At 70.4% G+C, this 111,125-nt stretch carries 111 protein-coding genes and 3 tRNA genes (2 of these 114 cut by a window edge); 74 read left to right on the forward strand and 40 right to left on the reverse strand.

Annotated elements, in window-relative coordinates:
• Nucleotides 1-346, forward strand: partial view of an MFS transporter gene (locus AB6V29_RS04550; RefSeq protein WP_369357285.1) — the 3' end only. It extends 1,157 nt beyond the left edge of the window; 346 of the gene's 1,503 nt are visible here — the last part of the coding sequence; its start codon lies off the left edge, out of view; the stop codon is at nt 344-346.
• Nucleotides 347-370: 24 nt separating this feature from the next.
• Here AB6V29_RS04550 and AB6V29_RS04555 read toward each other — a convergent pair whose 3' ends face one another.
• The 4 genes from AB6V29_RS04555 to AB6V29_RS04570 all read right to left on the reverse strand — a co-directional run bounded on the left by AB6V29_RS04555 (nt 371) and on the right by AB6V29_RS04570 (nt 2,451).
• Nucleotides 371-928 carry a nucleosidase gene (locus tag AB6V29_RS04555; protein WP_210073069.1) on the reverse strand — a complete coding sequence of 186 codons (558 nt, stop codon included), beginning with the start codon at nt 926-928 and terminating at the stop codon, nt 371-373.
• 165 nt (nt 929-1,093) lie between these two features.
• The gene (locus AB6V29_RS04560) at nt 1,094-2,038 is read right to left on the reverse strand and encodes an aldo/keto reductase (protein WP_369357287.1); all 945 of its coding nucleotides are present in this window, start codon (nt 2,036-2,038) and stop codon (nt 1,094-1,096) included.
• 75 nt (nt 2,039-2,113) lie between these two features.
• Entirely contained in the window at nt 2,114-2,257 is a 144-nt protein-coding gene (locus AB6V29_RS04565; RefSeq protein WP_210073073.1) for a hypothetical protein, read from the reverse strand.
• Nucleotides 2,254-2,451, reverse strand: coding sequence for a hypothetical protein (locus tag AB6V29_RS04570; RefSeq protein WP_210073075.1), 198 nt, complete (start codon nt 2,449-2,451; stop codon nt 2,254-2,256). Before AB6V29_RS04570 ends, AB6V29_RS04565 begins: the two co-directional genes overlap by 4 nt.
• A 100-nt stretch (nt 2,452-2,551) precedes the next feature.
• Here AB6V29_RS04570 and AB6V29_RS04575 point away from each other — a divergent pair, with 100 nt between their 5' ends.
• On the forward strand, nt 2,552-3,049 hold the full coding sequence (locus tag AB6V29_RS04575; protein WP_369357289.1) for a DUF427 domain-containing protein: 498 nt from the start codon (nt 2,552-2,554) through the stop codon (nt 3,047-3,049).
• Nucleotides 3,050-3,094: 45 nt separating this feature from the next.
• Here AB6V29_RS04575 and AB6V29_RS04580 read toward each other — a convergent pair whose 3' ends face one another.
• On the reverse strand, nt 3,095-5,155 hold the full coding sequence (locus AB6V29_RS04580) for an NAD(+) synthase (protein WP_369357290.1): 2,061 nt from the start codon (nt 5,153-5,155) through the stop codon (nt 3,095-3,097).
• A gap of 108 nt (nt 5,156-5,263) precedes the next feature.
• On the opposite strand from AB6V29_RS04580, the gene AB6V29_RS04585 reads away from it, so the two are divergent.
• Nucleotides 5,264-8,812 carry a TM0106 family RecB-like putative nuclease gene (locus tag AB6V29_RS04585; protein ID WP_369357291.1) on the forward strand — a complete coding sequence of 1,183 codons (3,549 nt, stop codon included), beginning with the start codon at nt 5,264-5,266 and terminating at the stop codon, nt 8,810-8,812.
• On the opposite strand, the gene upp is transcribed toward AB6V29_RS04585, so the two are convergent.
• Entirely contained in the window at nt 8,797-9,429 is a 633-nt protein-coding gene (gene upp / locus AB6V29_RS04590) for a uracil phosphoribosyltransferase (protein WP_210073086.1), read from the reverse strand. The two genes, AB6V29_RS04585 and upp, sit on opposite strands and share 16 nt — an antisense overlap.
• An 87-nt stretch (nt 9,430-9,516) precedes the next feature.
• Between upp and tadA the strand changes: the two genes are divergently transcribed.
• A complete protein-coding gene (gene tadA, locus AB6V29_RS04595) occupies nt 9,517-9,948 on the forward strand; it encodes a tRNA adenosine(34) deaminase TadA (protein ID WP_267789348.1) in 432 nt (143 codons plus the stop codon).
• Between the two features lie 4 nt (nt 9,949-9,952).
• On the opposite strand, the gene AB6V29_RS04600 is transcribed toward tadA, so the two are convergent.
• Nucleotides 9,953-10,882: an LLM class F420-dependent oxidoreductase gene (locus AB6V29_RS04600; RefSeq protein ID WP_369357293.1), complete on the reverse strand. Its 930-nt coding sequence runs from the start codon at nt 10,880-10,882 to the stop codon at nt 9,953-9,955.
• Between the two features lie 35 nt (nt 10,883-10,917).
• On the reverse strand, nt 10,918-12,030 hold the full coding sequence (locus tag AB6V29_RS04605) for an alpha/beta fold hydrolase (RefSeq protein WP_369357294.1): 1,113 nt from the start codon (nt 12,028-12,030) through the stop codon (nt 10,918-10,920).
• A gap of 122 nt (nt 12,031-12,152) precedes the next feature.
• On the opposite strand from AB6V29_RS04605, the gene proC reads away from it, so the two are divergent.
• Both proC and AB6V29_RS04615 read left to right on the forward strand, forming a co-directional pair.
• Nucleotides 12,153-12,998 carry a pyrroline-5-carboxylate reductase gene (gene proC, locus AB6V29_RS04610; protein WP_267788061.1) on the forward strand — a complete coding sequence of 282 codons (846 nt, stop codon included), beginning with the start codon at nt 12,153-12,155 and terminating at the stop codon, nt 12,996-12,998.
• A gap of 2 nt (nt 12,999-13,000) precedes the next feature.
• On the forward strand, nt 13,001-13,288 hold the full coding sequence (locus AB6V29_RS04615; protein WP_369357295.1) for a DUF1905 domain-containing protein: 288 nt from the start codon (nt 13,001-13,003) through the stop codon (nt 13,286-13,288).
• A gap of 15 nt (nt 13,289-13,303) precedes the next feature.
• Here the strand turns inward: AB6V29_RS04615 and AB6V29_RS04620 are convergent, their stop codons facing one another.
• Both AB6V29_RS04620 and AB6V29_RS04625 read right to left on the reverse strand, forming a co-directional pair.
• A complete protein-coding gene (locus AB6V29_RS04620) occupies nt 13,304-13,975 on the reverse strand; it encodes a TrkA family potassium uptake protein (RefSeq protein ID WP_056224009.1) in 672 nt (223 codons plus the stop codon).
• Nucleotides 13,968-15,410, reverse strand: a complete 1,443-nt coding sequence (locus AB6V29_RS04625) for a TrkH family potassium uptake protein (protein WP_210073097.1) — start codon at nt 15,408-15,410, stop codon at nt 13,968-13,970. The genes AB6V29_RS04620 and AB6V29_RS04625 overlap by 8 nt, the downstream gene beginning before the upstream one ends.
• A 68-nt stretch (nt 15,411-15,478) precedes the next feature.
• Between AB6V29_RS04625 and AB6V29_RS04630 the strand changes: the two genes are divergently transcribed.
• The 8 genes from AB6V29_RS04630 (at nt 15,479) to AB6V29_RS04665 (ending at nt 21,279) form a co-directional block, all read left to right on the forward strand.
• Complete coding sequence (locus tag AB6V29_RS04630) at nt 15,479-15,874, forward strand: helix-turn-helix transcriptional regulator (protein WP_267788057.1); 396 nt, start codon at nt 15,479-15,481, stop codon at nt 15,872-15,874.
• A 139-nt stretch (nt 15,875-16,013) separates the two neighbouring features.
• The gene (locus tag AB6V29_RS04635) at nt 16,014-16,205 is read left to right on the forward strand and encodes a helix-turn-helix domain-containing protein (RefSeq protein WP_103205849.1); all 192 of its coding nucleotides are present in this window, start codon (nt 16,014-16,016) and stop codon (nt 16,203-16,205) included.
• A gap of 82 nt (nt 16,206-16,287) precedes the next feature.
• Nucleotides 16,288-16,386 carry an AURKAIP1/COX24 domain-containing protein gene (locus AB6V29_RS04640; RefSeq protein WP_003792170.1) on the forward strand — a complete coding sequence of 33 codons (99 nt, stop codon included), beginning with the start codon at nt 16,288-16,290 and terminating at the stop codon, nt 16,384-16,386.
• Between the two features lie 82 nt (nt 16,387-16,468).
• Nucleotides 16,469-16,762 carry a rhodanese-like domain-containing protein gene (locus tag AB6V29_RS04645; protein WP_210073101.1) on the forward strand — a complete coding sequence of 98 codons (294 nt, stop codon included), beginning with the start codon at nt 16,469-16,471 and terminating at the stop codon, nt 16,760-16,762.
• 66 nt (nt 16,763-16,828) lie between these two features.
• On the forward strand, nt 16,829-17,107 hold the full coding sequence (locus AB6V29_RS04650) for a glutaredoxin family protein (RefSeq protein ID WP_210073103.1): 279 nt from the start codon (nt 16,829-16,831) through the stop codon (nt 17,105-17,107).
• Nucleotides 17,104-17,406 carry a Dabb family protein gene (locus tag AB6V29_RS04655; protein WP_210073105.1) on the forward strand — a complete coding sequence of 101 codons (303 nt, stop codon included), beginning with the start codon at nt 17,104-17,106 and terminating at the stop codon, nt 17,404-17,406. Before AB6V29_RS04650 ends, AB6V29_RS04655 begins: the two co-directional genes overlap by 4 nt.
• A gap of 109 nt (nt 17,407-17,515) precedes the next feature.
• Nucleotides 17,516-19,288 (forward strand): S8 family serine peptidase, encoded by a 1,773-nt coding sequence (locus tag AB6V29_RS04660; RefSeq protein ID WP_267788050.1) that lies wholly within the window; start codon nt 17,516-17,518, stop codon nt 19,286-19,288.
• On the forward strand, nt 19,285-21,279 hold the full coding sequence (locus AB6V29_RS04665; protein ID WP_369357296.1) for a hypothetical protein: 1,995 nt from the start codon (nt 19,285-19,287) through the stop codon (nt 21,277-21,279). Before AB6V29_RS04660 ends, AB6V29_RS04665 begins: the two co-directional genes overlap by 4 nt.
• 41 nt (nt 21,280-21,320) lie before the next feature.
• On the opposite strand, the gene AB6V29_RS04670 is transcribed toward AB6V29_RS04665, so the two are convergent.
• Both AB6V29_RS04670 and aspS read right to left on the reverse strand, forming a co-directional pair.
• Nucleotides 21,321-22,385, reverse strand: a complete 1,065-nt coding sequence (locus AB6V29_RS04670; RefSeq protein WP_369357297.1) for an ATP-binding cassette domain-containing protein — start codon at nt 22,383-22,385, stop codon at nt 21,321-21,323.
• Nucleotides 22,386-22,459: 74 nt separating this feature from the next.
• Nucleotides 22,460-23,797, reverse strand: a complete 1,338-nt coding sequence (aspS, locus tag AB6V29_RS04675) for an aspartate--tRNA(Asn) ligase (protein WP_210073114.1) — start codon at nt 23,795-23,797, stop codon at nt 22,460-22,462.
• A gap of 59 nt (nt 23,798-23,856) precedes the next feature.
• Between aspS and AB6V29_RS04680 the strand changes: the two genes are divergently transcribed.
• The 7 genes from AB6V29_RS04680 (at nt 23,857) to ccsB (ending at nt 29,864) form a co-directional block, all read left to right on the forward strand.
• Complete coding sequence (locus tag AB6V29_RS04680; protein WP_369357298.1) at nt 23,857-24,246, forward strand: hypothetical protein; 390 nt, start codon at nt 23,857-23,859, stop codon at nt 24,244-24,246.
• Between the two features lie 100 nt (nt 24,247-24,346).
• Nucleotides 24,347-25,072 (forward strand): DedA family protein, encoded by a 726-nt coding sequence (locus tag AB6V29_RS04685; RefSeq protein WP_369357299.1) that lies wholly within the window; start codon nt 24,347-24,349, stop codon nt 25,070-25,072.
• Between the two features lie 85 nt (nt 25,073-25,157).
• On the forward strand, nt 25,158-25,802 hold the full coding sequence (locus AB6V29_RS04690) for a histidine phosphatase family protein (protein ID WP_369357300.1): 645 nt from the start codon (nt 25,158-25,160) through the stop codon (nt 25,800-25,802).
• A complete protein-coding gene (locus AB6V29_RS04695; RefSeq protein WP_369357301.1) occupies nt 25,802-26,407 on the forward strand; it encodes a TlpA family protein disulfide reductase in 606 nt (201 codons plus the stop codon). Before AB6V29_RS04690 ends, AB6V29_RS04695 begins: the two co-directional genes overlap by 1 nt.
• Nucleotides 26,404-27,153, forward strand: coding sequence for a cytochrome c biogenesis CcdA family protein (locus tag AB6V29_RS04700; RefSeq protein ID WP_267788042.1), 750 nt, complete (start codon nt 26,404-26,406; stop codon nt 27,151-27,153). Before AB6V29_RS04695 ends, AB6V29_RS04700 begins: the two co-directional genes overlap by 4 nt.
• On the forward strand, nt 27,134-28,849 hold the full coding sequence (locus AB6V29_RS04705) for a cytochrome c biogenesis protein ResB (RefSeq protein ID WP_369357302.1): 1,716 nt from the start codon (nt 27,134-27,136) through the stop codon (nt 28,847-28,849). Before AB6V29_RS04700 ends, AB6V29_RS04705 begins: the two co-directional genes overlap by 20 nt.
• Nucleotides 28,850-28,853: 4 nt before the next feature.
• Entirely contained in the window at nt 28,854-29,864 is a 1,011-nt protein-coding gene (gene ccsB / locus AB6V29_RS04710; protein ID WP_267788039.1) for a c-type cytochrome biogenesis protein CcsB, read from the forward strand.
• 177 nt (nt 29,865-30,041) lie between these two features.
• On the opposite strand, the gene AB6V29_RS04715 is transcribed toward ccsB, so the two are convergent.
• From AB6V29_RS04715 to AB6V29_RS04725, 3 genes are all read right to left on the reverse strand, one after another.
• Entirely contained in the window at nt 30,042-30,851 is an 810-nt protein-coding gene (locus tag AB6V29_RS04715) for a hypothetical protein (protein ID WP_369357303.1), read from the reverse strand.
• Between the two features lie 375 nt (nt 30,852-31,226).
• Nucleotides 31,227-33,272: a YhgE/Pip domain-containing protein gene (locus tag AB6V29_RS04720; protein ID WP_369357304.1), complete on the reverse strand. Its 2,046-nt coding sequence runs from the start codon at nt 33,270-33,272 to the stop codon at nt 31,227-31,229.
• Entirely contained in the window at nt 33,269-36,151 is a 2,883-nt protein-coding gene (locus tag AB6V29_RS04725) for an MMPL family transporter (protein WP_369357305.1), read from the reverse strand. Before AB6V29_RS04725 ends, AB6V29_RS04720 begins: the two co-directional genes overlap by 4 nt.
• A 116-nt stretch (nt 36,152-36,267) precedes the next feature.
• Between AB6V29_RS04725 and AB6V29_RS04730 the strand changes: the two genes are divergently transcribed.
• Nucleotides 36,268-36,894 (forward strand): TetR/AcrR family transcriptional regulator, encoded by a 627-nt coding sequence (locus AB6V29_RS04730; protein ID WP_210073135.1) that lies wholly within the window; start codon nt 36,268-36,270, stop codon nt 36,892-36,894.
• On the opposite strand, the gene AB6V29_RS04735 is transcribed toward AB6V29_RS04730, so the two are convergent.
• Both AB6V29_RS04735 and AB6V29_RS04740 read right to left on the reverse strand, forming a co-directional pair.
• Nucleotides 36,881-37,882 carry an o-succinylbenzoate synthase gene (locus tag AB6V29_RS04735; RefSeq protein WP_369357306.1) on the reverse strand — a complete coding sequence of 334 codons (1,002 nt, stop codon included), beginning with the start codon at nt 37,880-37,882 and terminating at the stop codon, nt 36,881-36,883. The two genes, AB6V29_RS04730 and AB6V29_RS04735, sit on opposite strands and share 14 nt — an antisense overlap.
• Before the next feature lie 16 nt (nt 37,883-37,898).
• On the reverse strand, nt 37,899-38,078 hold the full coding sequence (locus AB6V29_RS04740) for a hypothetical protein (RefSeq protein WP_267788030.1): 180 nt from the start codon (nt 38,076-38,078) through the stop codon (nt 37,899-37,901).
• 94 nt (nt 38,079-38,172) lie between these two features.
• Here AB6V29_RS04740 and AB6V29_RS04745 point away from each other — a divergent pair, with 94 nt between their 5' ends.
• Nucleotides 38,173-38,970 carry an LLM class F420-dependent oxidoreductase gene (locus tag AB6V29_RS04745; protein ID WP_369357307.1) on the forward strand — a complete coding sequence of 266 codons (798 nt, stop codon included), beginning with the start codon at nt 38,173-38,175 and terminating at the stop codon, nt 38,968-38,970.
• 39 nt (nt 38,971-39,009) lie between these two features.
• Here AB6V29_RS04745 and AB6V29_RS04750 read toward each other — a convergent pair whose 3' ends face one another.
• Nucleotides 39,010-39,189, reverse strand: a complete 180-nt coding sequence (locus AB6V29_RS04750) for a hypothetical protein (protein WP_210073143.1) — start codon at nt 39,187-39,189, stop codon at nt 39,010-39,012.
• A 103-nt stretch (nt 39,190-39,292) separates the two neighbouring features.
• On the opposite strand from AB6V29_RS04750, the gene AB6V29_RS04755 reads away from it, so the two are divergent.
• From AB6V29_RS04755 to AB6V29_RS04765, 3 genes are read left to right on the forward strand one after another with little or no spacing between them, the layout of a single operon-like run.
• Complete coding sequence (locus tag AB6V29_RS04755; protein ID WP_267788027.1) at nt 39,293-40,195, forward strand: 1,4-dihydroxy-2-naphthoyl-CoA synthase; 903 nt, start codon at nt 39,293-39,295, stop codon at nt 40,193-40,195.
• A 16-nt stretch (nt 40,196-40,211) separates the two neighbouring features.
• Nucleotides 40,212-41,369: an AMP-binding protein gene (locus AB6V29_RS04760; protein ID WP_369357309.1), complete on the forward strand. Its 1,158-nt coding sequence runs from the start codon at nt 40,212-40,214 to the stop codon at nt 41,367-41,369.
• An 11-nt stretch (nt 41,370-41,380) separates the two neighbouring features.
• Nucleotides 41,381-42,352, forward strand: a complete 972-nt coding sequence (locus AB6V29_RS04765; protein ID WP_210073148.1) for a 1,4-dihydroxy-2-naphthoate polyprenyltransferase — start codon at nt 41,381-41,383, stop codon at nt 42,350-42,352.
• A 70-nt stretch (nt 42,353-42,422) separates the two neighbouring features.
• Here the strand turns inward: AB6V29_RS04765 and AB6V29_RS04770 are convergent, their stop codons facing one another.
• Nucleotides 42,423-42,758 (reverse strand): DUF4229 domain-containing protein, encoded by a 336-nt coding sequence (locus tag AB6V29_RS04770; protein ID WP_210073150.1) that lies wholly within the window; start codon nt 42,756-42,758, stop codon nt 42,423-42,425.
• A 109-nt stretch (nt 42,759-42,867) separates the two neighbouring features.
• On the opposite strand from AB6V29_RS04770, the gene AB6V29_RS04775 reads away from it, so the two are divergent.
• The 3 genes from AB6V29_RS04775 (at nt 42,868) to AB6V29_RS04785 (ending at nt 45,975) form a co-directional block, all read left to right on the forward strand.
• Nucleotides 42,868-43,284 (forward strand): PLD nuclease N-terminal domain-containing protein, encoded by a 417-nt coding sequence (locus AB6V29_RS04775; protein ID WP_267788024.1) that lies wholly within the window; start codon nt 42,868-42,870, stop codon nt 43,282-43,284.
• Between the two features lie 3 nt (nt 43,285-43,287).
• Nucleotides 43,288-45,063: a 2-succinyl-5-enolpyruvyl-6-hydroxy-3-cyclohexene-1-carboxylic-acid synthase gene (menD, locus tag AB6V29_RS04780; RefSeq protein WP_369357310.1), complete on the forward strand. Its 1,776-nt coding sequence runs from the start codon at nt 43,288-43,290 to the stop codon at nt 45,061-45,063.
• Between the two features lie 78 nt (nt 45,064-45,141).
• A complete protein-coding gene (locus AB6V29_RS04785) occupies nt 45,142-45,975 on the forward strand; it encodes a polyphosphate kinase 2 family protein (protein ID WP_369357311.1) in 834 nt (277 codons plus the stop codon).
• Between the two features lies 1 nt (nt 45,976).
• Here the strand turns inward: AB6V29_RS04785 and AB6V29_RS04790 are convergent, their stop codons facing one another.
• Nucleotides 45,977-47,191 carry an isochorismate synthase MenF gene (locus tag AB6V29_RS04790; protein ID WP_210074136.1) on the reverse strand — a complete coding sequence of 405 codons (1,215 nt, stop codon included), beginning with the start codon at nt 47,189-47,191 and terminating at the stop codon, nt 45,977-45,979.
• 164 nt (nt 47,192-47,355) lie between these two features.
• On the opposite strand from AB6V29_RS04790, the gene AB6V29_RS04795 reads away from it, so the two are divergent.
• From AB6V29_RS04795 to AB6V29_RS04810, 4 genes are all read left to right on the forward strand, one after another.
• Entirely contained in the window at nt 47,356-47,919 is a 564-nt protein-coding gene (locus AB6V29_RS04795) for a DUF402 domain-containing protein (RefSeq protein ID WP_267788018.1), read from the forward strand.
• A 9-nt stretch (nt 47,920-47,928) separates the two neighbouring features.
• Entirely contained in the window at nt 47,929-48,648 is a 720-nt protein-coding gene (locus AB6V29_RS04800; RefSeq protein WP_267788016.1) for a demethylmenaquinone methyltransferase, read from the forward strand.
• Between the two features lie 61 nt (nt 48,649-48,709).
• Nucleotides 48,710-49,771 carry a polyprenyl synthetase family protein gene (locus AB6V29_RS04805; protein ID WP_210073162.1) on the forward strand — a complete coding sequence of 354 codons (1,062 nt, stop codon included), beginning with the start codon at nt 48,710-48,712 and terminating at the stop codon, nt 49,769-49,771.
• A 42-nt stretch (nt 49,772-49,813) separates the two neighbouring features.
• Nucleotides 49,814-51,187, forward strand: a complete 1,374-nt coding sequence (locus AB6V29_RS04810; protein ID WP_210073164.1) for an FAD-dependent oxidoreductase — start codon at nt 49,814-49,816, stop codon at nt 51,185-51,187.
• Between the two features lie 98 nt (nt 51,188-51,285).
• Here AB6V29_RS04810 and AB6V29_RS04815 read toward each other — a convergent pair whose 3' ends face one another.
• Nucleotides 51,286-51,909 carry a DUF6518 family protein gene (locus tag AB6V29_RS04815; RefSeq protein WP_267788013.1) on the reverse strand — a complete coding sequence of 208 codons (624 nt, stop codon included), beginning with the start codon at nt 51,907-51,909 and terminating at the stop codon, nt 51,286-51,288.
• 261 nt (nt 51,910-52,170) lie between these two features.
• Between AB6V29_RS04815 and AB6V29_RS04820 the strand changes: the two genes are divergently transcribed.
• From AB6V29_RS04820 to AB6V29_RS04835, 4 genes are all read left to right on the forward strand, one after another.
• Nucleotides 52,171-53,559, forward strand: coding sequence for a GTP pyrophosphokinase family protein (locus tag AB6V29_RS04820; protein WP_369357314.1), 1,389 nt, complete (start codon nt 52,171-52,173; stop codon nt 53,557-53,559).
• Between the two features lie 118 nt (nt 53,560-53,677).
• A complete protein-coding gene (locus AB6V29_RS04825; protein ID WP_369357316.1) occupies nt 53,678-54,640 on the forward strand; it encodes an alpha/beta hydrolase in 963 nt (320 codons plus the stop codon).
• 20 nt (nt 54,641-54,660) lie between these two features.
• Nucleotides 54,661-56,364 carry an AMP-binding protein gene (locus tag AB6V29_RS04830; protein WP_267788008.1) on the forward strand — a complete coding sequence of 568 codons (1,704 nt, stop codon included), beginning with the start codon at nt 54,661-54,663 and terminating at the stop codon, nt 56,362-56,364.
• 47 nt (nt 56,365-56,411) lie between these two features.
• Nucleotides 56,412-56,552 carry a hypothetical protein gene (locus tag AB6V29_RS04835; RefSeq protein ID WP_210073172.1) on the forward strand — a complete coding sequence of 47 codons (141 nt, stop codon included), beginning with the start codon at nt 56,412-56,414 and terminating at the stop codon, nt 56,550-56,552.
• Between the two features lie 221 nt (nt 56,553-56,773).
• On the opposite strand, the gene AB6V29_RS04840 is transcribed toward AB6V29_RS04835, so the two are convergent.
• The gene (locus AB6V29_RS04840) at nt 56,774-57,262 is read right to left on the reverse strand and encodes a YajQ family cyclic di-GMP-binding protein (protein ID WP_210073176.1); all 489 of its coding nucleotides are present in this window, start codon (nt 57,260-57,262) and stop codon (nt 56,774-56,776) included.
• Nucleotides 57,263-57,350: 88 nt separating this feature from the next.
• Between AB6V29_RS04840 and AB6V29_RS04845 the strand changes: the two genes are divergently transcribed.
• From AB6V29_RS04845 to AB6V29_RS04855, 3 genes are all read left to right on the forward strand, one after another.
• Nucleotides 57,351-57,851 (forward strand): FBP domain-containing protein, encoded by a 501-nt coding sequence (locus tag AB6V29_RS04845; protein ID WP_267788005.1) that lies wholly within the window; start codon nt 57,351-57,353, stop codon nt 57,849-57,851.
• The gene (locus tag AB6V29_RS04850; RefSeq protein WP_369357319.1) at nt 57,848-58,729 is read left to right on the forward strand and encodes a PfkB family carbohydrate kinase; all 882 of its coding nucleotides are present in this window, start codon (nt 57,848-57,850) and stop codon (nt 58,727-58,729) included. Before AB6V29_RS04845 ends, AB6V29_RS04850 begins: the two co-directional genes overlap by 4 nt.
• Before the next feature lie 88 nt (nt 58,730-58,817).
• Nucleotides 58,818-58,902: transfer RNA gene (locus tag AB6V29_RS04855), tRNA-Tyr, on the forward strand.
• Nucleotides 58,903-58,960: 58 nt separating this feature from the next.
• On the opposite strand, the gene AB6V29_RS04860 is transcribed toward AB6V29_RS04855, so the two are convergent.
• Nucleotides 58,961-59,308 (reverse strand): hypothetical protein, encoded by a 348-nt coding sequence (locus AB6V29_RS04860; RefSeq protein ID WP_210073182.1) that lies wholly within the window; start codon nt 59,306-59,308, stop codon nt 58,961-58,963.
• Between the two features lie 90 nt (nt 59,309-59,398).
• Nucleotides 59,399-59,767, reverse strand: coding sequence for a hypothetical protein (locus AB6V29_RS04865; RefSeq protein WP_210073184.1), 369 nt, complete (start codon nt 59,765-59,767; stop codon nt 59,399-59,401).
• Between the two features lie 142 nt (nt 59,768-59,909).
• Between AB6V29_RS04865 and AB6V29_RS04870 the strand changes: the two genes are divergently transcribed.
• Nucleotides 59,910-60,338, forward strand: a complete 429-nt coding sequence (locus tag AB6V29_RS04870; RefSeq protein WP_267788001.1) for a MarR family winged helix-turn-helix transcriptional regulator — start codon at nt 59,910-59,912, stop codon at nt 60,336-60,338.
• Here AB6V29_RS04870 and aztA read toward each other — a convergent pair.
• Nucleotides 60,310-60,960 carry a zinc ABC transporter ATP-binding protein AztA gene (gene aztA / locus AB6V29_RS04875; protein ID WP_369357320.1) on the reverse strand — a complete coding sequence of 217 codons (651 nt, stop codon included), beginning with the start codon at nt 60,958-60,960 and terminating at the stop codon, nt 60,310-60,312. The two genes, AB6V29_RS04870 and aztA, sit on opposite strands and share 29 nt — an antisense overlap.
• Before the next feature lie 55 nt (nt 60,961-61,015).
• Between aztA and aztB the strand changes: the two genes are divergently transcribed.
• The 4 genes from aztB to aztD are packed head-to-tail and all read left to right on the forward strand — an operon-like array spanning nt 61,016 to nt 65,252.
• The gene (aztB, locus tag AB6V29_RS04880; protein ID WP_267787998.1) at nt 61,016-61,870 is read left to right on the forward strand and encodes a zinc ABC transporter permease AztB; all 855 of its coding nucleotides are present in this window, start codon (nt 61,016-61,018) and stop codon (nt 61,868-61,870) included.
• Between the two features lie 31 nt (nt 61,871-61,901).
• Nucleotides 61,902-63,116, forward strand: coding sequence for an ABC transporter (locus AB6V29_RS04885; RefSeq protein ID WP_369357323.1), 1,215 nt, complete (start codon nt 61,902-61,904; stop codon nt 63,114-63,116).
• Between the two features lies 1 nt (nt 63,117).
• Complete coding sequence (gene aztC / locus AB6V29_RS04890) at nt 63,118-64,017, forward strand: zinc ABC transporter substrate-binding protein AztC (protein WP_267787996.1); 900 nt, start codon at nt 63,118-63,120, stop codon at nt 64,015-64,017.
• 32 nt (nt 64,018-64,049) lie between these two features.
• A complete protein-coding gene (gene aztD / locus AB6V29_RS04895; RefSeq protein ID WP_369357325.1) occupies nt 64,050-65,252 on the forward strand; it encodes a zinc metallochaperone AztD in 1,203 nt (400 codons plus the stop codon).
• Nucleotides 65,253-65,294: 42 nt separating this feature from the next.
• On the opposite strand, the gene AB6V29_RS04900 is transcribed toward aztD, so the two are convergent.
• A complete protein-coding gene (locus AB6V29_RS04900) occupies nt 65,295-66,182 on the reverse strand; it encodes a LysR family transcriptional regulator (RefSeq protein WP_369357327.1) in 888 nt (295 codons plus the stop codon).
• 99 nt (nt 66,183-66,281) lie between these two features.
• On the opposite strand from AB6V29_RS04900, the gene AB6V29_RS04905 reads away from it, so the two are divergent.
• Nucleotides 66,282-69,737: a bifunctional proline dehydrogenase/L-glutamate gamma-semialdehyde dehydrogenase gene (locus tag AB6V29_RS04905; protein WP_369357329.1), complete on the forward strand. Its 3,456-nt coding sequence runs from the start codon at nt 66,282-66,284 to the stop codon at nt 69,735-69,737.
• 470 nt (nt 69,738-70,207) lie between these two features.
• Here the strand turns inward: AB6V29_RS04905 and AB6V29_RS04910 are convergent, their stop codons facing one another.
• Nucleotides 70,208-71,791, reverse strand: coding sequence for a phytoene desaturase family protein (locus tag AB6V29_RS04910; RefSeq protein ID WP_369357330.1), 1,584 nt, complete (start codon nt 71,789-71,791; stop codon nt 70,208-70,210).
• 62 nt (nt 71,792-71,853) lie between these two features.
• Here AB6V29_RS04910 and AB6V29_RS04915 point away from each other — a divergent pair, with 62 nt between their 5' ends.
• The 8 genes from AB6V29_RS04915 (at nt 71,854) to AB6V29_RS04950 (ending at nt 78,101) form a co-directional block, all read left to right on the forward strand.
• Entirely contained in the window at nt 71,854-72,651 is a 798-nt protein-coding gene (locus tag AB6V29_RS04915; protein ID WP_369357332.1) for an inositol monophosphatase family protein, read from the forward strand.
• 253 nt (nt 72,652-72,904) lie between these two features.
• A complete protein-coding gene (locus AB6V29_RS04920; protein WP_369357334.1) occupies nt 72,905-74,335 on the forward strand; it encodes a peptidoglycan DD-metalloendopeptidase family protein in 1,431 nt (476 codons plus the stop codon).
• A 67-nt stretch (nt 74,336-74,402) separates the two neighbouring features.
• Nucleotides 74,403-74,474, forward strand: a tRNA-Thr gene (locus tag AB6V29_RS04925).
• Between the two features lie 34 nt (nt 74,475-74,508).
• Nucleotides 74,509-74,582, forward strand: a tRNA-Met gene (locus AB6V29_RS04930).
• 96 nt (nt 74,583-74,678) lie between these two features.
• Nucleotides 74,679-75,440, forward strand: a complete 762-nt coding sequence (locus tag AB6V29_RS04935; RefSeq protein ID WP_369357336.1) for an IclR family transcriptional regulator C-terminal domain-containing protein — start codon at nt 74,679-74,681, stop codon at nt 75,438-75,440.
• Nucleotides 75,441-75,552: 112 nt separating this feature from the next.
• Nucleotides 75,553-76,296, forward strand: a complete 744-nt coding sequence (locus AB6V29_RS04940) for a 3-oxoacid CoA-transferase subunit A (protein WP_307313043.1) — start codon at nt 75,553-75,555, stop codon at nt 76,294-76,296.
• Nucleotides 76,293-76,931, forward strand: a complete 639-nt coding sequence (locus AB6V29_RS04945; protein WP_210073215.1) for a 3-oxoacid CoA-transferase subunit B — start codon at nt 76,293-76,295, stop codon at nt 76,929-76,931. Before AB6V29_RS04940 ends, AB6V29_RS04945 begins: the two co-directional genes overlap by 4 nt.
• Nucleotides 76,932-76,934: 3 nt before the next feature.
• A complete protein-coding gene (locus tag AB6V29_RS04950; protein ID WP_307313042.1) occupies nt 76,935-78,101 on the forward strand; it encodes a thiolase family protein in 1,167 nt (388 codons plus the stop codon).
• A gap of 121 nt (nt 78,102-78,222) precedes the next feature.
• Here AB6V29_RS04950 and AB6V29_RS04955 read toward each other — a convergent pair whose 3' ends face one another.
• Nucleotides 78,223-78,426 (reverse strand): zf-TFIIB domain-containing protein, encoded by a 204-nt coding sequence (locus tag AB6V29_RS04955; RefSeq protein ID WP_267787978.1) that lies wholly within the window; start codon nt 78,424-78,426, stop codon nt 78,223-78,225.
• A gap of 158 nt (nt 78,427-78,584) precedes the next feature.
• On the opposite strand from AB6V29_RS04955, the gene AB6V29_RS04960 reads away from it, so the two are divergent.
• Together AB6V29_RS04960 and AB6V29_RS04965 are read left to right on the forward strand one after the other, a co-directional pair.
• Complete coding sequence (locus AB6V29_RS04960; protein WP_369357341.1) at nt 78,585-80,054, forward strand: MFS transporter; 1,470 nt, start codon at nt 78,585-78,587, stop codon at nt 80,052-80,054.
• Between the two features lie 34 nt (nt 80,055-80,088).
• Entirely contained in the window at nt 80,089-81,009 is a 921-nt protein-coding gene (locus AB6V29_RS04965; protein WP_267787974.1) for an aldo/keto reductase, read from the forward strand.
• Nucleotides 81,010-81,016: 7 nt separating this feature from the next.
• On the opposite strand, the gene AB6V29_RS04970 is transcribed toward AB6V29_RS04965, so the two are convergent.
• The 4 genes from AB6V29_RS04970 to AB6V29_RS04985 form a co-directional block, all read right to left on the reverse strand.
• The gene (locus AB6V29_RS04970) at nt 81,017-81,400 is read right to left on the reverse strand and encodes a hypothetical protein (RefSeq protein ID WP_267787973.1); all 384 of its coding nucleotides are present in this window, start codon (nt 81,398-81,400) and stop codon (nt 81,017-81,019) included.
• Nucleotides 81,397-82,392, reverse strand: a complete 996-nt coding sequence (locus tag AB6V29_RS04975; RefSeq protein ID WP_267787971.1) for a hypothetical protein — start codon at nt 82,390-82,392, stop codon at nt 81,397-81,399. Before AB6V29_RS04975 ends, AB6V29_RS04970 begins: the two co-directional genes overlap by 4 nt.
• Nucleotides 82,379-82,894: an RNA polymerase sigma factor gene (locus tag AB6V29_RS04980; protein ID WP_210073230.1), complete on the reverse strand. Its 516-nt coding sequence runs from the start codon at nt 82,892-82,894 to the stop codon at nt 82,379-82,381. The genes AB6V29_RS04975 and AB6V29_RS04980 overlap by 14 nt, the downstream gene beginning before the upstream one ends.
• A 301-nt stretch (nt 82,895-83,195) precedes the next feature.
• Nucleotides 83,196-83,588, reverse strand: coding sequence for a PaaI family thioesterase (locus tag AB6V29_RS04985; RefSeq protein WP_267787970.1), 393 nt, complete (start codon nt 83,586-83,588; stop codon nt 83,196-83,198).
• A gap of 120 nt (nt 83,589-83,708) precedes the next feature.
• Between AB6V29_RS04985 and AB6V29_RS04990 the strand changes: the two genes are divergently transcribed.
• The gene (locus tag AB6V29_RS04990; RefSeq protein ID WP_267787969.1) at nt 83,709-85,028 is read left to right on the forward strand and encodes an MFS transporter; all 1,320 of its coding nucleotides are present in this window, start codon (nt 83,709-83,711) and stop codon (nt 85,026-85,028) included.
• Between the two features lie 226 nt (nt 85,029-85,254).
• Here AB6V29_RS04990 and AB6V29_RS04995 read toward each other — a convergent pair whose 3' ends face one another.
• From AB6V29_RS04995 to AB6V29_RS05010, 4 genes are all read right to left on the reverse strand, one after another.
• Nucleotides 85,255-85,902: a TetR/AcrR family transcriptional regulator gene (locus tag AB6V29_RS04995; RefSeq protein WP_267787968.1), complete on the reverse strand. Its 648-nt coding sequence runs from the start codon at nt 85,900-85,902 to the stop codon at nt 85,255-85,257.
• Between the two features lie 12 nt (nt 85,903-85,914).
• Nucleotides 85,915-87,324, reverse strand: a complete 1,410-nt coding sequence (locus AB6V29_RS05000; RefSeq protein WP_369357344.1) for an NAD(P)/FAD-dependent oxidoreductase — start codon at nt 87,322-87,324, stop codon at nt 85,915-85,917.
• A 72-nt stretch (nt 87,325-87,396) separates the two neighbouring features.
• Nucleotides 87,397-87,690: a hypothetical protein gene (locus AB6V29_RS05005; RefSeq protein ID WP_267787965.1), complete on the reverse strand. Its 294-nt coding sequence runs from the start codon at nt 87,688-87,690 to the stop codon at nt 87,397-87,399.
• Nucleotides 87,691-87,749: 59 nt separating this feature from the next.
• Nucleotides 87,750-88,592 (reverse strand): NAD(P)-dependent oxidoreductase, encoded by an 843-nt coding sequence (locus tag AB6V29_RS05010; protein WP_267787963.1) that lies wholly within the window; start codon nt 88,590-88,592, stop codon nt 87,750-87,752.
• Between the two features lie 253 nt (nt 88,593-88,845).
• Here AB6V29_RS05010 and AB6V29_RS05015 point away from each other — a divergent pair, with 253 nt between their 5' ends.
• The 6 genes from AB6V29_RS05015 to AB6V29_RS05040 all read left to right on the forward strand — a co-directional run bounded on the left by AB6V29_RS05015 (nt 88,846) and on the right by AB6V29_RS05040 (nt 93,491).
• Nucleotides 88,846-89,388, forward strand: coding sequence for an RNA polymerase sigma factor (locus AB6V29_RS05015; RefSeq protein ID WP_267787961.1), 543 nt, complete (start codon nt 88,846-88,848; stop codon nt 89,386-89,388).
• Nucleotides 89,389-89,393: 5 nt separating this feature from the next.
• Entirely contained in the window at nt 89,394-89,966 is a 573-nt protein-coding gene (locus tag AB6V29_RS05020; RefSeq protein ID WP_267787959.1) for a hypothetical protein, read from the forward strand.
• Complete coding sequence (locus AB6V29_RS05025) at nt 89,963-90,283, forward strand: hypothetical protein (protein WP_267787957.1); 321 nt, start codon at nt 89,963-89,965, stop codon at nt 90,281-90,283. Before AB6V29_RS05020 ends, AB6V29_RS05025 begins: the two co-directional genes overlap by 4 nt.
• 70 nt (nt 90,284-90,353) lie before the next feature.
• Nucleotides 90,354-91,202, forward strand: coding sequence for an SDR family oxidoreductase (locus AB6V29_RS05030; RefSeq protein ID WP_210073247.1), 849 nt, complete (start codon nt 90,354-90,356; stop codon nt 91,200-91,202).
• A gap of 127 nt (nt 91,203-91,329) precedes the next feature.
• On the forward strand, nt 91,330-92,334 hold the full coding sequence (locus AB6V29_RS05035) for a pyridoxal-phosphate dependent enzyme (RefSeq protein WP_369357348.1): 1,005 nt from the start codon (nt 91,330-91,332) through the stop codon (nt 92,332-92,334).
• A complete protein-coding gene (locus AB6V29_RS05040; RefSeq protein ID WP_307313025.1) occupies nt 92,331-93,491 on the forward strand; it encodes a cystathionine gamma-synthase in 1,161 nt (386 codons plus the stop codon). The genes AB6V29_RS05035 and AB6V29_RS05040 overlap by 4 nt, the downstream gene beginning before the upstream one ends.
• A 278-nt stretch (nt 93,492-93,769) precedes the next feature.
• Here AB6V29_RS05040 and AB6V29_RS05045 read toward each other — a convergent pair whose 3' ends face one another.
• The gene (locus AB6V29_RS05045; RefSeq protein ID WP_369357349.1) at nt 93,770-94,405 is read right to left on the reverse strand and encodes an NADPH-dependent F420 reductase; all 636 of its coding nucleotides are present in this window, start codon (nt 94,403-94,405) and stop codon (nt 93,770-93,772) included.
• Between the two features lie 338 nt (nt 94,406-94,743).
• Here AB6V29_RS05045 and AB6V29_RS05050 point away from each other — a divergent pair, with 338 nt between their 5' ends.
• Genes AB6V29_RS05050 through AB6V29_RS05065 form a run of 4 tightly spaced genes read left to right on the forward strand, consistent with a single transcriptional unit; the run spans nt 94,744 to nt 97,568 of the window.
• Nucleotides 94,744-95,541: a sulfite exporter TauE/SafE family protein gene (locus AB6V29_RS05050; RefSeq protein WP_369357350.1), complete on the forward strand. Its 798-nt coding sequence runs from the start codon at nt 94,744-94,746 to the stop codon at nt 95,539-95,541.
• Nucleotides 95,542-95,581: 40 nt separating this feature from the next.
• The gene (locus AB6V29_RS05055; protein WP_307313021.1) at nt 95,582-96,031 is read left to right on the forward strand and encodes a MaoC family dehydratase N-terminal domain-containing protein; all 450 of its coding nucleotides are present in this window, start codon (nt 95,582-95,584) and stop codon (nt 96,029-96,031) included.
• A complete protein-coding gene (locus AB6V29_RS05060) occupies nt 96,028-96,432 on the forward strand; it encodes a MaoC/PaaZ C-terminal domain-containing protein (RefSeq protein WP_210073257.1) in 405 nt (134 codons plus the stop codon). Before AB6V29_RS05055 ends, AB6V29_RS05060 begins: the two co-directional genes overlap by 4 nt.
• Nucleotides 96,432-97,568, forward strand: coding sequence for a UDP-N-acetylmuramate dehydrogenase (locus AB6V29_RS05065; RefSeq protein ID WP_210073259.1), 1,137 nt, complete (start codon nt 96,432-96,434; stop codon nt 97,566-97,568). Before AB6V29_RS05060 ends, AB6V29_RS05065 begins: the two co-directional genes overlap by 1 nt.
• Nucleotides 97,569-97,907: 339 nt before the next feature.
• Here the strand turns inward: AB6V29_RS05065 and AB6V29_RS05070 are convergent, their stop codons facing one another.
• Nucleotides 97,908-99,107, reverse strand: a complete 1,200-nt coding sequence (locus tag AB6V29_RS05070; protein WP_267787948.1) for a pyridoxal phosphate-dependent aminotransferase — start codon at nt 99,105-99,107, stop codon at nt 97,908-97,910.
• A 96-nt stretch (nt 99,108-99,203) separates the two neighbouring features.
• Between AB6V29_RS05070 and AB6V29_RS05075 the strand changes: the two genes are divergently transcribed.
• Nucleotides 99,204-100,499, forward strand: a complete 1,296-nt coding sequence (locus tag AB6V29_RS05075) for a chloride channel protein (RefSeq protein ID WP_369357353.1) — start codon at nt 99,204-99,206, stop codon at nt 100,497-100,499.
• Between the two features lie 127 nt (nt 100,500-100,626).
• On the opposite strand, the gene aceB is transcribed toward AB6V29_RS05075, so the two are convergent.
• Both aceB and aceA read right to left on the reverse strand, forming a co-directional pair.
• On the reverse strand, nt 100,627-102,288 hold the full coding sequence (gene aceB / locus AB6V29_RS05080) for a malate synthase A (RefSeq protein ID WP_369357355.1): 1,662 nt from the start codon (nt 102,286-102,288) through the stop codon (nt 100,627-100,629).
• A 173-nt stretch (nt 102,289-102,461) separates the two neighbouring features.
• Complete coding sequence (aceA, locus tag AB6V29_RS05085; protein ID WP_369357356.1) at nt 102,462-103,778, reverse strand: isocitrate lyase; 1,317 nt, start codon at nt 103,776-103,778, stop codon at nt 102,462-102,464.
• A 184-nt stretch (nt 103,779-103,962) separates the two neighbouring features.
• Between aceA and AB6V29_RS05090 the strand changes: the two genes are divergently transcribed.
• From AB6V29_RS05090 to AB6V29_RS05115, 6 genes are all read left to right on the forward strand, one after another.
• On the forward strand, nt 103,963-105,384 hold the full coding sequence (locus AB6V29_RS05090; protein ID WP_369357358.1) for a helix-turn-helix domain-containing protein: 1,422 nt from the start codon (nt 103,963-103,965) through the stop codon (nt 105,382-105,384).
• A 252-nt stretch (nt 105,385-105,636) separates the two neighbouring features.
• The gene (locus tag AB6V29_RS05095) at nt 105,637-106,977 is read left to right on the forward strand and encodes a cytosine permease (protein ID WP_210073267.1); all 1,341 of its coding nucleotides are present in this window, start codon (nt 105,637-105,639) and stop codon (nt 106,975-106,977) included.
• Between the two features lie 32 nt (nt 106,978-107,009).
• A complete protein-coding gene (locus AB6V29_RS05100) occupies nt 107,010-108,563 on the forward strand; it encodes a hydantoinase/oxoprolinase family protein (RefSeq protein WP_307313011.1) in 1,554 nt (517 codons plus the stop codon).
• On the forward strand, nt 108,560-109,648 hold the full coding sequence (locus tag AB6V29_RS05105) for a DUF917 domain-containing protein (protein ID WP_369357359.1): 1,089 nt from the start codon (nt 108,560-108,562) through the stop codon (nt 109,646-109,648). Before AB6V29_RS05100 ends, AB6V29_RS05105 begins: the two co-directional genes overlap by 4 nt.
• The gene (locus tag AB6V29_RS05110) at nt 109,645-110,772 is read left to right on the forward strand and encodes a DUF917 domain-containing protein (RefSeq protein WP_369357361.1); all 1,128 of its coding nucleotides are present in this window, start codon (nt 109,645-109,647) and stop codon (nt 110,770-110,772) included. The genes AB6V29_RS05105 and AB6V29_RS05110 overlap by 4 nt, the downstream gene beginning before the upstream one ends.
• Before the next feature lie 2 nt (nt 110,773-110,774).
• Nucleotides 110,775-111,125, forward strand: partial view of a DUF917 family protein gene (locus tag AB6V29_RS05115; protein WP_369357362.1) — the 5' portion only. Its footprint extends 657 nt past the window's final position; the window shows 351 of its 1,008 coding nt (coding positions 1-351); it begins with the start codon at nt 110,775-110,777; the stop codon falls past the right edge of the window.

The raw sequence follows: 111,125 nt of genomic DNA on the forward strand, positions 1-111,125 counted from the left end.
GGCGATGGCGGCGGTGATGACCTTCGGTGGCTTCGCCGGCGGTCTCGTCATCTCGCCCAACCAGACGCTCACCCTCGCCGACATCCCGGTCAAGAGCGGCGGCGTCGCGGGATCCGTGGGTCAACTGGGCCAGCGCATCGGCACGGCCGTCGGCACGGCGATCGCCCTCGCCCTGTTCTACGCGACGGTCTACCGCGAGCAGGGGAGCGTCGATGACGCGGCGGTGCTGTACCACGACGCCTACGCGTCGGGGATGATCACGGTGGGCATCTTCCTCGCGCTCGCGCTCGTCGTCGGCGTCACCGATCTCGCGGGGCGGGCGCGGTCGGGGTCGCAGACGCCCTAGGCGCGTGCGATCCCCGGGGCGGAATCAGACGCCGTAGCGGGCGCGGATCTCCGCGCGCAGCTCGTGGCTGCACCGCTCCACGACGTCGTCCCACAGCTCGGTGGCGCCGTCCTGCGCGCGGTCCGACACGGCGCGCAGGATGCGGATGGGCACGCCGAACTGGCGGGCGACCCAGATGAGCGCGTACGACTCCATGTCGACCAGGCGGGCACCGAGACCGCGAATGAGGCGCACGGCCTCCGCATCGTCGACGAAGTGGTCGCCGGTCGCGATGACGACGCCCTCGGACCCGGTCTCGACACGGGAGGGCAGCGACACATGCTCTCCGAAGGTGCCGTCCAGGCCCTTCACGTCGTGCTGGATTGCAGCCGCGATGTCGTAGATGCCGCCCTCGACGTCGTCATCGATCGCTCCCGCCGTGCCGACGACGACGATCTCGTCGTAGTCGCCCTCGCAGAGCGCACGCGTCAGCGCGTAGGCCGCGGGGATCTTGCCCACCCCGGTGAGCAGACGATCGAAACCGGGGATCTCCGCCTCGAAGGCGGTGAGTTCGGACGCATGGGCGGCGACGAGGAGCTTCACGTCCTCATTCTCGCCCACGGCGGGTGTCGGCGTAGCGAGTCCCACCGCGAGGAACGCCCGCCGTAGGGGGGAACACGCTGCGCGCGGATCCCGGTACGGCGGGCGTTCCTCGGCCGAGGGGGCGAAGGCGCGGGCTGTGCCCGCGCATCCCGCCCCGCGCCCTGCTCAGCCCTGGGCGGGCTCGGACACGGCCGAGAGGTGCGCGATCTCGTCGGCCGTCAGCTCGAGAGAGGCGCTGGCGAGGAGATCGGCGACCTGCTCCACCTTCGAGGCGCTCGCGATGGGAGCGGCAACGCTCGGCTGGGCCCGCAGCCAGGCCAGGGCGGTGGTGGCGATGGAGGCGCCGTGCGCATCGCCGACCTCTTCGAGCGCGTCGATCAGCGCCAGTCCGGCCGGAGTGGCCAGCTTCGCGGCGCCTTCCGCCCGGGGCGAGGTGCCGGTGGCATCCGACGAACGGTACTTGCCGGTGAGGAATCCGCTCGCGAGCGCGTAGTACGGAACGAGCGACATGCCGTACCGCTCGGCCACAGGCACGATCTCGCTCTCGACATCGGTGCGGTGCACGAGGTTGTAGTGCGGCTGGACGGCGACCGGGAGATCTGCTCCGGAGGCCTCGGCGAGCGAGATCCATTCGCCGATGCGCGCCGCGGTGTAGTTCGACACCGCCACGTAGCGCACGAGCCCGTCGCTGACGAGGTCGGCGAAGCCGGCGACGGTCTCTTCGAGGGGCGTCTCGGCGTCATCGAAGTGGGCGTAGTAGAGGTCGATGGTGTCGATTCCGAGGCGCTTCAGCGAGGCTTCCGCCGCGGCGCGGATGTTCTTCGCGCCCAGTCCGCGGAACTCGGGGTGCTGGCTGACCTTGGTGGCCACCACGACGTTCTCGGGCTTGCGGGAGGCGAGCCACTCGCCGATGAGGGTCTCACTCTCGCCGCCCGAGTTGCCGGGCACCCAGGCGCTGTAGGCATCGGCGGTGTCGATGAAATTGCCACCCCCGGCATGGAAGGAGTCGAGCACCGCGAACGAGGTGTCTCGGTCGGCGGTCCAGCCGAAGACGTTGCCGCCCAGTGAGAGGGGGAGGATGTCGAGGTCGCTGCGTCCGATACGCGTCATGATGCCCTTCCTGTCGAAATCGGTGACAGGGAGGTCAACGATCGTCGTCGGAGGGCATTCCCACGACGCGCGGGTTCAGCTGCCTCCGGAGAGGATGCCGATCAGCCCGCTGACGAGGAGCCACAGGCCGATGCCGGCGCCGGCGATCCAGATGACGACGGTGCCCGCGGGGTACTTCTTCTTCCCGTCGGGGCCGCCCGGGGTCTCGGGAGCGCTCACGAGCGCACCATCGTGATGATCGAGACGATGAGCACGGCGAGACCTCCGATGACGGCGATGGCGGCGATGACGGGCCCTCCGCCGGCGAGGTAGGCGGCGACGCCCAGGGCGAGGAAGAGCACGGCCAGCACGATGCCGACGATCTGGTAGACGCGATAGCGCCGCCCGACCGGCGTCGTCCTGTGTTCGCTCACTGTTCCCCCTCGACTTCCAGGCTACCGAAAACCTGTGCGCTTCCTGAGCCGGTATCCGGGGAATCGCCCGAGTGTCCAGATCGCGGCGTAGCGTGGGCGCATGCCGCGCCCCGTACCCGACCCCGTCCGCCCCGGTCAGGAATCCGTGTGGGACTACCCTCGGCCCCCGCGGCTGGAGCGCGTCCGCAAGCGCGTGCAGATCGACTTCGGCGGCGTGCGCATCGCCGACACCGACGACGTCGTCCGGGTGCTCGAGACCAGTCATCCGCCCGTGTACTACGTGCCGATCGCCGCGTTCGGCGATGTCCTCACCCTCGGAGAAGGCGCCTCGTTCTGCGAGTTCAAAGGCGGCGCCCGGTACTTCGACGTGCACGGGGGAGGGGGAGCGGTTGCGCCGCGCGCCGCCTGGAACTACCCGCACCCCATGCCGGGGTACGAGCTGCTCGAGGACCGCGTGGCCGTCTACGCGGGCCCCATGGACCGCGTCGTTCTCGGCGGCGAGACGGTGAAACCGCAGCCCGGCGGGTTCTACGGCGGCTGGGTCACGAGCGACCTCGCGGGGCCGTTCAAGGGCGTCCCCGGTTCGATGGGCTGGTAGTCCGCGTCGCCAGGGCCGGGGCGTGCCCCGAGCGGATGCCGTGGCTCAGTCGCCGCGGAAGGCCTGCGGCACCGCCGCGTGCAGGTCGGCGAGCCACGCGCGAGCGTTGCCGTCGGAGGGGGCGCGCCAGTCTCCGCGCGGAGAGAGCGAACCGGCGGGCGACACCTTCGGCCCGTTCGGGATCGCGGTGCGCTTGAACTGCGCGAACCCGAAGAAGCGCTTCAGGAACACCTCGAGCCATCTCGCCACGGTGACGAGGTCGTACGCCGGGCGCTCTTCTTCGGGGTAGCCGGGCGGCCAGGCGCCGGCATCCGGATCATTCCAGGCGTGCGCCGCGAGGAAGGCGATCTTCGACGGCCGGAACCCGAAGCGCAGGACGTGGTACAGCGTGAAATCGTGCAGGTTGTAGGGGCCGATGCGGTCCTCGGTGGACTGCATGCGGCCGTCCTGCCCCGCGGGCACCAGCTCGGGGCTGATCTCGGTGTCGAGCACGGCCTGCAGCACCTGGACCGTGTCGTCGCTGAGCTCTCCCGAGGAGATCACCCAGCGGATGAGGTGCTGGATGAGGGTCTTCGGCACCCCGGGGTTCACCGAGTAGTGGCTCATCTGATCGCCCACGCCGTAGGTGGACCACCCGAGCGCGATCTCGGACAGGTCGCCGGTGCCGACGACGATCCCGTCGTTCTGGTTCGCGAGACGGAAGAGGTAGTCGGTGCGCAGCCCCGCCTGCACGTTCTCGAAGGTGACGTCGTGCACGGGTCGTCCCGCGGCGAAGGGGTGCCCCATGCGCGAGAGCATCTCGGTCGCCGCGGGGCGGATGTCGATCTCTTCGATCGAGGCGCCGACGGCCTCCGCCAGGGCGATCGCGTTGCGCTTGGTCTTCTCGCTCGTCGCGAAGCCGGGGAGCGTGTAGGTGAGGATGTCGCTACGCGGACGCCCCATTCGGTCCATGGCGCGCGCGATGACGAGAAGAGCGTGCGTGGAGTCGAGTCCGCCGCTCACCCCGAGCACCGGCCGCGGGTTGCCGATGGCCTGCAGGCGCTGGACGAGCCCCGACACCTGGATGTTGAAGGCCTCGTAGCAGTCCTGCGCGAGGCGAGCGGGGTCGTCGGGGACGAACGGGAAGCGGTCGACGGCACGGCGCAGACCGAGATCGGTCGCCGGTGGTGCGAGCTCGAACGGCACCGTGCGGAATGCGGGGGCCGTGGTGCGGCGGTTGTCGTCGAACGTGCCCTGGCGCAGGCGATCCTGACGGAGCCGGTCGAGATCGACGTCGGCGACGCTGCGCCGCGGCCCGTCGGGGAAGCGCTCGGTCGTGTCGAGCAGCTGGCCGCTCTCGTAGATCATGGTCTGGCCGTCCCAAGAGACGTCGTTGGTCGACTCGCCCTGGCCCGCGGCCGCGTAGGCGTAGACGGCGAGGCACCGCATCGACTGCGATTGCGAGAGCAGGTTGCGGTCGTCGGCGCGCCCGATCGTGATGGGGCTGCCCGAGAGGTTCGCGAGCACCGTGGCCCCGGCCAGTGCCGCCCCCGATGACGGCGGGATCGGAACCCAGACGTCTTCGCACACCTCGGCGTGCAGGGTCAGACCGGGCACGTCGACCGCATCGAACAGAAGGTCGGGCCCGAACGGCACCGTCTGGCCCGCGACGCGGATGTGCTGCCCGGCCTGGTCGTCGCCGCGGGCGTACCAGCGGTGCTCGTAGAACTCGCGGTACGTGGGCAGGTACGCCTTCGGGGCGACGCCGAGCACCCGGCCCCGGTGGATCACGACCGCGCAATTGAACAGGCGGTTGCCCTGGCGCAGCGGCGCGCCCACCAGCAGCACCGGAAGGAGGTCTGCGGATGCCAGGACCAGGCGCTCGAGGGCGGTCTCGACGGCGTCGAGCAGGGGATCCTGCATGACGAGGTCGTCGATCGCATAGCCGGTCAGGCACAGCTCGGGGAAGACCGCGACGGCGACCCCCTCGGCGTCGCAGGCGCGCGCCGATTGGAGCACGGCGTCGGCGTTCGTGGCGGGGTCGGCGACCGCGACGGGGATCGTGCACGCGGCGACGCGCGCGAACCCGTGCCGGTACACGTTCTCGAACGGCAGATCGGTGATCACCCCCTCAGTCTGTCAGCACCCTCCGACGGTGGGCAGTCCGGTTGCGAGAGCGACCTCCCCGTGGACGGTCGGCGGCCGATGTCGGCGGCCCCGGTTAGCGTGAATACCATGCGGTACATCGAGCAAGACGGGCGGATCGTCTGGAGCGCCAGCGACCTCAAGGCGGCGGCCGAGTGCGAATTCGCGTGGCTGCGCGCGATCGACGCCAAGATCGGACGCACCGCCCCCGTCGACGACCCCGAAGACGCCACCCTCGAGCGCGCGGCGCGGCTGGGTACGGCACACGAGCTGCGCGTGCTCGACGACGACCGCGCCCGCTTCGGCTCGGCGGTGCGCGAGATCCCCGCGGCGCGATCATCCGACGCCGAGGCGCTCGCCGAAGCCGTGCGCCTGACCGACGAGGCCCTCGCCGACCCGTCCATCGAGGTGGTCTATCAGGCCGCGTTCGCCACCGAGGAATTCGTCGGGTTCGCCGACTTCCTCGTGCGCGAGCCCGAGGCGTCGTCCGATGGAACACGCCGATGGATCGTGCAAGACACCAAGCTGGCGCGCCGCGCGCGCGTGACGGCGCTCATGCAGCTCGCCGCCTATGTCGATCAGCTCGATCGTCTCGGCGTGCCGCGCTCCGACGAGGTGCAGCTGCTGCTCGGCGACGGGTCGACGAGCACGCATCGCGTCGACGATCTGCTCCCGGTCTTCGGCCTCCGCCGCGAGCGCCTGCGCGCCCTGATCGCCGACCGCCGTGTCGACCTCGGTACCGCCGGACCCGTGATCGCCTGGGGCGACCCGCGCGGCGATCTCGGGGTCATCGCGTGCGGCCGATGCGCCACTTGTGAGCTCGAGGTCGTCGCCCACCGCGACCTTCTGCTCGTCGCGGGCATGCGGCCCGTCCAGCGCGACCGGTTGCGGGCGGGCGGCATCGAGACGATCGATCAGTTGGCGGTCGCGCCCGCGCCGCCCGCGGCCATGAGCGTCGACACCTTCGTCTCGTTGCGCACGCAGGCGCGCCTGCAGCTCGAGAGCCCGGCCGGCATCCCGGGCGCCGACCAGCCCGCCCACGCGGTGCCCACGTTCGAGATCGTCGCGCCCAAGTCGCTGGGCGTGCTCCCGCGGCCCGACCACGGCGACCTCTTCTTCGATTTCGAGGGCGACCCGCTGTACACCGAGGGCGTCGGCGAGCACTGGGGCATCGACTACCTCTTCGGGTGGGTCGACACCCGCGAGGTCTACGGAGCGCTCTGGGCGCACACCTTCGACGAAGAGCGAGCCGCCCTCGAGCGTTTCCTCGACATGGTCGCGCTGCGACGCCAGCGGCACCCGGGCATGCACATCTACCACTACGCCCCCTACGAGCCGACACACCTGCTCACGATGGCCGCCCGCTACGGCGTCCGCGAGGCCGACGTGGATCGGCTCCTGCGCGACGGCGTCTTCGTCGACCTCTACCCGGTCGTGCGTCGAGCGCTGCGGGTGGGGTCGCGCTCGTACTCGATCAAGAAGCTCGAGCCCCTGTACATGGGCGACGACGTGCGTACGAGCGACGTGCAGCGCGGCGACGACTCGATCGTGAAGTACGTCGAGGCCCGCGCGCTCGCTGCCGACGGCGATGCGGTCGCGGCGCAGCGCGTGCTCGACGACCTGGCCGACTACAACCGCTACGACTGCGTCTCGACCCGGCGCCTGCGCGACTGGCTCGTCGATCGCGCGCGCGAGTCGGGGGCTGTCCCCGCGCGCGGAGCCGAGCCCGACGAGCAGGCCTACGAGCCGTCGCCCCGCGCGACGGCCCTGCAGCGCTGGGCGGGCGATGCGGCAGAACCCGACGCGACCGCACTCCGTCTCGCCGCGGCCGCGATCGACTACTACCCGCGCGAAGAGAAGACCTACTGGGCCACGCACTTCCTGCGTCTGCGCGAGCCGCTCTCGGTTTGGGAAGAGACCCGTGACGTCGTCGTGGTCGACGCGGCACGCTCGCGCGTCGTCGCCGATTGGCACTTCCCCGAGTCGGGCCGCGGATCGGAGCGCCGTCTCGTCGAGCTCCGCGGCGAGGTCGCACCCGGCACGCGCGTGAGCGTGGACGGCGAGCCCTTCGCGGTCTACGACCTTCCCGCGCCCTTCCCGCTCGAGACGCGCCCCCGATGGATCCACGGTGCGCGCCGAGTGACGGTGCGCGAAGTGCTCGACGACGGAGCGATCGTCGAAGAGACCGCCGTCGACGGCGCGACCTGGCGCGACCTGCCGCTCGCCCTCACCCCGCCCGCACCCCCGCGCGCCGGGAATCAGCAGAAAGCGATCGACGCATGGGCCGACGGAGTCCTCGCCGCCGCCCCCGGGATCCCCGACGGCGCGGCCGCCGACATCCTGCGTCGCGTCCCGCCGCGCACGCTGTCGGGGGCACTCTCCCCGGTCACGAGCGTCGACGGCGCGACCGGCGACGACGAGGTCACCGCCATCGCGCGTAGCGTCGCCGACCTCGACCACAGCTATCTCGCCGTCCAAGGCCCTCCCGGCACGGGCAAGACCTACGTGGGCTCGCACGTCATCGCGCGCCTCGTCGCCGAGCGCGGCTACCGCATCGGGGTCGTGGCGCAATCCCACGCGACCATCGAGCACATGCTCGATCAGGTCATCGCGGCCGGGGTGCCGGCATCCCGGGTCGGGAAGGCGCCGAAAGATCCGAGTGCCCCGCACGCTTTCACGGTGCTGCCCAAGAACGGCGTGGCGTCGTTCACCGCCGAGAACGCCTCCACCGGCTTCGTCGTCGGGGGGACCGCCTGGGATTTCAGCCACGAGGCTCGTATCCCGCGCGGGAGCCTCGATCTGCTCGTGATCGACGAGGCGGGGCAGTTCTCGCTCGCCTCCACCATCGCGGTGTCGCTCGCGGCGCAGCGTCTCCTGCTGCTGGGCGACCCGCAGCAGCTGCCGCAGGTCAGTCAGGGTACGCACCCCGAACCCGTCGACACCTCGGCCCTGGGGTGGATCATCGACGGTGCCGAGGTGGTGCCGGACGAGTTCGGCTACTTCCTCGCGCGCACGCGCCGTATGCACCCCGCCGTCGCCGAGCCGGTCTCACGGCTGTCGTACGAGGGGCGTCTCGCCTCGCACCCCTCCACCGCTCTGCGCCGTCTCGACGGCGTCGACCCCGGCGTCCACCCTCGTCCCGTGCGGCACCGCGGCAACTCGACGTTCTCGAACGAAGAGGCCGCTGAGGTCGCGCGCCTGGTGTCCGAACTCGTGGGGCGCGAGTGGACGGGCGCCGAGGGGGGAGCGGGGGACTCCGCCATCGTGCATGCTCCCCGGTCGCTGCGGGCCGACGACATCATCGTCATCACCCCCTACAACGCACAACAGGTCGCCGTCGAAGAGGCCCTGGCCGCCGCGGGCTTCGCCGATGTCCCGGTCGGGACGGTCGACCGTTTCCAGGGCAAAGAAGCGGTCGTCGCGATCCTGACCCTCGCCGCGTCGTCGGGCCGGGAGGCTCCGCGCGGCCTGGAGTTCCTGCTGCTGCGCAATCGCATCAACGTCGCGATCTCACGCGCGATGCAGGCCGCCTACGTGGTGTACTCGCCCGCTCTGCTCGACGATCTCCCGCGGACCCCCGAAGGGGTCGCGCGGCTCAGCGGGTTCGCTCGATTGGTGGGCGCTCAGGCCGTGCCGTAGAGACGGTCGCCGGCGTCACCGAGACCGGGCACGATGTAGCCCTTCTCGTTGAGGCGCTCGTCGACGGCGCCGAGCACGAGAGTGACGTCGTGGCCCTCGACCTGCTTCTCGATCGCCGCAACGCCCTCGGGCGCGCCCAGCAGGCAGATCGCGGTGACGTCCTGCGCGCCACGCGCGAACAGGAACTTGATGGCCGCGCCGAGCGAGCCGCCGGTGGCGAGCATCGGGTCGAGCACGAAGCACTGGCGGTCGCTGAGGTCGTCGGGCAGGCGCTCGGCGTAGGTCGTCGGCTCGAAGGTCTCTTCGTCGCGGACCATGCCGAGGAATCCGACCTCGGCGGTGGGCAGGAGCTTCACCATGCCCTCGAGCATGCCGAGGCCGGCGCGCAGGATGGGCACCACGATCGGCCGGGGCTCACTGATTCTCACACCCATCGTCGTGGTGACCGGGGTCTGGATCTCGATCGGGTCGACGCGCACGTTGCGGGTCGCCTCATACGCGAGGAGCGTCACGAGCTCCTCGGTGAGCTGGCGGAACACCGGCGACGACGTCTGCACGTCACGCAGCACCGTGAGCTTGTGGGTGATGAGCGGGTGGTCGGCGACGTGGACACGCATAGGCTCAAGGCTAACCGTTTCCCCCGCACCCCACCGCCGTCGATTCTCGGAGCTCCCGTGACGCCCACCGCCGCAGACCTCGCCGCGATGCGGCGGGCCTTCGAGCTCGCCGACGCCGCCGAAGTCGACGGCGACGTCCCGGTGGGAGCCGTCGTCGTCGACTCCACCGGCCGGATCATCGGCGAGGGTCGCAACCTCCGCGAGGCCACGGGCGACCCCACCGCGCACGCCGAGGTCGTGGCGCTGCGCGAGGCCGCCCGTAACCGAAGTTCGTGGCACCTGGCGGAGTGCACGCTCGTGGTCACCCTCGAGCCGTGCGTGATGTGCGCGGGGGCGATCCTGCAGGCGCGCGTCGAGCGCGTCGTCTTCGGGTCGTGGGATGCCAAGGCGGGAGCCGCGGGATCCATGTACGACGTCCTGCGCGATCGGCGTCTTCCCCACCGCGTCGAGGTGGTCGGCGGGGTCGACGAGGAGCGGGCCGCCGCACAGCTCCGGGCGTTCTTCGAGAACCGCCGCTGAGCGCTCAGCGCGGGAGGAGCGGCAGGACCTCGGCGCCGATCTGACCGGCGTGATCGACGTCGCGCAAGTCCATGAGCTGGAAGTAGACCCGCTCCGCGCCGAGGGCCCGCAGCCTTTCCACCTTCTCGGCGACCTGCTCGGGTGTGCCGACGATGTTCGTACCGTCGTCGAACTCCGCGCGCGTGCGGCCGATCGCCTGAGCGCGCCGCTCGATCGCGGCCTCGTCCGAGCCGACGATGGTCGGCAGCGCGACCGAGAGCTTCAGCGTCTGCGGGTCGCGGCCGATCGTCTCGCACGCGGCGCGGACGACGGCGAACTTCTCGGCCACGACGTCTTCCGCGACGAAGCCGATGTTGAACTCCGTGGCGTACTTCGCGGCGAGAGCGGGGGTGCGCTTCGGGCCGCCGCCGCCCACGATCACCGGCACCGGCGACTGCACCGGCTTCGGCAGCGCGGGCGCTTCGTCGAGCGCGTAGTGCTCTCCGCGGAACGAGAAGGTGTCGGCATCCGGAGTCGACCACAGACCCGTGACGACCTGGAGCTGCTCTTCGAGCAGGTCGAAGCGCTTCGCCGGGAAGGGGATGCCGTAGGCCGCGTGCTCGCGCTCGAACCAGCCCGTGCCGAGGCCCAGCTCGACGCGTCCGCCCGACATGGCGTCGACCTGTGCGACCTGGATCGCGAGGATCGCGGGGACGCGGTACGTCACCGACGACACGAGCGTGCCCAGGCGGATGCGAGAGGTCTCGCGCGCGAGGCCGGCGAGGGTCGTCCACGCGTCGGTGGGGCCCGGTCGGGGATCGCCCGGGCCCATGCGCAGGTAGTGGTCCGAGCGGAAGAAGCCGTCGAGGCCGTGCTGTTCCGCCGAGCGCGCGAAAGCGAGTTGATCGTCGTAGGAGAAGCCCTGCTGGGGCTCGGTGAACAGGCAGTACTCCACGGGGACCTCCGGGGGACGGGCGAGTCGGGGACGGGTCAGTCGGCCGAGCGCAGGATGATCGCCTCGGTCGGCGGCGCCGGATCGGCGGGCCGACCGACGTAGCCGATGTGCGTCAGCAGCGCTCGGCGGAACTGCGCCGGGCGCTCGAGGTGGACGGAGTGTCCGGCCCCCTCGACGGGGACCTCGGTGACCTCGCCGCCCTTGTCCGCGTAGGCGGAGAGCACGTCGCGCGTCTGGGAGACCATCGGCTGTGCGGGGGCGACATCGGCGCCGGGCCAGTCGGGAACCACTCCGAGCGCGCCCAGGTGATTGACGTCGGAGAACGAGGCGTCCGAGACGATCGCGTCGGCGGTGCCGTAGATCCACAGGATCGCGGGTTTGTCTTCGAGGTCGACGATGCCCGAGACATCGAGGTACTTCGGCGCCAGCGCGTTGAGCACACCGGTCGTGCCGGGGGCGAAGCCCGGCCAGGTCGAGGTGACGACCGAGTCGCCCGGGTAGTTGCCGGTGGCCGTGGAGGTCGACAGCATCGCCTCGACCCATACGTCCTCGTGCTCGCTCCGGTAACCCGCGGCGACGTAGCCGGAGCGGAACACCGCGCGCGGCGAGGTCGGGGCCTCGTCGGTGGTGTCGTGGTCGATGAGTCGCTGGACGAAGTCGGGGTTCGCCGCCCCCGCACCGGCGCCGGCGTCTTCGTCGTTCAGCCGAGATCCGTCACGCCGCGTGCCGCCGAAGCCGTAGGGGGAGATGGGCGACTGCAGCGTGAGAGAGAGAACGGGGTGATCGAGCGCGTACTGCAGCACGACGGCCCCGCCCATCGACCAGCCGACGAGATGAGCGGAAGCGATGCCGAGGGCATCGAGCGTCGCGTGGAGATCGTCGCTGAAGTCGCGGACGCCGCGGGTGGCGTCGATGGGGCTGTGCTCGGTGCGACCGAAGCCGCGCAGGTCGACGGCGACGACGCGCAGCTCGCTCGGCAGGTCTTGCATGATCTCCTGCCAGAGCAGTGAGGAGGCGACGTTGCCGTGCACGAAGACGACCGTGTGCTCGGGGGCGGTGGCGGGGTCGTCGCCGACGCGCTCGAGCACGTTCACCCCCAGCCGGTCGGTCTCGACCAGGCGCGCGGTGATGCCGTCGAAGAGAGTCATCGCTAGTCCTCCGTATCGCTCGCCGGTGCTCCGGCACACCGTTTCCCGACTCTAACGCGCGCCCCTCTCGGTCGCACTCAGACTTGCCCCGCCGCGAGAGTCCGGTTCGTAGACTGGCTCGCATGACGGATGCCACGACCTCGCTGCCCCCGATCGCGATCCTCGGAGCCGGTTCCATGGGAGGCGCGATCCTCCGCGGCCTCGTCGCGGCCGGACTCACCGGGGGAGGGGTGACGGCGACCAACCGTTCGATCGCGAAGGCCGCCGAACTCGTCGACCTCGACGGGGTGACCAGCGTCGCTCTCGAGGCGAATCCGGCGGGAAACACCGACGCCGTCGCCGCCGCCGACATCGTGCTGGTGGGAGTCAAGCCCGCGATGGTGCCCGACCTGCTCGACGAGATCGCCCCGCATCTGCGCCCCGGCGCGATCGTGGTGAGCCTCGCCGCGGGCGTCACGCTCGACACGTTCGCCGCTCGTCTCGGCGAGGGCGTCGCCACCCTGCGCTCGATGCCGAACACCCCCTCGCTGGTCGGAAAGGGAGTCACCGGACTCGCCGCCGGACCCGCGGCCTCCGCCGCCGACATCGCCGTCGTCCGGGCGCTCTTCGAGACCGTGGGCTCGGTCCTGGAGGTCCCCGAGTCGCAGATCGATGCCCTCTCGACCATCTCGGGCTCCGGTCCCGCCTACGTCTTCCTCCTCGTCGAGGACTTCACCCGGGCCGCCGTGCGGATGGGCTTCGACGACGACCAGGCGCGCCTGCTCGCGGAGCAGACCTTCATCGGGGCCGCAGCTCTCATGGCATCCGCCGATGTCGATCCCGCCGAGCTGCGTCGCCGCGTCACCAGCCCGAAGGGCACCACCGAGCGCGCCGTGGCCGTCCTGCAGGACGCCCGACTCGACGACGCCTTCACCACCGCCGCCGAAGCCGCCCTCGCCCGCGCGAAAGAACTGGCCGCCGGGAGCTGACCGTGCACCTGCGGTTCACCGGGACGATCTGGTACTGGCGCGGCCCCGCGCCGTTCCACTTCGTCTCGGTGCCCGCAGCCGAGGCCGCGATGATCGCCGAGATCGCCCCCCTCGTGACCTACGGGTGGGGGATGATCCCGGCATCCGTGACGATCGGCCGCACGACCGCGACCACCGCGCTCTGGCCGAAGGACGGCGGTTACGTCGTGCCGGTCAAGAAAGCACTTCAGGATGCCGAGGGGCTCGCCGTCGACGACGAGGTCGAGGTCGCTCTCGACATCGACGCCTGAGGCGGGCGCCGCGGCTCAGCGATCGAGCGAGGCGAACCGCTCGATGTCGGAGTTGGTCCCCGACACGATGATGAGGTCGTGGTTGGTGACGACCGTGTTGGCCTCGGCGTAGCGGAACGGCCGGCCGGGGCTCTTCACGCCCACGACGGTCACGTTGTACTTCGACCGCACGCCGGATTCGTTCAGGCCCACACCGCGCACGAGCTTTGGCGGATACATCTTGGCGAGGACGAAGTCGTCGTCGAAACGGATGAAGTCGAGCATCCGTCCACTGACCAGGTGGGCCACGCGCTCGCCGGCCTCGGCCTCGGGGTAGATGACGTGGTTGGCACCGACGCGGGCGAGGATCTTGCCGTGCGACTGCGAGACGGCCTTCGCCCAGATCTGCGGCACCTTGAGGTCGACGAGGTTGGCGGTGATGAGCACCGATGCCTCGATGAGCGAGCCCACGGCGACCACGGCGACCTGGAAGTCCTGGGCGCCGATCTGCCGCAGGGCGTCGATATTGCGCGCGTCGGCCTGGACGGCGTGCGTGACGCGCTCCGACCACTTCTGCACGAGCTCGAGGTTGCCGTCGACGGCCAGGACCTCGCGGTCGAGTCGGTCGAGCTCGCCGGCGCAGGCGGCGCCGAAGCGGCCGAGTCCGATCACCAGGACGGGCGCGTCACTGCGGATGCGTTCAACCAACGATGGGCCTTTCCACGGGGAGCGCGTACAGCTGCGACCGGGACGACGCAGCCACTGCCGCAGCGAGTGTCACTGTACCAATGCGCCCCATGAACATCGTGGCCGCCATCACGTACTTCGCGGCTTCGGGGAGCTCGGCGGTGAGGCCCGTCGACAGGCCGACGGTGGCGAAAGCCGAGACGACGTCGAACAGCACGTGCTCGATGGGGGCGTCGGTGATGCGGCTGATGGTGACCGTCGAGATCGCGACGATGGTCGCGCCCCACGCGACGACCGAGAGGGCGACCCGCTGCACGTCGCTCGGGATGCGGCGACCGAAGGCCTGCACCGAGGGGCGGCCCTTGGCCTCGGAGAACACCGCCAGAGCCAGCACGGCCAGGGTCGTGACCTTGATGCCGCCCGCGGTGGAAGCGGATCCGCCGCCGACGAACATGAGCATCGATCCCACGATCAGGGTGGCCCCGTTGAGGTCGCCGATGTTGATGACGCTGAACCCGCCGGAGCGTGTCATGGCCGAGAGGAAGAACGCCTGGAACGTGGTGTCCCACGCATCCATGCTTCCGAATGTGAGGGGGTTGTCGTATTCCAGCAGCAGAATGACCCCGGCTCCGGCGAAGAACAACACGACGGTGGTGATGATGGTGAGCTTCGCGTGCAGGGACCACAGGCGGAAGCGCCAGTAGTGCCGCCACAGCGTGAAGATCACCGGGAAGCCGATCGAGCCGAGGAAGACCCCGGCCATGAGCACCGTGAGCAGGAAGTAGTCCTGAGCGAAGGGTGTGAGGCCGTCGGCGTTGGGCACGAAGCCCGTGTTCGTGAACGCCATCGCCGCGTAGTACGGCGCCTCCCAGAGCGCCACGAGCGGGCTGATCCCGCCGACGACGAGCGAGGGGTAGATGAGGACGGTGAGTCCCGCCTCGATCACGAGCGTGGACAGCGCCACGGTGCGCAGCAGCTGGCCGACCTCGCCGAGACGCACGGTCTGCCCCTCGTTCACCGGACCGCCGTGCACACGCAGGGGGTTGCTGTCGCCGGCGGCGATCAGCTTCGCGCGAAGACCCAGGCGCTTGGAGATCACCAGCCCGAGGATCGAGGCGAGGGTCAGCACACCGAGGGCGCCGACGTTGACGCCGATGTAGGTGATGACGCGTCCGAGGGGGGAGAAGTCGGAGTACATGTTCAGCGTCGACAATCCGGTGACGCAGATCGTCGAGACGGCGGTGAAGAGCGCGTCGGCGAAGGGGAGGCGCACACCGGTCGCCGAGGCGGCGGGCAGAGAGAAGAGCGCCGTGAACAGGGCGATGAGCGTCACGAACACCAGCACCGCGAAACGCGCGGGGGACGCGGTCGTGAGATTGCGTAATCGGTCCCATGCCTCGAAGGCGATGCGACGCAGTCGCACGGCCAGTCGAGCCTCGTTCGGCGTCGCCGCCATGCGCCGCTCCCTTCGGTGCCCGAACCCGAATCATGGTACTCGGGCCGGGGCGCCGCTAATCTGATGCCATGGCGGACATCTTCGACGTGATCGCTGACGGAACGCGTCGCGACATCCTTCAGCTGCTCCTCGACCGGGTAACCGGTGGTGAACGGGGGACGAGCGTCTCGCAGATCGTCGCCGCTCTCGGTGTGAGCCAGCCGACCGTCTCCAAGCACCTGAAGGTGCTGCGCGAGGCGGAGCTCGTCTCCGTGCGCGAAGAGGGACAACACCGCTACTACAGCCTCGCGGTCGCCCCTCTCGACGAGGTCGACGACTGGCTCGTCCCGTTCTTCTCCATCGATGACGACCACGAACCGGCCCTTCCCGATTCGGCGATGCACGCCGCCGAGGTCGTGGGCCGCGCCGCCGCGTCGGTGAAGCACTCCTTCTCGACCGCGTTCCGCAAGCTGCCGGGGCGATGAGCCCGCGGATGCCGCGGAATCCCGGCATCCGCTCATCACATTCGTCACAGTGGGCCCATAGGTTTACAGCCGTCCCAGCCAGACCCTAGAGTGTGCTCAGCATCAGGAGGGTGAGTTCACCCGGAACGAGGGGTGAACGATGGCCGAGTTGCCGGACGTGCGGTTCTTGACGGTCGCCGAGGTCGCGGAACTCATGCGCGTCTCGAAGATGACGGTCTACCGTCTCGTCCACGCGGGCGAGCTTCCGGCGGTGCGGTTCGGACGCAGCTACCGGGTGCCCGAATCGGCCGTCGCCGATGCCGTGCAACGACCGGTGTCCGACGTCGGCTAGACTGATCCGAGGCTTTTTTTCAACGCCTGCTGTTCCCGGGGGCCGAAATCGGCACCCAGACCCCGACTTAGTGAGGTTTTCCGTGGGTTCTGTCATCAAGAAGCGCCGTAAGCGCATGGCGAAGAAGAAGCACCGCAAGCTGCTTCGCAAGACTCGTCACCAGCGCCGCAACAAGAAGTAAAGCGGCCACCACACCGAGCGCCTGTCCGATTCGCGACGGGCGCTTCGTGTATCCGGTGCCGTTCGTCTCTCCGGAGGTAAGCATGCAGTCCATCTCGGTCCACGACCTGCACGCGGGGCGTGAACGCCCCCTGATCGACGTGCGCGAGGAGCACGAGTTCGCCGCGGGTCACGTTCCCGGCGCCGTGAATCTTCCGATGTCGACCATCGGCGAGCACCTCGAGGAACTCCCCGGAGAGCCGTTCGACGTGATCTGCCAGGCCGGCGGTCGCTCGGCGCGGGTCGTCGAAGCCCTCACGGCGCGCGGACACGATGCGACCAACGTCGAGGGTGGCACGGGCGAGTGGATCGCCTCGGGCTACGACGTCGAGTCCTGACCAGCGAGCGGACACGCGCGTCGCGCACCGGCTCTCGCCCTTCCCCCGCCTTCTAGGATGGTCAGGGTGACGACTCTCACGCTGATCGGAAAGCCCGACTGCCACCTCTGCGATGTGGCGGAGCAGATCGTCGAGACGGTCGTGGGTGAGCTCCCCGAGCGAGCCGCCGACCGCGTCACGATCGAGCAGGCCTCGATCGCCGACGATGCCGCCCTCTACGACAAGTGGTGGGAGAAAATCCCCGTCGTCCTCATCGACGGGGAGCTTCACGCGCACTGGCGCGTCTCGGCCGACCGTCTCCGCGCCGCCCTCCTCGCGGCAGACACCCAAGGAGCCTCCGCGTGAGCATCCGTCACATCGTCCTCTGGAAGCTCTCGGCGGACGACGCCGACACGCGTGCGCTGCACGCGGAGCAGATCGCTGAGCGCTTGTCGGCCCTCGACGGGGTCATCGACGAGATCCAGCACATCGAGGTGGGGCGCAACGTCGTCAACCCGCAGTCGAACTGGGACGTCGCTCTGGTCAGCGAGTTCGCCGACGTCGACGCGCTCGAGCGCTACCAGGTGCATCCCGCCCACCAGGAGGTCGCGGCCTTCGTGCGCTCCGTCGTGGCGGAGCGGTCTTCGGTCGACTACCCGTTCTGAGCGGGCTCGGCCCCGACGGGGGCTTTCTTTTGCCCGTTTGTGATAACGGTTCTCAATATCGATAAGCTCTCGATCGGTTCACCCGAGCCACTGATCGAGAAAGCTGTCCATGCCCCCACGCCTCCGTCGTCGACCGACGACTTCCCTGGCCGTTCTGCTGCTCTCAGCAGCGGTCGCATCCACCGCCTGCAGCGCCCCGCCGGCGGCATCCACCGATTCCCCCGACGGTCGACGAATCCTCGTGTCGACCGCTCCGGGATGGGCCTCCGCCGCCCCCGAGGCGTCGCTCGACGCGCGCCTGACGGCCACCGTGCTGCTCACCGACTCGGCGACGGCCGCGGAGGCGAGTGCGGCGCGCTCGTGGCTCGAAACGGCCGGAATCGAGATCGTCCGAGACCGTGAGAGCATCCGCGCGCTCTCGGTGACCGGGCCGGCGTCGGCGTTCGCCTCGGCCTTCGACACCTCCTTCGGTGAGACGACCGTGGACGGTCGCGCGGCGTTCGCTCCCACCCGCGATCTGTCCGTTCCTCGCGAGGCCGGTGCCATCGAGTCCGTCGCCGGTCTCGTCGATACCGACGCGATGAGCCCCAGCACCGACGCCGCGCCCGTGCGCAGCGACGATTGCGCCGCGTACTGGGGGCAGACGCTCTCGTCGTCGTGGCCGTCGTCGGTCCAGGTCGAGCATCGCTCGAACGCGCTGTGCGGGTACGGGCCCACGCAACTGCGCGCGATCCACCAGCTCCCGGCGGATGCGCGCGGCGCGGGAGCGACCGTGGCGATCGTCGGAGTCTTCGACGATGACACGGTCGCCGCGAACACGGACGCGTACTTCGCGCGGGAGGGTCTGCCCGCTCTCCGGGAGGGGCAGTACACCCACCACGCTTCCGCGAACCCGGACGTCACCCGCTGCGGAGGTCCCTCGGCGTGGACCGTCGAGCAGCATCTTGACGTGCAGGCGGTGCGCGCGATGGCCCCTGACGCCGACATCGTCTACTGGGGGGCCGACGACTGCCTCGCCGCGACGCTCTATCTGCGCGTCCTCGACGCCGTCGAAGCCCCCGTCACCCCGAGTGTGATCTCGCTCTCGTTCGGCGGGCCCGAAGAGCTCGACACCGATGCCGACCGCACCCTGCTGAACCGCGTGCTGGTCGAAGCCGCGTCCCGCGGTGTGTCGGTCTTCGCCTCGAGCGGCAACGACGGCGACTACTCCCTCGCCGGCGACCACCACGACGAGACCGACGTGGCGACGCCGGCCTCCAGTCCGTACGTCACCGCGGTGGGCGGGGCCAGCATCGGCCTCGACGCCGACAATCGCATCGCCGTCGAATCCGGGTGGGAGGTGCAGACCCGCTTCGCCCAGAACGGTGGCATCATCCCGCCGGGCTTCCTCTACGGCGCCGGAGGCGGGGAGTCGGCCTTCTACCCGCGCCCCAGTTGGCAGAGCGAGCGCATCGCGCACGCGGGATCGGGGCGACTCGTCCCCGACGTCGCCTCGCTCGCCGATCCCAACACGGGCTTCACCGTCGCGGTGCCGCGTGACGGGGCACTGTCGTACGAGGCCCACGGCGGCACGAGCCTGGCAACGCCGATGGTCGCGAGCATGGTCGCGATCGCCAAGGCGCGCACCGGGGTGGAGGTCGGTCTCGCCGCGCCCTTCCTGTACGCCCTGGCCGGGTCGAGCGCGATTCGCGACGTCGTTCCCGCGTCAGCCGGCACGTGGTACCGCCGCGACGAGAGCACCGGTCAGCTGTGGCTCGAGACCCTCTACCTGTGGGACACCCGGCCCCAGTCCCTGCAGACCGCGGCCGGGTGGGACCCGGTCACCGGTGTCGGCATTCCGAACGGCGCCGACTTCCTCGATCGATTCGGAGCAGACCAGTGACCCCGCGACCCCGTACCCGATTTCTCGCCGCCATCGTCGGTGCGCTCATCACGGCAGCCGCCGTCGCGGGCGCCGTCCCCGCGAACGGAGCGGTGTCGATCCCCTCGACCTCGGCCTCCGGCATCCAGATCCTCGATGCCGACGGCGGTGCGCTCCAGCAGCCCGCGCCCCTCAGCGAATGGACCAGCGGGGCGACCGTCGACAACTCCCTCTCGGAGACCGGCGACGCGCTGAAGCTCAACACCACCCGCGCGACGGGGTTGACCGCCCGAGCGGCCTCCGACGGAGCGCAGACGAGAATCGACAGCGGCCTGTTCCAGCTGCGCGACCGCGTCCCTGTCGCCTTCACCGGCCTGCGTGCCAGCTGCGGGACCGACGGGAGCACGTCGGTGACCTTCGACACGCTGACGGTCGACGGCAAGGACGTCTTGAATCCGTCCAAGCTGTCGGCGGGATACACGGTCGCGTTGCCGACGTCCGCCACGTGGGGGTCGACGCGGCTGGTCGTCGCCGAACGCACCATCGACCGCGGTCGAGCCCAGGTGACGGCCCTGCGGATCGAGGCCGAAGCGGGGTGGTCGGAGATCTGGCGCGTGCGTCTCGGCGTGGTGGCGTGTGCTCCCGCGGCGTCTGCGTCACCCGCCCTCGTCTCGGGTGTCACCGTCACAGCACCGAACGGGGCCGCGCTGATCCCGGGCGCTCCCCGCCTGGAGGCCGAAGGCTCGGTCGCCGCGCAGGCGGTGAGCGGGACGGCCCCGGCATCGTCCGCAGCAGACGTCTCCGTCGCTCACGCGGCCGACGGGTCGAGCGCGGTGTCGGTGGGATCGTTCCGCCAGGTGCCGGACACATCTTCCGTCGGCGAGTACATGTGGTCGGCCCTACGCGTCTACGGCCTGCGTCTTTCGGTGGACGGCGACGGCTCGTCGCGCGTGAGCTTCGCCGACACCGGATCCGCCGTCTTCGTCAACGGGATCTGGATCAACACGGGAACCGACCTCTACACGGGCCTGGATGCCACGGGCTCGCCGCGCGTGCGCGTGCACCTGAACGAGCGCGTCACGCAGAGCGACGGCAGCGTTCTGATCACCGCGCTGCGCTACGAGGACCTCACGGGCGCCTACCCCGCGGTCAGCCTCGGCGTCGTGCGGTGGTCTCCCGCGGCGGCCGCGCCGACGCCCACTCCCGAGCCGTCGACGACCAGCGCGCCACCGCTCCCTCCGCGTTACGCCTTCGCCGTCGACGCCGTGGGCCCCTCGGCCATCGCACCTGCTTTCGTGTCCGCACCCGGGGAGACGAAGGCCGCGCACGCCGCATCGGCCGACGCCGATGCGCAGACGGTCACCGACGGTTTCGCCGGCCAGATCAGCGTGCGGGGGATCGAGACAGCCAGCTCCGCCGGGGCGGCTTCGGTGGGGGTGGACGACCTCGTCCTGTACCCCGGGACGGCGATGGAGGTGTCGCTGCGGGACGTGCGCCTGCAGGTCACGTCGACCGGTACGACGCTGACCACCGGTGGCGGTACGGTCGCCGGGCAGACGATTCCTGCGGGGGCGGTGCCGGCGGGGACCCGCTTCGCCGTGGCGGGGCGGACGGCGGTCGTCACGCTGAACGCGCAGGCGGTCGACGGGCAGGCGCAGACCGCTGTGGCGCTCCAAGTGGATGACCGTCGCGGCCTCGGCGCGCTCGTGCGCGTCGGCGTCGTCGCGGCCGACGCTCCGCAGAACTCGTCGGATCCGGGATCCGGGAGCCAGCCGGCACCGCAGCCTCGGCCCTCGGACGGCTCGTCCCCCGAGCAATTGACGCCCGGCCCGATCGGTAAGGACGACGTGCGCGTCCCCGGCGGTGTCGCGGCATCGACGTCGGGAGCGTTGGCGAAGACCGGTGCGGATGTCTCTGCCGTTCCCGGGCTGATCGTCGCGGGGGCGTTCGCGGCCGTCGGTGGCGCGGTCCTGATCGTCTTCACCCGACGCCGTCGCCAGGGACGCCGCTGAGGGGAGGGGGCTCCGGCAGTGCACCGGAGCCCCCTTCTCGGTCAGCCGATCGGGCGAACGGTCGCCGGCACGATCGCGAGCGCGAGGCGTACCGCGTCCCGGTCCTCGAGTCGTCGTCCCGGAGCGTGCTCGACGACGACGCGGCTTCCATCGCTGGTGAGAATCGTCGAACGGCGGACGCTGCCGAGGAAGGTCGAGTCCTCGACCACTCCATCTACCCCGGGCGAATCCGCTCCGACCAGCAGGACGTTCTCGGGGCGCACGACGACCTCGCAGTGACCGTCGTGCGCGGACTCCGCGAGCGGGAGCTCCTGGCCCCACACCTCGACGGTCAGACCTTCGACGATCCCCGGGACCGCGCTCACCGGTCCGAGGACCTCGGCTACCGCGGCATCCGCGATGCGCGCATAGACCTCGTCGGGACCGCCCGCGGCCGCGATGCGGCCTCGGTCCATGACGACGAGATGGTCGGCGACGGCCGCGGCCTCGGCGGTGTCTCGCGTCGCCCAGAGGGTCGTGACACCTCGGTCGCGGAGTTCGCGGAGCAGCCGGTCCCGCATCTCGGCGCGCGCGGTCGTGTGCAGCGCCGCGAGCGCGTCGTCGAGGAGGAGGGCCCGGGGTCGCCCGGCCAGCGTGCGCGCCAGCGCCCAGCGTTGCCGATCACCGAGCGAGAGGCGGTGCACGCTCTTGTCGGCGGAGCCGAGGCCCAGGAGGTCGAGGAGTCGATCGGTCTCCTTCTCGGGGTCGTCATCGCCGGCGTGCCGAGCCGCTGCGACGATCGCCGCACGGACGCGTCCGAACCGCGCGACGGGCGTGCGGTCGCGAACCTCCGGGATGCGCGGCGCTGCAGCCCCCGAGCGTCCCTCGACCGTCACCGTGCCGGCATCCGGTCGTTGCGTGCCGCTCACGACGCGCAGCAGGGTCGAGGCGCCGCAGCCCGACGGCCCGACGACGGCGACGATCGTGCCGGGGGCGACATCGAGATCGATGCCGCGGAGGACCGGCACTCCGGCGCGTTCGCGGTGCACGCCCCGGAGCGAGATGGACCACCCCGAGCCCGGCGACTCCCCGACGGGTGTCGGATCCACGGGGGTGACGGCGACCATTTGCTCACGCTAAAGAGAGCGCGTGACGCACGAACGCCCGGGGGGTGAACCCCGGGCGTCGTCCACTCGAACCTTTACGGAGCGAGGCGGGTGGGTCCGCGGAAGAGGAAGGTGACCTCGCGGATCGACGACTCGCCGAGCATCAGCATCAGGATGCGCGCGAGGCCCATGCCGAAGCCACCGTGCGGCGGGGCGCCGAAGCGGAAGAAGTCGAGGTAGAAGTCGAGGTGCTCGGGGTCGAGACCCTTCTCTTTCGCCTGCTCGATCAGCACGTCGACGCGGTGCTCGCGCTGCGCGCCGGTCGTGATCTCGACGCCGTTGAACAGCAGGTCGTACGACTTGGTGAGACCGGTCTCTTCGTCGCGCATGTGGTAGAAGGCGCGGATCTCGGGGTGGTAGTCGGTGATGAACACGAACGGGTGGCCGAAGGTCTCGCGCACGTGCGCGGCGATCTGCCGCTCGCCCTCGGGGTCGAGGTCGCCGTCGGTGCGGGGGATGTCGTAGCCGCGGGCGGCGACGATCTCGCGGGCCTCTGCCAGCGGGATGCGCGGGAACGGCACGGCGGGCACCTCGACCTCGACGCCGAACAGCTCGCGGATCTCGTCGCCGTGCTTGTCGGCCACGGCCTGGAACGCCGTGTGCAGGAGCTCCTCCTGCATCCGGGCGACGTCCTCGTGGGAGTCGATCCAGCTGATCTCGGCGTCGATGGAGGTGAACTCGGTCGCGTGACGGCTGGTGAACGAGGGGTCGGCGCGGAAGGCGGGCGCGATCTCGAAGATCTTGCCGAAGCCGGCGACCTGGGCCATCTGCTTGAAGAACTGCGGGCTCTGCGCGAGGTAGGCCGTCTTGTCCTCGAAGTAGGGCACCTCGAACAGCTCGGCGTTGGACTCCGAGGGGGATGCCATGAGCTTGGGGGAGTGCACCTCGATGTAGTCGCGCTCCACCCAGTACGTGCGCATGGCGTGCTCGAGGGTCGTCTGCACGCGGAAGATGAGGTTGTTGCGGCGCTGACGCAGGTCGATGAAGCGCCAGTCCATCCGCTTGTCGGGGCTGCTGTCGGCGGCGATCGGGGTCTCGGGGTTTGCGGCGGCCGCGATCTCGAGCTCGCCGACCTTGATCTCGACGCCGCCGAGCTTGACGCGCTCGTCGTGCTTGAGCTCGCCACGCACGGTCAGGAACGTGCCGGTCGCGAGGGCCCCGATCGTCTCGGTCAAGGCGAGGGCGGCGGCATCCTGCTCCGTCTCTTCGGAGGGACGCGTCGCCGGGTTGACCAACTGCACGGCGCCGGTCTCGTCGCGCAGGACGACGAACTGCACCTTCTTCTGGTCGCGCACGGTTTCGACCCATCCCGACACCTCGACGGGGCCGGCGGGGAGGGATTTCAGCTGGTTGACCAGGACGCGTTCGCTCACGATCGACCAGTCTACGTGCGTGGTCCTCACCCGACCCGGCGCAAACCTACGATGGGGGCGTGACCTTCTCGATGCCGCCCGAGTCGTTCCGTACGCTTCGGCCGGAACCGGCGGCGCGCACCTCACGGGGGTGGGACGTCGCCCTCACGATCGTGCCGCTCGTGCTGCTGCCGCTTCTGGCGCTCGCCGCCTCGTACGCCGGGGTGCTCCTGGCGTTCGCGTCCGACGCCTGCGGCTCGACGACCTGCAACACCGGGCTGATGAACATCGGCTTCTGGACGGCGGTCATCTCGCCCTGGGTCGTCCTCGTGATCGGGGTGATCGTCGCGATCGTGCGACTCGTTCGTCGTCGCCTCGCGTTCTGGGTGCCGCTGGTCACCGTCGTCGCCGTCGTCGCGGTCTGGTTCGTCGCCGCAGCCCTCGTGGGCGCCGGGGTCTCGGCATCCTGATCCGCTCGGGGGCAACCCCCAGGTAGCGCGGGCACACGCGACCTACCCTGGGAGCGGGCGTCCGCACCGGGCGGCCGATCACCGAGCGCGAAGGCACCCGATGACCGACACCACCCTCTCTCTCGCCCCGATGCGGTCGACTTCCGGCTCCGGGGGCGAACAGTCCTGGCTGACGTCGCTCGCGGACTGGACCGTCTCGCTCATGGAGATCATCGGCCCCGTCGGCGCCGGTGTCGCCATCGCCCTCGAGAACCTCTTCCCCCCGCTGCCCAGCGAGGTCGTGCTGCCGATGGCGGGGCTCACCGCCAGCCGCGGCTCCTTCACGCTGTTCGAGGCGCTGCTGTGGACGACGGTCGGCTCGGTCGTCGGTGCGTTCATGCTCTACGGCCTGGGTCGCTGGCTCGGCGCGGCACGACTGCGCGCGTTCGCCGCGAAGATGCCGCTCCTGCACCCCGAAGACGTCGACCGCACGATCGCGTGGTTCGAGCGGCACGGGGGCAAGGCGGTGTTCTTCGGGCGGATGATTCCGATCTTCCGGAGCCTCATCTCGATCCCCGCCGGGGTGGCGAAGATGCCGCTGTGGCGCTTCGGCCTGCTCACCGGTGCGGGCAGCCTCATCTGGAACACGATCTTCGTGCTCTCGGGTTTCCTGCTGGGCGAGAACTGGCACATCGTCGAGGAGTACGCCTCGATCCTTCAGTACGTGGTCATCGCCGCCGTCGCGATCGGCGTCGCGTGGTTCGTCTTCTCGCGCGTGCGCTCACTGCTCGCCTCGCAGCGCGCGGGCGGCCGAGACGAGGCCGCATCCGCGCGACGCGACGCCTGAGGGGCTGACCACGGGGTATCTCCACGTCGAAGCAACCGGCATCCGGACTCAGTCAGACCACAGAACCCGCCCGTAGACTGGCGATGTGCCCGCCGACCGCCTTCATCTCGTGCGCCACGGAGAGGTCCACAACCCCCGTCGCGTGCTCTACGGTCGGCTTCCCGGATTCGGCCTGAGCGTCGACGGGCGCCGGATGGCGCGCCAGGCGGCCGAGTACGTGAAGGGCCTCGAACGCCCGGTCGACGCCCTCGTGGTCTCGCCGCTCCAGCGCACGCGGGAGTCGGCCGAGCCCTTCGAAGAGCTGTTCGGCATCGAGCCCTACATCGACGACCGGGTCATCGAGCCGACCAATGTCTTCGAGGGTCGGCGCATGAAACAGGCCTTGGCGAATCCGCTCAACTGGCGGCACCTGAGCCGCCCCGCCGTTCCCAGCTGGGGCGAGCCGTACGAGCGCATCGTGGCTCGCATGACCGCCGCGATGACGGACGCCTGGAATCGCGTTCCCTCGGGCGACGTCGTCGTCGTGTCGCACCAACTCCCCATCTGGGTGACGCACCTCGCCCTGTCCCACCAACCCACCCGCCACGACCCCCGCAAGCGCCGCTGCGCGCTGTCGAGCGTGACGAGCTTCGAGCGGCGAGACGGCGCTGACGGCTCGCCGCGCTGGGTCGAGGTGGCGTACGCCGAGCCGGCGAGCACCGCCGGAGCCGTCGATGTAGGAGCCGTCTGATGCGCAGAATCCTCACCGCCGCGGCGTCGATCGCCGCTGCGGCCGCCCTCGTCGTGGGTCTGTCCGCGTGCTCGGAAGACCCGCTCGCCGCGCAGTACCGCGCGGGCGACAACAAGGGCTACATCGCGGCCAACGGCTTCCAGACCGATGAGATCGCTCCGGAGAACCGCACGGAGCCCGTGGAGTTCGCCGGCACCCTCGACAACGGCTCCGCCGTCTCGAGCGCCGACTTCGCCGGCAAGGTGCTCGTCGTCAACTTCTGGTACGCCACGTGCGGTCCGTGCATCATCGAGGCCCCGCGCCTTGAGCAGGCCTACCAGAGCTTCCAGGGGCAGGACGTGGCCTTCCTCGGCATCAACACCTACGACCAGCCGGCCACCGCCCTGTCGTTCGCGCGCGACCACGGGGTGTCGTACTCCAGCGCCATGGCCGTCGGCGACGCCCAGCTCAAGCTCGCGTTCACCGGTGCGACGCCGCTGAACGCCACCCCCACGACCCTCGTGCTCGACAAGCAGGGTCGTGTCGCCGCCCGCATCGTCGGCGAGCTGCCCGAGGCCTCGATCCTCGAGTCGATCGTGCGCACGCTGGTCGCGGAGAACGCGTGAACCCGGGCGCCCTCGTCTTCGACGGGGCGCTGTGGATCGCCGTTCCCATCGCTCTCGCCGCCGGCCTCATCTCGTTCCTCTCGCCCTGCGTCCTGCCGCTCGTGCCGGGATACCTCGGCTATATCGGCGGTGCCGTCGCACCGCGCGGGGGTTCGGCATCCGCCTCCGGCAAAGGCCGCCTGCTCGGCGGGACCCTCCTGTTCATCGCCGGGTTCACCCTGGTGTTCATGGCGATCAACGTCCTCGGCGGAGCGCTCGGCCGCTTCTTCATCGAGTACGCCGACCTCATCACCCGCGTCATGGGTGTCGTCATCATCATCATGGGACTGGTCTTCATCGGTCTCTTCGGCCTCGCGCAGCGCTCGGTGCGGATGCAGTCCCGTGGCAACCTCGGCCTCATCGGTGCCCCGCTGCTGGGCATCGCCCTCGGCATCGGCTGGACGCCCTGCATCGGCCCGACGCTCACGGCGATCCTGTCGGTGTCGTACAACCTGGGAGACCCCGGCCGCGCCGCGCTCCTGGGGCTGGCGTACTCGCTGGGTCTCGGCATCCCTTTCGTGCTCCTCGCCCTCGGATTCGGGTGGGCGACGAAGTCGGTGGCGTTCGTTCGCACGCACATCCGTGTCGTGAACCTCATCGGCGGAGCGCTTCTGATCGTGCTCGGACTGCTCATGGTGACCGGGTTCTGGGGCCAGTGGATGTCGACCCTGCAGGGGGTGATCGGCAATGTCCAGCTCCCGCTCTGATCGTTCCGACCGAGGTGACACCGTGACCGACCCGCTGCGCCCCTCCGACTACGCCGACTCGACGGCCGACGAGGTCACCCAGCCGCGCCTCGGGGTCGTCGGGTGGCTGCGCTGGGGGTGGCGCCAGCTGACGTCGATGCGCACCGCCCTCGTGCTGCTGCTGCTGCTCGCGATCGCGGCCGTTCCGGGCTCTCTCGTGCCGCAGCGCACCGCCGACCCGAACGGCGTCACGCAGTACTTCACCGACAATCCCGACCTCGCACCGGTGCTCGACAAGCTCAGCCTGTTCGACGTCTACAGCTCGCCGTGGTTCTCGGCCATCTACCTGCTGCTGTTCATCTCGCTCATCGGGTGCGTGCTGCCGCGGACGAAGCATCACTGGAAGGCCCTGCGCTCACAGCCTCCCCGCACCCCCGCGCGACTGTCGCGGCTGGACGACCACCGCACTCGCACGATCGAGGTGGAGGGCGACGCGGATGCCGCGGCCGCGGCCGCCGTGGACAGTGCGGCCGCACAGCTGCGCAAGAGCGGCTATCGCGTGGCCCGCTACGACTCGCGGGGCAGTTTCTCGGTGTCGGCGGAGCGCGGCTACCTGCGCGAGACCGGAAATCTGCTGTTCCACGGCGCGCTCGTGGGCGTCCTCATCGCCGTGGGGGTCGGCGGCGGCTTCACCTACACCGGTCAGCGCGTGCTCGTGGAAGGACAGGCGTTCAGCAACAGCCTGCTCGACTACTCCTCCTTCAATCCCGGTCGCTTCGTCGGCGGCGACACCCTCACGCCGTACTCGATGACCCTCGACAAGTTCGACGTCACCTACGTCCCGCCCGGGCAGCCCGGTTCGGGGCAGGCCGGCAACTTCGTCGCGCACGTGACGACCCAGGCTCCCGGCGGCGACGCACAAGACGGCGAAGTGCGGGTCAACCACCCCCTCGACGTGCAGGGCGATCGCGTGTACCTCCTCGGCAACGGCTATGCCCCGACCGTCACCATCCGCAACGCCCAGGGCGAAGAGGTGTTCCACGACTCGGTCGCCTTCCTGCCTCAGGATGCCAACATGACCTCGCTCGGCGTGATCAAAGTGGCCGATGGGCTTCCGCAGCAGCTCGGTCTGCTCGGCTTCTTCTACCCGACGATGGACGTGCTGGATTCGGGGGCCCTGACCTCGACATACGGTGCGCTCGAGTACCCGACGCTCACATTGCGCGTGTACGAGGGTGACCTCGGCATCGACGACGGCACGCCCCGGTCGGTGTACACGCTCGACCCCTCCGGCATGACCCAGATCGCCGGCGGCGACAGCGGTAACCCGGCGATCCAGCTCATGCCGGGCCAGACCGAGGACCTTCCCAACGGCCTCGGCACGATCACCTTCGAGAACGAGGCTCCGGCGGGAGCCGTGGGCTACGAGCAGTCGGTGAAACGCTTCGCCTCGCTGTCGATCCACCGCGATCTCGCCGGCCCCTGGGTGCTGGGCTTCGCGCTGCTGGCCCTGTTCGGTCTGCTCGCCGCACTCTTCGTGCCGCGCCGACGCATGTGGGTCAAGGCGACCCCGCGCGATGGCGTCGTCGAGATTGAGTACGCCGGCCTCGCCCGCGGTGAAGACCCGACCCTCGCGGCCGCCGTCGACCAGCTCGCCGACAAGCACGGCGCGACCCTTCCCACCCAGAGCCACCCCGACACCGGAAAAGTAGACTGACACCATGCCCGGAACCGACCCGCTTCTCCTCGACGAGATCTCCCTCCTCCTGGTGTGGACGGCGGTCGCCATCTACGTGCTGGCGTTCTTCGCCTACGCCATCGACCTCGCGCGTCGCTCCGACCTCGCGCTGAAGGCGAAAGACGAGGTCGTCGCGCGCGAGCTCGTCACCGCGGGCGGCGGGGGAGTGATCGGCGGATCCGCCGGTTCAACGGCATCCGGGACCTCCTCCGGCCAGCCCCGGTACCTCTGGGCTCGCCTCGGAACCGTGCTCACGGCGCTCGGCTTCGTCTTCCACCTCGTCGCGACGGTGTTGCGCGGTGTCGCCGCCGGACGCGTGCCGTGGTCAAACATGTACGAGTTCGCCCTGACCGGTCTGCTGCTGATCATCGCGGTGTACCTGGCTGTGCTGACCCGGTACGACCTGCGCTTCCTGGGCTCGCTCATGACCGGCCTCGCGGTGCTGCTGCTGGGCGGGGCGACCCTCGCCTTCCACGTCGAGGTCGTGCCCCTGGCCGACCCGCTCAAGTCGGTCTGGCTCGTCGTGCACGTGTTCGTCGCGAGCTTGGCGACGGCGTTGTTCGCTCTGGCGTTCGGCTTGTCGGTCGTCCAGCTCATCCAGACGCGGCGTGAGCGCAAGCTCGCCGAAGCCCCCGCGGATGCCGAGACGAAGCGCAGCTTCCTGCGCACGGTTCCGAACGCCGATGCGCTCGAGTCGCTGGCCTACCGTTTCGCGATCGTCGGGTTCATCTTCTGGACCTTCACCCTGATCGCCGGCTCCATTTGGGCCAATGACGCGTGGGGCCGGTTCTGGGGCTTCGACACGAAGGAAGTCTGGACCTTCGTCATCTGGGTGCTGTACGCCGGATACATCCACGCCCGCGCCACCCGCGGGTGGCGCGGCACCCGCTCGGCCTGGCTGTCGATCATCGGTTTCACCGCGGTGCTGTTCAACTTCACGATCGTCAACGTCTTCTTCAAGGGTCTGCACGCCTACAGCGGCCTGACGACCTGACGCGGGCGCGCGCGCCGCGCGGGCGCCCGCTGGGCACCGCGCAGCGCTCGGGCGCGCGCCGTGCCCGTCCCCCTGTTGAGTGTCCAAAACACCCGGACGATTTTCGAATCCGTCCGCGTGTTTTGGACACTCAACGTGCGTTTGCGCGGCTGCACGCACCATGTGGGCGGCGGGTGGTCATGAGGGCGCGACGGAGCCCGGCCAGCCTCGCGATATCAGAGCTCGTCGCGTCGGGTCGACGACACGGGCGTAGGGTTCGCGAAGGTGGTGGTCGAGCACGCGGATGAGGATCCAGCCCTGTCCGGCGATGGCCGGCCACCGGTCGGCATCCCGTCGGAACTGCGTCAGGTCGGCATGCTGGCGCCCGTCATACTCCACCGCGACACGGTAGGCGGGGTAGGCCATGTCGAGGCGGGCGACGAAGCGCCCCGCTGCGTCGCGGAGCACCCAGTTCAGCTCGGGCTCCGGCAGGCCCGCGCGCACGATCACAAGACGGACGGCTGATTCGCGAGGTGACTCGGCTCCCGCACGAAGGAACGGTACTGCCGCTGCCAGCGCCTTCACACCCCGGCGGCGCGGGCGCTCGGCGGCCTCGACCAGGTCTGCGTGATCAGCGAGACCGGCCGTCAGGAGCGCATCGCCCGCGGCGACGAGGTGGTCCTCCCCGAGGGAAGGGGCGAGTTGCGCCCACGTTTCGGCGGGATTCCCGACGGGAAGGCCGTGGCGCAGCGTCAGGAGGTCGGGCGACATCTCGAGTCGGTGCCCGATGATGCCTCGCGTGCGGGGCTCCCGCCCGGGCGCGATCGCCGATACGTGCAGGTGTTCCGGCGCGGGGCCGGGCAGCGGCACGCCCCACAGCAGCGCCGCGGTTTGATGGCTGAAGAACTGCGCCCCGGTGAGCCTGGGCTCGTAAGCGCGGCATCGGTCGACGGTGGTGGCGAGATCCATCGAGGTGCGCGTCCCATGGAACGGTGCGCTGAGGTCCATCGCTGTCAGACGATCGCGCGGAACCCCGAGCCGTTTAGCCTCGCGCACGGTGAAGGACGTCCCGAGTTCTACGGGGAGTGGTCGGCGTCGCATGCACCCACTTCAGCGCGTGGCGGCGTGGGCCCGCGTGCCTCACCGGCCCGATTGTGGACGGTTCCAAGAACGCGGGTGCCGGGGAGGAGTCGCCACGCGCGGCCGTCGACGCTCATGCCCGCCTGTTGAGTGTCCAAAACACCCGGACGGTTTTGAGATTCGTCCGGGTGTTTTGGACACTCAACACTCAACAGGCGGGAGCGGGAGCGGGAGCGGGAGCGGGAGCGGGAGCGGGAGCGGGAGCGGGAGCGGGAGCGGGAGCGGGAGCGGGACCCGGGCCGGTCAGCCCGCGGTCGCGACCGCGGCTCGCGCCGACACCGTGCGGCGACGCACCACCACCAGCGTCGTCACCACCAGCGCCAGCACCGCCCAGACCACCAGACCCGCGGCCCCCGCTCCCACGCCACCGACGGCCGAGAGGGCGCCGAGCATCGCGTTGTAGGCGGGGGAGGTCGGCAACAGCGTGGCGAAGGCCGCGAGCACCGGCGGCACCGTCGAGACGATGCTGGTCGCCAGAGCCAGCGCTCCGACGATCGCCGCGACCCAGCGCCCCGCGCCACCGAACAGCGCGACCAGCGCCTGGTTGACGGCCGCGAAGGCCACGCCGGCGACGATGCAGATCACCGCGAACCGGGCCCAGTCGCCCCAGTCGTAGTCCGAGGCGACCTGCACCACGCCCGCGACCAGCAGTCCCTGCACGGCTCCGACGATCGCGGCGGGGGTGAACCCGCGCAGCGCGACGAGCGCCGAGGGGCGACGGCTGGTGAGGGCGCGGGCCGAGACCGCCTGGAACACCACGAACGAAGCGAGAGCGCCGAACCACAGCACGGCCATCGCCAGCAGCGGCACCGCCGCGACACCGAACAGCGAGTTGCTGCTTCCCGTTGCCGAGACGGGGTCGGCGACGACGTCGGCGAGGTTCGTGGCCTGCGCGTCGGTGTAGGTGGGCAGCTTCGACACCGCGGCGTCCAGACCGTCAGCGAGCGACGTCGTGCCCGTCGCGACCTGGTTGACGCCGTCCGCGAGCTGGGCGGCTCCGGTCTGTGCGTCGGAGGCTCCGGATGCCACCTGCCCGGCGCCCGAGGCCAGGGCCGAGGCTCCCGTGCCGAACTGGCGGGCGCCGTCGGCGAGCTTCGTGGCTCCGCCGGCGATGCCGTCCATGCCGCCGGCGATGGTGGTGATGCCCTTCGCGGCGTCGTAGCCGCCATCGGCGAGCTTCTGGTTCGCCTCGGCGAGGGCGCTGAAACCGGCGGGGAGTTTGGAGGCCCCCGCCGAGAGGTCGCCGATCTGCGTCACCGCCTGTTTCGCCTTCGGCAGGGCCGCGTTGGCGTTGTCGGATGCCGTGCGCAGAGCCGCGCACTGCTCGGGGGTGCCGGTGCAGTCGTCGGCCGCTTTCTGGAGGGCGGCCGCGGCGTCGGTGAGAGCGGAGCTGATCTGCGGCGCCGCGTTCGCCAGCTGTTGCGCGTTCTGGGCGAAGCTCGGCGGGATCTGCGCGGCGAGGGCGCCGATCTGCTTCGCCAGTTCGGCGTTGCCGTCGGCGAGCTTCGTGACCCCTGCCGCCGCCGAGCGCGTTCCCCCGGCCAGTGCTTCCGCGCCGCTCGAGAGCTGGTCTGCGCCGCTGGCGAGAGGACCGGCTCCCGCGGCGAGCTTCGCGGCGCCGTCGGACAGACCGGTTGCGCCGGTGGAGAGCTGCCCCAGCCCGTCGCGGAGGCTCCCGGCGCCGTCGGCCGCTCGAGAGGCCCCGTCGGCGAGCTGGTGGGCGCCGCTCGCGGCCGTGCCGAGCTGGTCGCTCAGGGTGGTGAACCCGAGGAAGACGTTCTTCAGGTACTGCGACGACAGCGTGCTGCCGTAGACGTCGGAGGCGGTGGATGCCAGCGCTCCGGTGATCGCGCCGTCGACGACGCGCGCGTTGGGTGCCGTCTGCACACCGATCGTGGCCTTCTCGGGCGTCTCGCCCGGTCGGGTGGAGAGCGAGGCGGCCGTGAAGTTCTCGGGGATCGTGACGACGGCGGTGTACGTGCCGTCCTTGAGGCCGGCCGCGGCGTCTTCGTCGTTCGAGATGACCCAGTCGATGTTGCTCGGCTGGTCATCGGCTCCCTTGACGAGGCCACCGGTCAGCTGTCGCCCGAGAGGGACGAGCTGACCGTTGAGTTCCACGGCCTTGTCGTCGTTGACGATCGCGGCCGTGATGTTCTCGAGGCGGTCGGTGGGCTTGTACAGCGCGCCGACGAGGATGCCGCCGATGACGGCGGGCAGCAGCAGCACACCGATGAGCGTGAGCCAGGTGACGGGGCGGCGCGAACGGGAGCGCTCGACGGGGAGAGTCATGCGAACACCTCGGAGAGATCGGCGAAGGTTTCGGGTTCGGGGCGGTGGCGACGCGGGGTCGGCAGGGCGAGGGTCGTGACGTCGGGGCGCTGCGCTTGGGCGAGCAGGGCGAGAGCCAGGCGTTCGTCGCGGGCCGACACGATGAGCGTGAAGGGCGACGAGGCGTCGTCGCTGCGCTCGCGCGCATCGGTTGCGGCTCGGCGAAGCACCTGGGCCACGTCTTCCCGGGCATCGTCGTCGAGGCGGTCGATGTCCGACACCAGCACGACCCGCGTGCCGCGCGAGGCGGCTCGGGCGATGTCGGCCGCGGCTTCGGTGGGGTCGTCCAGCAGGGCGACGCCGACGCGCGAGCGCACGGCCCCGGCGCGCTCGGGTACGAGGAGTCCGTCGACGCGCAGGCGTCCATCGATCTGCGACATCCGTCCCGACAGGGCGAGCAGCAGGGCTCGCGTCGTGCGGGTCTCACCGGTCACGAGCAGGGTTTCGCCGTAGGGCAGTCGCAGCGACAGGTCCGAGAAGACCGGCTCCTCGGCATCCGTGGATCCGACCGTGCGCAGGTCGTCGGCGGCGATCGCGATCGAGGGCTCGCTCGGCCAGTCGGCCAGGCGCACCTCGCGTTCGACCGCTTCGCCTTCGACGTCGAGCTTCGGCAGCAACCGGTCGAGCCAACGGGGCATCCACCACGCTTTCGCGCCCAGCAGCGCGAGGATCGCCGGCACCAGTGTCATGCGCACCAGGAATGCGTCCACCGCGACGCCCACGGCCAGGCCCAGGGCGATCGGCTTGAGGCTCGAGTCCCCCTCGGGTACGAAGGCGACGAAGACGGCGAACATGATGACGGCGGCGGCGACGACCACGCGGGCGGATGCCGAGAACCCGCTGCGGACGGCTCCGAGGGCGATCTCGCGCGGCGTGCGGCCTTCGCGGTCGGCGTGCACGTAGTCCTCGCGCATGCGCGAGACGAGGAACACCTGGTAGTCCATCGCGAGCCCGAACAGCACGCCCATGACGACGATGGGCATGAAGCTGATGATCGGTCCGACCTTGGCCACGTGCAGAGCGTCGGCGAACCAGCCCCACTCGAACACCGCGGCCACGACGCCGAACGACGCGGCGACGGACAGCAGATAGCCGCCGGCGGCCGTGAGCGGCACCCAGACCGAGCGGAACACGATCATCAGCAGCACGAGCGACAGCCCCACCACGAACAGACCGAAAGGCAGCAGGGCGGCGCCCAGCTGGTCGGAGATGTCGATCGTGACGGCGGTGTAGCCGGTGACGAGCAGGTGCACGCCGAACTGGTCGTACAGGCGCGGTTCGGCGGCGCGGAGCTCGCGCACGAGGTCGGCGGTGCGCGGGTCGTCGGGGGCCGTCTCGGGCACGATCTGCACGATGCCGGTGTCGGCCGTCGCGTTGGGGGTGGCCAGGGCCACCTTGGCGACCCCCGGGATCTTCGCGATCTCCTCACCGATGCTCGTCATGAGATTCAGCGGGTCGTTCGAGGTGACGATCGTGCCGGTCATGATGAGCGGGCCGTTGGCGCCGGGGCCGAAGTACTCGTCGGTCAGCTCGTACGCCACGCGCGCCTCGTCGCCCTGGGGTAGTTGACCGGCGTTGGGCAGGGTGAGGGCGAGCGAGGCCGCGGGGATCGCGGTCACACCGAGCAGGCCGATCACCGCGACGGTGGTGACGACCGGATGCCGCGTCACCAGCCCCACCCAGCGCTGGGCGGGGCCTGTCCGTCCGGCGCGCGAAGCTGCCGCGGTGGTCTCCCTCTCGCGCTCCGCGTCGGCGTCGGCTTCCTGCGGGGGCGACATGCCGCGTCGGAGGCGCGCGGCCTTCGACCGGCTGTACCCCCAACCCACGACGCGGTGTCCGGCGAACCCGAGGAACGCGGGGGTGAGCGTCAGGCCCACGCACACCGCGATCGCCACGGCGACGGAGGCCGCGATGCCCATGGTCGTCAGGAACGGGATGCCGGCGAAGCTCAGCCCGATGAGCGCGATGAGCACCGTGATGCCGGCGAACACGACGGCCGACCCCGCGGTGCCGACGGCGCGGGCGGTCGACTCCTCGGGGTCCATCCCCGCGCGGGTCTGGTCCTGATGTCGCGACACGATGAACAGGGCGTAGTCGATGCCGACCGCCAGGCCCAGCATGACCGCCAGCAGCGGGGTGGTCGACGACACGGTCGCGAACCCGGTCGCGATGAAGATGAGGCCGATCGACAGCGCGACGCCGAGGATCGCGGTGGCCAACGGCATCCCGGCCACCAGGAACGAGCGGAACGTCACCATGAGCACGAGCGCGGCGATCAGTACGCCGAGTGCCTCGGTCAGCGAGGCGCCGGGGATCTCGGTGGCGAAGAGCTGGCCACCCAGGATCGCCTGCGACCCCGAGGGGAGCTCCTGCCCCAGGGCGGTGGTCGCGTCCCGCAGGGCGTCCTTGGTGGCGGCGGGCACCTCGGTCGATTCGCCGGCGAACTGGATTCGGACGATCGCGGCTCGGCCGTCGTCGGAGATCCCGCCCGAGATGCGTGCGTCGTAGGGGTCGGTGACGGCTTCGACGAAGTCGAGTCGACCGATATCGGTCGACGCCTTCTGAACGGCATCCTGATAGTTCTTATCGCGCACGCTCGTGCCGTCGGCCGAGACGACGATGATCTGGGCGCTCGCCCCGCTGACCTGGGGGAAGGTGCGCCCGAGCATCTCGAGACCGGCCTGCGACTCGGTTCCCGGGATCGAGAAGGTGTTGTCGGTGCCCTTGGCGAACACGGCGACGCCGCCGCCCGCGATCACGAGGATCAGCAACCAGCCCGTCAGCACGCGCCAGGGGTGGCGGAACGACCAGCGGCCCAGGGTGTACAGGAATGTCGACACGGCGGCTCCCACGATCGGTGAACGAGTCGATACATCACCGTATCGGATACATCAATGTATCGTAGACCTCGTGGGTGGGACCCCGGCTGGACGTCCACCTAGAACAGGAGACGCGGATGACCGACACCGCCCCCGCCCCCTCGCGACGACGCGAGAACACCCGCACGCGTCTCATGGACGCCGCCGCCGAGATGTTCGCCGAGGTCGGCATCGACGCAGCCTCGGTGGAGGCGATCTGCGACCGGGCCGGCTTCACGCGCGGCGCCTTCTACTCGAACTTCGCCTCGAAAGAAGAGCTCTTCCTCGCCCTGTGCGCGCGCTCCGCCGAGACGACGATCGCCGCCGTGCGCGAGCGCGTCACCTCGATCGAGGACCGGGGCCTGGATGCCGCGGGCGAGGTCCTGCATCTCGTGCAGGAGGTGCTCGAGGTCGCGGGAGAAGACCGGCTCGACGTTCTGCTGGGCGCCGAGACGCGCGTGCAGGCGCTGCGCAACCCGGAGTTCGCCGCGGCCTATCTCTCGTCGAACGGCGCGCTGTGCGAGAGCGTCACGCAACTCGTCCGCGACATCGCCGAGGCGCGAGGACTGACCCTTCGGCTGCCGGCCGACGCCGCGACCGAGCTTCTGCTGTCGGCATGGATCTCGACGGCCGAGACCGCCGTCATGACGGGGACGTCTCCCTCCGCCTCGCGCGCTCAGCTCGGGGAGAGGCTCGCGCAGATCGTGCGACTCATCCTCGAGTGACCTCGACGAGCGCGTAGCAGCGCCGCAGGCGATCCATCCACCAGTCGCGACGTTCCTCGCTCGCCTCCACCCGGTCGAGATCGGCGCTTCGCGGGCGGGGACGCTCGAGCGACAGCACCCCGTCGCGCGCAACAAGAGGGGATGCCACGACGTCGGCCGTGAACAGCGCGGCGGTGCCGAGGCCGCAGTCGTAGTCGAGGTCGGGCAACGAGGCCGCAAGAGCCACGCCCATCGACAGACCGATCGACGTGTCGAGCGCGCTGGAGACGACGGCCGGGAGCCCCGCGTGCGCGACGATTTCTCTAGCTGCGTGCACGCCGCCGAGAGGCTGGGCCTTGATGACGAGCAGATCGGCGGCGCCCGCGCGGGCCACCCGAAGAGGATCGGCGGCCTTGCGCACGCTCTCGTCGGCGGCGATCGGGATGTCGAGGTAGCCGACCCGCTCGCGAAGCGCGGCCAGCTCGTCGACCTCGGCGCACGGCTGCTCGACGTACTCGAGATCGAATTCCGCCAGTGCGTGGATGGCGCGCTCGGCCTCGTCGACGTTCCACGCGCCGTTGGCGTCGACGCGCACGCGCCCCTCGGGGCCCATCGCCTCGCGGACCGCTCGTACGCGCGCGACGTCGTCGGCGAGCGTTTGGCCCGCCTCGGCGACCTTCACCTTGACCGTGCGGCATCCGTCGTAGCGGGCGAGGATCCTCGGCACCTCGGATGCCGCGACAGCGGGCATGGTGGCGTTGACGGCCACGAGGTCGCGCACGGCGGGCGGTGATGGACGCCACCCGAAGTCGATGGCTCCGGCGAGCCAGGTCGCGGCCTCGACGTCGGCGTACTCGACGAACGGCGAGAACTCCGCCCAGCCCTCGGGCCCCTCGAACACGAGCGCCTCTCGCGTGTCGATCCCCCGGAAGCGGGCGGCGAGCGGAAGAGAGACGACGCGCGCCGACGCGAGGATGTCGGAGAGCGGGGGGAGGGCGACGGTGCTCATGCCCTCATCCTGCCGCTCAGCGCGGTCCGAAGCCGCCGAACCCGCCGAACCAGGACGTCTGGCGCTCGACCGTGTAGGACGACAGGTCCTTCTGCGAATCGAGCGATTGCCGAGCGTTCTCAGCCTGCTCGTGCGTGCGGCGCGGACCGAAGAGGTAGTCGCGCAGCCGCGCGAGCTTTGACACGTTCTTCGTCATGGTGACTCCGATCGTCGGTAGCCCTCCACGCTACGTGCGATCGACCCCGCGGTCCACCCGTCCCGGCGCACGGACACGGGCATAGGCTGACGCCATGCTCTTCGATACCCCCGTCCGGCTCGGCGTGCAGATCCAGCCGCAGCACGTGCAGTATTCCGACATCCGCGACGCCGTCCTTCGCCTGGAAGAGATGGGCGTCGACGTCCTGTTCAATTGGGACCACTTCTACCCCCTCTACGGTGACCCCGAGGGCGAGCACTTCGAGTCGTGGACCATGCTCTCCGCCTGGGCCGAGCAGACCGAGCGCGTCGAGTTCGGCGCGCTCGTCAACTGCAACAGCTACCGCAACCCCGACTTGCAGGCCGACATGGCCCGCACCGTCGACCACATCAGCAAGAAGGGCGGCGACACGGGTCGCTTCATCTTCGGCACCGGCTCGGGCTGGTTCCAGCGCGATTACGACGAGTACGGCTACGACTTCGGCACCGCCGGTTCGCGGCTCAACGCCCTGGCGACCGACCTCGACCGGGTCGTCGCGCGGTGGGGCAAGCTCAACCCGGCGCCCACCCGCAAGATCCCCGTCATGATCGGCGGCAAGGGCGAGCAGAAGACCCTGCGCATCGTCGCCCGTCACGCCGACATCTGGCACAGCTTCGTCACCCCCGACGAGCTGCCGCACAAGTTCGGGGTGATCGAGAAGTGGGCCGAGGCCGAGCAGCGCGACCTGTCGGGCCTCGTCGTCTCGAACGAGCTGAAGGACCGCGACGAAGACGTCGCCGACGCCCTCTACGACGCCGGCACGCGCCTGTACACCCTCGGCTTCGGCGGTCCGGACTGGGACTACTCGCTCGTCGAGCGCTGGCTGCGCTGGCGCGACAGCAAGAACGCGTGACGACGACGGCGCCCCGGCGATGTCGGGGCGCCGTCGCGGTCACGGCTTGAATTGCGCGCCCCCGGACGTCCCCGTCCAGTTCTTCGCGGCCTCGCCCTGGTAGTACGCAGTCTCGCTCTGGTGGTTCAGCGACCGCCGCGCGTCCTCGGACTGCTCGTGTGCGGGCGCTCCGAGGAAGTACTCGCGGATGCGGCCCAGTATCGACACCTTCTTCGCCATGATGACTCCGATCGTCGGGTCGTTCAGGCTACGGGTGATGCCGGCGAGAATCCAGCTTCTCGGCGTCTCCGCCCGCCCCGGCCCCCGCGCGTAGGCTGATCGGGTGACCGTCTCCGAGCTCTTCGATCCCGCGGAATGGACCCTGGCGCCCGGCGCCGCGGACTACACCGACATCACCGCCCACGTGACGCACGATGGGCGCGTCGCGCGCATCGCATTCGACCGGCCCGAGGTGCGCAACGCCTTCCGGCCGCACACCGTCGACGAGCTGTACCGCGCCCTCGACATCGCTCGCCAGGACCACCGCATCGGCGTCGTCCTGCTCACCGGCAACGGTCCGAGCCCGAAGGACGGCGGGTGGGCGTTCTGCTCCGGCGGCGACCAGCGCATCCGCGGCCGCGACGGCTACAAGTATTCGACCGACGAGACCACCGTGCACGATCCCGGTCGCGCCGGACGCCTGCACATCCTCGAGGTGCAGCGCCTCATCCGTTTCATGCCGAAGGTCGTCATCGCCGTGGTTCCGGGCTGGGCCGCCGGAGGCGGGCACTCGCTCAACGTGGTCTGCGACCTCTCGATCGCGAGCGCCGAGCACGGCCGTTTCAAGCAGACGGATGCCGATGTCGGCTCGTTCGACGCGGGCTACGGCTCCGCGTACTTTGCGCGCCAGATCGGGCAGAAGTTCGCTCGGGAGATCTTCTTCCTCGCCGAGGAGTACTCGGCCGAGCGCGCCTACGAGATGGGCGCGGTCAACCGCGTCGTGCCCCACGCGGATCTCGAGCGCGAAGCCCTGTCGATGGCGCGGACCATCCTGACGAAGTCGCCCACCGCGATCCGCATGCTCAAGTATGCGTTCAACGCCGTCGACGACGGCCTGGTCGGCCAGCAGCTCTTCGCGGGCGAGGCCACGCGTCTCGCCTACGGCACCGACGAAGCCGCCGAGGGCCGCGACTCCTTCCTCGAGAAGCGAGACCCCGACTGGTCCGACGTGCCGTGGCACTACTGATCGCCGGGACCCGCGCGTGAGGCTCGACCCGCCGGCATCCGACGACCCGCGCGACGTGCTGCGGGCGTTGCGCGCGGCCGTCCTCGGTGCCGGGCCGGCCGTCGCCCTCGGCGGCGCGGTCCTGCCCGGCGAGGTCCCGCCGGGTACCGCCGCGGTCGTGACGACCTCGGGCTCGACGGGCGTGCCGAAGTCGGTCGTGATCGGCCGCAACGCCCTCATCTCCAGCGCGTACGCCACGGCTGCCCGCATCGGGGAGGGCGCGTGGCTGCTCGCGGTCCCGGCGAGCTACGTCGCGGGCGTCCAGGTGATCGTGCGGGCGCTCCTCGCCGATCGCGAGCCCGCGGTCGTCGCCGGTCCTTTCCGCCCGGAGCCCTTCGCCGCCGCGGCCCTCGGCATGGCCTCGCACCTCGACGGAGCCCGCGTCCCCAGCTATACCTCGCTGGTTCCGGCGCAATTGCAGAGACTCCTGGATGCCGCCGAGCACGACGCCACCGTCGCCCAGGCGCTGCGTTCGTTCGAGGCGATCCTCATCGGGGGGCAGGCACTCGCCCCCTCGGTACGCGAGCGTGCCGAGGCCGTGGGGGCGCGCATCGTGCGCACCTACGGCTCGAGCGAGACCAGCGGTGGGTGCGTCTACGACGGGGTGCCCCTCGACGGCGTCGACGTGGCGATCGTCGACGGAGAGGTACGCCTTTCGGGACCGACTCTCGCCGAGGGGTACCTCGGCGATCCCGAGCGCACGGCATCCGTGTTCGCCCGAGTCGACGGCACCCGCTGGTACCGCACGGGCGACGGGGGCGAGATCGTGCACGGCGTCCTGCAGGTGACCGGTCGTCTCGACAACGTCATCGTCTCGGGGGGCGTCAACGTCTCGCTGGACCGGGTCGAAGCCGCCGTGCGCGGCATCGCGGGACTGGAATCCGCCGTCGTCGTGCCGATCCCGGATGCGACATGGGGGCAGGGGTCCGCCGTGGTGGTGCCCGGGATCGCGCCGGGCCGCGAACACGACCTGCTCGCCACGATCCGCGAGGTCGTCGGCGTGGCCGTCGGAGCGCCCGCGCGGCCGGCCCGCGTCGTCGCGGTCGACGAGCTCCCGACGCTGCGCTCCGGTAAGCCCGACCGCGCGACTCTGCGGCGCTTCGTCGGCGAAGGCGCGCCGAACCCGCGGGATTAGACTGACCCCTCGTGGCAGCACAGTCTCGCAAGCGTCCGAACACCGCCAAGAAACGTCGTCCCGGCGGCAACCCGCAGAAGGCGAAGACGGGTGCTCCGCAGGCCGTCGCCCCGGCGACCGCGCGCGACTGGATCGCCGCGGCGCGCCTGCGCACGCTGCCCCTCGCCATCACCCCGGTGCTGATCGGTACCGGAGCGGCCACGCTCGTCGACGACGACCTGCACTGGGTCATCGCGCTCGCCTGTCTGGCCGTCGCCTTCGCCTTGCAGATCGGCGTGAACTACGCGAACGACTACTCGGACGGCATTCGCGGCACCGACGACGTGCGCGTCGGGCCGGGCCGCCTGACCGGCGGGAAGAAGGCGAAGCCGCGGACCGTGCTGATCGTCGCACTGTCGTTCTTCGCGCTCGCCGCGGTGATCGGGCTCGCCCTGGTGATTCGGACGGGGCAGTGGTGGCTTCTCCTGGTGGGCGCCGTCTGCATCGTCGCCGCGTGGTTCTACACCGGCGGCAAACGCCCGTACGGCTACAACGCGATGGGCGAGATCTTCGTCTTCGTCTTCTTCGGCCTCGTCGCCACCCTCGGTACGACGTGGTTGCAGGTGCTGTCGCTGCCGCAGGAGGCGTGGTTCGGCGCGGTCTCGGCGGGTCTGCTCGCGTGCGCCGTGCTGCTGGCCAACAATCTGCGCGACATCGACCAGGACCGCCTCGCCGCAAAGCGCACGCTCTCGGTGCTCATCGGGCGGCGGGCGACCCAGGTGCTGTTCACGGTCTTCGTGCTGGTGCCCTTCGGCATCGCTGCGTTCCTGGCGCAGGTGTACCCGCTGGCGTGGTTGGAGGGGATCCCCCTGCTCGGCGGTCTCGCGGCGATCCTCATCGTGTGGACCTACCGTGTCCCGCGCGAGCTCATCACGGCGCTCCAGGTGACGAGCTTCACGTCGGTGGCCTACGGCGCGATCCTGTTCGCAGCGTTCGCGGTCTGACGACGCCTCGCGCGGAGCGGCCGTCGGGCATCGGCGCGAGAACCGGGCTACCGAAACCCTCGAGGGGCGATCAGCCGCGCGGAGCCTCGCCCGCCGCGCTCGGATCCTCGGCGACGTCGGTGCGCGTGGCATCGACCACCGCATCTTCGGCGTCGGCGTCGGTCTGAGCGCCGGTCCGGCGACCGGTCGCGGTGCGCTGGGCGCGTCGCTCGGCGAGACCGCCGGTGACCTGGTCGAGCGGACGACGCAGGAACAGCGTCGACAGGCTCAACCCGATCAGAGCGGCGAAGATCGCGGCGAGCCACGGCAGCTCCTGGAACACCGGGAACAGCAGCAGGATGCCGAGGGGCACGAGGAAGGCGAGCAATCGCAGCACCGTGTAGACGAGGGCCGAACGAGCACGCATGTCCTCATTCTACGGCGGACGCCTCGGCGCCCATCCCGGGTCGTTCGACGGCGGAAGATCGCGTGCCGGCTCCGGGCCGCTGCCCAGCCGGCGCACGTAGAATCGGGTCATGGCACGGTTGCTTCTCATCCTGGCGCTCGTGGCGACCGTCTTCTGGGTCTACACGATCGTGGATTGCGCCGTGCAGAGCCCTGCTCGTCACCGCGGCGTCAGCAAGCCCGCGTGGTTGGCGATCGTCATCCTCCTTCCGGTGCTCGGCGGCATCCTGTGGTTCGCGATCGGCCGAGGCCGCGCGACCCAGACGGTCGTGCGACGCGCCCCCGACGACGACCCCGAGTTCCTGGGGCGCATGACCGCGTCGGCACGCGCCGAGCAGGACGAGCGGATCCGCCGTCTCGAAGAAGAGCTGTCACAGCTCGATTCCGAGGCCGACGACCCGCAGCCGCCGAAGAAGGCGACCGACCCCGGTGACACCCCCGGCAAGGGCGACGACGACACCCGCGACCAGCGCGGCGCCGTCGGCTGAACCATGCCCCTCGACACCCGGCGCGCGGCCGCGCCGGCCACCGACGCGGCCGCCGCCCTTCTCGCCGGGCTGGTCTCGCGCGGCGTCCGACACCTCGTCGTGAGCCCCGGATCCCGCTCCCAGGCCCTGGCGCTGGTCGCCGCCGAGCTCGAGCGCCAGGGACTCGTGCACCTGCACGTGCGCATCGACGAGCGCGTCGCGGGCTTCACCGCCCTCGGCATCGGACGAGAGACCGGGATGCCGGCGGTCGTGGTCTGCACCTCCGGCACCGCCGTGGCCAACCTCGTCCCGGCCGCTCTCGAGGCGCATCACGCCGGGGTGCCCCTGCTTCTACTGACCGCCGATCGACCGCCCGAGCTCCGCGGCGTGGGTGCGAATCAGACCACTCGACAGCCGGGTCTGTTCCGCTCCGCCGTCCGCCTCGAAGCCGACCTCGCGGTCCCCGCGGTAATCGACGGCGACGCGACCTCGGAGCAGACGGCCGAGCTCGACGCCGTGGCTGCTTCCGCGCTCGCCGCGGCTCTCGGGGAGGGCGCTCGAGCAGCCGGCCCCGTGCACCTGAACGTGCCGTTCCGCGAGCCGCTCGCGGGCGCGGCTCCGTCGTGGTTGGCCGAGCGGGCGGCATCCGGTGCTCACCCCGCCGAGGATGACGCCGACGGATCCGGAGCCCTGTACCAGGGCGGCGGAGGCATCGGCGAGGCCGATGTGGCGCCCGAGGTCGAGGCGGCGTACGTGATCGAGCCCGGGCCGCGAACGGTCGTGGTCGCGGGCGCCGATGCGGGCGCCGCCGCGGAGCAGGTGGCCCACGACGGGGGCTTCCCCCTCATCGCCGAGATCGTCAGCGGTTCGCGTTTCGGGCGACAGATCGTGCACGGCTACCGAGCGCTCGTGGACGACCCCGCGCTGGGCGGGCGTGTCGAACGCGTCGTCGTGTTCGGGCGCCCCACGCTCAGCCGCGAAGTGACCCGTTTGCTCATGCGCGGCGACGTCGAGGTGCTCGCGGTGCGCGGACCCGGTGAACCGGTCAACCTCAACGGCACGACGCAGGCCGTCGACGCCGTGCGCGTCGGATCGGGCGAGAACGACCGCGCGTGGTTGGGGGAGTGGATGCGCGCCTCTCGCGCCCGCACCGTCGACCTCTCGCCGCCCGCCCCCGACGCCGACGGACTCGCCTCCGCCGTACCGCACGAGCGGCTCGGGGCGATCAACGCCGAGGTCGAGGTCATGCGCGCGCCCCTCGATCGCCCCGCCCTGGTCGACGCCCTCTGGCGGGCGACCTGGCCGCACGACCGTCTCGTCTTCGGTTCGTCGCGCATCGTGCGTGTCGCTGACGAGGTGCTCGGCGGCAAGAAGGTCGCCGTGCACTCCAACCGGGGGCTCGCGGGCATCGACGGGACGATCGCGACGGCCACCGGTGTCGCTCTGGCCAGCCAGGTCGAGGAGCGCCCCGGTGTGACGCGTCTGCTGCTCGGCGACCTCGCCTTCCTGCACGACGTGGGCGCGCTGATGCTGCCCCCCGGCGAGACCGAACCGCGCCTGCAGGTCGTCGTCGGGAACGACGGTGGCGGCACGATCTTCGACGGTCTCGAGGTGGCGACGGTCGCGGGCGACGACGCGATGGCGCGCGTGCAGTACACGCCGCACACGGCCCGGCTCGAGCAGCTCGCCCTCGCCTTCGGGTGGGAGTACCACCGCTGCACCACGCGCGTCGCACTCGACCAGGTGCTGACCGCCCCTACCGGCGGCCGGCAGCTGATCGAGGTCCCCCTCCCGCGCTGAATCCGGGCCGTCAACGGGTGGCGATGATCCCGGATGCCGCGGCAGCATGAGCCTATGAGCTCGAAGAATCGCTGGTCCATGCCCGCCGCCGACGCCCTGCGGGTGGAGCCCGGGTTCCGCCTCGTCGCCATCGACCCCCGCTCGACGCCCGGCTACGACGGCGACAAGAACGACGGCCGAGCCGACCTCGAGGCGGGCCGCGCACCGCTCGAGGGACTGCAGGAGCGTCTCTTCGCGCAGAGCGTCGCGGGAACCGCCACGGGTTCGGTGCTGCTCGTGCTGCAGGCGATGGACACCGCCGGCAAGGGCGGGATCGTGCGGCACGTCGTCGGAGCGGTCGACCCGCAGGGCGTGGAGCTCGCCTCGTTCAAGAAGCCCACCGCCGAAGAGCTCGAGCACGACTTCCTCTGGCGCATCGAGAAGCGGTTGCCGGATGCCGGTCGCCTCGGCGTCTTCGACCGATCCCACTACGAGGACGTGCTGATCGGACGGGTGCGCGAACTCGCCCCGCCCGAGGAGATCGAGCGCCGCTACGGCGCCATCGTGTCGTTCGAAGCGCAGGCGGCCGAGATGGGCATCCGCGTGGTCAAGGTCATGCTCCACATCTCGAAGGACGAGCAGCGCGAGCGCCTCGGCGAACGGCTCGCGCGCCCCGACAAGCACTGGAAGTACAACCCGTCCGACGTCGATGAGCGAAAGCTCTGGGACGCCTACATGGATGCGTACCAGGTCGCGATCGAACGCACGTCGACGCCGATCGCTCCCTGGCACGTCGTTCCTGCGGACCGCAAGTGGTACGCCCGCCTCGCCGTTCAGCAGTTGCTGATCGACGCCCTCGAAGACATCGACCCGCAGTGGCCCGCGGCAGACTATGACGTCGAGGTCGAGAAGCAGCGGCTCGCGAACTCCTGAGTCAGGCCAGTGCCTCCACGATCGGGCGGAACTTCACGCGCGTCTCGAGCAGCTCCGACTCCGGCACGCTGTCGGCGACGATGCCCGCTCCGGCGTAGGCGGTGATCGGCGCGGTGGGCGACGAGGGGGCGGCGCGATCGATCTGCGCGCATCGCAGAGCGATCGCCCACTCGCCGTCGCCCGAGGCGGCGGTCCAGCCGACCGCGCCGGCGTAGCGGCCGCGGTCGAAGGGCTCGAGGCGACGGATGACGTCCATGGCCGCGGCGGTGGGCGTACCCGCGACCGCGGCCGTCGGGTGCAGGACCGAGAGCAGGTCGAGGGACGAAGCATCCTCGCTCAGCTCGCCCTCGACATCGGTGGCGAGGTGCCAGACGTTCGGGAGTTTGAGAGTGAAGGGCTCGTCGGCGGCGGCCAGGGCCGAGGTATGGGGAGCGAGGGCTTTCAAGACGCTCTGCACGGCGAACCGGTGTTCGTCCTGGTCCTTCGTGCTCCGGGCGAGAGCGACGGATGCCGCGACATCGGCGTCGGCGTCGCCGCCGCGCGCCACGGTGCCGGCGAGGACGCGAGCGGTGACGGTTCCGCCTGAGACGGTGACGAGGGTCTCGGGGCTCGCGCCGATCAGGCCGTCGACGGCGAAGACCCAGCAGTCCGGGTACCCCTCGAGGAGGGAGCGGACGAGGCGTCGCAGGTCGGAGCCGGCGGGAACGGTTCCGGTGATGTCGCGCGCCAGGACGACCTTGCCCACCTCGCGGCGACCGATCGCCTCGATTCCCTGGCGGACGGCATCCTGATATCCCTCCGCCGTCTGCAGGCCCGGGCCGAGAGTCGCGGACCAGTGCGGACCGAAGGGGGAGCGGGGTGGGAGCTCGGGTTCGGGCTCGTCGGGGGTGTCGTCGAAAGCGAGGCGGGTCACCCAGGCACGCCCGCTGTGACGGCCGACGATCATGCCGGGGACGCGCAGGACGTTCTCGCGCTCGGACTGCGGATCGAACACGAACGACCCGAAGGCCACGAGACCGGTTCCGGGAAGCTGCACGGGGTCGTCGACCTCCGCCGCGGCCGCGATCGCGCGCCAGCGCTCCGAGACGGTGGCATCGCCGGGCTGCTCCCCGGTGTAGCGCAGGGTGAGCAGGTCGCCGAAGGCGGCGAGGGACTCGCCGCGACGACTCCAGAACAAGGGGTCGTAGGGGGTGGTGTAGGCCAGGACATCGTCCATGGGGGGCAGCTCGCGCGTGATCACGCGCAGGCGCGGCACGACGTCTTCCGCGGGTTCCAGCACGTGTTTCAGCGTAGACCCGCGTCCGGCGGGACGGACGCGGCACCGCGATGCTTCGGCGTCGAGCGAGACGCCGGCGCCCGAGCGCGTTTTAGACTCCGAGCATGGATCCTCGACCCGCCCCCGGCACCCGCCTGATGTTCGAGTGGCGCAAGTGGGACGGCTCACCGCACTGGGTCCAGGACAGCGTGTACCTCGGTTCCGACCAGTGGGGCGAGTGGTTCGGCCAGCAGGTGGGGTGGCGCAGTGCCCGCCCCGGAGCCGAGTTCGTCTGCCGTCAACCCAATGTGACGCTGGTTCCCGCAACGGGCGACTGGGCCTTCACGCACAACGCCGACCCGCACCCGGTGGCCGTCTACATCGACCTCGGGTGGGACGTACGGTGGCACGACGACGGCGTGCCCCGCGGCATCGACATGGATCTCGACGTCGTCCGCCGCACCGACGACCGGGGCACCTGGATCGACGACCGCGACGAGTGGGACGAGCATCGCGTGCAGTACGGCTATCCCGCGCAGATCGTCGCGCACCTGGAGGCGACCGCCCTCGACCTCGAACGCCGTGTGCTCGCGCGCGAGGCCCCATTCTCGGACGACGTGACCGGCCCCTGGCTCGAACGTCTCGCCGCCATGGCAACCCCCGAAGACCCCTCGAGCCCGCGCGCCTAGAATCGACGGGTGAGCAGCGACCCCAACCGCGCCGACCTCGGCAAAGACCCGCAGCGTGTCAGTGGCATGTTCGACCAGGTCGCGGCCGCATACGACCGCACCAACTCCGTGCTGAGCCTCGGCAACGACCGCTTCTGGCGCGTCGCAACCTTGCGCGCGGTCGCCCCGCAGCGCGGGGAGCGCATCCTCGACCTCGCGGCCGGCACCGGCACCTCGTCGATGGCATTCGTGCCGAGCGGGGCGCACGTCGTCGCCGCCGACTTCTCGCGCGGCATGATCGAGGAGGGCCGTCGCCGTCACGGAGACGTGCCGAACCTCGAGTTCGTGCAGGCCGACGCCACCGACCTGCCCTTCGCCGACGGCGAGTTCGACGCCGTGACGATGTCGTTCGGCCTGCGCAACGTCATCGACCCGCGTCGAGCGCTGCGCGAGTTGCGGCGCGTCACGCGCCCCGGCGGTCGCATCGTGGTGTGCGAGTTCTCGCACCCGCCGTCCCGCGCCTTCAACGGCTTGTACCGCTTCTACAACGACCGGGTCCTGCCGATCGTCGCGAAGGCGGTGAGCTCGAACGCCGAGGCCTACGACTACCTCAACGAGTCGATCCGCGACTGGCCCGATCAGCCGACGTTGGCCGGATGGATGAGAGACGCCGGGTGGGACGACGTGGCCTACCGCAACCTCACCTTCGGCATCGTCGCGCTGCATCGCGGCATCCGTCCGGCTTCGTAACCCCTGTCAACCGTCGAGATACCGTCGGCGGGCCTGCGGCGCGCCAGGATAGGCTGAAACCGTGACCCCGAGACCGCCCGCGGCCGGCACCCGCCTGTCGGGCAAGCTGGGCCTGAGTGACCGCATCTTCGCCGGCCTGCGTTCGCGTACCCTCCTCTCCACCGTCGAGGCGGGACTCGCGCGTGTCGAGACCGAGCTCGAGGGCGAGGTGCGCAGCGCCGACAAGCTCGCCGACGTCACCGCCCGTTACCTCTACGAGGCCGGGGGCAAGCGTGTGCGCCCCATGCTCGCGATCCTCACCGCGCAGCTCGGTCAGGGCACGACCAAGGAGGTCGTCGAGGTGGCCACGGCCCTCGAGCTGACCCACCTCGGTTCGCTCTACCACGACGACGTCATGGACGGCGCCGACAAGCGTCGCGGTGTGCCCAGTGCGCAGACGGTGTGGGGAAACAACATCGCCATCCTCACCGGCGACCTTCTCTTCGCCCGCGCCAGCCAGCTCATGGCCCGCCGCGGCGAGCGAGCGATCCAGCTGCAGGCCGACACCTTCGAGCGCCTCGTCCTCGGGCAGATGCACGAGACCGTGGGGCCGCAAGAGGGCGACGAGCCCGTCGATTTCTACCTCCAGGTGCTCGCCGACAAGACGGGGTCGCTGATCGCTGCCGCCGCGCAGTCGGGCGTCATCTACTCCGGCGCGCCGAAAGAGTTCGAAGAGCCCATGGTCGTCTTCGGTGAGAAGGCCGGTGTGGCCTTCCAGCTGCTCGACGACGTGATCGACCTGTCGCCCGATCCCTCCGAGACGGGCAAGGTCCCCGGAACCGACCTGCGCGCGGGCGTGCCGACCATGCCGTACCTGCTGCTCGGGCACCGTTCCGACGCGGCATCCGCCGATCTTCGTGCGCGTATCGACGAGGGCCAGCAACGCATCGCCGCCGGAGCCGACCCGTCGGTGCTCGACGGCGCGCTTGCCGAGCTCCGCGAGCACGACACCACGCACGAGACCCTGCGCCTCGCGCACCAGTGGTCGCAAGAGGCGATCGACGCCCTCGCGCCGCTTCCCGACGGTGCCGTGCGCGAAGCGCTGACGCGCTTCGCCCGCGCCGTGGCCGATCGCTCGGCCTGACCCCTTTCCGCCCCACCCCCCGATCGCGATCGAGAGGAACCCATGACGAAGCTGCGCCTCGCCATCGTCGGAGCCGGTCCCGCCGGCATCTACGCCGCCGACATCCTGCTGAAGTCCGAGCGTCAGTTCGACGTGTCGATCGACCTGTTTGAGCAACTGCCCGCGCCCTACGGCCTCGTCCGCTACGGCGTCGCCCCCGACCACCCGCGCATCAAGGGCGTCGTCACCGCGCTGCGCGAGGTTCTCGACCGCGGTGACATCCGCATCTTCGGCAACGTGCGCTTCGGCGAGGACATCACCCTCGACGACCTCAAGCAGCACTACAACGCCGTCATCTTCTCGACCGGCGCGATCCGCGACGCCGACCTCGACATCCCCGGCATCGACGCCGACGGCTCGTACGGCGCCGCCGACTTCGTCAGCTGGTTCGACGGCCACCCCGACGTGCCGCGCGAGTGGCCCCTCGAGGCGGAGTCGGTCGCCGTCATCGGCAACGGGAACGTCGCTCTCGACGTGACCCGCATGCTGGCCAAGCACGCCGACGACCTGCTGCCCACCGAGGTACCCGACAACGTCTACCAGGGGCTCAAGGCCTCGCCCGTCACCGACGTGCACGTCTTCGGCCGCCGCGGTCCCGCGCAGGTGAAGTTCACCCCTCTCGAACTGCGCGAACTGGGCGAGCTGCGCGATGTCGACATGGTCGTCTACGACGAGGACTTCGACTACGACGAGGCGTCCCTGGCCGCGATCCAGACCAACAAGCAGGTCAAGGTCATCGACCGTGTGCTGCAGCAGTGGCGCACCCGCCCGGGCGTGAACAACTCCGGCGGAGAAGCATCGCGTCGCCTGCACCTGCACTTCTGGGCGAAGCCCGTCGAGGTCGTCAAGGATGCCGCGGGTCGGGTCGCCGCGTTCCGGTACGAGCGCACCCGGCCCGACGCCGAGGGCGGTGTCGTCGGAACCGGCGAGATCCGCGAGGTGCCGATCCAGGCCCTGTACCGCGCCGTCGGCTACTTCGGCTCACCGCTGAAGGGCGTTCCCTTCGACGAGAAGCACGGTGTCATCCCCAACCACGAGGGCCAGGTGCTCGCCGCCGACTCGAACTCGCGCCTGCCCGGCGTCTACGCCACGGGCTGGATCAAGCGCGGCCCCGTCGGCCTCATCGGGCACACCAAGTCGGATGCCATGGAGACGGTGCGCCACGTCATCAACGACGCCGGTGAGTGGTGGCAGCCCGCGCACCCCGAAGAAGAGGCGATCCCCGCCCTGCTCGAGGAGCGCGGCGTGCGCTGGACCGACCTCGACGGCTGGCACCGCCTCGACGAGCACGAGGTCGCCCTCGGTGCCCCGCACGAGCGCGCGCGCATCAAGGTCGTCCCGCGCGACGAGATGATCGCGATCTCGCGCGGCGAGTAACACGCCCATGAAGAACCGCCCCGGTGCTTACCGGGGCGGTTCTTCGTGGGGCGGCTGCCGATGCGCCCCGGCTCTTCGAGAGCGTGTCCGCTGAGTTCTCACCGCGCCGAACCGAGCTGGCCCAGCCACAGGTAGAAGGCGATGAACACCGCGGCGCCCGCGAGGGAAGAGACGGCGCCGATCGCGCTCGGCATGATGCGGGGGCGGGCGCCGACGATCGTGCCCGCGAGCAACGCGGTGCCCAGCACGATCTGCACGACCCAGTACGCCGGGCTCGTCGAGCCGGCCACGACGGTCAGGCCGTAGACGCCCTCTCCGATCAGCACGGCCGCCACAGGAGCCGCCGCGACAGGTTTCCACGGCACGGGTCCCGAGCGTACGAGAGCTGCGGAGAGTCCGACCACGGGACCGGCGACGATGCCGATGAGGGTGAACGTGTCGTGGAACGGCTCGGCGTAGAAGAAACCCCGCCAGCCGGAGACGATGCGATAACCCTCGATGAGCAGCACGAACGATACGAGTCCGAGAGCCGCGGCCACGGGGAGCCGGACTCGCGCCAGCCACACCAGGCCGAACGTGAGAATCGTCCATCCACCGGCGGAGTTCGCGAACGAGACCAGCGATTCGGGCAGGACGCTCTGGCCGAAGCTCGTCAGACCGCCGAGAACGAGGGATGCCGCGGCGACGGCGAGAGCGGGAAGAAACCACGATCGGGGGTGCACGTTCTCACGGTAGGCAGCGGCGCGCCCGGGCGCGTCCGTCGTGAGATGGCGTTGAGGTCATACTCCCGATGGATGCGGCGGTCGTAGGTTGAACCTCCTATCCGCTCGGGCTGCAGGCTCTTGCCCGCTCGTGACCGGAACACAGCCGGTGTGGTCTCGGCGTACGACCATATTTGGGTTTCAGTCCTAAGGTGGGCGACTCCGTCGCGACGGGCAGTGCCTGTAGCGTGTGGGCAGAAGGTGCTCTTGGGGGGCGAAGGCATGACGAAAGATGTATCGATCGATTACACGACGTGGGACTGGATCCCCGGTGCAGCGGCCGAGATGCAGGCGTATGTAGCTCGATTGTTGCAGGAGGCGGGGATTCGGCCGCACGACGTGACGGCGCGAGTGAAGTCGATCGCGTCGGCGCAGCGCAAGCAAGCATCGAAGCGCTATGCATCGCCAACGCGGGAGATGACTGACATCGTCGCGGTCCGGATCATTACTTACTCCAACACTGACCGAGAACGGGCGGCAGATCTCGTGCGCGAGCGCTTCGTCGTGATCGACGGCGAAGATCGCAACCCTGGTGACGATAAGTCCATCCGTTTGCGCGGATATGACTGCCAACACATCGTTGTTGCGGGGCAACGTCCCACCCTCGAGACCGACTGGCTGGTCTCAGGTGGTCAGTTGTCGCAGTTCTTCGACGAACTCGGCGGTATCGAAATACAGATCCGAACGGTCGCGGGGCATGCCTGGGCGGAGTTCGAGCATGCGCGTCGATACAAGGGTGCCCAGTACGGGTCTATCGACACTCAGGACCAGGAGACGATTGATCAGCTCTTCGGAGCAGCGTCCGATGCGCGGCGGGCGCTGGACGAGGTCTTCGTCGCAATCGATCGCATGCTCGCGCGGCCATCCATCGACGAGTCGTCGATTCCTCTCGCGCAAACGGACGCAGAATCGGCGAACGTTGACGAAGGCGACGACGCCGCTATCGCGGCCGCTTCCCTTCGATCGTTCCTCTCCGCCCGCTTCCCAGACGACCGCGATCCAAGCGAGAACGGTCTCGAGTTCGGACTGAGGCTCGTCGCGGCTTGTGGAATCACGACGGTTGGTGCGCTTAAGGCCGCCCTCGAGCCGGTGGATAGCGAGCAGATTCTCGACCTCATGGATATTACGACGCCGGTCACTTCCATTCGTCGTCTCGATGACGAACTGCTCGCCCGGTATGGGGAGAGGTACATTCACGACACCGGATCGCTGGGACTGAATCAATCGCGCTCGCAGCAACTGGAATGGCGTTTCGACCGCTTAAGGGGCAAGAGTCGGTACAAGGTTTACTTCATCGAGGGGGCTGATCGTCCAGACGACCTCCCCCACAGGCCTCTGACGGCGACCGGAGTCGTGCGGGAACTTGCAGCTCTCGTCGCTCGTGAGAAGGGCGTCGAGACCGTCGTCGAGCTCGACGCTGTCAGTCGTTTTGATGACTTGCCGAGAGGGGCGCGGGGCAAGGCGGTTGCGATACGCCCGGGGGAGGTCATCTGGGTTTCGACCAACCTGAACCGCGACGGGTCTGAGGAATTGATGAGGAACCTCCTCGCTCTCGTGGACGGCTTCGACCTTCGAGTGCAAAGAGACGGGGAAACGGTAGCTGCTGCGTAGTAGTCCGCCGACCTCCCCGCGCCATGGGTGGCGCATTTCAGGATGTGCCATTGCAGGTGCATGAGGACGTGCCCGTTTTCACAACCAGGCTCGGATGCGGCGGTCGTAGGCTGGCGCGATGGGGGAGCGGCATCCGGATGTCCTCGGGGACGGGTTCGAACAGCAGACCCTGCCGCTCGGCAGCGATACCGAGGGCGAGGTCGTCGCTACCCTCGTGCGCTCGCGTCCCCACCCCGGTGCCCGTCTGTTCGGCGAATTGCGTGAGACCGACGTGCTGTACGTGCACGGGTGGTCGGACTACTTCTTCCAGGCCGATCTCGCGCGGTTCTTCACCGACCGCGGTGCCCGCTTCTGCGCCCTGGACCTGCGCAAGTACGGCCGTAGTCTGCGACCCGGTCAGACCCCGGGCTACGTTGCGGCGCTCGACGTGTACGACGCCGACATCGAGGCAGCCCTGGATGCCATGGGCACCAAGAGCGCGGGGCGGCTCCTCCTGCTGCTCGGGCACAGCACCGGGGGGCTCACGCTGACCCTCTGGGCGGCGCGGCATCCGGGTGTCGCCGATGCCCTCGTGCTCAACAGCCCGTGGCTCGAGCTGCAGCTCGGCCCGCTCGGACGCCAGGCGCTCGCGCCGATCGTGAACGCGCGCGCTCGCTTCGACCCGCTCGGCACGCATCCGGTCGTCGACCTCGGCTTCTACACGCGCGCCCAGCGCGAGCTGGGCACCCTCCCCGACGGTCCCGAGGGGTGGCGCCCGGCCCAGGGATTCCCGACCCATCCCGGCTGGCTCGCCGCGATCATCGCGGGTCATGCGCGGGTGGCATCCGGGGTCGATGTGGGGTGCCCGACGCTGGTGCTGCTGTCGGCCCGATCGACGGTGACGCTCGGGTGGAGCGACGCGATGCGCGAGACGGACTCGGTGCTCGTGGTCGACGACATCGCGCGCGCCGCCACCCGCATCGCCCGCACCGTCACCATTTCGCGCATCGAAGGGGCGGTGCACGACGTTTTCCTGTCGGCGCCGGCCGCGCGCGCCGCGGCCTTCGACGCGCTCGGATCCTGGGTGGGACGGATAGCGTAGAACGCGATCGAAGGAGCACCATGATCCCCACCGACGCGTCCGCCACCGAGCGCTACCGGGCCGCGCGAGACGAACTCCTCGCCGCGCGGACCGCCCCCGAGCAGGCGGCGTCCTTCCGCTGGCCGACGTTCGAGGGCGCGTTCAACTGGGCGATCGACTGGTTCGACCCGATGGCGCGCGGAAACGACGCGCCCGCACTCATCGTCGTCGACGACGACGGCACCCACCACCAGCGCACGTTCGACGAGCTGGCGCGCCGTTCCGACCAGGTCGCGGCATGGTTGGCATCCCGCGGCGTCCGTCGCGGCGAGTCGGTGCTGCTGATGCTCGACAACCGCGTCGAGCTCTGGGAGGCGATGCTCGCGATCATGAAGATCGGCGGGGTCATCGCCCCGACCACCACGGCCCTCGGGCGGGTCGATCTCACCGACCGCATCGCGCGCGCCGAGATCCGTCACGTCGTCGTCGGCGCAGCCGATGCCGACAAGTTCCACGACCTGCCCGAGGGACTCGGCCGTATCGTCGTGGGCGGCGAATACGCCGGCTGGGCGACGTACGACGACGCCTTTCAGACGGATGCCGAGCCGGCCCGGCATCCGGGGACCACCGCAGACGACCGCCTGCTGCTCTACTTCACCTCGGGCACCACCTCGAAGCCCAAGCTCGTCGAGCACACGCATTCGTCGTACCCGGTCGGCCACCTCAGCACGATGTACTGGCTCGGGCTGCAGCCCGGCGACGTGCACCTCGCGATCAGCTCGCCCGGGTGGGCCAAGCACGCGTGGAGCCTGTTCTTCGCGCCGTGGATCGCGGGGGCGACCGTGCTCGCCCTGAACTACTCGCGCTTCTCGGCCGAGCGGCTGCTCTCGGAGCTCGAGAACGACCGCGTCACGACCTTCTGCGCGCCGCCGACCGTGTGGCGCATGCTCATCCAGGCCGATCTCACCGGGCGCCGCGGCGCGCTTCGCGAGGTCGTGTCAGCGGGCGAGCCGCTCAACCCCGAGGTCATCGCCTCGGTGCAGCGCGCATGGGGCCTCGATATCCGTGATGGCTACGGCCAGACCGAGATGACCGCCGTGGTGGCGAACACGCCGAACGCCCAGCTCGTGCCCGGTTCGATGGGTCGCCCGCTGCCCGGCTGCCCCGTGGTGCTCGTCGACCCGGTCACGGGCGAGCGCGGCGACGAGGGCGAGATCTGCATCGATCTCGCCGAACGGCCCGTCAACCTCATGACCGGCTACGTGGGCGATCCCGAGCGCAACGCCGAGGCTTTCGCCGACGGTCTGTTCCACACCGGCGATGTCGCGAGACGTGACGAGACCGGCAGCATCACGTACATCGGGCGCACCGACGACGTGTTCAAGGCGTCCGACTACAAGATCAGCCCGTTCGAGCTGGAGAGCGTGCTCATCGAGCACCCCGCAGTGATGGAGGCCGCCGTCGTGCCCGCCCCCGACGAGCTGCGGCTCGCCGTGCCGAAGGCCTACATCGTGCTGGCCGCGGGCCACGAGGCGGGCGAAGAGGTCGCGCTCGACATCCTCCGCTTCGCGCGCGAGCGGCTCGCGCCGTTCCAGCGTGTGCGCCGTGTCGAGTTCTTCGAGCTGCCGAAGACGATCTCGGGCAAGATCCGCCGCGTCGAACTCCGCCAGCGCGAGGAGGCCGTCGCCCGCGGCGAGGTCGCGCACGAAGAGTGGACGGATGCCGCCCTGCGGGGCGACCGCTGACGCGCAACCCCCTCGCCGCGGTCGCGTCGGCGTGTGAGCATCGAAGTATGGAAAAGGATCAGAAGCAGCCGTTCGAAAACCCTTCCGTCGACGACGACAGCGACATGCCTTCTCACATGGAGGAGCGAAACATCGGTCGGGAGACCGAGCGCGAGATCACGCAGATGATCAACGGCATCGAGGGCTGATCGACTCGGGGTGGCCGATCTTTCGGCTACTCCATCGAGGAACAGGGTCGTTCAGACCGGTTCCGTCGTGCGAATGAGGCCGCAGGTCACGCACGACCACGCCACGAGAAAGCGCTCGTCGTCGAGGACCTCGAACCGCAACACGTCGCCGCAGGTCGGACAACGCGGGTACCCGTCGGGAACGCTCATCGCGTGACCACGGCCTCGCTCCGACTCGGGGCTTACCGGTAGTTCGTGAACTGCAGGTCGACGTCGAGATCGGCGGCCTTCAGGAGGCGCTGGACTTCCTGCAGGTCATCGCGCGACTTCGACTGCACGCGCAGCTCATCGCCCTGGATCTGCGACTTGACGCCCTTGGGGCCCTCGTCGCGGATGATCTTGTTGACCTTCTTCGCGTTCTCTTGCGAGATGCCCTCCTTGAGCGTGGAGGTGATGCGGTACTCCTTGCCGCTTTGCACGGGCTCGCCGGTCTCGAGGCTCTTGAGCGAGATGCCGCGCTTGATGAGCTTGGTCTGGAAGACGTCGAGCACGGCGTTGGCGCGCTCCTCGGAGTTCGCCTTGATGACGATCGACTCGCCGCTCCAGGCGATGGAGGCATCGGTGCCCTTGAAGTCGTACCGCTGCTCCACCTCTTTATGCGCCTGATTGAGCGCGTTGTCGGCTTCCTGCCGGTCGATCTTGGAGACGATGTCGAACGAAGAATCAGCCATGGATTGATTCTATTCGCGGCCCCCGCGTCGACACCCCCTCGACATCGTCCGCCCCATGCGGGTAGAGGCGCTCGTAGACTCGGATGCCATGCGAGCACTCACGGAACAAGAGGTGCGGGGGGCGTTCGTCAACGCCACCGCCGAAGAGTTGCGAGTCGTGGCGCTTCCGCTCGACTTCGTGCTGACGGACTGGGATCACCTCGACTTCCTGGCCTGGCGCGATCCGCGCACGCGCGGGCGGGGCTACGTCCTCACCGAAACCGACGGAGAACCCGCCGCGATCGTGCTGCGCGCGGCCGAGGGCCAGTCCCGGGCGCGCTCGGCGATGTGCAACCTCTGCCACACGATGCAGCCCGGCGACCAGGTGTCGCTGTTCACGGCGCGCAAGGCCGGTGAAGCGGGTGAGCACGGCGACACCGTCGGTACCTACATCTGCGCCGACATGTCGTGCCACGAGACCGTGCGCCTGGCCGCCCCCCTGGCGCCGAGCGAGATCCGCGCGAGCGTCGACCGCAAGATCGACGGCACCAAGCGCCGCACCGAGGACTTCGTCAGCCGCGTGCTCGACACCGCCGAGGTCTCGCGGTGACCGGGCGGGTCGTCGTCATCGGCGACGCGTTGATCGATGAGATCCGCGACGAGACCGGTGTGCGCGAGTTCGTCGGCGGAGCGGGACTCAACGTGGCGGTGGGACTGTCGCGGCTGGGGGTACCGGCTTCGCTCATCGCCATGGTCGGCGACGATGCGGCGGGGGAGCAAATCCGCGCCTTCCTGCACGAGCACGACGTCGAGCTGCTCGCGAGCCCCGCGAAGCACGGGTCTTCGCGCGCCGTGAGCACGCGCTCGCCGGGTGGCGAGCCCGAGTACGTCTTCAACGAGGCGGCACAGAACCGACGTGTGGCGTACGGAGAGGCCGAGCGCGCCGCGATCGCGGCCGCCCCGATGGTCGTCGTGAGCTGCTTCCCCTTCGACGACCCCGAGCAGACCTCCCTGCTGGTGGAGGCGACGGCGTCGCTCTCGACGCCCCTCGCGATCGACCCCAACCCGCGCAGCGGCATGTTGCGGGACCGCGCCGAGTTCGTCCGCGGCTTCGAGCGGGCGGCATCCGGAGCCCTTCTCGTGAAGGTCGGCGAGGACGACGCGCAACTGCTGTACGGTGGGCCCCTCGACGACCTGCGCGCACGGCTGGTCGACCTGGGCGTCGGCGCGGTGCTGGCCACCTATGGCGCGGGTGGCGCGGCGATCGATGCGGCCGGCACCTCGGTGTCGCATCCGATCGCGGATCTTCCCGGGCGCATCGTCGACACGATGGGCGGGGGAGACGCGGTGCTCGCCACCACCGCCGCCCTCGTGCGCGACCGACTGCCCGCGGATGCTCAGGAGTGGGATGCCGTGCTCTCGCGCGCCATGGACGTCGCCGCCGCGACTTGCCGGCACGAAGGCGCCCTGCTGCGCACGCCCGAGTGAGCGGGATGGTTTCGAGCATCCCTCGCGGGATAGTAGAGTGGTCTATCGCGCCTCCGGTCGACTGAGAAAGCCGGACGGGTGCGCACCTGGCGAGTTACCCAAGCGGCCAAAGGGATCTGACTGTAAATCAGACTGCATTGCATTCGGGGGTTCGAATCCCTCACTCGCCACCACCATCAGAAAAGGGCACCCGGATCGGGTGCCCTTTTCTTGTTCCCCAGCGTTGCGGGCTCAGCCTGCTGCGAGGAGCGCTTTCGATTTCGCCTCGAGGAAGCTCACGAGCGCGCCGAGCACGTTCACCTCGTTGCCGAGGTTGACCAGGGCGACGGCGCCGAGCTCGATGGTGGCGTCGCGCGCCTCCATGGTCGCCTTCCAACTGCCGTCCCCGCCGGTGATGGGCTGCAAGTACGTGATGGTCTTCGCCTCGGTGAGGTCGACAACGATGAGTCCGGAGTCCGGGTCGGTCTCGTCCTCCTGATCGAGGACGCGGATATCGCTGCCGGTGAGATAGCCGAGCGCGCGGAACTCGGTCAGCCACGCCTCGAGGAGGGACTTGTCGAGCAAAGTTCGTACCGGCATGGGCCTCTCCGATTCATTCGCACGAATATGGCGCGCCCCCACATTATGCGGGGTGATGAGAGAAGTCGACCGACGGGCCTCGAGGTGGTATCAGGCGGCGCGGACGGGGCGACCGGCGGGACGTGCCGCGCGGACAGGTGCGTGGGTCGCCTGCTCGGCGGCCTCCCACGTGTGGGTGTCAATCACGAGACCCGAGGCGGCGTTCGCCTGGTCGGCGAGGGACCGGAGGTATTCGCCCACGAGCTGCTCGGGCTCGACGGCATCGAAGACGAACCGCAGGGGAATGGAGGGCTGGAGCCAGATCGTGGAGCGGCCGGCTTCTTCGGGGGTGCCGGTCCACGTCAGGGTGAACGATTCACCGCGGCGGAGCTTGGTCGAGGTGATCACCTTGATGTAACCCATCAGGCGATCGGGCAGAACGATCGGGTCCTTGTCGGATCCGTAGAACAACGTGGCCATGGCGATCTCCTTCGCTCGGGGTCGACGGGCTGATCATTAAGGTAGCACGTATTTCACAAACTTAATTAATTCTGCAAAATATTCAGGATGTTCACTATGGTGGAGTTGTGGCCGGCCGGGCCATGAAGGAGGAGGTGGTGGAATGACTCAGTCCTCCGCGTTGACCATGGCGCTCGACGAGTACGTCGAAGCGCGTGACGAGATGGCCGCGCAGGCACGCGCCGACCTCGGTGTGAGCGAGCTGGAGGCTGCGGCTCTCTGCTGCATCTGCGACGAGCCCGGCATCCGCCCCTCCCACCTCCGCTCTCGGCTGGGGGTGACTCCTGCCGGGGTGACCACCCTCGTCGACCGGCTCATCGGCCGAGGTCTGCTGCGCCGTGAGCTCGACGCCGACGATCGGCGCGTCAACCACATTTATCTCGAGATCGACCTCGAGGTCGAGCCGTGGAATGGTCTCCGCCGGTTCTCGAGCGAGGTCGAGGCGGCCGTTCTGTCGGAACCGCGCGAGGCTGCCGAGGCTGCCGCGGCTCTACTCCGCCGCATCACGGAGCGGGTTCGTACGCGGGTCTGAGGCGACCGGCCTCGAGGTGGACCACCTGGTCCGCCTCCGCAATCAGCCGTTCGTCGTGGCTGACGCACACTGCCGTCGCGCCGCGGCGGATCTCTTCCTCGATCGCCGCGCGGTTGAGCTCCGCGCTCGCCGTGTCGAGCCCGGTGGTCGGTTCGTCGAGCAGCAGGATCTCGGCCTGTCGGGCGAGGCCTTGTGCCAACAGGGCGCGCTGACGCTGTCCTCCGGACAGGGATGAGAACGGATGCCGACCCAGGTGCGCGATGTCGAGTCGCCGCATCGAGAGGTCGACCACTTTCCGATCCTCGCGCGTCAGGCGGCGGAGGGGGCCGATGCGACCCCACGCCCCCACGGTCACGACATCGCGAACGGTGAGGGGGAGGTGTTCTCCCACGGCTGCTCGCTGGGGGACGAAGGCGCGTGACTGATCGCCGAACTCGATAGCCCCGGATGCCGGTATGCGGGCGCCCGCGAGAACTTCGAGCAGCGTCGACTTGCCCGCACCGTTGGGCCCGACGATCACGGTGAGGGCCGCGCGGGGGAGGTCGAGGTCGACGTCGTCGAGGGCGACCGTCCCGGGGAACTCGACGCGCAGACCGCGGGCACGCAGGGCGGGAGTCGTCATATCTCCATCATACGAGTTTGATAACCGTTCTCACTTAACGCTACGGTCGAACACCGTGTCCTGGCTCACCGATCCCTTCTCGCTCGAGTTCGTGCAGCGTGCCCTCCTGGGCGGCGTGCTCGTCGCGGTGCTCTGCGCGGTGGCCGGCACCTGGGTGATCGTCCGGGGCATGGCGTTCCTCGGCGAGGCGCTCGCGCACGGCATGCTCCCCGGTGTGGCCCTGGCCACCGTGCTCGGCGTGCCCGTGCTCATCGGGGCGGCCGCCAGCGCCGTGGTGATGAGCCTCGGCATCGGTGCCGTGCAGCGGCGTGCGAAGCTCTCGTACGACACGAGCATCGGCCTGTTGTTCGTCGGCATGCTCGCACTCGGCGTGATCGTGATCTCGCACGCGGGAAGCTTCGCGACCGATGCCACGGCCATCCTGTTCGGTGACATCCTCGCCATCACGAGCGCCGATCTCGTCGTCCTGGCCATCGCGGTCGTCGTCGGGATCGCTGCCGCGACCCTGACGCACCGCTCGCTCGTCGCCCTCGCGATCGACGAGCGCGTCGCGCGGGTGCTCGGACTCGGCCCGCGTCTGGCGCAGACGGTACTGGTGGGTCTAGTGACACTCGCCGTGGTGGCTTCGTACCAGGCCGTCGGCTCGCTGCTGGTGGTGGGGCTGCTCGTCGCTCCCGCCGTGGCGGCGAGGCAGTGGACCGAACGCATCCCCTCGACCATGGTGCTCGCGGCCGGTATCGGCGCGGCCGCCGTCGCGGTCGGGCTCCTCGTTTCGTGGCACGCCGCGACGGCCGCCGGAGCGACGATCGCCGCCACCGCGATCGCCGCCGCCGGCGTCTCGTGGCTGCTGCGACTCGCCACGGACCAGGCCCGTCGTCGCTTTCCCACGACGATCGCCGTACCCGCCTGACTTCCCTTCCCGCTCCACCGGAAAAGACCCCATGCTTCATCCCACTCGATCTCTCGCGCCCCTCGGCGCGCTCCTGCTCCTGGCCCTGGCGGGCTGTGCCGCGCCGTCCGCGCCGTCCGCCCCGACAGCGACTGCCGAGAGCGACGCTCACGGCCAGATCGACGGCGCCGCAGAGCTGGCCGAGCCCGCGCTCGGGCTCACCTCGATCGACGCCGACGGTCGGGTCTCGCACCTCGACCTCCTCGACGAGTCGACGGCCGACCTCGGAACCGTCCGCGCGCCCGCGGCGGTGCATTCCGACGGTCGCTACCTCTTCTCTGCCGCTGCCGACGGCGTCTCGATCGTCGACAGCGGAGTGTGGACGTGGGACCACGTCGACCACTTCCACTACTACCGAGCACCCGCACGGGTGATCGGCGAGGTCGCGGGCGAGGGCGTGGCCACGGTGGCGACCTCCAACTCATCGACGACGGGCGGCACGGGGGTGTTCTTCCCCGACTCCGGCGAGGCGGTCCTGCTCGACACCGAGGCGCTGTCGAAGGGCGAAGTAGCCGAGAAGTTCCGCGTCACCACGGAGCCGGGCGCAGGTCTCGTGGTCCCCGCCGGGTCGTTCGCGGCGATCGCCTCCGCGGGCGAGGTGTCGCTGCACGCGGCAGACGGAACCGCGATCGGGGTGACGACCCCGTGCGTCGAACCCGCGGGCACCATCACGACACGCGTCGGAGCGGTGATCGGCTGCCGGGACGGCGCCGTGCTGGTGAGCGTCGACGGCGAGCAGCCGGTCGCCGAGGTCGTTCCGTATCCGCCCGGGACCACCGCGCCCCGCGCCACGGGCTTCCACAACCGGGAGGGTCGACCGAGCGTCGCCGCTCTCGCGGGTGACGCCGGAATCTGGATCCTCGACACCCGCGAGCGCGCGTGGACGCTGCTTCCCGCCCCCGAGCCGCTCGTGCAGGTCACGGCGGTCGACGACAAGAACGCGAACGTCCTCGCCCTGACCGCGGGCGGTCGGGTGCTCGTGCTCGACGGTGACACCGGCGCGGTGCGCGCGGCATCCGCCCCTCTGGTCTCGGAGAGCCTCGCCGCCGGACTGCCCGTGACCCTGATCGCCGACCAGCAGCGTGCGTACCTCAACGGGCCGGCCGAGAACCGCATGTGGGAGCTCGACTTCGCCGACGATGCGCGGGTGGCGCGCGAGTTCGCCCCCGAGCGCACGCCGCTCTTCTTCGCAGAGACGGGACGCTGACATGCGCCGCACCCTCGCCGCCCTCGCCGCGGCTGCTCTCCTGTGCCTCACCGGATGCGCCGGTTCCGCGGCATCCGATCGACCTCTGGTCGTGGTGACCACGAACATCCTCGGCGACGTCGTGTCGAAGCTGGCGGGCGACGACGTCGAGGTCCTGACCCTCATGCGCCCGGGCGCCGACCCGCATTCGTTCGAGATCTCCGCCGCCGAGGCCGCGCGCATGCGTTCCGCCGACCTGCTGGTCGCCAACGGACTCGGTCTCGAGGAGGGGCTGCAACAGCACCTCGACGCCGCGTCCGCCGACGGGGTGCGCACCATCGTCGCGGGCGACGCCGTCCGTGTGCTGCCGTACACCTCCGCCGACGCAGACGGGGCCGACGACCCGCACTTCTGGACCGACCCCGCGCAGATGATCGCCGTGGTGGACCGGCTCACTCCCGCGCTCGAGAGCCTCGGCGGGGCCGCCGTCACCGAGCGCTCCGCCGGCTACCGCGCGCAGCTCGAGACGCTGGACGCGGACATGACCGCGGCTTTCTCCGCGATCCCGGCCGAGCGTCGTGCCCTCGTCACCAACCACCACGTGTTCGGCTACCTCGCCGATCGCTTCGACTTCCGCCTGATCGGGGCCGTCATCCCCGGCGGGACCACCCTCGCCGCCCCGAGCACGAGCGATCTCGCCGACCTCGTCGCGGCGATCGATGAAGCGAAGGTGCCGACCATCTTCGCCGAGTCCTCGTCTCCCGACCGGCTCGTGCGCGCACTCGCCGAGGAGGCCGACCGCCACGTCGAGGTGACCGAGCTGTTCACCGAGTCGCTCACCGACGCCTCGGGCGACGCCCCCGACTACCTGACCATGATGCGCGTCAACACGGAGCGCATCGCCACCGGGCTCTCGCCCTGACGAGACCCGCCCACCGAAGAAAAGAGACACCCATGCGCAGCTTCTCCCTGCCCCGCGCGGGCCTGGTCGCCCTCGCGATCGGCGCCACCGTCACCCTGTCGGCCTGCGCCGGCGGCACCGCCCCCGGGTCCGCGTCCCCGGATTCGACCGTCGCAGCCGAGGCGGCCACGCGTGTGGCGTTGTCGTACCCCGGCGGCATCCTGGTGCTCGACGGTCAGACCCTCGAGACCGTCGGCGACTTCTCGTCGGAGGAGTTCACCCGCCTGAACTCCGCCGGCGACGGCCGGCACATCATGGTGACCATGAGCGAGGGGTTCCAGGTTCTGGATGCCGGCACCTCGGCCGCCGAGCCCGAGCTCACCGACCTCGTCTTCCCGGCGTCGAAGCCCGGTCACGTGGTGACGCACGGGGGGAAGACGGTCCTCTACGCCGACGGCACGAGCGACTCGACGATCTTCGACACCGATGCGCTGCTGGCATCCACCGAGTCCCTTCCCGAGGTCGAGACGGTTCCGGGCGTCGAGGCGCACCACGGGGTGTCGATCGTGCTCGAGGACGGCTCGTTCGTGACCACCGTGGGCAACGCCAACGGTCGCACGGGCATCGTCGTGAAGGATTCCTCGGGTGCGACCATCGCCGAGAACGCGGCCTGCCCGGGCGTGCACGGTGAAGGCACCGCCAAGGACGAGGTCGTCGTCTTCGGGTGCGACAACGGCGCTCTCGTGCTCGACGAGGGTCAGATCACCAAGATCGAGGCCCCCGACCAGCCGTACGGACGCTCGGGCAACATGTTCGTGAGCGAGACCAGCCCGCTCGTGCTCGGCGACTACAAGGACGACCGCGACGCCGAGGGGTACCTGCTGCACCGCGTCTCCGTCGTCGACACGGCCGCCAAGACGCAGACCGTCATCGACATGCCCGCAGGGGCCGAGTACACCTTCCGCGACCTGGCGCGCGGTCCGCAGGATCTGGGATACGTCCTGGCCTCCGACGGTGCGATCCACGTGCTCGACCTCGAGAAGGGGGCGTTCACCGACGCCTTCCCCGTGATCGACGCGTGGGAGGGGCCCGTCGAGTGGCAGGACGCCCACCCCGCGATCAAGGTCTCGGGTGACATCGCCTACGTGACCGAGCCCGCGAAGAACGCCGTGCACGCGGTCGATCTCACCACCGGCGCGGTCGTGAAGAGCGTCACCCTCGATCACACGCCGAACGAGATCGCGCTCACGAAGTAAGCGTCCGCTCGCAGACGGGAGTGATCGTCTGCGAGAGGCGCCCTATCGGCCGCCCCGGTCGTACGCCACCTGCAGTGCTTCGCGCACCGCGCGTACGCCGGGGCGGTCGGCTGTTCCGCGGCGGACGGCCGTGAACACCTCGCGTCGCGGCTGCCCGGGCAGGCCCACGAGTCGCACGGGAGGCGTCTCGCCCGCGAAGACGAGATCGGGGATCATGCCGACGGCATGACCGGATGCCACGAGCCGGGCGTGCGCGGTGAGGTCGGCCATCTCGAAGCGCACGTCGGGCTCGAACCCGGCGGCGCGGCACTGCTGCGTCGCCCACTGACGGGCGGCGGTGCCCACCGGCTCCATGACCCAGGCGCGCTCGCGCAGGTCCTCCAGGCTCTGCGCCGGATCGTCGCTCGAGACGGCCAGACGGATGGCATCCCGCCCCAGCAGGCTGCGCTCGAGCCCCTCGCGATGCTCGCGCGTGTGACCCGGGTACTGCTCGGCCACGACGAGGTCGAAGCCGCGCGCGGCCACCTCGAACAGTCCCTCCTCGGGGGCGAGCTCCGCGACCTCGATGCGCAGGTTCGGCTCGCTCCCGGCCAGGGCGTCGAGGGCTCGGGGGAGTAGGCCGTGCGCGGCGGACTGCATGACGGCCACCCGCACGGGCGCCAGCGACGGCCGCATGCGTTCCAGTTCGGCGCGGGCCGCTTCATCGGCGGCCAGCATGCGCGCGGCGTGCGCCGCGAGAGCGGCCCCTTGGGCGGTCAGACGGACGCGCCGTCCGTCCGGTTCGAGCAGCGGCACCCCGGCCTCTCTCTCGAGCAGGGCGAGCTGCTGCGAGATGGTCGACGGGCTGTACGAGAGGGCGTCGGCGACGGCCGCGAGGGTGCCGCGGACCGACAGCTCGTGCAAGAGGCGCAAACGGCGCAGGTCGAACATGGCATCCCTTCGATTTCATCGATCAGTATGCGTCAGGAATCATCGCTTTTCCCGAACGGATGGCAGCCCCATGCTGAAAACATCCGAGGAAGGATCGCCATGTCGCTCACCGATGTCCCCGACACCACGTCCGGCACCACCCCCGCCGCACTCGTCTCTGCCCACGAGCTCGCCGACGAGGCGATCGCCCTCGTGCGCCGCTGGCTCGCCGAGAGCCGGAACGAGCCCGTCGACGCCGCAGCCCAGCGGCTGGCCGGGGTTCTGCGCGACCCGCACGGCCTCGACTTCACCGTCGGCTTCGTCGACGGCGTCGTGCGCCCCGAAGACGTGCGCGTCGCCGCGCGCAACCTCGCCGCGCTCACCCCGCTCATCCCGGGCTTCCTGCCGCTGCACCTCAAAGCCGCGATCCGCCTCGGTGCGTTCGCCGCGCCCATCCTGCCGCAGATCGTCGTGCCCGCCGCCCGTACGGCACTGCGCTCGATGGTGCGCCACCTGATCGTCGACGCCACCGACCGCAAACTCGGCGAGGCCATCTCCTCGATCCGCGGTCGGGGAGACGGCATCCGCCTCAATGTGAACCTGCTCGGCGAGGCGATCCTCGGCAAGAAAGAGGCCGCGCGGCGCCTGGCCGGCACCCGAAAGCTCCTCTCCCGCGACGACGTCGACTACGTCTCGATCAAGGTCTCGTCGACCGTCGCCCCGCACACGCCCTGGGCCTTCGACGCCGCCGTCGCCGACGCGGTGGCGGCCCTGCGCCCCCTCTACCGTGTGGCGAAAGAGACCGGCACCTTCCTCAACCTCGACATGGAGGAGTTCAAAGACCTCGACCTCACCCTCGCCGTCTTCGAGACGCTGCTGGCCGAGCCCGAGTTCCACGGCGTCGAGGCCGGCATCGTGCTGCAGGCCTATCTGCCCGACGCGCTCGCCGCGATGATCCGCCTGCAGGAGTGGACCGCCGCGCGCGTGGCATCCGGGGGAGCCCCCATCAAGGTGCGCGTGGTCAAGGGCGCGAACCTGCCGATGGAGCGGGTGGATGCCGACGTGCACGACTGGCCGCTCGCCACCTGGCCCTCGAAGCAGGCGACCGACGCCTCGTACAAGGCCGTCCTCGACTACGCGCTGCGCCCCGAGCACACGACCAACGTGCGGATCGGCGTCGCCGGCCACAACCTGTTCGACGTCGCCCTCGCCTGGCTCCTCGCCGAGCGTCGCGGAGTCACCGGCAGCATCGACGTCGAGATGCTTCTCGGCATGGCGACCGCGCAGCAGTCCGTCGTCCGCCGCACGGTCGGTTCGATCCTGCTCTACACCCCCGTCGTGCACCCGCAGGAGTTCGACGTCGCGATCGCGTACCTGATCCGCCGCCTCGAAGAGGGCGCATCGAGCGAGAACTTCATGTCGGCGGTGTTCGACCTCGACACCCACGAGGCGCTGTTCTCTCGCGAGCGTGACCGCTTCTTGGCATCCCTCGCCGACATGCCCGAGGGCGTTCCCGCCTCGAACCGGGTGCAGGACCGCTCGGCCGAGGCCCCTCTCGCCCCCGCGCACGGCTTCCGCAACACCCCCGACTCCGACCCGGCGATCGAGGCGAACCGCGACTGGTCGCGGGCGATCGTCGCGCGCATGGAGGACTCGCCGCTCGGCGCGCGGACCATCGCCGACCACACGGTCACCGACGAAGCCACGCTGAACGCACTGATCCAGGATGCCGCGACGGCTGCCGCGGGCTGGCGCGAGCTCGGAGCCGCGAAGCGCGCGGAGATCCTGCACCGCGCGGGCGACGCGCTCGAGAAGCGTCGCGCCGACCTGCTCGAGATCATGGGCGCCGAGTGCGGCAAGGTCATCGAGCAGAGCGACCCCGAGGTGTCGGAGGCGATCGACTTCGCCCACTACTACGCCGAGCAGGCGCGCACTCTCGAGGCCGTCGACGGCGCGACCTTCACCCCGGTCGGTGTCACCGTGGTCACCCCGCCGTGGAACTTCCCCGTCGCGATCCCCGCGGGCTCGACCCTCGCCGCGCTCGCCGCCGGTTCCGCCGTGGTCATCAAGCCCGCGGGTCTCGCCGAGCGCTCCGGCGCCGTCATGGTCGAGGCGCTGTGGGAGGCGGGGGTTCCCCGTGAGGTGCTCAAGCTCGTGCAGGTGTCCGAGAACGATCTCGGTCGTCAGCTGCTCACGCACCCCGCCGTCGAGCGGGTCGTGCTCACCGGCGCCTACGAGACGGCGGAGCTCTTCCGCTCGTTCCGCCCCGACCTGCCGCTCTTGGCCGAGACGAGCGGCAAGAACGCCGTGATCGTCACGCCGAGTGCCGACCTCGACCTCGCCGCGAAAGACGTCGCGATGTCGGCCTTCGGCCACGCGGGCCAGAAGTGCTCCGCGGCATCCCTCGTCGTGCTCGTCGGATCGGTGGCGCGCTCGCGGCGCTTCCGCGACCAGCTCGTCGATGCCGTCACCTCGCTCGAGGTCGGTATGCCGTGGGACGAGGCCTCGCGCATCGGACCCCTCATCGAGCCCGCTCAGGGAAAGCTGCTGCGCGCGTTGACGTCGCTCGAGCCCGGCCAGCGCTGGGTGGTCGAGCCGAAGCGCCTCGACGACGAGGGGATGCTGTGGCGGCCCGGCATCCGCGAGGGCGTGCAGCCCGGCAGCGAGTTCCACCGCACCGAGTACTTCGGTCCCGTGCTCGGCATCATGACCGCCGAGACCCTCGACGACGCGATCGAGATCGTCAACGCCATCGAGTACGGCCTCACCTCGGGCCTGCACGCGCTGGATTCGTCCGAGATCGACACCTGGCTCGCGCGCATCGAGGCCGGCAACGTCTACGTCAACCGCGGCACCACCGGCGCCATCGTGCAGCGCCAGCCCTTCGGCGGCTGGAAGAAGTCCGCCGTCGGCGCGGGCACCAAGGCCGGCGGACCGCACTACCTGTTCGGCTTCGGAACGTGGGCGGATGCCGAGACCTCGTCGCCCCGCACGCCCGACGCCCTCGCCGCCCCGGCGCTGGCGGCCGTGCCCGCCGCGGACCGCGAGTGGGTGGCATCCGCCCTCTCGAGCGATGCCGCCGCGTGGGCCGGGGAGTTCTCGCTCGCCCGTGACGTGACCGGCCTGGAGTCGGAGCAGAACGTGCTCCGCTACGCCGCGGTTCCGGTGACCGTGCGCGTCGAGGACGCGTCGGAGGCTGCGCTCGTGCGCGTGGTCGCCGCGGGTGTCCGCGTCGGGTCGGCCGTGACGGTGAGCACGGCTCGCGAGCTCTCGCCCGCGGTGCGTGCCTGGCTCGAGGGCGTCGGCGTCCGCGCCGCGGTCGAAGACGCCGCCGAGTGGGGTCGCCGCGCTGCGCGGCTGGCCCGGACGGGTGGCCGCATCCGCCTGCTCGGCGGATCGCCTGTGGCGGTGGCCGAGGCGACGAACGGCTCGCCCTCGGTCGCCCTCTACGCAGGCGACGTCACCCGCGCCGGGCACGTCGAGCTGTTGCCGTTCCTGCGCGAGCAGGCCGTGTCGATCACCGCGCACCGCTTCGGGACGCCGCGCCGGTACGAGGTGCCGCCGCTGGTCGGCTGATCCCCCCCGACGGCGGGGCCGTTCCTTCGGGGCGGCCCCGCCTCTTCGGTGGGCCCGGGACGGTGCCGCGGGCGTACCGTCCGGCGGAGACCGGTGGCGACCCGCCGGGTCGGGGTGGTGTGGGTCGGCGTGTCGGGGTCGGAGTCCGCAGGACGGCGCGCACGACAGGCACGTCGAGGATCCGGGTGGCGGCTACGTCGTTCCCGACGCCGCGGGACCGCGGTCGCCGCGTACGAGATCTTCGCGGGGGAGGGGTACCTGTCGACCCGCCCCGGCGGCCGGTCGTGTTCGGCTACGCTGGGCCGTCGACACTGGCATTGATGGATGCCGTCGCCCAGATCGTCGAGACGCTCCGCGCCCATGGCGGACCGTCGTGCGGAGTTCGGCGGTGACACGCCAGGCACGGTGAGGGCCTGAGCGGTGTGTCCCGCAGAACCTCCGCAGGACGGGGGAGGCCCCGGCCCCGGCCCTCACCGACCGAGGATCTCCAACGCCGCCATCGCCGCGTTCTGACCCCCGATGCCGCTCACCGCCCCGCCGCGCTGAGCGCTCGAACCGCACAGCAAGACCCGCGCGTGCGGCGTCGCCACTCCCCAGCGCGCGGCGGGGGAGTCGGCGGGCGCGTCGAGCCACGGCCACGAGAGGGCGCCGTGGAAGATGTCGCCGCCGGCCATGTTGAGCGTGGCTTCAAGGTCGCTGGTCGTGCGGGCCTCGATGCAGAGCCGGCCGTCGGGCGCCCGCAGGATGCAGTCGCGCAGCGGCTCGGCGAGCACCGACTCCAGCGACGCCTGGGCGGCGGCCAGCAGTCGTGCTCCCGCGGCGACCGGGTCGGTGTCGGCGATGAGCCGGTGCGGCACCTGCAGGCCGAACATCGTGAGCGTCTGCGCGCCCGACGCGCGCAGCTCCTCACCGAGGATGGACGGGTCGGTGAGCGAGTGGCAGTAGATCTCGACCGGGAGAGGCTCCGGGATGAGCCCTCCGGATGCCGCCACGTGAGCGGCATCCAACTGGGTCATGGTCTCGTTGACGTGGAAGGTGCCCGAGAACGCCGCTTCGGGGGTCACCGATTCGTCTCGCAGTCGCGGCAGCCGCGAGAGCAGCATGTTGACCTTCACCTGCGCACCCTCCGGCTCCTCCGCCCTCGTCGTGGCGGCGCCGCCCGCAGCCAGCAGGCGGTCGAGGACGGCGCGGCCGACGCCGCTGAGCACGAGGTCGCCGTGGAAGACGTCGGAGCGGTCGGTCATGGTGTGCACGTCGCCGTCGGGTGAGATCGAGATGACCTCGACGCCGGTGACGATCTCGGCCCCCGCTTCGCGAGCGGCGCGTTCGAGTTCGGCCGTGACCGCGCCCATGCCACCCACGGGGACGTCCCAATCTCCCGTCCCGCCGCCGATCACGTGGTAGAGGAAGCAGCGGTTCTGCGCGAGGGAGGGGTCGTCGGACGAGGCGAAGGTGCCGATGAGCGCGTCGGTGAGGGCGATACCGCGCACCAGATCGCTCTCGAACGAAGAGCGCAGCAGGTCGCCGAGCGGGCGGGTGGTGAGGGCCTCCCACAGCTCGTCGTCGCCCACGCGTTCGCGCAGTTCGTCCGCCGTGGGCAGCGGCTCGGTCATCGTCGGGAAGACCGCCCGGGCCACCGGGGCGAGGCGCTCGCCGAACGCCGCGAAGCGCTCGGCCTCCTCCGCGTCGCCGAGGGTGCGCGCGAACGAGGCGGCCGTCGCCTCGGCATCCCGCGTATCGACGAGGATCCCGCGCGTGGGATCGGCCGGGTCGGGTGTGTAGGAGGAGTAGCGGCGGCGGCGCAGGTCGACGCGCAGACCCAGGTCGTCGATGACCTTCTGCGGCAGCAGGCTCACCAGGTACGAGTAGCGCGACAGGCGCGCATCGACACCCGCCCACGGGCGCTCCGACACGGCGGCGCCGCCCACGGCATCCGATCTCTCGATCACCACCACGCTGCGCCCTGCCCGGGCGAGATAGGCCGCGGCGACGAGGGCGTTGTGCCCGCCCCCCACGATGACGACGTCGTACCGGCGAGAATCCGAAGCGGTCATGAGCCCACGCTAACGACAGCGGCGAATTCGCCGAAGGGGGTGGCGCACGTAGCCTGGATGCCATGACTTCCGCAGCCGACCTGCTCGAGATCGCCACGCGTATCGCTCGGGAGGCCGGTGAACTCGCCCACCGTCGCCGTCGCGAGGGAGTAACGGTCGCCGCGACCAAATCGGCGGCCGCCGACATCGTCACCGCCGCCGACCGCGAGGTCGAGGCCTTCATTCGCGCGGAGCTCGCGCGAGAGCGTCCGGACGACGGCTTCTTCGGCGAGGAATCCGGCGCCGAAAAGGGAACGAGCGGCATCACGTGGGTCGTGGATCCCATCGACGGCACCGTCAACTACGCCTACGGGATCCCGGCCTGGGCCGTGAGCATCGCCGCTGTCGAGGGCACCGCCGAGACCGCGTCGTGGACCGCGCTCGCCGGGGCGGTCTTCAACCCCGTGACGGGCGAGCTCTTCCGCGCCTCGCGCGGTGGGGGCGCCTGGCTCGGCGACCAGCGCCTGTCGGTCGCCGAGGTGGGCCCCGCCGGGGGACTCGTCGCCACCGGTTTCGGGTACAACCCCGAGACCCACGGTCCGGCCCTGGAGCAGCTGTCGCGTGTCATGCCGATCGCCCGTGACGTGCGCCGTATCGGCGCGGCGTCCCTCGATCTGGCCTCGGTGGCCGCCGGTCGCGTCGACGCGTATTACGAGCGCGGCACGCAGCCGTGGGATCACGCCGCCGGCGCGCTGCTGGTCGCCGAAGCGGGCGGAGTCGTCGGGGGAGCGCCCGGCGGACGCCCCGGCAACGGCATGGTGATCGCCGCGGGGCCGGAGTTCTACCGCCGTCTCGAGCCGCTCCTCGACTACGAGCGGTGACAGGGGCCGCGCCCATGGCATTCTCAGATCAGCCGAGGTAGGGTGTTTACCAGTTCGTTATCTTCCGCAACCCGAACCTGCGGAGATGGCCAAGCCCCTACAGCCCGAAGCCGTCGCGTTCGCGACACGACACGAGAGCCCTTCCGCGTTGCCGTCAGAAGCCTCTGAGACTGAGCCCGCCGTCACCCGACGGTCTCGTCGCCCCCTCCCCACGCCCGCTCCCGAGACGACCCCCCGGCTGACCCGAGCCGAGATGCGCCGTCGCTCCGCGAGCGAGACCCCCGTCGCCACGCTCGAGGCCCCCGCCGCCGAGCCGCAGGGCGCCGACCCCGCCCCGGTCGACGCCGACGCCGCCTCTCAGTCCGAGCTGATCGAGAGCGTCGCCGCTGCCGTCGTCGGCACCGTCATCGCCGCGACCATCGAGCCCACGCTGCCGCCTCGCGCCGCCGCCGCGGCTCCCGCCGAGCAGACTCCGGATGCCGCGGCCTCCGACGCCCTCGACGTCACCGTCGTCGACGAGCAGCGTCGTGCCGACGACGTCGCCGTCATCCTGCAGAGCGCGGACGGCGCCGTCGCCACCACCCCGGTGTCCCTCCCGACCTCGCCCATCACGCTTCCCGTGAGCCGTCGGTCGCGCCGTCGCCCCCAGGCGTCGGTCATCCTCGATTCGACCGCCGACGAGGCTGTGGCCGAGCCGGTCGTCGCTGCCGCCGAGCCGGCCGCGGCGCGCGCGTCGAAGCCGCTCGAACAGGCCGCTATCGAGCCCGTCGCCGCCGCCGCGTTCCCCGCTGACGACACCGTGGCCGATGAATTCGCCACCGCCGCGCGCCTGTTCTCGTTCACCGGCGAGACGCCCACGCAGCAGGCGGCTCCCGTCGCCCCCGCTCCCGAGCCGGTGTCGGAGGGGCTGCCCGCCGCGGCCGCTCCCCGCACCCGCCGCAACGTCCGCCGCATCGCCGCGACCTCGTTCTCGGTCGGCGTCATGGGCGTCGTCGGACTCCTCACCGTGGGCATGACCATGCCGGTCAGCGCCATCGCCTCGGCGAGCGGCACCGACAGCATCACCGCTCCGGTCGCCGACACCGCGACCACGCGTCTCGCGGTCGGCGGAGACGTCGCCTCGTCCGACGGGGCGATCCAGGCGTACGTCGCCCCGGCCCAGTCGCAGGCCGCGGTCGTCGACCGCGCGGACGGCTACAGCGCCACCACGTACTCCAAGATGGCCGTCGACTCGGGCATCAAGTACCCCACCAACTTCTACGTCAACAACCCGACGTCGCCCATCCAATGGCCCTTCGCGGTCGGCGTCTCGATCTCGTACGGCTTCGGCATGCGCGACGGCGGCTTCCACGAGGGTGCCGACTTCGTTCCCGGCGAGGGTGCGCCCGTGCAGGCGATCGCCGACGGCACCGTCCGCATCGCGACCGAGCAGGGTGGCGCCTTCGGTGTGACCGTGCTGATCGACCACGTGATCGACGGACAGCTCGTCTCGAGCCGGTACGGCCACATGCAGTACGGCTCGCTCCAGGTCACCCCGGGCGAGAAGGTGCACGTCGGCCAGTTCCTCGGACGCACCGGCAACACGGGTCGATCGTTCGGCGCGCACACGCACGTCGAGATCCTCCAGAACGGCACGACCCCGATCGACCCCATCGCGTGGCTGCGTCAGCACGCCGGCGGCTGAGGCTCGATTCGTAAGAGAGTGTCGAGGTCTGATATTCTCTTCTAGTTGCCCGGAGCGATCCGGGTACGCCCCGATAGCTCAGTGGCAGAGCACTTCCATGGTAAGGAAGGGGTCGTCAGTTCAATCCTGACTCGGGGCTCAAGGCATCCTCATCTGAATCCAGGATGCCGTGCGGCGGGGTAGCTCAGTTGGTGAGAGCGCACGACTCATAATCGTGAGGTCGCGGGTTCAAGCCCCGCTCCCGCTACATATTCGCCGCAAAGCCGTCCTCCGGGGCGGCTTTCGCTTCTCTCCGACGCGTTCCCGCACGAGGTCCTCACGGCGCCCCGATAGGGTGAGCCGCGTGAGTGATTCGGGAGAGTTCGTCCAATCCCTCGCTCGCGGTCTTGAGGTGATCCGGGCCTTCGACGCCGAGAACCCGGCGCTGACCCTCAGCGACGTCGCCCGCCGCGCCGATCTGACCCGTGCCGCGGCCCGCCGGTTCCTCCAGACGCTCGAGACCCTGGGTTACGTGCGCGCCGACGGTCGGGTCTTCTCGCTGACGCCGCGCGTTCTCGAGCTCGGCTTCAGCTACCTCTCCGCGCTCTCGCTGCCGGCGCTGGCCCAGCCGCATCTCGAGCGTCTGTCGCGCGAGGTGGGGGAGAGCGTCTCGTCGGCCGTGCTCGACGGGGCCGACATCGTCTACGTCGCCCGCGTTCCCACGCGACGGATCATGAGCGTCGGCATCACGATCGGCACGCGTTTCCCCGCCTACGCGACCAGCATGGGGCGCGTGCTGCTCGCGGCGCTTCCCGACGCGGACGCGCGAGAAGTCGTGACCGCTTCGCACCCGGCCCCTCTCACCCCGCGCACGCGGACGGACGTCGATGCGATCGCTGTCGAGCTCGAGGCGGTGCGTACTCAGGGGTGGGCTCTCGTGGACGGCGAGCTCGAAGAGGGGCTGCGCTCCCTCGCGGCGCCCGTTCACGACCGCTCCGGGGCGGTGGTTGCGGCGGTGAACATCTCGGCCAGCTCTCGCGGGGATGCGGACGAGTGGCGAGAGCGGTGCCTGCCGGCACTGCGGGCCGCCGCGGCCGAGATCGACGCGGACCTCCGCCTGGTCTGAATCCCGGCTGCGGGCCCAGAGCGGTCCTCCCTTGCCGTCTTCGCGGTGGTCGGCGTATCCTGTTCGCAGAACGTACGCATGTACGCAGAGCGAACAAGCAAGGATGCTCCGCATGATCGACAAGACCGTTCCCGACCTCGAGGCGGCCGTCGCCGGTATCGCCGACGGCGCGACCGTGATGATCGGCGGCTTCGGCCGCGCGGGTCAGCCCGTCGAGCTGATCGACGCGCTCATCGCCCACGGCGCGCGCGATCTCACCGTCGTCAACAACAACGCGGGCAACGGCGACACCGGCTTGGCCGCCCTGCTCGCGGCCGGGCAGGTGCGCAAGATGATCTGCTCCTTCCCGCGCCAGAGTGACTCGTGGGTCTTCGACGGGCTGTACCGCGACGGCAAGGTCGAGCTCGAGCTCGTGCCGCAGGGCAATCTCGCCGAGCGCATCCGCGCCGCCGGCGCCGGCATCGGCGGGTTCTTCACCCCCACCGGCTTCGGGACGCAGCTCGCCGAGGGCAAGGAGACGCGGCGCATCGACGGCCGCGACTACGTGCTCGAATACCCCATCCGTGCGGATGCCGCCCTGATCAGCGCCCGCGCCGCCGACCGCTGGGGCAACCTCGTCTATCGCGAGACCGCACGCAACTTCGGCCCCATCATGGCTGCGGCTGCGGCCACGACCATCGTCCAGGTCGACGAGATCGTCGAGCTCGGCTCGCTCGATCCCGAGTCGGTCGTCACCCCGGGTCTCTACGTCGATCGCGTGGTCGCGGTCGGGGAGCGCGCATGGCTCCGCGACGGCGCGTTCGTCGGCGGCGTCGACATCGAGGGCCGGGCTCTGGCATCCGAGGAGGAGAAATGACAACTCGCATCTCGCGGCGCGATCTCGCCGCCCGCGTGGCATCCGACATTCCCGAGGGCGCGGTCGTCAACCTCGGCATCGGTGCTCCGACCCTGGTCGCCGACTACCTGCCGGCGGGACTCGAGATCGTCCTGCACACCGAGAACGGCATGCTCGGCATGGGTCCCGCTCCCGAGCGCGGGCGCATCGACCCCGACCTCATCAACGCGGGCAAGCAGCCGGTCACCGCGCTCGCGGGGGCTGCGTACTTCCACCACGCCGACTCGTTCGCGATGATGCGCGGCGGGCACCTCGACGTGTGCGTGCTGGGGGCGTTCCAGGTGTCGGCCGGCGGCGATCTCGCCAACTGGTCGACCGGCGAGCCCGGCGCCATCCCCGCGGTGGGCGGCGCCATGGACCTCGCGATCGGCGCGAAAGACGTCTACGTCATGACCGACCTGCTCACCAAGGGCGGCGAGCCCAAGCTCGTCGCCGCCTGCAGCTATCCCCTCACGGGCGTGGGCTGCGTCTCGCGGGTCTACACCGACCACGGCGTCTTCGACGTCACCCCCGACGGCTTCCGCGTGCGGGAGCTTTTCGGCGACAACACGCACGAAGAGATCGAGTCCCTGCTCGGTCTGAGCCTGGAGGCCTGAGACATGCCCGCATCCTTCGTCTACGACGCCGTCCGCACCCCCTTCGCTCGCCACGGCAAGGCCTTCGCCGACGTGCGCCCCGACGACCTCGCGGCCACCGTCATGGCATCCGTCGTCGAGCGCACCGGTATCGACCCCGCGCGCATCGAAGACGTGATCTTCGGCGATGCGAACCAGGCGGGGGAGGACAACCGCAACGTCGCGCGTTTCGGCGCCCTCCTGGCGGGCTTTCCCTCGTCGGTGCCCGGGACGACGATCAACCGGCTGTGCGGATCGTCGCTGGATGCCGTGATCCAGGGCTCCCGCGCGATCGAGGCCGGCGATGCCGACGTCGTCCTCGCCGGCGGCGTCGAGTCGATGACCCGTGCCCCCTTCGTGGTCGAGAAGAGCCCGCGGCCCTTCCCCGCGGCGAACCAGACGATGTGGAACACCTCGATCGGCTGGCGCATGACCAACCCGCGTCTGAGGGCGGACTGGACGATCTCGAACGGCGAGAGCGCCGAGAAGCTCGCCGAGATCTACGACATCTCCCGAGAGCAGCAGGACGCTTTCGCCGCGCGCAGCCACCGTCTCGCTGCCGCGGCGTGGGCAGAGGGACGCTTCGACGATGAGATCGTGCAGGTCGAGGGGCACGCGCTCGCGCGTGACGAGGGCATCCGCGACGATTCGACCGCCGAGGTGCTCGCGGGTCTGCGACCTGCCTTCCGCAAGGACGGCACGGTCACGGCGGGAAACTCTTCGCCCATTAACGACGGGGCCTCGGCCGTGCTGCTGGGAGCGGAGGGGATCCTGGATGCCGAGCCCCTCGCGCGCATCGCGGGTCGGGCCGCATTCGGCAACGACCCCGATGTGTTCGGTGTCGCCCCGGTCGAGGCGGCCAACCGCGCCCTCGCCCGCGCCGGCAAGACCTGGGCCGACGTGTCGTTCGTCGAGCTCAACGAGGCATTCGCGTCGCAGACCCTGGCGTGCGCGAAGCTGTGGACCGAGCTCGACCCCGCCCGCCTCAACGAGAACGGGGGAGCGATCGCGATCGGCCACCCGCTGGGGGCCTCGGGCGGGCGCATCATCGCGCGCGCGGCGCACGAGCTGAAGCGCCGAGGCGGGGGTGTCGCGGTCGCCGCGATCTGCATCGGTGTCGGGCAGGGTCTCGCGGTCGTCCTGGAACGCTGAGGCCGCCGCCGCGGCATCCGCACCACGAGAACGGGCGCTGCCCTGGGCGCAGGTGGATCCGCACGGAATCGGCCTGCTCTCGTCGCCCACCTGCTCCGGCGACGACACGCGTGGCTCGGGGCTAGGACTCGTCGGCCCAGCGGTCGCGGGGTCGGTCGTCGTCGTCGTCGTCGCGGACGTGCCCCGGGGCGGACCACTCCAGCTGGAACCCGCACTCGCGGCACTCGTCGGCGCCGCCGCCCTGCTCGAGAAGCGGGTGCATCGTCACGCCGCACGAGGGGCAGATCGGCTGCGCCGTGTCGTCGTAGGGGTCTCTGTACGTCATCGCGTTCCACTCGTCGGTCGTTGCCGAGGACAACTCCCCGCGTCGCCGCGGTGTTCCCCCGGAGAGGCCGCGGGCCCCGACGTGTCGCCTCGGGCATAGGCTCGGCCCATGCCGATCCCTCGCGTCGCCGCGGGCTCCGCTCCGGTGGCGGAGGCCGCATGACGGCATCCACCCCCGCTCCCGACCCTCGCCGCTGGAGCGCGCTGTCGGTCATGCTCATGGGGCAGTTCGCCGCCCTCCTCGACGTCAGCGTCACCAACGTCGCCCTGCCCTCGATCGGGCGCTCCACCGGGGCGGGTTCGAATGAGCTGCAGTGGATCGTGACCGGTTACGTGCTCGCCTTCGCACTGGTCCCCGTCATCGGGGGACGGCTGGGCGACCAGCGGGGTCGGCGGCGCATCTTCACGATCGCCGTGCTCGGGTTCGTGACCGCCAGTGCGGCTGTCGGTCTGGCGCCGAACGCGGGGCTCCTCATCGCGGCCCGGGTCGTCCAGGGGCTGTTCGGCGGCATGATGGGCCCGCAGGTGTCGGGCTTCATCCAGAACGCCTTCCCCGCGTGGGAGAGAGGGCGGGCCTTCGGCAGGCTCGGCCTCACCGTCGGTGCGGGGACGGCGCTCGGTCCGGTGATCGCGGGTCTGCTCATCTCGGCTGGTGGCCCCGACATCGGCTGGCGGCTGGTCTTCTTCATCAACGTGCCGGTCGGGATCGCGGCCGTGCTGCTCGCTCGCCGGTGGGTTCCCGCCGATGAGCCGTCTCCCACGGCATCCGCTCGCCAGATCGATCTGCTCGGCGCGCTCCTGCTCGGCGCGGGTGTGCTGTGCCTGCTGTTCCCCATCGTCGAGACGGGCCAGGGTGGCGGCCCCGTGACGCTCCTGCTCCTGCTCCCCGCCGCGGGGTTCCTCTTCGCGCTCGTGCGGCATGAGGCGCGCCTGACGAAGGCGGATGCCGGGCCCCTGCTGGATCTGCGCCTGTTCCGCGTCCGCTCGTTCGTCACGGGTGTCGTCTTCGCCGTCGTCTTCTTCTGCAGCAACACCGGGATCCCCCTCGTGCTCGCGCTGTACTACCAGAACGGCCTCGGTTTCACCGCTCTGCAGTCGGGGCTGGGAGTCACGGCCTACGCCATCGGCTCGGTGGTGGGAGCACCCGTGGCCGGGCGCTTCGTCTCGCGCGTGGGCCGCCCGCTGCTCGTCGGCGCGGTCGCGGTGTTCACCGGGGTCACGATCGTGCTGGGGCTCCTCGTGCAGTCCGGTGCCGACGCGACCGACCCGGTGGGAGTCATCCTGCGCCTGTGCGTGCCCCTGTTCGTCCTCGGGGTCGCGGGTGGGGCGATCGTCACCCCGAACCAGACGCTGACCCTCGCCGATGTCGACCCCCGCCGAGGCGGCGTCGCCGGCGGAGTCGTCCAGACGGCTCAGCGGGTGGGATCGTCCATCGGACAGACGGTGCTGGGGACGACCTTCGCGCTGGCGGTCGTGGGTGCGGCGCAGGCTACGGGCCCCGGGGATCCGGCGGGGGACCCGGGCGCTTTCGCCCGCGCGCTGACCCTCGCCCTCGCGGTGTCGGTGGTGTTCTCGGGGTCGGCCATCCTGCTCAGCGCGGTCGAGGTGCACCGGCAGCGTCGCCACTGAAGCGGGCGATACGCGCGGACGCTAGCGTCGAGGCATGCACGTCACCTCCGCCCGTCTGGGTCTCGGCCTCGCCGCCGTCGGCCGCCCGGCTTACATCACCACCGCGCGCGACAGCGACCTCGGTGACCCCGCCGAGCGCACTGTCGACGCGATGCGAGAGCGCGCGCACCTGCTGCTCGACGAGGCGTGGGCGCTCGGCATCCGATACGTCGACGCCGCCCGCTCCTACGGTCTGGCCGAGGAGTTCCTGGGATCGTGGCTCGCGGCCCACCCGGGCCGGCGCGAGCACCTCATCGTGGGGTCGAAGTGGGGCTACGCCTACGTCGGGGAATGGAAGATGGATGCCGCCGTGCACGAGCGCAAAGAGCACTCGGTCGCCATGTTCGACCGGCAGTGGCCCGAGACGCTCGAGGCCCTGGGGTCGGCCCCCGACTTCTACCTGATCCACTCGGTGACGCCCGAGAGCACGGCTCTCGCCGACACCGAGCTGCTCGATCGGCTGCGCGGGCTGCGGGCCGGCGGCGTGCGGGTCGGCCTGTCGACCAGCGGCCCGCACCAGGGCGAGGTGATCCGCACCGCCCTCGCGCTCGAGGACTCCCCGTTCTCGGTCGTGCAGTCGACGTGGAACCTCCTCGAGCCCTCGGTCGCCCCCGCGTTGCAGAACGCCCACGACGCCGGGTGGACGATCGTCGTCAAAGAGGCCCTCGCCAACGGCGAGCTCGCCCGCGCCGAATCGGGGAGTCGCCTCGAGGCCCTGGCATCCGGAATGCCGTCCGATGTCTTCGCCCTCGGTGCCGCGTTGGCGCAGCCCTGGGCCGACATCGTGCTGAGCGGCGCGACCACGCTCGCGCACCTGCGCCGAGGCGCGCGTGCACGACCGGTCGACACCGCGGGGAGGCTCGCGACCGACCCCGTCGACTACTGGCAGCGCCGATCGGAGCGCCCCTGGCGCTGACCGGGGGTCAGGGCACGCAGTTCAGCGTCGCGACCGAGCCCGAGACGTTCGCCCATGACGTGGCGATCGCGGTGGCGAGCACCGACCCCGACGAGGAACGGGCCTGCAGGTACCCGGCGGAGCGCGCGTTGGCGATCGAACGCACGGTGATGCTGGGGGAGTACGTGCCGCACGTCGAGTACGACACCCGCGTGCCCGACAGGCTCGACCCGCTGAACGCGCACACGTTCCCGGTGGCGCAGCTGCCGACGGCGTCCTCGTGGTCGGAGGGGACGTCGATGGTCATGCCCAGCTCCGGCCACTCCGCGTGATGGGAGTCGATGACGACCCCGCCGGGGATCTGGGCGAGAGCCGCGGCGATGTCGGGGTGCAGTTCGTCTGTCGAGGTCATTCGGTCTCGGCCTTTCTGTCGAGGACGTCCCAGAGGGTGTAGTCGGTGATCGAGCCCGCGGGTAGTTTGAGGTTCTCGTTGTCGGCGAGCAGTTCGGATTCGAATCCGACGATGCGGCCCGTGTCGGCGGACAGCAGCAGCGTCGCCTCGGAGGTGGTGAGCCCGGACGGTACCGCGGCGAGACCGACGACCGGGCGGCCGAGTCGGTCGAACGCCGTCCCGACGACGCGCAGCCCGGGGGCTTGAGCGACCACCTCGAGCAGAGCGGCCTGCTGGGCACCGGTGAGGGTCCACTCGCCCAGGAGCGCCCGGGCGCCGAGCATCGCGTCGCCCGCCGTCAACTGCTCGCCGGCGCCGGTCGAGGTGAGCACGAGAGCCCGCATCGCCTCGACGGTGGGCTCGGGGGTGTTGCGCGAGAGCGGCGAGAACTGGTTCTGCACGAACTGCAGGTCGCCCACCACGGTTCCGGGCGTCGGATCGCCGGTGGGGACGGTGTCGCCCGCTGCGTTGGTGGCCTCTGCGGCCGTCGTCACGACCGAGCCGGAGAGGTCCTCGTTCCACCGCACGTCGATCCACTCGCGGCGGAACACCGTCGCCTCGGCCTCGTCGGGCGAACCGCTGTAGTACCACCCGAGCGAAAGCGACCGTCGCTCGGGTGAGGAGGGGCCCGACCCGTCGGTCAACCGCTCCTGCGCCTGCGCGATCACCTGGGACGCGTCCTCCGAGATCGAGGTGAACACGAGTGGTTCCGGGGTGAGGGCGGATGCCGGGCTCCCCGGCATCCACAGGACTCCGGTGACGATCGCGAGCACGAGGACGACGACCGCAGCGGCTGAGCCCCAGGCGGCGTAGGCGGGTCGGCGGCGCGGCGGACGCGCGGTGCGGGCGAAAGCGCGAGCCCGGCGCTCGGCGTCGAGGGGGATGGGGGCGTCCAGGGGCGTGCGCGCCGGGTCGAGCCGGCGCACCGCGCGGGTGAGCTCATCGTCGTTCATCGAACACCTCCTCCGCGGACAGGGGCGCTGCGGAAAGGAGCGGGCGGAGTTTGGCGCGCACACGATTCAACCGGGTCCACACGGTACCCGCGCTCGCCCCGACGACGACACCGACGTCGGCGGCCGGCAGGTCTTCCCAGTACGTGAGCCAGAGGATCTCGCGCTCCTTCTCGGAGAGTCCTCGGATCGCGTCCACGAGCCGCTCGATCATCTCGCCCTCCGACTCGTTCGACAGGGTGCGCACCTGGTCCTCGATGTGCGTCCACAGTGCCCCCTCCCGGTCTCGTCGTCGGTACTCGTTCGCGATGAGGTTGCGCGCCGTGCGGTACAGCCACGGAAGACCGAACGGCTCGCGCGGGTCGCGCTTGCGCCACGCGATCTCGAAGCATTCCATCGTGAGGTCGTCGGCGGCCTCGCGGTCCGACACTCGCCGCTCGACGAATCGCCGAACGGCGGTGTAGTGCTCACGGAAGAGCGCCACGAAATCTGCGTCGTCCGTCACCGCTGTCTTTCCTCGTGCGTGTACCGAGGCTGTGTCGGTGAGGCGGCGAACCTTACCGAGGCGCGCGGGAGACGAATTCTGGGTCGGTGTGTAAGGAACGGCCCACGACCGACACGACATATGCGGGGGTGGGTGCCGACTCCGGCTTCGAGAAGGCACCCATACGCCCGTCGTCCGATGTTCGGGTCTGACGGCGACGGGCGAGGGGTTGCGCCGCTTGGGGGCGGCGCAACCCCTCGGATCTTCTCCATGCGATCCACAATGGCAGAGACGGTGCGCGCCGTGAGACGACAGTCGTCGATCAGGCGGGATCGACCAGCAGGTTGGTGATCCGCGCCGTGGCGATCAGGCGGTCCTCGTCGTCGACCACGCGGACGTCGTAGGTGGCCATGCGTCGACCACGATGGGCGGGTGTGGCCACGGCGTGGATGCGGCCGTCTTTCGCCCCGCGATGGTGCGTGATGTTCAGGTCGACACCGACGCAGACCATGCCCAGGGTCGAGGCATGGATCATGGCCGCCCACGATCCCACCGCCTCGGACAGTGCGGCCGTCGCGCCGCCGTGCAGACGACCGAGCGATTGCGTGTTTCCTCGGACGGGCATCGATGCGCAGACCCGATCCGCGGACTGTTCGGTCACGATGATGCCGAGACGTTCGTCGAGGGCGCCGGGGGTGATGGTCCAGGGCGTCATGGAGGCTCCTTCCGGCGCCCTCTTGTCGGGGGCGCATCCCTCTGACACTATTACTGAACGCTCGGTCGGTAACGGTGTCGAACGAGTTTTTCACCTGCCCCACAGAACGACGGAGTTCTCATGGCCACGCTGACCTCGGCATCCGCCCCTGCCACCGGGATGAAACGAGAGGAACGGCGTGTGCTCGCCGGGACCCTCGTGGGCACCTCGATCGAGTGGTACGACTTCTTCATCTACGCCCAGGCGGCCGGGCTCGTGCTCGCGCCCCTGTTCCTCGCGCCCCTCGCGCAGAGCGACCCCGCGATCGCCCAGGTGCTCTCGTTCGCCACGATCGGTATCTCGTTCCTCTTCCGCCCGCTCGGCGCCGTCGTCGCCGGATGGCTCGGCGACCGCCTCGGCCGGAAGAAGATGCTCGTGCTGACGCTCGTCATGATGGGCGTGTCGACGGCCCTCATCGGGGTGCTGCCGACCTACGCCGCGATCGGTGTGGCCGCCCCCGTCCTGCTCATCCTGCTGCGGGTGTTGCAGGGCTTCTCGGCCGGCGGCGAGTGGGGTGGTGCGGCGCTGCTCTCGGTCGAGCACGCCCCCGTCCACCGTCGCGGGTACTTCGGGGCGTACCCGCAGATCGGCGTCCCGGTGGGGATGATCCTGGCCACCGCGACCCTGTGGATCCTCACCTCGTCGATGTCGGCCGAGGCCTTCCTCGCCTGGGGGTGGCGTGTGCCGTTCCTGTTCTCGATCGTGCTCATCGTCGTCGGCTACCTCATCCGCCGCGCGGTGGAGGAGAGCCCGGTGTTCGAAGACCTCGTGCGCCGCCGCAAGGAGTCCTCCGCCCCGCTCGGGCAGCTTTTCCGCAAGAACTGGCGCGAGGTCGCCCTGACGGCCTTCGTGTTCATCGGCAACAACGCCGCCGGCTACCTGCTCATCGCGTTCTTCGCCACCTACTCGGTCTCGACCCTCGGGATGGAACGCCCGACCGTGCTGCTGGCGACGACCCTGGCATCCTTCGGCTGGCTCGGTTTCACCCTGTGGGGCGGCCGGCTGTCTGACCGCTTGGGGCGCATCCGCACCTTCCAGCTCGGCTACCTGCTGCTGGCGATCTGGGCCGTACCGATGTGGTTCCTCATCGACACCGCGAACATCTTCTGGTACTTCGTCGCGCTGTTCGTGATGACCCTCGGCCTCGGGCTGTCGTACGGGCCGCAGGCGGCGCTCTACGCCGAGATGTTCCCCGCGAACGTCCGCTACTCGGGCGTCTCGATCGGCTACGCGCTGGGCGCCATCATGGGTGGGGCCTTCGCTCCGATGATCGCCGAGGCGCTGCTGCGCTCCACGGGCGCCTCGTGGACGATCGGCCTCTACATCGCGGTCGCCGCACTCGTCTCTCTCGGTGCCGTCTCGCTCATCAAAGAGACGAAGGGCGTCGACCTGCGGGCGTGATCCCGGATGCCGCGACGGGGCCCTTCGCGTCGGCGAGGGGCCCCGTCACGCGTCGCGGGGAGGAGTCCGTCGGCGTCGGCCGAGGGGACGGTGCGCCGTACCGCGGACTTCGTCGCCCGCCGTCGGCATGCCGGGTCGCCGGTGGCGGCGTGCCGCCACGATATCCGCAGGACGGACCAGGGATGTGCGCCTGCCGCGGCGCGACCCGGCGGGGTAGAGCACCGGGTCAGGCGGTGCGGAGGCCGTCGAGGGCGATGCGCACGATGTCGGCGCCGAGACGGTCGCCGTCGACGCCGCCGCCGGGGCGGTACCACTCCACGACCGAGTTGATCATGCCGAAAAGCAGACGCGCGGCGACCGCCGCGTCGACATCGTCGCGCACGTCGCCCTCGGCCTGCGCTTCGGCGACCAGGGCGGTCACGCGGTGGTCGAAGAGACGCCGCCGCTCGAGGGCGGCCTGCTCGACCTCGCTGTTGCCCCGGACCCGCAGGAGCAGGGTGACCGCGGGAAGCTGCGCCACCAGGACGTCGGTCGCCCCGGTGAGCACGAAGCGGAGGCGATCGGATGCCGCGCCCTCGCGGGCGCCGGGCTCATCGAGCACGGCCTCGAGCCCGCCGAGAGCCGCCTCGAGCGCCACGGCCAGCAACTCCTCTTTCGAGGAGAAGTGATGGTACAGCGCGGACTTCGTCAGCCCGAGTCGGCGGGCGAGGTCGGACACGCTCGTCGCGTCGTACCCCTGCTCGTTGAAGAGCTGCACGGCCACGGCGAGCAGACCCTCGCGGTCGTAGCCCGGACGCCCCCGGCGCGCGGGTGCCTCGGCGGACGCGCCGGAGTCGTCGGCGGTCGCGGGCGTCGTCACGGGATCGGCGGGCACGGATTCAGTGTGTCACTCCAGCAGAGCGGGGGAGTCCGCGTGCAGCAGAGCACGCGCCGCGTTTCCGATCACGGCACTGTACGTCGGGTAGGCGAAGCGCACACCGGCGAGGGTCGAGACGTCGATGCCGGCCGCCATCGCGGTGGTCACCGATTGGATGACCTCCACGGCGTTCTCCCCCATCGCGTGAGCCCCGAGCACGAGCTCGCGGCGACGATCGGAGATGAGCATGAGGAACCCGCGTTCCCGGTCGTCGATCACCGCACGGTCGAGATCGGCGAAACGCGCAGTCGCCACGACGCACGAGGGGTCGCGGTCACGCGCCTGCTCCTCGGTGAGGCCGACGCCCGCGTAGTCGGGGTCGGTGAAACCGCCCGCGGGGAGAAGGTGGTGGGGCGTTCGCCGGTTGGCGCCGAGCACGGCGTTCTCGGCCGCCGCTTCGCCCTCGAACTGCGCCGCCTGCACGAGCATGTCGCGGCCGTTCGCGTCGCCGACGGCGAGGATGTGCGGCACGATCGTGCGGAAGTAGCGGTCGACCGGGATCGCGGAGCGCTCGACCTGGACCCCGGCGTTCTCGAGGCCGAGGTCTTCGACATCGGCGGGCCATCCGGTCGCCATGATGACGACCTCGGCATCGACGGTGCGCGATGCGCCGTCCTCGCGCCAGGCGAGGGTGAGCGAGCCGTCCTCGGCGCGGTCGATGCGCTCGACCGTCTCGATCCCCGTGCGTACGTCGACCCCGTGCTCCGTGAGCGATTCGGCGATCACGCGCGAGATGGAGGCATCGGATGCCATGAGCACCCGAGGCGCGACATCGAGCAGCGTGACCTCCGCGCCGAACGAGCGGAACACCGTCACCAGTTGTGCGCCGGTGTTGCCCGCACCGATGACCACGACGCGCCGGGGCAGCTCGGCGAGAGTGAGCACGTCTTCGGGAACCGTCGCGAGCTCGGCCCCGGGGATCGGCAGGCGACGGGAATGGCCGCCCACGCAGACGAGGATCGAGTCCGCGCGGATTCGTCGACCGCTGTCGAGGACGAGAGTGTGCTCGTCCGCGAAGCGCGCACGTCCCTCTTGCACGAGATCCACCCCGGCTTCGGCGAAGCGTTCGGCCTCTCGTTTGATCGAGCGCACGGCATCCACCCGCTCATGCACCCTGGAGACCACGGCCGACCAATCGACGCGGGGCTCTTCCACCACGATGCCGTAGTCGTCGGCGGAGCGGGTCTCGCGCATGAGGCGCGCGGCCTTCGCGAGGACGCGCGTGGGTACGCACCCGGTGTTGACGCAGGTGCCGCCGACACGACCGGCCTCGAGGACGACGACGGATGCGCCGAGTTCTGCGGCGCGAAGGGCGGCGGCGGTTCCGGCGGGACCGGCTCCGATCACGGCGATGTCATAGCTGTCGGCGTCGTGGCTCACGGTGGTCCTCCCGGGTCGAGAGCCCCAGTCAATCCCGCGCCGACGACCTGACCTCGGGGCTTGCGCCGCGGGTCAGAACCCCTCGTAGATCTGGGTGGGCGTGAGGCCCGTGCCGCCCAGGGCGTGGACGCCGGGGGCGGGGTGAAGCTCGAAGGAGTGGCCGTCGTGCAGGAGCACGGCCGTGTAGTCCCCTCGCGTATCGAGCTTGAGCTCGAAGCGTCCCGTGTCGATGAGGCGCAGTGTGACCACGGCGCCGCTGCGCGCGACGAAGCTGACTTCTTTCTCTCGCGCGTTCGGCAGGGGGATGACCGGCTCATCCATCGCGGGCGTCGGCGAAGAAGAGGGAGTGCGTGCGTCGGCGTCCATCCGGTGAGTCTGTCACGCGGGGAGGGGCGCGGGGCCGGGACGAGCCCGGGCGTGCGCCGTCAGCGCCCGTCTCGCCAGGAGTGCCGCGGCTCGTACCCGAGCAGCCGGCGCGCCTTGTCGATCGAGAGAAGCGTCGTGTTCTCGCCCAGGTCGCCGTGGATCGCGACCCCCGGGAACACCTCGGCCACGAGTTGGGCGTTGGGGCGCGTCATGACCGTGTCGGCCGCCGCGATGATGAAGGTGTCGAAGCCGGCCGGGGCGGTCTGGAGAGCGCTCTCCACGGCCTGTGCTCCGTCGCGGGCGTCGATATAGCCCCACAGGTTCCACTTCCGGGTGCGCGCGTCGTCGTCGAAGGGGAATTCGGCGTAGTCCTCGGGGACCATCACGTTCGAGAACCGCAGCGCCGTGATCGACAGGTCGGGGTTCCAGCGCACCAGCTCCACCGCCAAGCGTTCCTCGAGGGTCTTCACGAGGGAGTAGACCGACTCGGGCCTCGGCGCGTACTCCTCGTCGACGGGGATGTACGGAGGCGGCACGTCGAAGGGCAAGCCCAGCACGGTCTCGCTCGAGGCGTAGACGATCTTGTGGATGCCCAGACGCGTGGCCGCCCAGAAGACGTTGAAGGTGCTCGTCATGTTGTTGTGGAAAGTGGCGATGTCGGAGCGGATGCCGGGCGCCGGGATCGCAGCGAGGTGCACGAGGGCGTCGAAGCCGTCGTGCTGGTCGTTCACCGCGGTCAGGGCGTCGACGACCTGGCCGTAGTCGGTGAGGTCGACCTGGACGAAGCCCGGGCCGCGCTCGCCGCGGACATCGAGGCCGATGACGTCGTGGCCGGCGGAACGCAGCTCGCGTGCGACGACGGTGCCGAGCTTTCCGGACGAACCGGTGAGGGCGATGCGCATGAGTGTCCTTCGGGGTCGGGGTGGGATCGACGATATCGGCGCCCACCGACATCGGGCGGGTGGGTTGACCGCCCCGACCGAAGACGCCGCGCGGTCGGCGTGTACCGATCCCGCGGGCGGAACGTCCTGCCACGCGGAAGGTCCATTCGTCAAGATCCCGGCGCCGTGGGGGCCCGGGGTGTTTCGCTATGTGGACGCTGTCGATTCGTGAAATGTCACGGTCCGACGCGAACGATCGCCGACAGGAACCTCGATGCCCTCTTTGTCCTCCGCCACCGACGCGTTTCTCGCGTCGCGTGCGGCTGACGGCGACCAGATCGCCTTCGGGGTGCTGGTGAGACGGCACGCGCCGTTCCTCGTCGCGTTCGCGACCAGGCTGACCGGCTCGCGGGCCGATGCCGACGATTGCGTGCAGGAGGCGCTCATCACGGCGTGGCGACGTCTTCCGGATCTCACCGACCCCGAGAAGGTGCGAAGCTGGCTCACGACGATCGTGTCGCGCAAGGCCACCGACCGCCTCCGCTCCCGCAAGATCTCGGAGGAGATCGACGAGGAGATGGTCTCGGGTCGTGACGACCCGGAGCGCGCCGTTGTGGCATCGTCGCAGATGGACGCGCTCAAGAAGATCCTCGGAGAGCTCCCCGAGGAGCTGCGTGTGGTGTGGGTGCTCCGCGAGGTCGGCGGGCACAGCTACGACGAGATCGCCGTCGAGGTCGGCGAATCCGCCGCCACCGTGCGCGGACGCCTCGCGCGAGCCAGGAAGACGGTGTTGGAACGCATGGAGGAGTGGAGGTGACCCCAGTGAGCGAGCACAACGATGACATCGGGGGGTCGGGCTACTCCCTCGAAGACCTCTCCGCCTACCTCGATCGCGGACGCATCCCCCGCATCCCGGCGATCGAGCGCAACGCGCAGTGCCAGGCGGTTCTGGCGTCGATGGAGCGGATGGGGCGACTCTCCCGCGAGATCGTGGACGAGCAGGCGGCGGAGCCGATCTCGGAGTCCTGGTACGACAGCATCATGCGCGAGGTCATGCGCGAGTTCCGAGCGGGCCGAGACATCCCGCTTGCGCGCGCCGACGACGGCACCGAGCTGGTCGTGACCGAAGGTGCTCTCTACGAGCTCATCCGCACGGTCGGAGACGGAATCGAAGGACTGCTGATGGGACGCGTCCGACTCGATCAGCCGGAACCCGACGCTCCTCTCGACGTCCGCGTGACGGTCAGCGTGCGCTTCGGTCGCGCGATGAGCCCCGCGGTCGAGGAGATGCGCGAAGGCATCCGCTCGGCCATCCAGCGACACGGCGACCTTCGGGTCGGACGCGTGGACGTGACCGTCGGCGACGTCCACCTCGACGAGGGGGAAGATTCATGACGACCATCTCCGCAGCGGAGCTGGCGCCCCGCATCGATCTGGCCGTGACCGCCGTCGAGGGTGTGCGCGAGTGCTATTCGGCGCGTCCGGTCTTAGCCCGCGCCGTCGAGCACGTCACCGACGTCGAGGGTTCTCTCGCCGAGGTCGAGGAATCCGGCGGCACCCGTGCCATCACCGTCTGCATCGGCGTCTCCTCCGACGACGACGCTGCCGTGGTCGCGGCCGCCGTCGCCACCGCGGCGCGCGGCGCCGGCGAGGACGAGACCCCGTCTTCGATCCGGGTCCGCGTAGCGCGCCTGGTCGCCCCGCCTTCCTGAGCGGGTTCCGGCCGAGAAGCGGTCAACCGGCTTACGCTGGAGGCACCGCCCACTCGTCCCCGGAGGCCGAATGTCCACGCCGCCCGTCATCGCCGTCACCGGATCCACCGGAGCCGTAGGGGGCCGGGTCGCGCGAGACCTCGCCGCCCGCGGCATCCCTCAGCGTCTGCTCGTTCGCGACGCTTCTCGGGCTCCCTCGCTCGAAGGAGCCGAGGTGCACGTGGCCCGGTATTCGGACGCGGATGCCACCCGCGCGGCCCTGGAGGGGGTCGACACGCTCTTCATGGTGTCGGCGTCCGAGACAGCCGACCGCGTCGAGCATCACCGCACCTTCGTCGAGGCCGCCGCGGCCGCGGGCGTCCGATCGATCGTCTACACCTCGTTCTTCGCCGCCGCGCCGGACGCCGTCTTCACGCTGGGGCGCGATCACGCAGCGACCGAGGAGATCATCCGCGCCTCGGGCATGCGGCATACCTTCCTGCGCGACAACTTCTACATGGACATGATGGAGCTCTTCGCCGGTGACGACGGGGTCATCCGGGGTCCCGCCGGAGACGGGCGCTGCTCTCTCGTCTCGCGCGCCGATGTGGCGGCCACGGCGGTAGCGGTGCTGCTCGATCCCGATGCGCACGCCGACGTCACCTACGACCTGACCGGCCCCGAGGCCCTGACCCTGACCGAGGTCGCCGAGAAGATCTCGGCGGTGCGCGGTCATCGGGTGCGTTTCGTCGACGAGACGGTCGACGAGGCATATGCCTCGCGAGCGGCGTTCGGGGCCCCGCGGTGGCAGGTCGACGCGTGGGTGAGCACGTACACGTCCATCGCGAGCGGCGATCAAGCCGCCGTCTCGAACGACGTCGAGCGCGTCACCGGCCGCCCCGCGCAGAGTTTCGAGGAGTTTCTCGGCGCCGTGTCATGACCGGGTGTCCCTCGGGTATGCTGGCGGCGTGCTGACCTGTCGCTGTTGTCGCTGAACGCTCCGCGTTCTTTTCGACGACCCCGTCAGCCGCGCCCGTATCGGGTGCATCAACCTCCAGGACTCCATCGTGCGTTACGCCCAGAGCGTCGCCGACCTCGTCGGCAACACCCCCCTCGTCCGTCTTTCTCGCGTCACCGAGGGCATCGCCGCCACGGTCCTCGCGAAGATCGAGTACTTCAACCCCGGCGGCTCCGCCAAGGACCGCATCGCGGCCAACATCGTCGACGCTGCCGAGCGCGACGGCCTGCTCCAGCCGGGCGGAGTGATCGTGGAGCCCACCAGCGGCAACACCGGGGTCGGGCTCGCGCTCATCGCGCAGCAGCGCGGCTACCGCTGCGTCTTCGTGGTGCCCGACAAGGTCGCCGAGGACAAGCGAGCGGTGCTGCGCGCCTACGGCGCCGAGGTCGTCGTGACGCCGACAAACGTCGAGCCCGACGACCCGAACTCGTACTACAGCGTGTCCGACCGTCTCGTGCGTGAGATCCCGGGTGCGTTCAAGCCCAACCAATACGCCAACCCGAACGGCCCGCGCAGTCACTACGAGACCACCGGTCCCGAGATCTGGCGCGACACCGACGGTCGGCTCACGCACTTCGTCGCCGGCGTCGGCACGGGCGGCACGATCAGCGGCACCGGCCGCTACCTCCGCGAGGTCGCGGGCCCGGCCGTTCGTATCATCGGCGTCGATCCGGTCGGCTCGATCTACTCGGGCGGCGACATCCACGGCTACGACGTCGAGGGCGTCGGCGAGGACTTCTGGCCCCCGGCCTTCGACCCGACTCTCGTGGACGGCTACGAGCGCGTCTCGGATGCCGAGTCCTTCGCCATGACCCGTCGCCTCGCCCGCGAGGAGGGCCTGCTCGTGGGCGGGTCCAGCGGAATGGCCGTCGTCGGAGCCCTCCGGGTCGCGCGGGATCTCCCGGCCGACGCCGTGGTAGTCGTCGTGCTCCCCGACCACGGTCGCGGTTATCTCAGCAAGATCTTCGACGACGACTGGATGATCGAGCGCGGCTACGACGTTGCACCCGTGGCATCCCTTCTTCCGACCCCTTCCGAGGAGCACTCCGCATGAGCACCCACGACGCCGCCCGCGGCTTCGACAGCCTCGCCGTCCACGCCGGACAGGCGCCCGACGAGACCACCGGCGCCGTGATCCCGCCGATCCACGTCTCGACGACGTATGCGCAGGACGGGATCGGCGGCCTCCGCGGCGGCTACGAGTACGGTCGCAGCGGCAATCCCACGCGCACCGCGCTCGAGACGCAGATCGCCGCTCTCGAGGGCGGCCCCCGGGCGCTGTCGTTCGCCTCCGGTCTCGCCGGTGAGGACGCCCTGCTGCGCGCCGCGCTCGTCCCGGGAGACGAGGTCCTCCTCGGCAACGATGTCTACGGCGGCACCTACCGGCTGCTGGCGCGGGTGCTCGGTCCCTGGGGGATCACCCTCCGTGTCGTCGACATGAGCGACCTGGATGCCGTGGCCGCCGCCATCGCGGAGCGCGCACCGCGGATGGTCTGGGTCGAGACCCCCAGCAACCCCATGCTGCGGATCACCGACATCGCCGGTCTCGCCCGGCTCGGGCACGAGGCCGGGGCGATCGTCGTGGTGGACAACACCTTCGCCTCGCCGGCCCTGCAGCGACCGCTGTCGCTCGGCGCCGATGTCGTGGTGCACTCGGCGACCAAGTACCTCGGCGGGCACAGCGACGTCGTGGGCGGGGCGCTGGCCTTCGCCGACGCGGAGCTCGCCGAGAAGGTGCAGTTCCTGCAGTTCGCCGCGGGAGCGGTGTCGGGTCCGTTCGACGCATACCTGACCACGCGCGGCATCAAGACGCTCGCCGTGCGCATGCAGCGCCACAGCTCGAACGCGCAGGCCGTCGCCGAGCACCTCGCCGGCCACGACCGTGTCGCGCAGGTGTACTACCCGGGTCTGCCCTCGCACCCCGGGCACGAGCTGGCGGCGCGCCAGATGAGCGGTTTCGGGGGCATCGTCTCCCTCGCTCTCGCCGACGGCCCGACCGCCCGCCGCTTCGCGGAGTCGACGCGTCTGTTCACGCTCGCCGAGTCGCTCGGCGGCGTCGAGTCGCTCGTCAACTACCCCGATGCCATGACCCACGCCTCCGTCCGCGGTACCGAACTCGCGGTGCCCGACACGATCGTGCGCCTGTCGGTGGGGATCGAGTCGGTCGACGACCTGGTCGCCGACGTCGACCAGGCGCTCGCCTCCCTCTGAGCGGGACCGCTCCAGGCGCGTCTCTTTGTGCGCGCCTGCCTTCGCACGCGCCTGCCTTCGCACGCGCCTGCCTCCGCACGCGCCTGCCTCCGCGTGCGCCTGCCTCCGCGTGCGCCTGCCGCGGGCGCCGCGCCGGCCGCGGGCACCGCGCCTGCCGCGGGCGCCGCGCCGGCCCGGTATTCACGCATAAACGCGATCCGCGCCCATAAACGCGTGGAGAGAGCGTTTACGGGCGCGGATCGCGTTTATGGGCGTGCCTCGTCCGGGAGGGAAGCGGGTCAGCGTTCGGCGCGGGCCAGGTTCTGCGTGAGCTCGTCGGCGTTCTGACGGACGACGTACGCCGGCTGGTCGCGCTCGACGCGCCAGCTCTCGCTGAGAGGTCCGACGTTGACGGTGTCGAAACCGAACTCGTCGTAGATGCGGGTCACGAGGGCGACGGCCTCGTCGGAGTCGCTCGAGGTGGCGAGGGCGCGACGGTTCTCGGTGCCGGCGGGGGAGCCGTCGGTGAGGATGTCGGCGGCGGGGATGTGGTTGAACGCCTTGACGACGATCGACTCGGGCAGGTGCTCCTGCAGCATTTGCGACGTGGTCGTCTTCTTCTCGTCGAGTTCATTGATGTGTCCGTCGCGCTCGAAGTAGTAGTTGTTGGTGTCGAGCACGGTCTTGCCGGCGAGGGGAGCGGCGGGCACGGCGTCGATGGCCTTCAGCGGGACGGTGACCACGACGATGTCGCCGGCCTCCGCGGCATCCTGTGCCGTGGCGGCGCGCGCCTTGTCGCCCACTTCGGCGACGAGGTCGGCGAGGGTCTCCGGTCCACGGGAGTTCGCGATCACGACGTCGTAGCCGTTCTTCGCGAAGCCCCTGGCGAGGGCCGAGCCGATGTGTCCTGCTCCGATGATTCCTACGGTAGTCATGGAGGCTCAGAACCGATTCGGATGCCACCGCATTCCCTGGGCCTCGCTGAACATTCAGCGGCTTAAATAACTAGCAGGGCGAGTTATCAGTGTCAACCGGTCCCCGCCCGGGAACGGCGGGATTTATCGTCATCTTGTCGCACCCTCACGCGAGTGGTCGCAGTCCGGTGTTCGGGTCACCGTCCTGCTTGATCTGTGAGGGCGACGGCCCCCGGTGGACGCGGCTTCGGACCACCGGGGGCCGCTTTCTTCTCCCGCGGCGTTCGGGGCGGGGCGCACCGGTGGGACACTGGATGCCGGCGGGATCGGTCTCGCCCCGACCCTCGAGGAATCGCTCCGTGACGACCGCCATCCGCCCGCCCCGCACCGCTCGCCTCTACGTCGTCTGCGTCGGTGTCGGTCTGCTCGCGGGGCTCATGTCGGGCCTTTTCGGTGTGGGCGGCGGCACGGTCATCGTTCCGTTGCTCGTGCTGCTGCTGCGCTTCGACCAGCGCCTCGGCGCGGGAACCTCACTCGCCGCGATCGTGCCCACGGCATCGGTCGGCGTCATCACCTATGCCATCGACGGTCATGTCGCGTGGCTGCCGGCTCTCATCCTCGCCGCCGGAGCCGTGGGCGGGGCGCAGATCGGCACGTGGCTGCTGCCGAAGCTGTCGCAGACGGCCCTGCGCTGGTCGTTCGTGGCCTTCCTCCTCGCTGTCATCGTGAGCCTCTATTTCGTCATCCCCTCTCGCGACGCCGAGCTCGAACTCACCTGGATCACCGGCCCCGGGCTCGCGGTGCTCGGTGTGATCACCGGCATCCTCGCCGGGCTCCTCGGCGTCGGCGGCGGGATCATCGTCGTCCCCGCCCTGCTGCTGTTCTTCGGAACCAGCGACCTCGTCGCCAAGGGCACCTCGCTGCTCATGATGATCCCGACCGCGGTGTCGGGGACGATCGGAAACCTCCGCCGCTCGAACGTCGATCTGCCGGCGGCGCTCTGCGTCGGGCTCGCCGCCTGCGCCACGACCGCCGTGGGCGCGCAGATCGCCAAGGCGGTCGACCCCTTCGTCGCCAACGTGCTGTTCTCGATCTTCCTCGTCTTCATCGCCTCGCAGATCGCCGTGAAGGCCGTGCGCGGCCGCCACCAGCGCTGACCCACCCCGGTCCCACGGGCCCGCTCGGTAGACTGGGGGCGTGCCCGTGAACCCCGAACTCGTCGGTCGAGTCTTCCCGCCGACCGCTCCTTACCTGGTCGGCCGCGAGAAGGTGCGCGAGTTCGCCCGCGCCGTCTTCGCCGATGCCCCGCAGCACTCCGACCCCGAGGCCGCCCGTGCCCTCGGGTACGCCGATGTGGTGGCTCCGCCGACCTTCGCGATGGTCGTCCAGGACCTCGCGCTCCAGCAACTGCTCGCCGACCCCGACTCGGGCATCGAGCTGTCGCGTCTCGTGCACGCGGAGCAGCGCTTCCGCTACACGCGACCGATCGTCGCGGGCGACGAACTCGTCGCGACGCAGTCGGTCACCGGCATCCGCACGATGGGCGGCAACGCCATGATCACGAGCGAGGCGGAGATCGTGGATGCCGACGGCGCCCACGTCGTGACCACCATCAGCGTCCTTCTCGCCGGGGAGGCCGGAGCATGAGCGCGTTCACCGTCGGAGACGTCATCGCCGAGCGTTCGGTGCACCTGACCCGTGAGTCGCTCGTTCGCTACGCGGGCGCCTCGGGCGACTTCAACCCCATCCACTACCGTGACGACGTCGCCGCAGCGGTGGGCCTGCCCGGTGTGCTCGCGCACGGCATGCTCACGATGGGGATCGCGGTGGGCACCCTCGCCGAGGCGCTGGGCGACAGCGGACGCATCGCCGAGTACGGCGTGCGTTTCACTCGCCCCGTCGTGGTCGACCCCGAGACCGGAGCCGACCTGCACGTCAGCGCCAAGGTCGCGGCCGTCGACGACGAGACCGCGCGCATCGACCTCACCGTGACGTTCGCCGAGACCACCGTGCTCGGCAAGGCGCAGGTGCGGGTGCGGTTGTCCTGATGCCCGAGGTCGCCCCCGTTCCCCTTTCGCAGTTGACCACCCTCCGCACGGGGGGTGAACCCGCCCGTCTCATCGAGGCCACGACGCCCGACGAACTGGTCGGTGCCCTCCGCGAGGTGTGGATGCAGGGCGAACCGTGGTTCGTCCTCGGCGGCGGGTCGAACCTGTTCGTGGGCGACGAGCCGTTCGAGGGCACCGTGATCCGGGTGCGGACGACCGGCATCGAAGAGCTTCCGGGGTCGAGCGCCCACACGGTGCGCCTCAGGGTGCAGGCCGGCCACGACTGGGACGCCCTGGTCGCCGAGACGGTGGAACGCGGGCTCGCGGGGATCGAGGCGATGTCGGGCATTCCCGGCACGGTCGGCGCCGCGCCCGTGCAGAACGTCGGAGCCTACGGCCAAGAGATCGTGCAGACCCTCGTCGAGGTGGAGTTGATCGACGAGTCGACGGGCGAGGTCTCGACCGTGCCGGCTACGCAGCTCGGCCTGGGTTTTCGCACCTCGGTGCTGAAGCACCACTACGGGTCGGTGCCCGAGCGGCCCGCGGTCATCCTGTCGGTGACGCTCGAGCTCGAGCGGGTCGGCGCAGAGGAGCGGCCCATCGCGGGAGACCAACTGCGCGGTGCCCTGGGCCTCGAGCCCGATCAGGCGGTGTCGCTGCGGTGGATCCGGGACCACGTGCTCGCGACCCGAGCTCGCAAGGGCATGGTGCTCGACGCCGAAGACCCCGACACATGGAGCGCCGGCTCGTTCTTCCAGAACGCGATCGTGTCGGAGACCTTCGCGCGCACCCTTCCCGCGCAGTGCCCGAAGTGGCCCCTCGCGCCGGTGCTCGACCCGGTGACGGTCATCCCGCTCGCCGCCTTCGACGGCATCCTGCCCCCACCCCCCATCGTCACGCGCGACGTCAAGGTGAGTGCGGCGTGGCTGATCGAGAACGCCGGGCTCCACCGGGGCTTCCGGTTCCCGCGCTCGCGCGCGGGCCTGTCGACCAAGCACACGCTCGCGCTGACGAACCGCGGCGAGGCGACGGCGGCCGAGATCGCCGAGCTCGCCCGCTTCGTGCAGAACCGTGTGGCTTCGGAGTTCGGCCTCGTGCTGCAGCCCGAGCCCGTCCTGGTGAACGTCGAGCTCTAGCCCCCGACCTGCCGACCCGGTCGTGCTGTGCCGTCGGGCGGAGTTCGTGGGTGACGTGCCGTGCCGGATGCTGTGCGATCGGCGTGTCCGTCTCGGTCCCCGCGGAACGGTCCGGTCTGCCCCGATTCCTGCTGGCCCGGTCGTGCTGTGCCGTCGGGCGGAGTTCGTGGGTGACGTGCCGTGCCGGATGCCGTGGGATCGGCGTGTCGGCGGCGATCTCCGCGCGACGGCTCGGGGTGCGAGCGCCGGCTCGGCGTCCCCGCGAACGCCGCGCGATGGTCGACGAACAGCGGTGCCGGTCACCGCGACGGGCGACCGGCACCGGCCGGACGTCAGGACTCAGGCGAACAGGCGCTGGAGGCGCTGGATGCCCTCGAGGAGCTGGTCGTCGCCCAGGGCGTACGACAGACGCAGGTAGCCGCTCGGGCCGAAGGCCTCGCCGGGCACCACGGCGACCTCGGCCTGCTCGAGGATGAGGTCGGCCAGCTCGAGCGAGGTGGTGGGGGTGACGCCGCCCCACGAACGGTTCAGCAGGCCGCGCACGTCGGGGTAGGCGTAGAACGCGCCGAGCGGGTTGGGCACCTCGACGCCGTCGATCTTCGCCAACTCCGACACGATCAGCTTCCGACGGCGGTCGAAGGCGAGCCGGAACTGCTCCGCCTCGTCCTGCGGTCCGTCGAGGGCGGCGGCCGCGGCGATCTGGGCGACGTTGTTGACGTTGCTCGACAGGTGCGACTGCAGGTTGCCGGCGAGCTTGATGGCATCCGCCGGTCCCACCATCCAGCCCACGCGCCATCCGGTCATGGCGTACGTCTTCGCGACGCCGTTGACGAGGATGGTCTGCTCGGCGAGCTCGGGGACGGCCTCGACGATCGAGACGGCCCGTGCGCCCTCGTAGGTGAGGTTCTGGTAGATCTCGTCGGTGATGACCCAGATGCCGTGCTCGAGGGCCCAGCGGCCGATCTCGGCCGTCTCTTCGGGGGTGTAGACCGAGCCCGTGGGGTTCGAGGGCGACACGAAGACGAGCGTCGTCGTCTTGTCGGTGCGCGCGGCCTCGAGCTGGGCGACCGTGACCTTGTAGTCCTGGTCGGCACCGGCGAAGACCTCGACGGGAGTGCCCTCGGCGAGGGCGATGGCCTCGGGGTAGGTCGTCCAGTAGGGAGCCGGCAGCAGAACCTCGTCGCCGGGGTTCACCACGGTCTGGAACGCCTGGTACACTGACTGCTTGCCGCCGTTGGTGACGATGACCTGCGACGGCGCGACCTCGAGGCCCGAATCACGCAGCGTCTTGGCGGCGATCGCCTCACGTAGCACCGGAAGACCGGCGGCCGGCGTGTACCGGTAGTTCTTGGGGTCCTGCAACGCCTTCGCCGCGGCGTCGACGATGAAGGACGGGGTGGCGAAATCGGGCTCTCCGGCCGCGTACGAGATGACCGGTCGGCCGGCGGCCTGGAGGGCCTTGGCCTTGGCATCGACCTTCAAGGTCGCGGACTCGGCGATGGCGGACAGCTTGCGGGAGAGCGGGGCGCGGGAAGTCACGGTTCCGAGCCTACTGTTCGCGCTCGCTCCCGCCGAGGGGTATGACCTCGAGCGCTGCGTGCGGAAGACGAAACACGGGTCCACTACCGTGGCGGGGTGATCGCTGAAACCCCCACGTTGTTGCCCTCTCGTCGACGAGGTCTGGGAACTCTCGTCCGCTTGGGGGTGGCGACCCTCATCGTCGGTCTGGCGACCGGTCTCGCGGTGCTGCTCCTGGTCTTCATCGTCCACTCCCTCGAACACCTCGTGTGGGGCCACGAGGAGGGCCCGTTCCTGGACGGTCTCGCATACCCCTCGGTCTGGTGGCTCCCGATCGTGACGGTCGGCGGCGCGGGTGTGGTGGCCGCCCTCGGGTGGTACCTGCTCCGTCGCTTCGGGCGCAAGCTCGCCACCGTCGAGCAGGGGGTGGACGGATCCCGGATGCCGTTCTGGGAGACACTCCTCGACACCGTCCTCCAGGTCGGTTCGGTCGCGATGGGAGCCTCGATCGGCAAGGAGGTCGCCCCGCGCGAGCTCTCGGCCATGGCGGGATCGAAGATCGTCCGCTGGTTCCGCCTCGACGCGCGCTGGCGCCGCATCCTCATCGCCTCCGCCGCGGGCGCCGGTCTCGCCGCCGTCTACAACGTGCCGCTGGGGGGCGCCTTGTTCGCGGTCGAGATCCTCCTCGCCCAGTTCAGCGTGGGCGCGGCCGTCGTCGCCCTCAGCGTCAGCACGATCGCGACCCTCGTCGCCCGCCCCCTCGTCGGCGAGGAATCGCTGTACCACGTGGCATCCCTCGAGGTGAATCCGTCCCTCCTGGTCGCAGCCCTGCTCATCGGGCCGCTGATGGGGTGGGGAGCCTCGAGCTTCGCGGCCGTGACCAAGAAGCTCTCGAGGTTCCGGCCCACGGGCTGGAAGATGCTCGTGGTGCTGCCGCTCACCTTCACCGCGGTGGGAGCGCTGGGCGCGGCCTTCCCGCTCATCCTCGGCAACGGCCGGGCACTGGCGACCGCGGGCTTCGACCTGTCGCAACCGGCGCTCCTCCTGCTCGCCCTCGCGGTGCTGAAGTACGTCGCGACCACCGTCTCACTCGGCTCCGGCGCGATCGGCGGCACGCTGCAGCCCTCCGTCGCGATCGGCGCGGCACTGGGGGCGGCGGCCGCCGCGGGGTGGGCGGTCATCTGGCCGGGTGCCGACGGCACGGCCCTGGCGATCGTCGCGGCGGCGGCGTTCCTGGCATCCAACATGAGAGCGCCGTTCACCGCGATCGCGCTGATCATCGAGTTCACCGACACCGGCTTCACGCTGCTGCTGCCGATCTTCCTGGCCGTCGCGGGCTCGCTCGCCGCTTCGCGGCTCACCTCGCGCGAGAGCCTGCGCGGCTTCGCGCCGATGGATCCGGCTCGCCCCTAGAACCGGGCGCCGCGCGGCGGGGGATCGACCGGGTCCTCGCCGAACGGGTGCAGATCGTCCGGCCGTCGTCGCGCCACGCGAGCCCCCTTTTCGAAGCGGGGCGGGGGCTCGCGCGACGCGGCCGGCGTCAGTCGAGGTACTTCGCGTACGCCGGCAGGGTGAGGAACGCCGGGAATTCCGGTCGCAACGCCACCTCGCGGAACACCGCTGCGGCGTCGTCGAAGCGGTCGCCGTTCGAGCGGGGCACCTCGGCCAGCACCTCGTCGAGCAGCCCCTCGACGAACGCTCGGGTGATCGCGGTGCCCTCGGCGGTCTCGCGATCCTGGTGGATCCACTGCCAGATCTGCGAGCGCGAGATCTCGGCGGTCGCGGCATCTTCCATGAGGTCGTCGATCGCCACCGCGCCGAGCCCCCGCAGCCACGCTTCGATGTAGCGGATCGCCACCGAGACGTTGCCGCGCACACCCGCCGTGGTCACCGGCAGGCCGATGCGCAGGTCGAGCAACTGCCGGGGCTCGACCGATACGTCCTCGCGCAGGCGGTCGAGCTGGTTCTCGCGCTCGCCGAGCACCGCGTCGAACTCGGCGCGGGCCACCGGGATGAGGTCGGGGTGCGCGACCCACGTGCCGTCGAAGCCGTCGCCGGCCTCGCGCCGCTTGTCGGCGGCGACCTTCTCGAACGCGGCCTCGGTCACCTCGGGTCGGCGGCGGTTGGGGATGAACGCGCTCATACCGCCGATCGCGTACGCGCCCCGCTTGTGGCAGGTGCGCACGAGCAGCTCGGTGTAGGCCCGCATGAACGGCACCGTCATCGTCACTTCGCTCCGGTCGGGCAGGACGAACCGCGCCCCGCGCCCACGGTAGGTCTTGATGATCGAGAAGATGTAGTCCCAGCGCCCGGCGTTCAGTCCCGCGCAGTGGTCACGCAGGGCGAAGAGGATCTCCTCCATCTCGAAGGCCGCGGGCAGCGTCTCGATGAGCACGGTCGCGCGGATCGTGCCGTGGGCGAGGCCCAGACGCTCCTCGGTGAACGAGAACACGTCGTCCCAGAGCCGAGCCTCTTCGGCCGACTCGATCTTCGGCAGGTAGAAGTACGGCCCCCGACCTGCGGCGATCAGCGCGTGGGCGTTGTGGAACGCGTACAGCCCGTAGTCGACGAGCGATCCGGATGCCGGCAGCGCGCGCCCCGCGCGATCGACGAACGTCAGATGCTTCTCGGGCAGGTGCCATCCACGCGGGCGCATCACGATGGTCGGCGTGCGCTCGGCGGTCACTTCGTAGCGCTTGCCCTCGGGGCTCGTGAACGACAGCTGCCCGCGGATCGCGTCGAACAGCGAGAGCTGACCGCCGATGACGTTGCGCCAGGTGGGGGAGGTGGCATCCTCCTGGTCGGCCAGCCACACCCGCGCGCCGGAGTTCAGCGCGTTGATGGTCATCTTCGGATCGGTGGGGCCGGTGATCTCGACGCGGCGGTCTTCCAGTCCGGGACCGGCCCCCGCCACACGCCACGACGCGTCGTCGCGGATGTGCGCGCTGTCGGCGCGGAAGTGCGGGTCGTCGCCCGTGCCGATCTCGAAGCGGCGGCGCTCGCGCGCGGCGAGCCGGTCGTGCCGGCGTCGGGCGAAACGGTCGTGCAGCTCGGTGAGGAAGGCGAGGGCTGCGGGCGTGAGGATCTCGCCGTCGCGCCCTTCGAGCGAGCGCTCGAGACGCAGGTGCGGGGCGGATGCCGGGGTGCTCGGCATCCGTGATCCTTCGGTGGAGGTGGGCGGGGGAGAGGTGATGAGGGTCATGGTCGTGGCTTTCTGTGCGTGGTGCCCGCTCTCCTCGCCCGCTGTCCGGTGCGACCCGTGCTGAGTGTCCAAGAAACCCGGACGAATTCTCGAAAGGTCCGGGTGTTCTGGACACTCAAGCCCGGATCGCGACCAGGGCGGGGCGGGGAAGGGGTGGGGAAGAGAAGAGAGGGTCAGTGAAACTGGGCGGTTTCCGTCGAGCCGGCCAGGGCGAGGGTGGCGCTTTCGGGGTTGAGCGCGGTCGAGACGACGTCGAAGTAGCCGGTGCCCGCTTCGCGCTGGTGGCGCGTGGCGGTGTACCCGTGGGCTTCGGCGGCGAACTCGGCCTCCTGCAGCTCGACGTACGCGCTCATGGCGCGTTCGGCGTAGCCGCGGGCGAGGTCGAACATCGAGTGGTTGACGGCGTGGAAACCGGCCAGCGTGATGAACTGGAAGGCGTAGCCGACAGCGGCCAGGTCGGCCTGGAACGTGGCGATCTGCTCGTCGCCGAGGTGCCGCTTCCAGTTGAAGCTCGGCGAGCAGTTGTACGCGAGCTTCTTGCCCGGGTAGCGGGCGTGGATCGCCTCGGCGAAGCGACGGGCGAGCTCGATGTCGGGCTCGCCGGTCTCGACCCACAGCAGGTCGGCGTACGGGGCGAAGGCGAGGCCGCGCGCGATGACCGAGTCCAGCCCCGGACGAACGCGGTAGAAGCCCTCGGTCGTTCGCTCACCGGTCAGGAACTCGGCGTCGCGCGGGTCGACGTCGCTCGTGAGCAGGTCGGCGGCCAGGGCGTCGGTGCGCGCGATGACCACGGTCGGCACTCCGGCGACGTCGGCGGCCAGACGCGCGGCGTTCAGGGTGCGGATGTGCTGCTGGATCGGCACGAGCACCTTGCCGCCGAGGTGACCGCACTTCTTCTCGCTCGCGAGCTGGTCTTCCCAGTGGATGCCGGCAGCTCCCGCCTGGATCAGCGACTGCGCGAGTTCGTAGGCGTTGAGCGGCCCACCGAAGCCCGCCTCGGCGTCGGCGACGATCGGGGCGAGCCAGTCCCGCGTTATCTCGCCCTCGGCGCGCTCGATCTGGTCCTGACGCAGGAGGGCGTTGTTGATGCGGCGGACGACCGCGGGGACCGAGTTCGCGGGGTACAGGCTCTGGTCGGGGTAGGTCTGGCCGGCCAGGTTCCCGTCGGCGGCGACCTGCCAGCCCGACAGGTAGATGGCCTTCAGCCCCGCGCGCACCTGCTGCACGGCCTGGCCGCCGGTGTAGGCACCGAGTGCGCGGACGTACTCCTCGGTGTGGATGAGGTTCCACAGGTTCTCGGCCCCGCGACGGGCGAGGGTGGACTCCTCGCGGACACTGCCACGGAGGCGGACGACGTCTTCGGCCGAGTAGGTGCGCTCGATACCGTCCCACCGCGGGTCGTTCTCCCACGCGGCACGGATCTCGTCGGCGGTCTCGGTCTGGTCGCCGGGACGCAGGGGCTGCGGGGCGGGGGTGGCCTGGATCGTCATGAGCGTTCTCCTTTCGGATGCCGGGGCGGCGGTGCCCCGTGGAGACCACTGTCGGCGAAGAACGTCGTGTCGAAACAGGATTCGAGGTGTGAAGATCGCGCGATCTTCTGTTTCCGTGAGAACATGGCGTATGGACACCGGCGTCACTGCTTCTTCGGCATCCCTTCCCTTCGACGATGGGGAGGTGGACACGCTCACCATCGGACGACGCATCCGACAGCTGCGCACGGCGCGGGGGATGACCCTCGACGACCTCGCCGGCGCGGTCGACCGTGCCCCGAGCCAGATGTCGATGATCGAGAACGGCCGCCGCGAGGCCAAGCTCACGCTGCTGCAGGCGATCGCCCGCGCGCTGGAGTGCAAGCTCGATCAGATCCTGGATGCCGAGCCCCTCGACCCCCGCGCCGTCCTCGAGCTGTCGGTGGAGAGGGCCATGCGCGGCCAGACGTTCCAGGCGCTGGGGATCGAGCCGTTCCGTGTGGGCCGAGCGGTGCCCGACGAGGCGCTCGCGGCGATGCTCGCGCTGCAAGCCGAGATCGAACGCCTCCGCGAGGAGCGCTCGGCCACGCCCGAAGAGGCGCGGCGGGCGAACGTGGCGCTGCGACGGCTGATGCGCAGACAGGACAATCATTTCCCGGAGCTCGAGCGAGTGGCATCCGGGATCCTCGATCGGATCGAGCACCCGGGTGGACCGCTCACCCAGCGCGGGGCGAGCGACATCGCCGCCCACCTCGGTTTCACGTTGCACTACGTGCCAGACCTCCCCTCATCGACCCGCAGCATCGCCGACGTCAAGAACGGGCGGCTGTACCTGTCGACCAAGGTCGCGAAAACCGATCCGCGAGCGGCGGTCCTGCAGGCGCTGTCGAGTCGGATCCTGGGGCACGGCGAGCCGACGAGCTACGACGAATTCCTCCGCCAGCGGGTGGAGACGAACTACCTCACCGGGGCACTGCTCATGCCTGAGGCCCACGTCGTGTCGGCCCTGAGCGAGGCGAAGGAGCGGCGCACGCTCAGCATCGAAGATCTCCGTGACGCCTACTCGGTGTCGTACGAGACCGCGGCTCACCGCTTCACCAATCTCGCAACCGTGCACCTGGGCATCCCGGTGCACTTCCTCAAGGTGCACGAGTCGGGGACGATCACGAAGGCGTACGAGAACGACGACGTGAACTTCCCCACCGACCGCCTCGGCTCGATCGAGGGCCAGATGTGCTGCCGGCGGTGGACGAGCCGCGTGGTGTTCGAGGAGGACGACCTCTTCAACCCGTACTACCAGTACACCGACACCGGCAACGGGACGTACTGGTGCACCGCCCGTGTCGAGCAGTCGAGCGAGGGGGCCCACTCGGTGAGCGTGGGCGTGCGCTTCGACGACACGAAATGGTTCCGGGGGCGAGACACGTCGAACCGCGGTATCTCTCGGCACTCCGTCGAGACGTGCTGCCGCCGCGCCCCGGCGGAGCTCGAGGCGACCTGGCGGGGGCAGGCCTGGCCGAATGTCCGCACGCCGCGGACGTTGCTTGCGACCCTGCCGACCGGGGCGTTCCCCGGGGTCGACACGACCGAGATGTACGAGTTCCTGCAGGCGCACGCGCCGGAGTGACCCCGGCCGCAGCGACCGGGCCCGGGCCCTCCGACACGCTCGGTCGGATGCCACGGAGGCGGCGAAAGCACCCGGTCCCGGTCGCGATGCCCCGGGGCCTGAACGATCAGGGGATCACGGGCGGAAACCGGCAGGGGTGCAGAGTGCACACTCGGGCGGTCAGATCGGGCGACATGCACATAGGCCGGGGTGGGCGCCGGGAATAACGTGTCCAGCACCCGCACCGTCCCTCTTCCGCAAAAGGACACTCCCATGGCACGTATGGCCCACGCCGACGACTTCGCCCTCAGCCGCGTGACACCCGACGCCCAGAAGCACTGGTTCGGCATCGCCGTGCAGCGCTTCGGTCAGGTCTCGGCCCTGTCGCAGTTCCTCCTGGGCGCCACCCTCGGCTACGCGATGACCTTCAGCGAGGCGTTCCTCGCGCTGCTGCTCGGCTCGATCATCCTCGAGGTGATCATGTGCATCGTCGGGATCATCGGACAGAAGGAGGGGCTCAACACCGCGCTGCTGGCTCGCTGGACCGGTTTCGGCGAGATCGGGGCCTCCCTGGTGGGGCTCGCGATCGGTATCAGCCTCATCGGCTGGTTCGGCATCCAGTCGGCCATCTCGGCCGAGTCGCTCGACTCGCTGCTGCCGGGCCTGATGCCGATGTGGGCGTGGAGCCTGCTGTTCGGTCTCGCCGTCACCGCGATCGTGGCCGTCGGCTTCGTCGGCATGCAGTGGCTCGCCAACATCACCGTGCCCCTGTTCCTCGTGCTCGTGGGCTGGTCGATCATCACCGAGCTCAGCAACCACTCGATCGGCGACCTGCTCACCTCGCCCGCCCCCGGACCCACCATGTCGGTGTGGCAGGGAACGGCGATCGTCGCCGGAGGTCTCATCGTCGGCGCCATCATCACCGCCGACATGACCCGCTTCAACCGCTCCAAGGCCGACGTCGTCAAGCAGACCGTCGTGGGCGTCTCGCTCGGCGAGTTCGTCATCGGCCTCTCGGGAGTGCTGCTGGCCCACGCCGCGCAGACGGGCAACATCGTCGCGATCGTCACGTCGTCGGTCGGCCTCGTGGGACTCATCATCGTCATCACCGGCACGCTGAAGATCAACGACTGGAACCTGTACTCGTCGACCCTCGGCCTGGTGAACTTCATCTCCACCGCGTTCGGCAAGAACCTGAACCGCGTCAGCACCACCATCGTGCTCGGCGTCGTCGGGTCGATCCTCGCGGCCGCCGGCATCCTGTCGCAGTTCACCGGCTTCCTCATCATCCTCGGCGTCGTCTTCCCGCCCATCGCCGGAATCATGGTCGCCGAATACTTCATCGTGCGTCGCTGGCGCGGCGAGCTCGACGCCTCGCGCGCCGAGGGCCGCCTGCCGCTCACCGCTCCGCGCCTGGTTCCCGTGACCCTGGTGGTCTGGCTCGTCTCGGCCCTCGTCGGCTACTTCGTGACCTGGGGCATTCCGGCGATCTCCTCGCTCGTGCTCTCGATCGTGCTGTACACCGTCGCCGGCAAGCTCGGCTGGGTGCGCGGTGTCGGCGAGGCGACCACCGCGCAGGCTCCCGTGCGCGACGCCGCCCCCGTGGCATCCTGACCCGTCCCCTCCGAACGAAAAGAGCTCCACCCATGCACATCGGCATCGACGTCGGCGGCACCAACACCGACGCAGTGCTCATGGACGGCAAGGACACCCTCGCCGGCGTGAAGAAGTCCACCAGCCCGGATGTCACCACCGGCATCGTCGACGCGATCGCCGCCCTGCGCGCCGAACGCGACTTCGCCGGCTCCGACATCGACGCGGTCATGATCGGCACGACCCACTTCATCAACGCGCTCGTCCAGGCCCAGCGGCTCGCCCCGACCGCCGCGGTGCGGCTCGGTCTTCCCGCCACGAAGGCCCTGCCGCCGCTCGTGGACTGGCCGAGCGTCCTCACCGACGCGATCCAGGCGCGCAGCTACCTCGCCCACGGAGGGTACGAGTTCGACGGGCGGCCGATCTCCCCGCTCGATGAGGACGAGCTGCGCGGCATCGCCGACGACATGAAAGCGAACGGCGTGCGCTCCGTGGCGATCTCGTCGGTGTTCTCGCCGGTCAATCACGACCTCGAGGTGCGCGCGGCCGAGATCCTCGGCGATGTGCTGGGGCCCGACGTGGCCATCTCGCTCTCGCACGAGATCGGCCGGATCGGTCTGCTCGAGCGCGAGAACGCGACGATCATCAACGCCGCGCTCCGCGAACTCGCCTCCGAGATCGTCGACGGGCTCACCGCGGCGGTGCGCGCGGAGGGGATCGAGGCCCCGATCTTCCTCAGCCAGAACGACGGCACGCTGATGGACGAGGACTACGTGCGCCTGTATCCCGTCGCCACCTTCGCATCGGGTCCCACCAACTCGATGCGCGGCGCCGCGCTCACCAGCGGCCTGCAGACGTGCGCGGTGGTCGACATCGGCGGCACGACGGCCGACATCGGTCTGCTCAACGCCGGGTTCCCCCGGGAGACGGCGAACGAGGTCAAGGTCGCCGGCATCCGCACCAACTTCCGGATGCCGGACGTGCTGTCGATCGGCATCGGCGGCGGCTCGATCGTCGATGAAGAGACCGCGGAGGTGGGGCCCGCATCCGTCGGTTACCGCCTGACCGAGGAGGCGCTGGTGTTCGGCGGCTCCACGCTCACCGCGACCGACATCGCCGTCGCGGCAGGGCGCGCGAACGTGGGCGACCCCTCGCGCGTCGCGCACCTCGACCCCCACTTCGTCCAGCGCGTGCTCGCACGCATCGCCGATCGCGTGGCCGAGGCCGTCGACCGCATGCGCACCTCGCCCGAGCCGATCCCGGTCGTCGCCGTCGGCGGCGGCAGCATCCTCCTCCCCGAGGAGCTGCCGATGTTCGGCGCTGTGCATCGCCCCCTCAACTACGCGGTCGCCAACGCCATCGGCGCGTCCATCGCCCAGGTGGGCGGCGAGATCGACAAGGTCTACGCGATCGAGCCCGGCCGCCGCGACGAAGGCATCGCCGCGATCCGCGCCGAGGCCGTCGACAAGGCCATCGCCGCGGGCGCGCGACCGTCGTCGGTGTCGATCGTCGACTTCGACGAGGTGCCGATCCCCTACCTGCCGGGTAACGCCACCCGGGTGCGCGTGAAGGCCGTGGGCGATCTCGACATGGGCGTGCGGGCGTGAGCTGGCAGCTCACCCCGTCGGTCGTGGGCGACCTCGCTCGCGGCGCCGCGGTGCTCGGCACCGGCGGCGGGGGAGACCCGTACATCGGCGCGCTGCTCGCCCGCCAGGCACTGGCCGTCCACGGGTCGGTCACGGTCGTGGGCCTCGACGAACTGCCCGACGACGCCCTCGTGCTGACCGTCGCGATGATGGGGGCCCCGACCGTCATGGTCGAGAAGCTCCCGAGCCTCGAAGAGGTCGTCGCACCCGTGCACGCGCTCGGCGCCTCGCTCGGGCGTCCCGTCACCCACATCGCGTGCGCCGAGGCCGGCGGGGTCAACTCGACCATCCCGATCGCCGCCGCCGCCGCCCTGGGCCTGCCGCTACTGGATGCCGACGGCATGGGCCGCGCGTTTCCCGAGCTGCAGATGGTGCTCCCCACGCTCTACGGCATCACGGCATCGCCCCTCGCCTTCGCCGACGAGAAGGGCAACACCGCCGTGCTGTCCACGATCGACAACACCTGGACCGAACGCATCGCGCGCGTCGCGTGCGTCGAGATGGGGTGCTCGGTCATGCTCGCCGGTTTCGCCATGTCGGGGGCGAGCGCACGCGAGGCGCTCGTGCCCGCATCGCTGTCGGCGTGCCTGTCCATCGGACGCGGCATCGTCGCGGCGCGCGACGCGAAGACCGACCCGGTCACCGCGGTCGTCGCCGCCCTCGGCGGGCGCGAGGTCTTCGAGGGCAAGGTCGTCGACGTCGAGCGCGGGACCACGGCGGGCTTCGCCCGCGGCAACGCCCGCATCGAGGGCCCGGGCGACACGCTCACGCTGTCGTTCCAGAACGAGCACCTCATCGCGCGCACGACCACCGGCATCCTTGTCACGACCCCCGACCTCATCATCGTGCTCGATGCCGAGAGCGCCGAGCCCATCACCACCGAGGGGCTTCGCTACGGCCAGCGCGTGCGCGTGGTCGCCGCGCCGAGCGACGAGCGCTGGCACGGTGCCGACGCCCTCGCCATGGTCGGACCCGGCTATTTCGGCTACGACCTGCCCTCCCACCGCTTCGACGGAACCATCGAGAACTCGGAGACCGCCGCATGAGCTGGACCCTGACTGCCGCCGACCTCCCCGACCTGGCCCGCGGCGCAACGTTGCTGGGAACCGGGGGCGGCGGCGACCCCTACATCGGGCAGAAGCTCGTGGAGCGCGTGCTCGGCGCGGGGAGCATCACCGTGCTCGACCCCGACGAGATCGCCGACGACCTGTTCGTGATCCCCACCGCGCAGATGGGCGCCCCGACCGTGATGGTCGAGAAGATCCCGGCCGGCACCGAGCCCACGCTTGCGCTGCGCACCCTCGAGAAGCACCTCGGCCGCACCGCCGATGCGACCATGCCGATCGAGTGCGGGGGCATCAACTCGATGATCCCGCTCCTCGTCGCCGCCGAAACCGGTCTCCCGGTGGTGGATGCCGACGGCATGGGCCGCGCCTTCCCGGAACTGTCGATGGAGACCTTCGCCGTCTACGGCGTGCACGGTTCGCCCCTCGCCCTCGCGGGGGAGCGCGGCGAGACCGCCGTCATCGACACCGGCGACGACGACCGTCAGATGGAGTGGCTGGCCCGTGGTGTCACGATCCGCCTCGGCGGAGTGTCGCACATCGCCGAGTACGCCATGACCGGGGCCGACGTGCGCCGCACGGCGATCCCGCGGACGCTGTCGATGGCGCTGGCACTGGGTCGTGGCATCCGCGAGGCCCGTGAGCAGCATCGCTCGCCGTTCGAGGCCATCGCCGAGACCCTCTCGACCACCCTCTATCCGCATGTGCGGGAGCTGTTCGTGGGCAAGGTCGCCGACGTCGAGCGGCGCACCACCGACGGCTTCGCGAAGGGACGGGCGACCATCGCCGCCCTCGGGCCCGACGACGACTCGACCCTCGAGGTGGCGTTCCAGAACGAGAACCTCGTCGCCCACCGTGACGGCGTGCTCGTGGCGATCGTGCCCGACCTCATCTGCATCACCGACATCGAGTCCGCCGAGCCCATCACCACGGAGGGCCTGCGCTACGGCCAGCGCGTGCGCGTGCTCGGCATCTCGACGCCCGACATCATGCGCACCCCCGGCGCGCTCGCCGCATTCGGCCCTTCGGCGTTCGGTCTCGCCGACGCGTTCACCCCGGTCGAGCAGCTCGAGCCGGAGGACGCTCGCGCGCTGATTACCCTGTGAGCATGAGAACCCTCGGGCCCGACCGCCTGCCGGCGCTGGCCCGGGGGTTCTCGCTGCTCGGCTCGGGCGGGGGCGGGGCCACCACCCTGCTCGAGCTCATGGCCGCCGAACTGCTCGACGGCCCGGTCGAGGTGCATGACGTCGACGACCTCGACCCGCTCACCCCGTGCGTCGCCGTCGGATTCGCCGGGTCGACCTACCTGCTGGGCGAACGCGTGCCCGCTGAAGACGCCTTCGTGCCGCTGCTGGCTGCGGCCGAGCGCTGGACCGGGGTGGCCGCAGTGGCCGTGTGCGCGATGGAGGGGGCCGGCCTGAACGGCCTCACGCCGTTCCTCCTCGCCCGCGACTACACG

It is taken from the genome of Microbacterium sp. 20-116, from assembly GCF_041079415.1.
Taxonomy (GTDB): domain Bacteria; phylum Actinomycetota; class Actinomycetes; order Actinomycetales; family Microbacteriaceae; genus Microbacterium.

Excerpts from the sequence above, each read along its gene's own strand:
- AB6V29_RS04720 (WP_369357304.1), bottom strand. The coding sequence starts at position 33,272 with ATGACTCTCCCCGTCGAGCGCTCCCGTTCGCGCCGCCCCGTCACCTGG.
- AB6V29_RS05015 (WP_267787961.1), top strand. The coding sequence starts at position 88,846 with ATGCCCTCTTTGTCCTCCGCCACCGACGCGTTTCTCGCGTCGCGTGCG.
- AB6V29_RS04730 (WP_210073135.1), top strand. The coding sequence starts at position 36,268 with ATGACCGACACCGCCCCCGCCCCCTCGCGACGACGCGAGAACACCCGC.
- AB6V29_RS05100 (WP_307313011.1), top strand. The coding sequence starts at position 107,010 with ATGCACATCGGCATCGACGTCGGCGGCACCAACACCGACGCAGTGCTC.
- AB6V29_RS05025 (WP_267787957.1), top strand. The coding sequence starts at position 89,963 with ATGACGACCATCTCCGCAGCGGAGCTGGCGCCCCGCATCGATCTGGCC.
- aztC (WP_267787996.1), top strand. The coding sequence starts at position 63,118 with ATGCGCCGCACCCTCGCCGCCCTCGCCGCGGCTGCTCTCCTGTGCCTC.
- AB6V29_RS04790 (WP_210074136.1), bottom strand. The coding sequence starts at position 47,191 with ATGGACGATGTCCTGGCCTACACCACCCCCTACGACCCCTTGTTCTGG.
- AB6V29_RS04695 (WP_369357301.1), top strand. The coding sequence starts at position 25,802 with ATGCGCAGAATCCTCACCGCCGCGGCGTCGATCGCCGCTGCGGCCGCC.
- AB6V29_RS05095 (WP_210073267.1), top strand. The coding sequence starts at position 105,637 with ATGGCACGTATGGCCCACGCCGACGACTTCGCCCTCAGCCGCGTGACA.
- aceA (WP_369357356.1), bottom strand. The coding sequence starts at position 103,778 with ATGACGATCCAGGCCACCCCCGCCCCGCAGCCCCTGCGTCCCGGCGAC.
- AB6V29_RS04870 (WP_267788001.1), top strand. The coding sequence starts at position 59,910 with ATGACTCAGTCCTCCGCGTTGACCATGGCGCTCGACGAGTACGTCGAA.
- menD (WP_369357310.1), top strand. The coding sequence starts at position 43,288 with ATGCCCCTCGACACCCGGCGCGCGGCCGCGCCGGCCACCGACGCGGCC.
- AB6V29_RS04960 (WP_369357341.1), top strand. The coding sequence starts at position 78,585 with ATGACGGCATCCACCCCCGCTCCCGACCCTCGCCGCTGGAGCGCGCTG.
- AB6V29_RS04645 (WP_210073101.1), top strand. The coding sequence starts at position 16,469 with ATGCAGTCCATCTCGGTCCACGACCTGCACGCGGGGCGTGAACGCCCC.
- AB6V29_RS04985 (WP_267787970.1), bottom strand. The coding sequence starts at position 83,588 with ATGACGCCCTGGACCATCACCCCCGGCGCCCTCGACGAACGTCTCGGC.
- AB6V29_RS04625 (WP_210073097.1), bottom strand. The coding sequence starts at position 15,410 with ATGGCGGCGACGCCGAACGAGGCTCGACTGGCCGTGCGACTGCGTCGC.
- AB6V29_RS04860 (WP_210073182.1), bottom strand. The coding sequence starts at position 59,308 with ATGCCGGTACGAACTTTGCTCGACAAGTCCCTCCTCGAGGCGTGGCTG.
- AB6V29_RS04705 (WP_369357302.1), top strand. The coding sequence starts at position 27,134 with ATGTCCAGCTCCCGCTCTGATCGTTCCGACCGAGGTGACACCGTGACC.
- AB6V29_RS05060 (WP_210073257.1), top strand. The coding sequence starts at position 96,028 with ATGAGCGCGTTCACCGTCGGAGACGTCATCGCCGAGCGTTCGGTGCAC.
- AB6V29_RS04785 (WP_369357311.1), top strand. The coding sequence starts at position 45,142 with ATGCCCGCCGCCGACGCCCTGCGGGTGGAGCCCGGGTTCCGCCTCGTC.
- AB6V29_RS04745 (WP_369357307.1), top strand. The coding sequence starts at position 38,173 with ATGCTCTTCGATACCCCCGTCCGGCTCGGCGTGCAGATCCAGCCGCAG.
- proC (WP_267788061.1), top strand. The coding sequence starts at position 12,153 with ATGACGGATGCCACGACCTCGCTGCCCCCGATCGCGATCCTCGGAGCC.
- AB6V29_RS04770 (WP_210073150.1), bottom strand. The coding sequence starts at position 42,758 with ATGCGTGCTCGTTCGGCCCTCGTCTACACGGTGCTGCGATTGCTCGCC.
- AB6V29_RS04630 (WP_267788057.1), top strand. The coding sequence starts at position 15,479 with ATGGCGGACATCTTCGACGTGATCGCTGACGGAACGCGTCGCGACATC.
- AB6V29_RS04910 (WP_369357330.1), bottom strand. The coding sequence starts at position 71,791 with ATGACCGCTTCGGATTCTCGCCGGTACGACGTCGTCATCGTGGGGGGC.
- AB6V29_RS04920 (WP_369357334.1), top strand. The coding sequence starts at position 72,905 with ATGCGCCGTCGCTCCGCGAGCGAGACCCCCGTCGCCACGCTCGAGGCC.
- AB6V29_RS04775 (WP_267788024.1), top strand. The coding sequence starts at position 42,868 with ATGGCACGGTTGCTTCTCATCCTGGCGCTCGTGGCGACCGTCTTCTGG.
- AB6V29_RS04750 (WP_210073143.1), bottom strand. The coding sequence starts at position 39,189 with ATGGCGAAGAAGGTGTCGATACTGGGCCGCATCCGCGAGTACTTCCTC.
- AB6V29_RS04955 (WP_267787978.1), bottom strand. The coding sequence starts at position 78,426 with ATGACGTACAGAGACCCCTACGACGACACGGCGCAGCCGATCTGCCCC.
- AB6V29_RS04585 (WP_369357291.1), top strand. The coding sequence starts at position 5,264 with ATGCGGTACATCGAGCAAGACGGGCGGATCGTCTGGAGCGCCAGCGAC.
- AB6V29_RS04685 (WP_369357299.1), top strand. The coding sequence starts at position 24,347 with ATGACCGACACCACCCTCTCTCTCGCCCCGATGCGGTCGACTTCCGGC.
- tadA (WP_267789348.1), top strand. The coding sequence starts at position 9,517 with ATGCGGCGGGCCTTCGAGCTCGCCGACGCCGCCGAAGTCGACGGCGAC.
- AB6V29_RS04560 (WP_369357287.1), bottom strand. The coding sequence starts at position 2,038 with ATGACGCGTATCGGACGCAGCGACCTCGACATCCTCCCCCTCTCACTG.
- AB6V29_RS05005 (WP_267787965.1), bottom strand. The coding sequence starts at position 87,690 with ATGGACGCCGACGCACGCACTCCCTCTTCTTCGCCGACGCCCGCGATG.
- AB6V29_RS04830 (WP_267788008.1), top strand. The coding sequence starts at position 54,661 with ATGATCCCCACCGACGCGTCCGCCACCGAGCGCTACCGGGCCGCGCGA.
- AB6V29_RS04825 (WP_369357316.1), top strand. The coding sequence starts at position 53,678 with ATGGGGGAGCGGCATCCGGATGTCCTCGGGGACGGGTTCGAACAGCAG.
- AB6V29_RS04605 (WP_369357294.1), bottom strand. The coding sequence starts at position 12,030 with ATGACTCTCTTCGACGGCATCACCGCGCGCCTGGTCGAGACCGACCGG.
- AB6V29_RS04970 (WP_267787973.1), bottom strand. The coding sequence starts at position 81,400 with ATGACCTCGACAGACGAACTGCACCCCGACATCGCCGCGGCTCTCGCC.
- AB6V29_RS04820 (WP_369357314.1), top strand. The coding sequence starts at position 52,171 with ATGACGAAAGATGTATCGATCGATTACACGACGTGGGACTGGATCCCC.
- AB6V29_RS04810 (WP_210073164.1), top strand. The coding sequence starts at position 49,814 with ATGACGAAGCTGCGCCTCGCCATCGTCGGAGCCGGTCCCGCCGGCATC.
- AB6V29_RS05045 (WP_369357349.1), bottom strand. The coding sequence starts at position 94,405 with ATGACTACCGTAGGAATCATCGGAGCAGGACACATCGGCTCGGCCCTC.
- AB6V29_RS04905 (WP_369357329.1), top strand. The coding sequence starts at position 66,282 with ATGTCGCTCACCGATGTCCCCGACACCACGTCCGGCACCACCCCCGCC.
- AB6V29_RS04915 (WP_369357332.1), top strand. The coding sequence starts at position 71,854 with ATGACTTCCGCAGCCGACCTGCTCGAGATCGCCACGCGTATCGCTCGG.
- AB6V29_RS05065 (WP_210073259.1), top strand. The coding sequence starts at position 96,432 with ATGCCCGAGGTCGCCCCCGTTCCCCTTTCGCAGTTGACCACCCTCCGC.
- AB6V29_RS05110 (WP_369357361.1), top strand. The coding sequence starts at position 109,645 with ATGAGCTGGACCCTGACTGCCGCCGACCTCCCCGACCTGGCCCGCGGC.
- AB6V29_RS05010 (WP_267787963.1), bottom strand. The coding sequence starts at position 88,592 with ATGCGCATCGCCCTCACCGGTTCGTCCGGAAAGCTCGGCACCGTCGTC.
- AB6V29_RS04715 (WP_369357303.1), bottom strand. The coding sequence starts at position 30,851 with ATGGACCTCAGCGCACCGTTCCATGGGACGCGCACCTCGATGGATCTC.
- AB6V29_RS04990 (WP_267787969.1), top strand. The coding sequence starts at position 83,709 with ATGGCCACGCTGACCTCGGCATCCGCCCCTGCCACCGGGATGAAACGA.
- aztD (WP_369357325.1), top strand. The coding sequence starts at position 64,050 with ATGCGCAGCTTCTCCCTGCCCCGCGCGGGCCTGGTCGCCCTCGCGATC.
- AB6V29_RS05040 (WP_307313025.1), top strand. The coding sequence starts at position 92,331 with ATGAGCACCCACGACGCCGCCCGCGGCTTCGACAGCCTCGCCGTCCAC.
- AB6V29_RS04635 (WP_103205849.1), top strand. The coding sequence starts at position 16,014 with ATGGCCGAGTTGCCGGACGTGCGGTTCTTGACGGTCGCCGAGGTCGCG.
- AB6V29_RS04795 (WP_267788018.1), top strand. The coding sequence starts at position 47,356 with ATGGATCCTCGACCCGCCCCCGGCACCCGCCTGATGTTCGAGTGGCGC.
- upp (WP_210073086.1), bottom strand. The coding sequence starts at position 9,429 with ATGCGTGTCCACGTCGCCGACCACCCGCTCATCACCCACAAGCTCACG.
- AB6V29_RS04845 (WP_267788005.1), top strand. The coding sequence starts at position 57,351 with ATGCGAGCACTCACGGAACAAGAGGTGCGGGGGGCGTTCGTCAACGCC.
- AB6V29_RS04575 (WP_369357289.1), top strand. The coding sequence starts at position 2,552 with ATGCCGCGCCCCGTACCCGACCCCGTCCGCCCCGGTCAGGAATCCGTG.
- AB6V29_RS04840 (WP_210073176.1), bottom strand. The coding sequence starts at position 57,262 with ATGGCTGATTCTTCGTTCGACATCGTCTCCAAGATCGACCGGCAGGAA.
- AB6V29_RS04670 (WP_369357297.1), bottom strand. The coding sequence starts at position 22,385 with ATGGTCGCCGTCACCCCCGTGGATCCGACACCCGTCGGGGAGTCGCCG.
- AB6V29_RS04975 (WP_267787971.1), bottom strand. The coding sequence starts at position 82,392 with ATGAACGACGATGAGCTCACCCGCGCGGTGCGCCGGCTCGACCCGGCG.
- AB6V29_RS04835 (WP_210073172.1), top strand. The coding sequence starts at position 56,412 with ATGGAAAAGGATCAGAAGCAGCCGTTCGAAAACCCTTCCGTCGACGAC.
- AB6V29_RS04965 (WP_267787974.1), top strand. The coding sequence starts at position 80,089 with ATGCACGTCACCTCCGCCCGTCTGGGTCTCGGCCTCGCCGCCGTCGGC.
- aztA (WP_369357320.1), bottom strand. The coding sequence starts at position 60,960 with ATGACGACTCCCGCCCTGCGTGCCCGCGGTCTGCGCGTCGAGTTCCCC.
- AB6V29_RS04950 (WP_307313042.1), top strand. The coding sequence starts at position 76,935 with ATGCCCGCATCCTTCGTCTACGACGCCGTCCGCACCCCCTTCGCTCGC.
- AB6V29_RS04660 (WP_267788050.1), top strand. The coding sequence starts at position 17,516 with ATGCCCCCACGCCTCCGTCGTCGACCGACGACTTCCCTGGCCGTTCTG.
- AB6V29_RS04865 (WP_210073184.1), bottom strand. The coding sequence starts at position 59,767 with ATGGCCACGTTGTTCTACGGATCCGACAAGGACCCGATCGTTCTGCCC.
- AB6V29_RS04940 (WP_307313043.1), top strand. The coding sequence starts at position 75,553 with ATGATCGACAAGACCGTTCCCGACCTCGAGGCGGCCGTCGCCGGTATC.
- ccsB (WP_267788039.1), top strand. The coding sequence starts at position 28,854 with ATGCCCGGAACCGACCCGCTTCTCCTCGACGAGATCTCCCTCCTCCTG.
- AB6V29_RS04735 (WP_369357306.1), bottom strand. The coding sequence starts at position 37,882 with ATGAGCACCGTCGCCCTCCCCCCGCTCTCCGACATCCTCGCGTCGGCG.
- AB6V29_RS04740 (WP_267788030.1), bottom strand. The coding sequence starts at position 38,078 with ATGACGAAGAACGTGTCAAAGCTCGCGCGGCTGCGCGACTACCTCTTC.
- AB6V29_RS04900 (WP_369357327.1), bottom strand. The coding sequence starts at position 66,182 with ATGTTCGACCTGCGCCGTTTGCGCCTCTTGCACGAGCTGTCGGTCCGC.
- AB6V29_RS05030 (WP_210073247.1), top strand. The coding sequence starts at position 90,354 with ATGTCCACGCCGCCCGTCATCGCCGTCACCGGATCCACCGGAGCCGTA.
- AB6V29_RS04945 (WP_210073215.1), top strand. The coding sequence starts at position 76,293 with ATGACAACTCGCATCTCGCGGCGCGATCTCGCCGCCCGCGTGGCATCC.
- aceB (WP_369357355.1), bottom strand. The coding sequence starts at position 102,288 with ATGACCCTCATCACCTCTCCCCCGCCCACCTCCACCGAAGGATCACGG.
- AB6V29_RS04885 (WP_369357323.1), top strand. The coding sequence starts at position 61,902 with ATGCTTCATCCCACTCGATCTCTCGCGCCCCTCGGCGCGCTCCTGCTC.